The organism is Neobacillus sp. 19 (assembly GCF_049463095.1).
In the GTDB taxonomy this organism is placed as follows: Bacteria; Bacillota; Bacilli; order Bacillales; family Cytobacillaceae; genus Neobacillus.
Window position 1 is genome coordinate 57,672 of the sequence record NZ_JBMPZU010000019.1, and the last position, 115,343, is coordinate 173,014.

Consider the following 115,343-nt stretch of genomic DNA (forward strand, 5'->3'; position numbering starts at 1 on the left):
TGTTTAGATCCTGAATACTCATGAAAATTACCTCCCCAATTTTTAAAAAATTATTCCCAGTCATCTACTATTACATCTTAGGATAATAATATTGATAGAGTATGAAGGTTGCTAGAAATGTAAGTAAATTAAACAAAGGAAAAACAGAAACCAAATAAGCCAAATAAAACGGCACTGTCCTCCTTTATGTCGGAATACTCAGACTACTAATAGTAGAAAAGATAGATGAAAAAATGCTTTTTGATTTTGTTTTATTCTTCATTTTTGACTAATTTACAAAACTTAATATTTTCTTAAGCGTTTTGTTATATTCGCTTTTTATAATGGATTAATACATAACAAAATTTTAATGAGGGAGGCATTGGGAGATTGTATGAATAAGCATGAAATGGCAGAAAGGTATAGAGTAATCATAAGAGAACTTGAGATGAAAAATAAAATTAATGTAGTAGATTTAGCCATTAAATTAAACGTAACACCGGAAACAATCCGAAAAGATTTAAGCGTACTTGAGGAGAAAAAGAAACTGCGTAGAATTCACGGTGGGGCAATTCAATATTTTGGTTCGCTTAAAGAACTCCATTTTAATAAAAAAATCGGCATCTACCATAATCAAAAAAAAAATGATAGGGGAAGCTGCCGCAACTTTTATTATGGATGGGGAAACAGTTGCTCTCGATGTAGGATCAACAACTTTACATATTGCAAGGTCAATTAAAAATGTAAAAAATATCACGGTTGTGACCAACTCATTAGCAGCAGCTGAAATCTTAAATAATCGATTAGAAAATCACCTATTTGATGGCAATGTAATCGTACTTGGAGGAACAACCAATCCACTGCAACGATCAATCAGTGGACCGTTAACCAATCAGTTATTAGAACATTTTTACTTTGATAAAGCATTTATTTCATGCGGAGGAATGAGCAAAGAAGGAATATGTGATTTCAATATTGATAAAGCAACGGCATCTACTATTATGATGAAAAGATCAGGAAGTGTTTTTGTTGTAACTGATTCTTCCAAAATGAATCAGAAGGCTCTGTTTCATATAGGGTCATTCCCATCAATTGATTGTGTCATTTCAGATCAAGAAATGCCCGCTGATTGGTCAAAAGATGCGATGGTTAGAAACGTAAAATGGATAAATGCAGGTGCCATGGATGCTCAAACATCGAGTAGGGGCGAAGGGATCATGTAGAGTTATTCTAGCTTACCTAAACATAGGACAGCTAAAACTTACCATGGGCCTCATGCGGAATGATGCTTATTGAAATATACTTTCATGACAAAGGAAGTAAAGAATAAATGTTTCAGTTCTTCTTGTAGCGGGTAGATGTACTAGTAAATACTCGTCCAAAGGAGGACTATAAATGCATACACATGAAAAACACTTGGTGGGAGTTTATGATACTGAAAGTGAAGTTATCCAGGCAGTTGAAAACCTCAAGCGCCAGGGATATGCTGCCGAGGATATATCGGTGATTGGAAAAAACAAAGAACAGGTACATGAAATTAATGAGGCTACTAGTACGAAAACGGAAGAAGGCCTTGTAGCCGGAGCGGCAACAGGCGGTGCGCTGGGCGGGCTTGTCGGTTTGTTGGCAGGCGTAGGAGCTCTAGCCATTCCAGGCGTCGGACCGTTTATAGCAGCGGGACCAATAGCAGCAACTTTAACCGGAGCTGCAGTTGGTGCAGGAGCTGGCGGCTTGGCAGGAGCGTTGATTGGAATGGGTCTTCCTGAAGAAGAAGCACACCGATATGAAGGGCTTGTTAATGAAGGGAAATTTATTGTTGTAGTGGAGCGTCGAGAAAATCATGTTGGAGATCACTTTTTTACTAATCGTGCCAACCAAAGCTCTACAGATCCAATCACACCACCCGATAATCCGCCCGTTACTGACGCCCCAATCACTGACATCGACAGCAATCGAAACTATTAATCATTGAAAATGATTAGGGTGCCTTTCCCATCTGGGACGGGTGCTCTTTTCTTTTTTTTATTTCGAATGGATATTTTTGAGAAATAGGACAACAAATAGATATTCAATTTCATCTGCTTTTCTTATAGATTTGTCTCAGTATTCTTCATCTCTTGCAAGTTTCGCGATTTGATGAAATGACAATTAGTAAGATAACTGAAATCAGGATATAGGCAATCCCGCCAATTAAACCTAAGGAGCGGGGAGCAAGATAATTTAGTGCAATCCCAGATAAAAACATGGATAGACCTAAAATTGTGTTTCCGATGGTCGCTAACAATCCAAACATCATCCCGTGATGCTCTTCAGGAATTTCCTTCATTAATATGGTATCAAAACAGGCATTCCCAATCCCCGACATAAACGCCACGCTGCAAAATAAAAGAAAGGCAAAGGCTGCTACATGGATTCTACTTAATACTAACAGAGAGGCACCTTCTAACAGTAAACAGACTAAACCTGTGACTAAGAAATTTTTCCGAAGTCGATTTGCAATTGAGTAGCTTAATGTTAAACCGATCCCTAAGGCCCCATAAAATAGGCCAACCCCAACATCCCCCAGTTGAAACTCATTCACGGCATACACGCTAATGAGGACATTATCGATTCCGTTCATCGAGGCGATTAAGACCTCACAAATCAAGAGGATTAGAACGGGAGCAGACATCAACATGATTTTTTTTAATACCGCGAGTTGCGCCTCTTTTCTAAACTTATTGCCATCCTCTACTCGCTTATTTTCAGGAAATTTAATTGTTGAGATTATTGCGGCTGCACCTAAGAAAGAGGCGGCATTGAACCAAAATGTTACATGAGCGCCGAAAATATAGGACACAATCCCACCTGAAAAGGCACCGCCGATCAAAACAATCCCGATTAAGACTTGTTCTAAACTATTCACTTTTATTAGCTGTTCCTTGTTCACAAGGAGAGGGATGGCCGACTTTCTTGCTGGACTATAAATGGCTTCACCAGCGGCTAAAAAAAACGAACTAAGATAAACGATCCACAGCTCCTCTTTACTGTGAACGAATAAGAAGGATAGGGCGAAAATGATTCGCAGCAGATCGGTTGTAACTAATATTGACTTTCTTGGAATCCGGTCTGCCAGCCAGCCTCCTAAAGGTCCAAAGAAGACAAAGGGGATTAAACGGATAGCTAACGTTATTCCCACTGCAAAGCCTGATCCGGTTATTTGCAGCAGCATCGCTAATATAGCAACAGAGCTAAACCGATCCCCAATACCATTCACAACCCCAGCTAGGAATAATTTCCGATACTGTTTCCCTGCTTTAACCATTGACTGATCCATCGAAATCACCTTTTTTCATTGTAATCTAATTTCACATATATCTAATTAGTTGGGTTAAAAAAAGAGGCGCCGGGTAACGCCCTTTAACTTAACCACCATAATTCAACAGGATTTAGTTCATAGAGATTATTTTCGCGATACATATACTGACACATGATCAGCTCACGTCGTAATGTGGCATAATCCTCATGAAATTGTTTTAAATATTCATTAATCTCTTTTTCTTGATAGACTTTTCCGAAATCTAATCCCTTTACTATATGTGAAAGAACAACAAGCTTTTTCTTTCGCTGGGCAGGATAATTTTTAAGTTTTCCTTCTTTTGTGAAGAAGTTATTGATAATGGCAGTGCGTTCCTCTGCTGTAACGGACATTTCCAAACTCGATTCACCCCCTGTCCCAACCGTGAGAATGGCTTTGGCACTATTTTCTAAAGTCTTTGTGTTCAGCGAAAAATAAATGGTATTTTTATCACGTTGTTCCCTAATTAGGCCAACCTCCCGCAGCTTCGTCATATGGTGGGTAATCGTTGGCGGTTTGAGTCCAAGCTTCCCGGCAATAGCCTGCCCATGTAAAGGTCCTTGCTGGAGCAGGCCAATAATTCGTATTCGTGTAAGATCCCCTAATGCTTTATGAAAACCAACTATTTTATCCAATTGCATATTCAACACACCTTATTTAATAATAATCTAATTAGATGATAATGGAATTGCAAGAAATTTGCAATAGGTTGAAAAACAAGTTTAAGATTCTTAGCTGAAAGGGTATATAGAATTAGGATGGAAAGGAAGGAGAGGGAAGAACATGTTAACAGAGAGGGAACTCACCCATTTTAAGAAAAAATTATTAAGAATGAAGCAGGAAATGACTAAGGTAATTGAATCAAATCGGCCATTAACCTTTGAGGATTATGGGGAATTGACCAGCTTGGATAATCACTTTGCGGATACCGCGTCACAATTGGAAGATAGGGAAGTACAGTTTTCCATAAAAGAATCGGCCCAGCATATTCTTACTGAAGTAAATGAAGCTTTAGAGCGAATTCAGAATGGCACCTATGGCAAATGTGTGGATACAGGAGAGGAGATCCCTGTTGTCAGGCTGGAGGTCCTTCCCTATGCAAAACGTACGATAGAAGCACAAAAGCAATTTGATGAAACGGCAGATGCGCTTGCTCAGCCGGAACTCTCCTTTTCCACGCCGATTGATGATGAAAGAGGCGATCAACGGCTTCAAACAGTTGATGAATTGCAATACGAACACGGGAACTCATCATTCAGAATAAAGTAACTCTATCCCCCTAGCTATCAGCAGGGGGATTCCTCTTTATAAAAATACCCTTAATCTTTTTCCCCTCTATAAATGAAGGTGGATTTAACTCCAGTAAATCGTAGATAGTAGGAGCAATATCTAAATTAGACGTGGAGTTAATTTGTTTCCCTTTGCGAAAGTCTGGCCCGGCAGCGATAAAAACAGGTCTAAGCATGCTTCTGTCTGGATTTCCTCCATGTGTTCCCAATTCAATTGGCGGTGTGACATTTTTGGAAGTGCCGCTTCCCATTACATAGCCGGGGGCCCCGATCAACACAACATCTCCTGAATTGGGATGCCCCAAGAACGTTTGATTATCATTCGAACTTTTCATTACTTTTTCATATGGATGAACTTTCCCTTCGAAAAGGTGTTTCCAAGTATCTTTGACATGCACTTGAACATTATGTAACGAATCATTATCGCCCTTAAAAGCTGACACCATTTCTTTCATTTGATGTTGAATGGCCGTCCCCTTGTTATTGCTGACCTCTACTTCATTAAAAGCTTGAATAATTTGGTTTCGGACGTTTTCATACTCGTCTTGAGGGACAACCCCGCCTTTTTCCCGCTTCTTCAAGTTAATGTATACATGCGCTGTGGAACCGCTCGGAATGGCATATGCCTTTGATTCGGTAAAATTGATTTTATTATTCTCATCTACTTTTAACAATCCGGCATCTTTTAATATTTTGTTTGGTGATAGAGTAGAATGAGCCGGTTCCATCCCATGATCGGAGACAACAAACAAATAATCATCCTCATTTAGGGAATCCCACGTTTTCCCTACCACCTTGTCTGCTAATCGGTATGACCATTCGATATAATCCATATATTTTTTTGACTTCTCAGGTGTGAATCCTGGCTGACGGGGATCGATTAATAAATACTTATGCTGCTCATGATCAATTTGCGGAGCATAAAACATTAGTAAATCAGGCTTATATTTCTGTTTTATATAGAGAGAAACATTGGTTACCCACATGACAAATCGTGTGCTGATCTCCTCATATTCCTTTCTCGTAATCCATCCTTTTTCGAGGGCAGTATCATCATCCTGAGCCGGAAAAAAACCAAACTGTTTCTTTATTTCATCAGAAAATCCTTTTGGACCACTTATTAAGCCGGAAGTCACAGCTGTCCGGTACATTTGAATCGGACGGTTAAGGTCGTGGTTATCTGCTTTCATTTTGAACCAAAAACCAGCAGCTTGCTGAGCTTTTATATCTAAAGAAAGAGATCCCCATTGTTTTCCTTCTATCATAGAGTCCTCTTGATCTGCCTTTTTATCTTCAGATAATAGAAAAGTGTCATAGTTTTGCTTTTGATCATCGGTTGAATCGATCGCTAAAATGTGGATAAGATGGTTCTTTTTATTTTCCATCTTGATAGAGAATTCTGCTTCTTTTAAAGGACTAAAGCTATTGGGAGGCTGAATCCAATTGACAGCATCTTTAAAGGTTAATGACTCCAAATTGCTTGGAGACCATGTTTTTCCATAATAAATAGAGTAATCGCCTTGTTTTTCATCCTTTGGATTAGCTCCGGGAAACGCAATGGTGGCTGTTGTTTTTCCTTGTTTTCTAGCCTCTGTCCACAATGGAGGTACCTGGATTTTCGCTTGGAAACCGTCGTCTTCATTTCCTACCGTTTTATTCAGTTCATGCCATTGATTACTTACAATCCCGGTCTGGTCAGGTGTCGCTCCAGTGGCGATTGCTGCGTGTGAAGGCGCTGTAAGAGAAGGAGTAATTGTAGAGGGTTTTTTTGCCCATACTCCGTTGTCTCGCAGCTCTTTGATATGAGGCAATTTATTTTCTTTCATATATTTATTGGTGTAGTCATTTTTCATTCCATCAAAAGAAATGAGTATGACCTTTCTGTCAGCTTCTTGATTATTGCCGGCTTCTGCTGGAGAAATCATGGAAAAAAAACTAAGGTTTAGAATAAATATGCCTGCAAATATAGATATTTTCATTTTCTAGTCCTCTCTGATCACAATTATTCTTTCATGAATGTCATCTCCTATTTAATACCCGTTTCATTTCAAATAAAGCCATATTTTTTCGTAACTATCTGTCCAGTGCAGATTCTTTTAATAGCCATTCAAGTTACAAATATTTTAGATGGGGTACTCAAAATGTGTGCTGGTAGACTCAGTGAAAAAAAGAGACAGGGGGAATGGTTGTGTTACTGTTGTTAGAAAAATTGGCGATTGGTCTAGTTGCATTAATTATTATCATCCGGTTGATGGGGAAAAAGGAATTGGCGCAGATTACAACATTAGATTTTGCGTTTGCTGTGATATTAGCGGACCTGGTCGCGAATATTACCGTGGATGATACGTATAGTTGGTGGCATATGATTGTAGCTATGTGTTTTTGGGTCATAATGATTTTTATTCTTGATTGGTTTACAAGGAATAATAAGAAGTTTGAAAGATTGATCCAAGGAGAGCCGCAAGTGATAATTTTACATGGGAAAATAAATAGGCAGCTAATGAAAAAAGAAAGAATGACTAAATCAGTATTGGAAACCATGCTGCGGCAGGAGGGTATTTTTGATATTGATGAGGTCAGAGTAGCGTTCTTGGAAGTGGATGGAAAGTTATCTGTACTAAAAAGGGGAGAAGATATTGAGTCCTAAGATGAATACAAGAAGCATTCCTCTAATGATGAAATTTGAGGAATATTACACATTTGGAGGGAAGTTCGGAAGAATGAATTCAATAAAGGATATTGGATTCATTTATGATGAAAATCCGGAGCAAAATGAATCCAATAGGTGGTATAGGATGTATTTTTGGTAAAAGTCCTGAGTGAAACGCATCCAATAGGGGGTATTGGATACGTTTTTGGTGAAAATCCTGAGTGAAACGCATCCAATAGGGGGTATTGGATTCATTTTTTGTAAAAATCCTAAGTGAAACGCATCCAATGAGGGGTATTGTATGCATTTTTGGTAAAAACCCTGAGTGAAATGCATCCAATAGAAGGTATAGTATGCATTTTTGGTAAAAACCCTGAGTGAAATGCATCCAATAGAAGGTATTGGATGCATTTTGGTGTTGTGGGTAATAGGAAATCTTCAATTCTATAAGATCGTGCTATCAATTCCAAGGAATGTTAACTATTTACATTGCTATTGGTAAATTTCGATTGTAGTTTATATAAAAAACAAGCTTCCACGTGGTGTGGAAGCCTTGTTATGGTTAGTTTTTTTGTGAATGCATTGTGTTTGTTATCAAATTTCAATAATGATCGGCAAAATCATTGGCTTTCTCTTTGTTTTTGCGAATAAATATTGGCCAACTGATTTTTTAATATTTTGTTTGATGACATTCCACTGCCGAATATTCTCGGCTTGGAGATCATTAACCGTTTTTTTAACGAGGCGATTAATCTCTCTTAGGAGATCTTCAGAATCTTTTACGTAAACAAATCCACGTGAAATTGTATCAGGTCCTTGAATAATTTTTCGGTCCGTTTTACTTAAAGTTAAAACAATGACGAGCATGCCATCCTCAGAAAGCTGCTTACGGTCTCGTAACACGATTTCCCCGACATCGCCGACGCCCATTCCGTCAACATACGTATCTCCCGATGGAATCCTCCGCGTCTGACGGGCAATAGAATTTTCGACATCTACGACATCACCATTTTTAATAATAAACGTGTTTCCTGGTTCGACTCCAACCGATTCGGCGAGCAGACGATGATGGTGAAGCATTCTAAATTCACCATGAACAGGAATAAAATAGGTGGGTTTCATCAGAGTAAGCATGAGCTTTAGGTCTTCCTGATATCCATGTCCCGAAACATGCATGCCTGTTGTGCTTCCAGACCCATAAATCACTTTAGCTCCCAGCTGAAATAAGTTGTCGATAATACGTGAAACATCTTTTTCGTTCCCTGGTATTGGAGAAGCTGCTAAAATAACGGTGTCTCCGGGGTAAATGGAAATATCCCGATAATTTCCGCTGGCAAGGCGGGCAAGAGCAGCCATTGGCTCTCCTTGACTCCCCGTACATAGAATGGCAACTTTTTCAGGAGCAAGATGATCGACTTCGTTTGCCTCAATCAGCATCCCATCTGGAACGGTTAAATATCCACGTTCTATCGCTACTGAAACTACATTCACCATACTTCTGCCAAGCAAGGCAAGCTTTCGATTTGTCTTCATGCAAGATTCGACCACTTGCTGCACGCGATTCACATTCGAAGCAAAGGTCGAAATGAAAATTTTTCCATCCGCTTTCATGAAAGCCTCGGTCAAATGGCTGCCAACCATTCGCTCGGATGGCGACAGGCCTGTTCGTTCCGCATTTGTGCTTTCCGAAATTAGCACTAAGACACCTTGCTCACCAATAGCGGCCATTTTGTGAATATCTGGATGCTGATTATTCGTCGGTGTTAAATCAAATTTGAAATCTCCAGTGTGAACAACATTCCCTTCAGGTGTGTGAAAGACAATCCCTAAACAATCAGGAATACTATGGTTAACCCTGAAAAATGATACCTTCATCTCACCTAATTCAAGCTGAGATTCCGAATCGATCGGAATGAGTTTCGTGTCCCTTGTAAGCCGATGCTCATCTAATTTTAATTCAATTAAACCTAGTGTAAAGCGGGTGGCATAAATGGGGACATTTATTTTTCGTAAAAAATATGGAATTCCGCCAATATGATCTTCATGCCCGTGTGTCACGATTAACGCACGGATTTTTTCCTGATTCTCTTCCAAGTAAGTAACATCAGGAATAATTAAATCAATTCCTAATAAGCTTTCATCCGGAAATTTTCCGCCACAGTCGATGATGACAATATCATCTGCGTATTGAACCACATACATGTTTTTACCGATTTCATTTATGCCGCCTAGAGCGAAAATAGATAAAGGATTTTTTTTAGTTATCACTCTAATACCTCCCATTACCAAATAGATAATAGTAGTATTCCATTTTTTAAATTCTTTATTTTGATAAAACAGGCGTGGTGAGCTTTATGAAGGACATTTCAAAGAGGATTATTGCATAAAAAGTCCGTCATCAGTCTGGAATGACAGAATTCGCTGCAATTACAATTGAACTCAGTTTGGCAATTAACTAAATATATTGACAAATCTGAAATCGGTAACAATAATATAGAGTAATAACTATAAACGCTTAATAAAGAAGTGGGAGTCAAATAATCATTATTCACTGATACTTCTCATTTAAAGGGGGTTGGTAACATGCAGGCGATTTTTAATGAAATAATTCGATGTAAAAGTCATGGGTTAGAGGGAGTCCTTGGCACAATTATTTCTACAAAGGGTTCCACTTATCAAAAGACCGGTGCAAAATGCTTTATAGCAGGAGATGGCCAGCTTACTGGGTTGGTAAGCGGTGGATGTGTTGAGGGGGATTTAAAAGAAATTGCTTTTGAAGTGATCGAAAGTGGACAGCCTCGAATCGTACATTATAACTTTCAAGATGAAGGAGATCTTCTATGGGGACTCGGGTTGGGATGTAATGGAAAAATGAATATTTTACTTGAACCCTATTCCCCCATTCGAGATTTACCTAAATCAGTACAAATGGAAAACTGGTTTAAAGAAGGGTTAAGTAAAACGATTCACAGTATCACGATCACGGGCGCAGAAAATCCAGATTTGGTTGGCAGTAAATGGATAGTTGATCCAGAAACCCGAGAATATGATCATATTCCCTACAAAGAAATAATTGACGATTATTTACGCACAATGGGCACAGGCACGACCTGTTCACTCGTGCAAATTGAGGGGAGTAATGGATTTCAAGTTTTTTATGATACGATTACTCCATCTCCGCGTATGGCCATATTTGGTGCCGGTCCAGATGCAGTTCCATTAGCACAAATGGCCAAAAAAATAAAATGGCACGTCACAGTACTTGACCATCGGCCAGCTTTTGTAAATCAGACGAATTTTCCTGAAGCAGATGAATTAATTTGCTATAAGCCGGGAACAACACCGCAAGTAAGATTTGACGAAAATACGTATGTTGTTATTATGTCGCATCATTTTTCACAAGATCAAATAATATTAAAAGAAGTATTAGATTCAGATGCAGCCTATATTGGTTTACTGGGACCGAGAAAAAGGACTTATCAATTATGTGAAGGAATGGATTTAAATAATCATCCTAATCTATATAAAATCCATAGCCCAATTGGATTGAATATCGGGTCAGTAACACCTGAGGAAATTGCATTGAGTATTATGGCAGAAATTTCGATGATTTATCGAGGTGGAACTGGTAACAAGCTATCAAAAGGAGCTCTTCAATTTCCTTACAAGGAGGATGAACAACTATCGAGAGTGTAAATGGACATGTATGGGCAATCATTTTAGCCGCTGGATTTTCGACACGAATGGGAAAGCCCAAATTGCTATTGCCGTATAAAGGAAAGTCACTATTTAGGCATGTGATAGACGAATGTCAAAAATCCGATGTGGAAGGAATCATTGTTGTAGTGAATCCGAACATAAAAAATCTTGTCAAAGAGGCACGGAGTATAGAAGGCGTTAGTAAAATCATATTGAATGATCAGTCAGACGATGGTATGTCAACCTCCGTCAAATTAGGACTGCATTCACTGCCCGAAACTGCACAGTCTGTAATTTTTTTGCTGGGTGATCAACCGTTAATGTCATCTACAGAAATTAATACAATTATTAAAACTCACAATCGTAACCAGAGTTTCCCAATAATCCAAGCAAAATATCAAGGTGTCAAAGGGCATCCTGTCTTATTTAAAAAGGAGATGTTTCCTCATTTATTAAAAATTAACGGGGATGAAGGGGGCAAATCGGTCATAAAAAAATTCGAACAACATGTTTATTATTCGGAAATGAATAGAGAACAGATTCCTGACGTTGACACCCCTTATGATTACCAGTTATTAATTGAAGGGGAAACTGATTAATGGGTAGTAATGAGGTATAGGGGTTCATTAAAAGTAAAAGCACAATAAAATACTAAAAATTCAGAATTATGTTGACATTATTATTTGCTATATATTACTATTATCATAGTGGTAATATATTAAACCCAGTGTTAGTTAGCAGGCACTAACTAACACTGCTGAATCAGGAGAACGAAATATAATTTTAATCTCATTGTTAGTTTGCGCTAACTAACAATTAACTTGAGGAGGTAGAGCATGAGTAAGGAATTAATCCTTAAAAATGAGTTTGCTCACGTAGCTGTGAAGGTTGATCTCTCATCCAATGGCGTTAGACTCATGATCAAGGATATACGAACCCAAAGGGTTATATATCTTGACCCACTGGAACTGGAAAGCTTGGCGTGGTGTGAACATAAAGATCTTCACCCCATACTTGACCCGTCAATCAGCCGTTGGAAGGGGATTGGTCACTCCACCAATGAGCCACTTCTAACTTTTGGATTATAAGAATGCTAATAAGGGTCTTTTCCCTACTTGATAAAAATGCTAACCAAAAATTGATAAAGCAGGTGAAGGAGTAATGTTAAATACAATAAATATTGCAGATTATGTTAAAGACGGAGCTGTTCACGGCAAGATTTACACCGACCGAGATATTTTTAAAATGGAAATCGATAAAATCTTTGGGGAAACATGGGTGTATGTTGGGCATGAAAGTGAAATTGCCAACCCTGGTGACTATAAAACAACCAAAATTGGTTCACAGCCTGTGATTGTCACACGAAGTGCCGATAGCAAGCAAATTAATGTTGTCTTTAATCGGTGCCGTCATCGGGGCGCATCGGTATGCCAAGATGAATGTGGGAATGCACATGTACTGCGATGTGCCTATCACGGTTGGACCTATTCCAACAGCGGTAAGCTTCTTGGTGCTCCATTTCAGGATGGATATGGGGAGGAATTTAACCGGGAGGAAATGGGGCTGCTTCAAGTTCCTAAAGTGGATAGTTACCGCGGTTTTATTTTTGCCAGTCTGAACGAGAAAGTCAAACCGTTGACAGAGCATTTAGGGAATGCCAAGCCATACATTGACTTTGTTGCCGATTCCGGTCCAGAAGGAATTGAATTATCAGCCGGAAAACACAAGTATTTCCTTAATGCCAATTGGAAATTTCAAGTAGAAAATACCATAGACCCTTATCACTTAAGTTTTGTACACAAGACATTTTTTGACATTGTTTCGCAGCGGACTGGTGAGAAGATGAAGTTCGCCAAGATGCATAAGGAAGAGAAGGTATCAGATCTTGGAAACGGTCATTCATTATACGAATTGGCCGGAGATTTAAATATTGGGGCTTTGCCGTTTAATTTAATTATCTTCCCGAATCTTGCCTTATTAGGCTCACAAGTCCGGGTCATTCAACCAGTTTCAGTTGAACGAACAGAAGTAGCACTTTATCCGATTATGTTAAAGGGTGCATCAAAGGAAGTAAATACGCAGCGATTAAGAACCCACGAAGGTTTTTACGGACCAGCGGGATTTGGAAGCCCAGATGATGTGGAAGTTGCCTTTGAGCGGGTGAAAGAGGGACTAAAGGCAGAAGGAAATGAATGGTTAGTAATCAGTCGCGGTATGAATAGGGAACAAGTCGATGAAAATGGAATTATTACAGCTAATTCAAGTGACGAAGTATCAACACGGGCAATTTATAAGGAATGGAAACGCCTTATGGAGGCATAAACATTCCAGAATCTACGAAAAAAATGTTAAGAAGGGAAGGAGATTAGCTTTGATCAAAACAAGAATGGATTTACAACAAATAGAGGCTTTTTTATACAAAGAAGTAAGATATATTAATGATGAAAGGTTTGAAGAGTGGCTGACATTATTTACACGTGACTGCCGGTACTGGATCCCTTGCAATGAAAACGATATTGACCCTGAAACCCACGTGTCTATCATCTATGATGATCGGAAACGGCTGGAAGAAAGAATATGGAGGCTTCAGACAGGATTAGCATACGGTCAGCAGCCGAAATCGAAAACACGTCACCTCATTACAAATGTTGAAATACTTGAAGAAGTAGGGGAAAAAGTCATTGTATCATCTAATTTCCTGCTTGTGGAATTAAGAAGAGGGGAACAAACGATATTTACCGGTAGAAATGAGCATCACTTGCTCATGGAAGGAAATGATTTGAAAATTAGTTTTAAGAAGGTTGAATTAATAAATAATAACGAACCTCTTGGGAATTTAAGCTTTATTTTATAAGTCAATCTTATGATTGAGGGGTTTGTACGTTATGGAAACAGAAGCATTCCATGTAAAGAAAACAGAGATTCATAGACATAAACAAAAGCCATTACATGATCTGACAACCAACAATGTATCGTCCGGAATAATATCCGCTATGCTAGCAATGACGGGACCTCCCGCCATTATACTAGCTGCAGCAGAGGCTGGCCATTTTACACATGAACAAACCATTTCATGGATGTTCGCGGTCTATTTTTTTGGGGGGCTTTTCAGTGTTATCTTTCCATTCATTTATAAAATTCCGATTACAGGGGCACATTCGTTATCGGGTGTCGCATTCCTTGTAACAATTACCCCTTATTATACTTTTTCAGAATTAATTGGTGCATTTATGATTACCGGGTTGATCATTTTTATTATTGGAATTTCCGGGCTCTTCTCAAAAATAATGCAATGGTTTCCTAATGAAATTATCGCAGCCATGTTAGCTGGAATGATTACAACATATGTAGTCCGTTTAATATCGTCAGTTAATGACATGGCCATTGTTGGTATTCCGGCGGTGCTATGTTACCTTATCTTCATTAAATGGGTTAAACGTATACCTGCTGTACTTGGTGCGGTGTGTATTGCACTTATAATTATATTATTTACACAAAATATCGAAATATCAGCAATGGAGACTTTATATATTTTTCCCAGCGTTTTTAAGCCGGAATTTTCTATTATAGGAATTTTCACTATATCATTGCCGCTTGTACTCCTTATTTTAAGCAATGATGCAGCCCCTGGAATCGGTGCGTTAAAAAGCACAAATTTTAATCCGCCGACAAAAAAGATAATAGCAGCAAGCGGTATCTTTACCATGATAACAGCCATTTTTGGCGGTCAAAGTGCAAACATAGCGGGAATGATGTCAGCGATATGTGCAGGTGATGAGACGGGGCCAAGAGAAAAAAGGTATATGGCATCAGTTGTTTCTGGTGTATTGATTTTACTATTCGGAATTTTTGCGTGGAAGATTGTTCCTTTTATAAAAGCGCTGCCACTCTCATTTGTATCTATGTTGGCGGGATTTGCTCTTATAGGGGTACTCGGATCAAGTTTACAATTAGGGTTTTCAAAGCAAAGAATCCGTTTAGGTTCCACATTTGCTTTCGTCATAGCGTTATCAAACATCTCCTTTTTTCATATAAGTGCGCCTGTTTTAGCTTTAATAATAGGCTCCTTTATTTCAAAAGTAATTGAAAAACAGGATGAATAAATATTTTTATTCCCCATATTAGTTAGTACTAACTAATAAAATGTCAAAGAACATGAAAATATGGATAGATTCCATACGCGTGAGGTAAAAGATGAATAGAATTCCTGTCGTGATTTTAAGCGGTTTTTTAGGAAGCGGTAAAACGACGTTACTTGTAAATTTGTTAACTGAAACGAAAAAACGCAATTTAAATTATGCCGTATTAATTAATGAGCGGGGCAAGGTGGATGTAGACGGTTTGCTCGTTTCAAAGAGCTTTGATCGTGAAAAAATTGAATCCTTACTGGATGGGTGTATATGCTGCAGCAAAAAAAGCGAAATTTCCCATAGTATCGATGCACTTTTACAAAAAAAGCCCGATATCATTTTTATCGAGTTAACAGGAGTAGCAAATCCCGAGGAAGTAGCAAGTGCGCTAAATGAAAGAGAAATTATTGCCAAAGTAGAGTTGAAAAGCATTATTACTGTCATTGATGCAGAGTTTCTCCTTGATGTTCATTCCATTGCTTTCAAAGGGACGATGTTTCATCAACTAGAATGTGCCAACCATATTGTCGTCAATAAAATAGATTTGGTTAAACCATCTATAGTCGATGAAATTAGAAAGGTTGTTAAGCAAAGGAACTCCGTTGCGAAAATAGAATATGCTCGATTTGGTGATATAGACTTTGAAACGCTATTAAAACAGATATTTTCGGACAGTCAAGTTAAGCAACATAGACCAGATAAAGGTTATAGTATTGAGGAAAATTATTCTAGTATGACTACGTTGGTTTTACCTGCTGATCGTTCACTTAAAAAAGCAGAAGTTGAAGGATTTTTCGCTAGGCATGCTGACAAAATTGTTCGTGCAAAGGGATTTGTCCGGATTTTGGAGGACTGTGGAAATACTTCCTATTTGATTCAATATTCAGGTGTGAAAAGGATAGAATGGAAACCGGAAAGCTCTGATCAATATTTTATGATTTTAATAGGAATTGACCTTGATTCCAGTTCCGTAAAGAGCGAGTGGCTGAAAATAATCGGATCCCAAACGCAAACTGAATTGGTATAGAACTTTTTATAAAGGAGAATGGAAGTGACGAAAAGAATTTGGGAGAAATATTTAGATGAGAGAGATCAAAAGGTTTACTCTGGTGCCGGGTTAGGGAAAGTAAATGGACTTGGCGAGAACCCTGCTCTAGTTATTATTGATGTTACCTACGGCTTCACTGGGGAAGAATCGGAGGATATTGAACAGTCGATAAAAAAATATCCTACTAGTTGTGGTGCGGACGCTTGGAAGGCAATACCCCATATTAAGGAACTGCTGAACGTTTGCAGGGAGGTTAATATCCCAATATTTTATACGATTATTGAGGGACATAAACATAATTCGAATGAAAAAACAGCCATTAAAGGGAATGTTTTTGGTCACCCGACATTAGTTGAAGGCGGGAAGGGAACAGAAATTGTCCAGCAGCTAAAACCAATTCCCGGAGAAATTGTCATTTCAAAAAAGAAGCCAAGTGCGTTTTTCGGAACACCGTTAGTCTCGTATTTAGTTGATGAAAATGTTGATACATTAATCGTTACTGGCACAACAACTAGCGGTTGTGTACGCGCTTCAGTAGTTGATGCGTTTTCTTACAATTTCAATGTGGTTGTTCCGGAAGAGTGTGTATTTGATCGAGGGATCACTACCCATGCAATGAACCTTTTTGATATGCAGCAAAAATATGCAGATGTACTTTCTACCGATGAAGTAATTAAATCCTTGAAGAAAAAAGTCCAACATGCATAGTTTACTAAATTTGTCCTTAGGAGGGGAAATATGTTTGTCACTAAACACGATAACGAAATTTGGTTAGTAGACCAGTACCACCACTCCATACAAGCAGGAGAAGTAGCACGCCATTGGGGAAATGAGGAATTCGCAGCGCCTTCCCAATCATTAATTACTGCTGTTGAGAAACATGATATTGGTTGGGTAGCGCCAGATAAAGAAGTTTTATTTAATGAAGAAACAGGAAGGCCAATTAATTTCATTAATATCAATGTGAAACAGCATGTACAGTTTTATTCAAACGGGTACAAAAAAATGCTGGAAGAGGACCCGTATGCTGGTATGTTAATCGGAATGCATTGGATTGGCTTATATACGAGTCGATTTGGCTATGACCCTACGTTTACCTATAAAATCCCTGAAGATTTAAAGGACTTTATGCAAAATGTAGTCATTGAAACCCAAAAGGAATGGGTCGGCGTCAAAATGAATTATTGGAAATTTAATGAAAAGCGCAGCGAGTTTGAAAATAAAGTATGGATGGATTATGAGTTTTTGCAATTAATGGATCGCATGTCACAACTCGTCTCACTTAATAGGCATCAAGACCAGGCAGAAGCCGTTCTCGGCCCCGTTCGTAAAAATCAGAATGGGGAAGGAATTCATGTTGCCGTTCAACTGCCTGGTGATGGTTCAGTCATCATTGAGCCGTTTCCATTCAAAGAAGAATTTGAAACATCCGTTAAAGTTCGAAAAATTCCTGACAGAAAATATGAGAGCCATGAAGAACTAAGTCAAGAAATAGCAAATGCCCCATACGAAGTAATGAAATGGAGAATTAGAAAAAAGTAATCATGGAGGTTAATAAATGACTAGACCAACGCATGCAAAGGCTGCTGTTTTGACGGGTAAAGAACAAATCGAAATGATGGAATTTCCCATTCCAACAATAGGGAACAATGACGGACTTTTACGGGTAGAATCTTGCGGGGTTTGTGGACTTGATAGTGAAGGATATTTACACGGTGGAAATGCGGTGTTTAAACTCCCTTGTATCATTGGCCATGAAATTGTCGGGTATATCGATGAAATTGGAGCAGAAGCAGAAAAGCGCTGGAATGTACAAAAAGGTGATCGTGTTATTGTAGAGGAGTATATCCCATGTGGGCACTGTGATCCTTGTTTAACTGGTAATTATCATCTTTGCTTTGATCTAAGATATGGTGCCATGAGCATCTATAATGAGAAAACAGCACTTTGGGGCGGTTTCGCAGAATATATGTATTTGCATCCACATTCTATCATTCATAAGGTTAGCAATGAAGTATCTGCAGACCTACTGACACTATTTATCCCTATTTCTAACGGTGTTCATTGGGTCCAACAAGTTGGAAATACGACGGTTGGAGATACAGTTGTCATCCAAGGGCCAGGTCCAATGGGACTTGGAGCGGTGATTGGGGCAAAAGAAGCAGGTGCCGGAACTATCATCGTGACAGGTCTTTCAAAAGACGCTCACCGCTTGGAAATTGCAAAAGAATTTGGTGCAACCCATGTCCTTTTTGCTGACAAACATGATCTTGTAAAAGAAGTATCGAAAATTACAAATGGTAAAATGGCTAACACGGTGATCAATGCAGCAACTACCCCAATTCAATTCAGGGTAAGTTTGGATCTAGCAGGATATCATGGGACAATTGTCCATTCTGGTACTGATCATTTTCTCACCGACGAAGTCATGTCCAGTAAAATTACGTGGAAACTATTAACCATCAAAGGTGTCCTAGGCCGTCCGAAAAAAGCGGTAGGGGTGGCTTTAAAGATTATTGAATCAGGCCGCTATCCACTAGAAAAGATGATCACACATGAATTTAGTGTGTCGGAAACACATAAAGCAGTCAATACACATGCTAAGGGACTAGATGGATGTATACATGTTGCTGTATTAAATAAAGAAATAACTAAGGAAGGGGCAAAAACATGGGAAAAAACTATCGGGTCGGTTTAATCGTGCCTAGTTCAAATACAACAATGGAAACGGAAATTCCAGCCATGCTAAACAGCCGAAAGGAGCTGTTTCCAGAGGCATCATTTACCTTTCATTCTAGCCGAATGAGGATGATGCACGTCACGAAAGAAGAATTAAAAAAGATGGATCTTGATAGTGATCGCTGTGCCTTGGAACTTTCTGATGCAAAATGTGATGTGTTAGCCTATGCCTGTTTAATTGCCATCATGTCACAGGGGCCAGGCTATCATGTATCCTCTGAGGATCGTTTATGTCAAGTCGTAAAAGGAAATAAAGATAATGCCCCTGTCGTTAGCAGTGCAGGTGCATTAATTGAAGGCATTAAAGAAATTGGTGCGAAGAAAGTGTCAATCATTACGCCCTATATGAAGCCTCTAACGAATATGGTGATTGAGTACTTAAATATGAGCGGTATTGAGGTCATTGACTCTATTAGTCTTGAAGTTTCTGACAATCTAGAAGTGGGAAGATTAGATCCAATGAATCTTGTAAAACATGCAAGAAATTTAAATACAACCGGTGCCGATGCAATTGTCTTATCAGCGTGTGTACAAATGCCGTCTTTGCCAGCCATTCAAATTGTTGAGGACGAACTTGGGCTGCCAGTTTTATCAGCAGCCACATCAACTGTTTACCAAATCTTGAAAAATCTTGGGCTAAAACCAGTTGTCCCAAATGCCGGGCGGTTATTAGCGAAAGAAAAATCTGCAATAGTATAATCATGGAAGTACGTGTCCCATAAGTAGTACTTGACCCTCCACCTTTCTATTAAAGATTTTATTAATCTATAAATAGTGGTGGAGCTCTTTGGGTACAACGGGAAATCAGCAGTTATATCTTTCATTTACAGCTTTAATCGTTCATAGGAAAAATTTTATAAAGAAGCACAGAAAAATCTCTTGAAAATTCTGAATGTTTAATTTATGATGTATTTAACAAGTTGTTGATAGTGTAAACTAACAGTTGTTAGTTAGTGCTAACCAATAATTTTTATTTTTTGAGATTAACAGAAAAGGTTTTGACTTCAAAATTTTAAAAAAGGAGAAGAAAAATGGCAAAAATACTTGTTCACTTAACACATGGTCCTTCTGCACCAACTCAAGCAGATCGTGCGTTTCTAATTGCAAGGACAGCAATTGAAGAAGGGCATCAAGTTTCAATGTTCTTAGCAGGGGCTGCTGTGGAATTAATTCGTGATGAAAACTTAAACCAAACGCTTGGGATAGGAGAAACAGCCGCTACTTTAAGAGATTCAGTGAATGCCATTATTGAGGGTGGTGGAAAAATAGTATTATCGAAGGTTTCATGCGGCGCCAGAGGTATTGAAGAAGCGAATTTAGCAGGGAAACAAATTGAATTAGGAATGCCAAATGCACTTGTAAAAATGACGGTTGAAAACGACCGTGTTATTACGTATGGATAATAAGGTTTTTATTTACTTTTGATGTTTGTGGGTACTCACTATAATTTAGCGAACATAGTTCAGCTAAAATAATTCTGGATCTCTTAGCTAGTTATAAAACACGAAGGAAAGGAGGGAATAAATAATGGAATTAAAAGGAAAAACGGAATTTAAACAGCCGGTTGAAGTGATTTGGAATGCTTTGCATGATCCAGAAATTCTAAAAGAGGTAATCCCCGGTTGTCAGCAATTGGAACTCATAGATGAAAACAAATATGAAGTAAGCATGAAACTAGGTGTGGCAGCTGTTAAGGGTGAATACGAAGGGCAAGTAAAGCTAGAGGATGTAGAAAAATATCATTACTATATTTTTAATGCTGAGGGAAGTGGATCACCAGGACATGTAACAGCAAAAATGGACTGTAAGCTCAGCCCGGCCGAAAATGGCTGTGTTTTAGAATGGGACTGCAATGCTGAAGTAGGAGGAGTCATTGCTAGTGTGGGAAACAGGGTATTAAGTGGTATTGCAAAATTTATGGCAGGGAAGTTTTTCAAAGACGTGGAGAAAGTATCAATAAAAAAGACTATGACCCAGTAGATTACCTCCATATTTTTAAAAGGTATTAATACTAAAAAACATTTTGAAAGGGTTTGCATATTTGGTCTTACGTGTAAAAATCGTAATCCTACATTTAAACAATGTGATCAAGTTAAAGTGTAGCCCTTAAGACCAACGATAGGAGTGATGAAATGAAATTGAAAAAACGATTGTCCTTTCTATTTCAAGAGGGGCTTCGAGAAAAGCCCCGCGGAGTTTTCTTCATCGTATTTACAATACTTGCTGTTAGCCTCTCCGTTTTTGAACTTTGGCTAGGCTCTGTAGGTAATATGAGTCCTTATGCGTATGCTGTTGCGTTTTTAACCGGCATCCTTCCTGTTTCATTTATTACAACAAGATTTTCAAAGAAGTCGACACCTGTACTTTTAACAATAGATTATATATTCGCATTTATCGTATTGGGTGCAGGACTCCATTTTATTATGAATATGGATGTGCTTTTATCAAGAATAAGCGGGGTAGATCCTCTTAGCTCGCTGGACATTATTTCTGGGCTTATTATTATTGTTGCTGTTCTGGAACTAACTCGCCGTACGCTTGGATTTGGACTTACTTTTTTACTTCTAATTGGACTGGGTTACACTTTTTTTGGTCACTTCATCAATGGGCCATTTGGTCATCGGTTAATTACCATCGATCATTTTATTGAAGAAATGGTTTTTACAACCAATGGTATTTTTGGTGCACCTGTACAGGTGGCGGCTACTTATGCCTTCCTATTTATTATGTTTGGCCATTTCTTTCAAAAAGCGGGAGCAGGGCAATTTATCTTTGACATATGTGCTGCTTTTATGGGGAAAAAAGTAGGGGGCTTGGCTAAAGTAGCTGTAACATCAGCAGGAATATTTGGGAGCATTTCGGGGAGCCCCTCTTCCGATGTGGCAACGACGGGATCAATTAATATTCCAATGATGAAAAAGCGGGGGTATAGCCCGGTTTTTGCAGGTGCAGTTGAAGCCGCCGCTGCCACTGGTGGAACGATTCTTCCCCCTATAATGGGATCTGTAGCCTTTCTTATGGCTGAGTTTACTGGTATTAGATATGTGGATATTGCTATAGCATCTGTATTAAGTGCTATATTGTATTACTTAGGGATTTACTTCCAAGTTCATTTTCGTTCATTAAAGTTAAATTTAGTCGGATTACCTGCAAATGAGATTCCTAGATTCAAAGACACTTTTAAGAATGGATTTTTCTATATACTTCCCGTGATCGCCTTAGTTTGGGCAATGCTTAGTGGATTTACCCCTTCCCTTGCAGCTTGTTTTGGAATTGCTGTAACTTTTGTACTAAGCTTTGTGCGTCGCAGTACTTGGATTACGTGGAGACATATTATTGATATATTTAACGATGTGGTGTATTCGATTGCGCCATTAACTGTAGCTTGTGCAACTGCCGGAATTATCATAGGGGTAATCAATTTAACTGGAATGGCCGGGAAAATTACTTCACTTATATTCACAATGACAGGCGGAAATTTACTGTTGTCTCTGATTGTTTCAGCAGTCATTTGTATCATTCTCGGAATGGGGATGCCGACTGCCTCTGTATACGTTTTAGTAGCAGCATTAGTATCCCCTGCACTTATTCAGCTGGGATTGGATGTATTGCCAACCCATTTGTTCTTACTTTTCTTTTCAGCTTTATCTGCCATTACTCCTCCAGTTGGGGTGGCAGCGTTTACAGCCTCCGGGATTGCAAATGCGAATCCAATAGCGATAGGTTTTCAAGCTAGTAAATTAGCGTTTGTAGGTTTCCTTATCCCATTTATGTTTGTATTTCAGCCTAGCTTGCTATTACAAGGGAGCCTCCTGCAGATTGTGTTTACCGCTATTACCGCAGTTATCGGTGTATATGCTCTAGCAGCCGGGTACGAAAGTTATTTATTCAATTCTTTAAACATTTGGAAGCGGATAGCTCTTATATTCTCAGGAATAGCTATGATTTACCCTGGCTTTATTATAAATGTTGCAGCGGGAATTGTAATCGGTGCCATTGTAATAAACGATTATCTCAACAAAAAGAAAAGTGTACTTATTAATTCCCAAGTTATTGAATTCGATTAATTCAATAAGCATGCATCGTTCATCTAATAAAAAATTTAGGGGGGAACCTTAGTATGAAAAAGAAAGCGTTTATTGTGTTTCTATTACTAACAACTTTGTTATTGGCATCATGTGGTCAACAAGAAAAAGCTTCAACTAAAGAAGAAAGGACAAAGACAGAGACAAAGACTGAGACAAAGACAGCTCCACTATCATTGACGATGGCTGGAGGATCTGCAGGGGGATTCTGGTCACTCATTGGGGAAGGTGTCGGCAGTATCCTGCGAAAATCGAATCCCGGGACACAGTTCAGCTACGAAACGGGCAATGGAGTAAAAAATGTAATATCCGTCTCTTCAGGACAAGTGCCACTTGGGATTGCATTTAACTTTGAAGTGAAGGCAGGATTAGAAGGAGAAGAACCTTTTAAAAGCAAAGTTAATCAGGTATCTGCATTAATTAATTTGTACGACAATGCACCTCTTCAGATTGCAATTACGAAAGACTTTGCCGATAAATACGGTATTGCATCCATGGAGGATATTGCTGCGAAAAAGCCGCCGATCCGTATTGGTGTTAACCAGCGTGGTAATATGGTGGAAAAAGTAAATAAATACGTTTTCGAATCATATGGCATCAGCTATGATGACATTAAGAAGTGGGGCGGAGAAGTATTTTATGAGGCATGGAAACCTAGTGCTGAACAAATGAAAGACAATAAATTAGATTGGACAGGTGATCCTGTGTTTGCACCGGATGCCACATTAATGGAATTATCAGCTACCAAAGATATTCTATTACTTCCAATCAATGAAAAGGCTCAAAAATTGTTAAATGAAAAAATGGGTACCCCTCCAAGTGTTCTTAAGGGAGGTACTTATAAATTTCAGCCAAACGATATAGATACTGTTAACGCAGGTGCAATGGTTATGGTAGATCCAAATATGACAGACGATGAGGCATACACGATTACAAAAACTCTAGTCGAAAACATAGATAGTATCCGAGCACTTCACAAGGATTTAGAAAGTCTTACCCCGGAAAAGATGGTCAATGTAGCACCAGCTAAATTGCACCCAGGAGCAGCAAAGTATTTTAAAGAGATAGGCATCTTGAAATAGGAGCTCTTTGTAAATTGAAAGAGCAATAGTGTTATGATCTGCCAAGAGTAAATAATTTTGCTCTTGGCAGACTTCATAAAGAAAGCCTATGTCTATTAGGACACTTTATATAAAGGACAATTGTAAAAATGTGTTGAAAATTCGGAATGTTTAATTTATGATATATTTATCAAGTTATTCACAGTGTAAAAGAAATTAAAGTAATAATGTAAACAAATCTTGTTAGTTAGTGCTAACTAGCGATTGGTGAAGCATTGGTAAAATTGGGAGGAATAATTTATGGAGTTAAAAGGAAAAACGGAATTTAAACAGCCAGTTGAAGTGATTTGGAATGCTTTGCATGATCCGGAAATTCTAAAAGAAATCATCCCAGGTTGTAAAGAATTGAAACTAGTTAGTGAAAATGAATATGAGGTAAGCATGAAACTAGGTGTAGCGGCAGTTAAAGGTGAATATAGCGGGAAAGTAAAGCTGGAGGAAAAGGAAAAATATCATTATTATATTTTTAATGCTGAGGGAAGTGGATCGCCAGGGCATGTAAACGCTAAAATGGACTGCAAGCTCTATCCTACCGAAAACGGCTGTGTCCTTGAATGGGATTGCAATGCTGAAATAGGAGGAATGATTGCAAGTGTTGGGAGCCGTGTTTTATCCGGAATAGCAAAATTTATGGCAGGGAAGTTTTTCAAGGATGTGGAGAAGGTCTCTTTAAAAAACACTGTGACAAACTAAAATCCATCTGATTTTCCTAATGGAGGTTTAAAAATGAAGCCGGCGAAATTTAATTATTTACGACCAACAACGCTAGAAGAAGCCATTCAATTATTAGAGGAGTATGGGGAGGATGCTAAAATCATTTCTGGAGGGCAGAGCTTAATTCCCGTATTAAATATGAGGTTATCCACACCCAAATATTTAATAGATGTCAGCCGTATAAAAGATTTAAATTATATTAAAAAAGACGGGCCATTCCTAGCGATAGGTGCCCTAACAAGGCATTATGAGGTAGAAGAATCCGAGTTAGTTAGTAAATATTGTCCATTATTATCTGAAGGCATGAAAAATGTAGGGCATCCTCAAATTCGAAGTCGCGGCACCATAGGAGGAAGTATTGCCCATGCTGATCCATCAGCAGAGCTGCCTTGTATTATAAGTGCCTTACGCGGTGAAGTAGTCATTATCGGTCCAGACGGCGAAAGAACAGTACCTACAGAGGAATTTTTCCTCACCTACCTTCTGACCTCTTTGGAACCAACAGAATTAGTGAAAGAGATAAGGTTTCCTATAATAAACGAAAATGATGGATCCGCTTTCGTTGAAATCACTAGACGACATGGTGATTTTGCCCTTGTTGAAGTAGCAGCAGTTGTTGGACTTGATGAAGATGGCCACTTTTCTTCTGTGCGGCTAGCTGTTGGCGGGGTTGGGCCAACACCAGTTGTTTTAGAGGAAATTGAAGACTTTTTGAATGGGAAAGAACCGAAAGAGGTTGTCATCACTGAGGCTGTTAGTTCTATGGAGAATTATCTGGATCCCGAAAGTGATTTGCATTCATCCAGAGAGTACCGGATTCACTTAGCTTCCGTCCTAACAAAGAAAGCATTACTGACGGCGATAAATAGAGTACCTAAGGGGATGGTAAGATGACCAATGAAAAGATTGAGTTAACGGTAAATGGAAAAAAAGTCACAAAAGAAGTTGAATCACGACTTTTATTGGCAGAGTTTTTACGTGAAGAATTAGATCTAACAGGTACACATGTCGGTTGTGAACATGGAGTGTGCGGTGCATGTACTGTAAAGATGGACGGTCGAGCTGTTCGTGCCTGCTTAGTGTTCGCAGTCCAAGCGGATGGGGCAAAAATTGAAACAGTTGAATCGCTTGCTTCCGAAGACGGAACGCTTCATCCACTACAACAGGCATTTTCAGACAATCATGCCCTGCAATGCGGTTTTTGTACTCCAGGATTTCTCATGTCTATAGTATGTGAACTGGAGAAAAATCCATCGCCAGATGACAATGAAATAGGAGAGATGATTTCCGGAAATCTATGCAGATGTACTGGATATACCAATATAATAAAAGCGGTGAAACAATTTACGACAGCGGAAGCTGAAAATCAACAGGGAAGGTTGGAAAAGCAGGAAGTCACTCATTCTTGACTGTGGTGTTTTTTTGAAATAATCAACTTTTGTCCATCTCTTACATAATAACTTTTCTCAGCAAAGTCTTCCTTTAATTCAGGGATGTTTTGTAAAACTTTGTAGTATATTCAACAGTTACTAATCATAAGTGAATGAAATGATGAGAGGATGAAATTGATGAAAGGTGTTTTAAAATCCTTTTTGAAAAAGCGATACTTAGTCCTTGTTTTACTCTGGTTTTTATATACTGTCAATTATTTAGACCGGTTAATTATTACAACCTTTCTTCCCTTTATGTCCGAAGATCTTAAGCTTACTCCAGTTCAATCAGGACAACTTGTATCTGCATTCTTCTTTGTATATGCTCTTTGCCAAATACCATATGGTTATCTCGTTGATAAATTTGGTCCCAAAAAAATAATGGGTATTTCTATTGTTATCTTTTCTGCTGTTACTGCTATGACAGGCTCAGTTAAAAACTTCACACATTTTATGATCCTTCGATTTGGATTAGCAATAGGAGAAGCGGGATTTTATCCAGGTGCAGCCCAAACGATTAAAAGATGGTTTCCATCTAAAGAACAGGGAATGGCTATGTCTTCTTTTTCAACAGGAAAGACTGTTGCATCGGCGATTGGGCCAGTTATACTGACTACATTATCAGTGCTTTTATTTGGTGGAGCTTGGCGGCCGGTTTTTTACTTGCTTGCCATTCCGGGTATTCTTGGAGTCGTGATATTGTGGGTATTTTTGCAGAATTCACCTGAGGAAATCAAAAGTAACAAGAAAGATCTAAAAAAGGTTAAAACTGAACTATCAAAGGTTCATACTATAGAAGGTTTAAATGATAAGAGTAAAAAAGTAAACTCTAGTATCTTTTTGAAGGACAGCTATTTTTACCTATATTCCATTATTCAATTCTGTCAGCTAGCCGTGTATTGGGGATGTACCACATGGCTAACCTCATTCTTAGTTAAGCAGCATGGGATGGATATAGGAAAAATGGGAATCATTGCTTCATTACCTTATATTGTTTCTATTTTTTCTATGATGCTTGGCGGATGGTTAATGGATAAGGTTTTTCATCGTATGAAGCCTATTGCTCTAATTGCCTATTTATCTCTTGTACCGTTGCTCTTAATAATTGGGCGGGTTGATAAAGGTAATATATCTCTGCTCCTGCCTTTATTGTTACTCATTGGCTTTTTTATCAGCTTTAATATTGGTGCTTCATTAGCCTCTTTACAAAACAGATATCCGAAAGAAGTACTTGGAAAGGCTATAGGGATATCAAATACAGCTGGACAATTCGGATCTTTTATTTCACCGATTATTGCGGGATACTTAGTAATAGTTAATGCCTCTGGTTCGCAGAATTTCAATCAAGTGTTTACATTTTTAGCTTGTATTGCGGCTGCTGGAGCTTTATGTGCATTTTTCATGAAAGAACAACCACTTGAAGTTTCAGAAGTTCCAACTTGGGTAGATGAACAAACAAATCAACAGGCCCTTTAACCACTGGCATGGAGGGACAGAAAGTTGACATCAATAATGTGAATTGACATATTTAATATACAGAACATTTAGAAAATATATCATTTAAAGTATTCAAAACCATCACGTAAGAAATTGTTTGGTTGAATGTTGGTTATTAATAACTAACATGCAGTCAGGAGTAACTGTGAAGGCAGGGATTATGATGGAAATTACAGTGAAGACAGATGAAAACAAGTATATTGGCAGGGCAATCAAACGACGTGAAGATCATCGACTACTAACTGGTAAGGGAGAATATCTGGACGATATTAAACTATTAAATTTGCACCATGTGGCATTTTTAAGATCCCCTTATGCACATGCAAAAATAATAAATATTGACACCTCAAGAGCGTTAGATGTTGAAGGCGTTGTAACGGTTTTTACAGGAAAAGAGCTTTATAACGATGTAAGTATCATGCCGATTATGTCCAATGTTTATCCAGGAGTTAAAAAACGTGAAAATCCTATTTTAAAGCCTCAAACTCAACGGGCCCTTGCGTATGATAAAGTTTGTTTTGTTGGAGAAGCAATAGCTGCGGTAATTGCAACTTCAAGGGCCATTGCTGAAGATGCATTAGAATTAATAGAAATAGAGTATGAGCCGCTCCCTGCGGTTGTAGATCCAGAGAAGGCAATCTCTAAAGGTGCTGAGTTAATACATGAAGACTGGGGAGATAATATTGCTGTCTCCTATAAAGTAGAAGCCGGAAATGCTAGTGCAGCTATTAAGAAGGCAGATTTTGTTATAAAGGAATCTTTTAAGATTAATAGACAAAGCCCGAACCCAATGGAAACTCGTGGAGTCATTTCAAAATGGGATGAAAATGCTCAATCACTAACAGTTTGGAGTTCTACCCAAATGCCGCATTTGCTAAGGTCTCATATTTCAAAAACGATTGGGATGGCTGAAACAAGTATTCGGGTGATTGCTCCTAACGTTGGCGGAGGGTTTGGTGGTAAAGCACTAATCTATCCGGAAGAAATTGCGATGTCGTATTTTACAACAAGATTAAATATTCCACTAAAATGGACGGAAGATCGTTTGGAACATATGAAAAGTGCAGCACATGCAAGGGATCAGCTTCATAAGGTAGAAGTTGGCTTCATGAAGGACGGGAGAATTGTTGGACTGCGTGACGAATTAATTCTCGACACGGGGGCACATAGTTTATATGGGGTTAATTCGACCTATAATACAGCATCGCACTTGCCTGGGCCTTATCGAATCGTAAACTATGAATGTGATGCAAAAGTGGCTGTGACAAATAAAACTCCATGTTCTCAATACAGGGGAGCTGGCCGTCCGGAAGCAGTGTTTGTAATGGATAGAATCATAGATATGGTGGCTAAAAAGTTAAACTTGGAACCGGTCGAAGTCCGGAGAATAAACCTTATTACGATAAATGAAATGCCATTTGACACAGGCCGGATTTATAAGGATGGGGAACCTTTAGTGTATGATTCTGGCGATTATCTTGCTTGTTTTGAAGAAGCAGTGAAAGCCATAAAATATGATGAATTCCGGGAAAAGCAAAAAAAGGCGTTATTGAATGGTAAATATTTAGGGATAGGTTTTTCTGCTTATGTAGAGGGAACTGGTCAAGGTCCCCATGATGGCTGCCGGATAGAAATTGATCCAACTGGAGCAATTGTTTGTAAGGTTAGTTCGGCAGATCAAGGTCAAGGACATAAAACAACCTGGGCACAAATATGTGCGGATACTTTAGGCATTAATATAGAGGATGTCCAAGTGGTTATAGGGGATACCGGTGCGATTCCATATGGAAGCGGCACATATGGAAGTAGAAGTACGGTTGTTAGTGGCAGTGCCGTTTTGAATGCAGCAAAAGGAATCCGGACAAAAGCTTTGAAAATTGCTTCCGTTTTACTGGAAGTGCCAACGATGGAATTGGAAGTTGAAAATGGAAGAGTATTTCATCGAGAAGATCAATCCCATGGATATACTTACGCCGAACTGGCGGAGTGGGTAAAACCACATAAACTACCTGCCAAATTTGCGGATATTGAACCTGGATTATTTGTAGAGAAATATTTTATCCCGGAGACGGTAACCTATTCAAACGGAGTTCATGCTGCCATAGTAGAAGTAGATATCGAAACGGGTAAAGTTGAAATCTTAGATTATGTTGTTTCTCATGATGCAGGTAAAATTATTAATCCGCTCATAGCTGATGGTCAATTAATGGGAGGTGTTGCTCAAGGGATTGGCGGAGCCATTTATGAAGAGATTATTTATGATAAAAACGGTCAACTTATAACGGGGACTTATATGGATTATCTTTTACCAACTGCCAGTGAAATACCTAAAATTACAGCTATTCATATGGAGTCTGCCAGCCCAAGAAATCCACTTGGTGTAAAAGGACTGGGGGAGGGTGGAACAATATCACCGGCAGCCGTTTTAGCCAATGCAATTGAAGATGCATTACTTCCATTCGAAATAAAAATTAATAAATTACCGTTATCACCTAATTATCTTTGGTCACTAATGAATGATTAGAGATAACGTTAACAAAATATTAAAACAAAAACATACCAAAGGGAGAGAGATTATATGTTAAAACTTACTTTAGCTACAGGCGATTATGACCGTTGTGCACCTATTCGTGATGGGAGAGTCCGAGTACAAGGGGTAGATTTATTTCCTTTACATTTAGATGCAGAAGAGCTTTTCTTTAGAATGGCGCGCTATCAAGATATCGATGTAGCGGAATTTTCACTCTCATCTTACGTTATGGGGGTTTCTCGAGGAAACAGTCCGTTTATTGCCTTACCAGTTTTTCTTTCACGTGCATTTAGACATGGAAATATTTTAGTAAGAAGTGATGCTGGTATCACGAAACCTGAACAATTAATTGGACGCCGCATTGGGGTTCCGGAATATCAAATGACAGCATTAGTATGGCAAAGGGGGATTTTAGAGGATGAATATGGCGTTTCTCCTGAATCCATTACGTGGGTAACGGGCGGGGAAGAACAAAGTGGGAGAAAAGAAAGAGTTCCGTGGACTGCGCCGGCTAATCTTACGATTGAAGAGGCCCCTGAAGGTAAAACGCTTACCTCAATGTTATTAGCGGGAGAAATTGATGGCCTGTTATGTGCAAGACTGCCTAAGCCGTTCGATGAAGGAGATCCACGCATTTCGAGGTTATTCCCGAACTATAAAGAGGTAGAAAAGGACTATTATCAAAGGACCGGTATTTTCCCAATTATGCATACAGTCGTTCTGAAAAAGGAAGTCTATAATGAAAACCCATGGGTAGCTCAAGAATTAGTTAAGGCATTTAACCAAGCCAGGGAGATTGCTAAAAAGAATCTATTTGATACAACAGCGATTAAAACAATGTTGCCTTGGTTTGTAGCAGAAGCTGAGGAAGCACGAAAACTCTTCAAAGATGATCTGTGGACATATGGATTTGAGAAGAACAGAAAGGCACTTGAAACGTTTTTGGATTATCACTATAAACAAGGTTTATCCGAAAGACGTGTAGGTATTGAAGAGTTGTTTGCTCCAAATACGATTGAAGAGTTTGCTATATAAATATATTGTTGGGAAGAGATTGTTGTTTCTGCCAAGGGTCTATTTTTTGTACCCTTGGCAAATGATTAAGGAGGAAGTGGCAATTTTTCCATATTTGGCACATATGATATACAGAAATTCCCATGATTGTTGACAAGGTTATTCAAATTAAAATATTATAATGATAAATTGAAATGAAGGGAGGTCGTCATTGTGGTCGTCGATATGACAGATACGAGTGATCGACTTTTATTTTCGGCAATAAATTTAATAGCTGAAAAAGGATATAAAGCGGTCTCGACAAAAGAAATTGCCAAAGAAGCCTCTGTAAGTGAAATGACATTATTTCGTCATTTCGGAACAAAACAAGGTATTTTAGAAGCAGCGATTGACCGATTCTATTATTCTACATCAATGAAAGAACTTTTTGATAAGAATATTGTTTGGGATTTAGAAAAAGATTTGTTAATGATCAGTGAAGCCTATCATAAATTAATGAAGAAAAACCAAAAAGTTATTCTTATTGCATATAAGGGAAGGAAATACAATTGAAGGTTTATTTGAACAAATAAATAAACATCCTCGTCAATTAAAGGAACTTCTTATTTATTATTTCTTAGAAATGAAGCAGATGGGCAAGATGCAGTTCGAAGGCAATGTTGAAGGTCTTGCAATGTCTTATTTATATATGGTGTATGGTGAGTTTGTTTCACGTAATTTTGTAGATGGGCATCAAATTACTGCAATAGGCAGCGAAGAATTTATTAGTACAGCAGTGCAAATATTTGTTAGCGCATTAAAAACGGATGGATAGAATCTTTTTTGTTAAATTAGTTAGTTATTACAAACTAACGGATGAATAGCGAAAATAATATAATTGGATCATTCCAATTATATTATTTTATTCTGTATGTTAGTTAGTGCTAACATACATTTATTAAAAATAGAGTGATGATAGAACAAAATAATTGCTCGTGTATACATTTATCATAAATCAGCGTAAATAAAGGCAGGAGAATAATATGAATAATAAAATCTACGATATAACAGTGATTGGCGGAGGGCCAGCTGGCCTTTTTTCTGCTTTTTATGGCGGGATGAGGCAATGCAGTGTGAAAATCATCGAAAGCATGCCACAACTTGGCGGTCAACTTGCAGCTCTCTATCCGGATAAATTTATATATGATATTGCAGGTTTTCCGCAAATTCGTGCTCAGGACTTGGTAAATAACTTATTAAAACAAATTGAACAATTCCACCCTTCCGTTGCATTGGAAGAACAAGTATTAAATATTCAAAAGCTGGAGAATGGTTCTTTCTTGATTACCACTAATAAAGCAACACATTTCTCGCGAACCATTATTATTACAGCGGGTGTTGGTGCGTTCAAGCCAAAAAAGCTTGACCATGAAAATGCGAAGTACTTTGAAAAGAAAAATTTACATTACTTCATTAAGGATTTGCGCTCGTTTAAAGACAAGAAAGTAACTGTAATTGGCGGGGGAGATTCTGCTGTCGATTGGGCGCTCATGCTTGAACCGATTGCCAAAGAAGTGAATCTTGTTCACCGTCGCGATAAATTCCGTGCCCACGAGAGCAGTGTTAAAACATTAATGAATTCTAGTGTAAATATAATTACCCCGTATATTACGAAGGATTTAATCGGTACAGAAAGAATTGAACAAATCGTTTTAGGAAACATCCATTCAGGTGAAGAATTAACATTAGAAGTTGATGAGATCATTGTTAATTTTGGTTTTGTATCATCATTGGGTCCTATTAAAGAATGGGAATTAACATTAGAAAAAGGTTCGATTGTTGTGAATACAAAAATGGAGACAAATATACCGGGAATTTATGCAGCGGGAGATATTACGACATATCCAGGAAAAGTGAAACTGATTACGGTTGGGTTCGGAGAAGGTCCTACGGCTGTTAATAATGCGATAAGCTATTTTAACCCAAGCGCAAAACTTCAGCCAGGACATAGTACATCGATGAATTTAGGAAAAGAATTACCTGAAGAAATGAAAGCATAAGGAAAACTCGCCGATTTGAAGTGTCCCCTCTTTGTTAGAAAGGTTTAACAATTAGGATGCAGTTCAGTTTGGCGAGCTTTTTGTAGTTTAATAAAATAATTTTATCTGAGAATGCGATTATCATGATGTCTCCATTCGTATTTCAATGCATTGTCGAGGATATGTGAAAGGGTATTTTTATAATCTGTCGAATACTGTACAGTGGATTATTTTAAAGAAATCGAGAAAAGATAAAAAATTAATACAGACAAAGGTGAGATTATTGAATATTTCTGTTCTTGGTTGTGGGCGATGGGGTACTTTTATTGCGTGGTATGCTAACAAAGTTGGTCATAATGTAATGTTGTGGGGGAGAGAGAACTCCAAAAACTACATCAAACTAGATGAAACTAGAAAAAATGATTATCTTAAGCTATCAGAAGATATTAAGCTAAGTAATTCTCTACATCAAGCCGTTTCATTTGCAGAGATTATTATCATATCGATTAGTGCACAAGAATTACGTTCTTTTGCTCATAGATTAAACTCTATTGATGATATTCAAGGAAAAACTTTCATCTTGTGTATGAAAGGGCTCGAAGCCGCCAGCGGAAAGAGGTTATCTCAAGTATTTGGTGAAACAATCGGGAAAAATATCAATATAGCTGTTTGGGTAGGTCCCGGACACGTACAAGATTTCGTAAATAACATTCCAAACTGTATGGTGATTGGTTCTGAAGATATTGAAATCACTAAGAAAATTGTTAATGAGTTTAATAGCGATTTAATAAGATTTTATTACGGACAAGATATGATTGGAAATGAAATAGGTGCAGCTGCCAAAAATGTGATAGGAATTGCCGCAGGAATGTTGGATGGATTGAATTACAGCAGTTTAAAGGGGTCTCTTATGGCAAGAGGGACGAGGGAACTTTCCCGCCTTGTTTTAGCGATGGGAGGAAACGACGTAACAATCTATGGACTGAGTCATTTAGGGGATTATGAGGCAACTTTGTTCTCCTTACATAGTCATAATAGGAAGTTTGGACAAGCTTTTGTCACTGGTGAAAAGTTTGAGAAATTGGCAGAAGGAGTATCAACAGTCAAGGCATTGAAAGATCTATCTGAACAATATGATGTTGAACTTCCAATTAGTAATGCTTTATATGAAATTTTATTTGAGAATAAAGATGCAAAAACTACATTAGAGAATCTTTTTCTAAGACCTGTAAAATTTGAGTTCCAAAGATAAATTGAATATTCCATTAAAGGGGGAATAATGGAATGCCGTTCCAGTAAAATTTATGACGCTTAGAGTGAAGACTCTAAGCGTTTCTTTAAGCCCTCGACCAACTTATTAATATCTCTACTGTATTGTAGTTAGACCTTTAACACGCTGAAATTAACATATGTTCCACCCGTTTATCTAGTTGTTCTGCGGAAATATCTACGGCAGTACCCCGCCAATTTGTAAAAGTGTCAGAAGGATCTCAAAGGTAATGAGAATGACAATAATCCATTCTACAAATAATCCTCGGATCGAATGGCTGATCGTCGAAAAGCCGTCCATGATTTTATAGAGAATTTCCGTTTTACTTTTCAGGATTTTGTAGCGATCATTTAATTCAAAAAACTCCAGCATTTTGTCGTAGAACTCCCCGGCGGTACTGCTCGTCCAAGTAATGTCAGGTTTATCGAGAATCATGATATAGGCCAAGGTGTTATACTCATGGCGGACAATCTTCGCGGTGGTTCGTGCCAATTCCTTATTCCCGATTCTCAGTTTTCCTTTTTCTAGCCGGTAGATCATGGTTTCGAGCGTATCATGAATTTTGCCGAGTTGCTCCTCCGTTTTTTCAAGTGCAACCGATTTAGCGAGTACAGTAGAAATTAGTTCGGGATAGAAACTTTCATATTCGGGGACCACCACATATTCGTCAGTCAATTCGATTGTTTCGTCAACTCTGATATGAAGGCTGTAATCATCGGTGTACCTGCCAGCAGATTCAAGTTCGATTTCCGGCTCGAACGAATGAATGTAAGCAAAAAATCGATTCACTTCATCCGTACTACCGGAATTAATGAAAACAATACTGCCAAATGAAAAAACCAGTACAGCTTGCGACTCGTCCACTTTTTTCTCAAGAATAGAGGATAGTATTTTCCCTTTCAGGATTAGCGGCTGTTCCCAGGTGAATTTTTTGGGAATCCCACATTGAATGGCAATTTTGTTCAAGTCGATTTCATTTGTGATAGCAAAAGCTTTAAAGGATAATTGGTTCATAGTTATCACCTTTTCAAAAAGTGGTCTTTGTTCGATTGTATTCTAGCCTTCCAAAAAACATGCCTGAAGCAGAGATTCTTTCCCAAAAGGCCCGCGCGTTGGTCAAAATGGTGCTCCAAAAAGCTTTGTTTTGTTTGGTTAGACTGGCCATTTCTTAAGATGTACAATTAATGAGGGGAGGGAATCGTCATGAGAGTTAACCCGAAGGAATTTATTATTAATAATTTATTTTATATAATTAGATCTGCAATAGAAGAAGACGCGAAAAACCTGTCTGAAATTAGAGTGCAGATAGATGGTGAAACAGAAAATTTAGATCGGGAAAAAGGCGAGGCGTACATAAACGAGCCAGGTTTTAAACAAATCATAATAGATGATACAGAAAGTAAGAAAAATCTTTTTTTAGTTGCTGAAGTAAATGGAAGAATTGTAGGTTTTTCGAGATGTGAAGGGAACCAGTTGAAAAGAACTTCTCATAAGGTAGAGTTTGGCGTCTGTGTTTTAAAAGATTTTTGGGGATACGGCATTGGACAAAACCTTTTAAAAGAATCCATTCACTGGGCAGACACAAATAATATTAAGAAGATAACGTTGAATGTCCTCGAAACCAATGACAATGCAATAAAGCTTTATCAAAAACATGGTTTTGAAGTGGAGGGTATTTTAAAAAAGGACAAGGTCCTATCTGATGGGAATTACTATAACACTATTTTAATGGGAAGGTTTAATGAATAAGGAATAGAGGGCAAAATTAGCGTTTATTGACGGTTGAAGCACTCCTAATTTTCTCCTTCTTGAAGCAATTGATTTCTTTGATGAATCAAATAAACATTTAAGAACCTTGCTGAACATTTTAGCAAGGTTCTATTTTCTCTACTATTCACCTAAAAGGAGTTTTTCAGAATAGTTTTGTCTGTTCAAAATTATTCCTGCGGCTTCTTTTTAAAGATATATTTTAAAAGAAAAATATGAACAGACTATGAACAAAAAAATACTTACCTTATGTTTCTGCATCGAATTCATCGGATTAGAACCTTTTGAGATGAACAGAACCCAGCAATAATAAACGAGGGTCAAAAGTCTCATTGACTTAATCAAAATTGGTAATGTATAGTAATAGCAAAAGAATAGGTTGACCACTAGGGGAGCCATGTAATGGCTGAGACAAGATTGGAATCTTGGACCCTTTGAACCTGATCTAGTTCATACTAGCGGAGGAAAGTGGAGACAGAGCTCAATGATGCTAGAATGTGTAAATTGCGCCGCTCCATATATTGGAGCGGCTTTTTCGATTATTATTGCCGTCTCCTATTTCCTCTAGCCAAAACCACAAGGAGGATATATTGATGAGTTTTTCAGTAGAATTAAGGAAAGAAGCAGAGCCAATTTTTCAAGCGATTTTTGAACATCCTTTTGTGCAGGGAATTGCTAATGGGAATTTAGGAAAGGAACAATTAATCCATTATGTGAAACAGGACTTTGAGTATTTAAACTCCTTTATTCGTATTTATGGAATTGCTGTTTCAAAGTGTGAAAACCGCCCGGATATGGAGATGCTCAATCGGCAAATTTCATTTATTTTAAACAGTGAAGTCCATCCACATCATAACTTTTGCCAAGTCGCGGGTGTTCCTTACGAGGAATTGCAGGGGTACTCTTTATCTCCATCCGCCCATCATTATATCCGCCATATGTTAACGGTTGCGCATGAAGGGTCATTAGGAGAAATCTTGGCTGTGTTACTGCCATGTCCATGGACGTATTGGGAGATTGGTGAAAAATTAATAAAAGAAGTCAATCCAGATGAATCACATCCCTTTTATGAGTGGATTCAATTTTATGGAAATCGTCCAGAAACTACTACAAGATTTTGCCGAAGATTAGATGAATTGGTCATTCACGCAACGGAGAAAGAAAAAGAAAAGATGAAGGAACATTTTCTATTAAGCTGTCAGCTTGAGTATATGTTTTGGGACATGGCCTACAAAAGAGAAGAATGGCCAGTTCAACTGGAGCTGATAAAAAGATGAAATGGAAAATGAAGGAGATTGTTCTTACTGTCATTTTAGCGGTGGCATGCGGTGTCATTTATTTAGGATGGTCGACATTATGGATCCCGATTTCGGCACTCGTTGGTCCAGTGGGGGCTGGGTTTATGTTTGGTATTTGGGTGATTGCTAGTCCCATAGTTGCGTATATCATTCGGAAACCGGGTGCTGCCTTCATTGCAGAGGTTGCTGCCGCAGCCGTAGAACTATTAACTGGCAGTCACTTTGGTTTGTCTGCTCTATTAGTAGGTGTTTTTCAAGGCATCGGATCAGAAGTGGCCTTTGCTATTTTTGGGTACAAACGCTATAACCTGTTTACATTAATGCTGTCAGGTGCGCTCGCAGCTGTAGGAGGCATGATTTATAACCTATTGGTTAACGGTTTTGGCTATTATACAACTGAAATACTGCTCACAACATTAGCCATTCATGTGATCAGCGGAATCGTTCTAGGCGGCTGCTTGGCAAAATTTGTCGTGGAGTCGCTCGCCAAAACAGGTGTCTTGGACCAATATGAAATAATGAAAGTTAGAAGGAAACAAGGACATGCAGATGCAAATGTTTCTGGGATGTAACAATTTATCGATCCGCTTTTACCAACATAATAAAAAAATAGTAAATCATATCAATCTGTCGATTCGGCAAGGCGAAAAACTATTAATTTTAGGACCTAGCGGGTGCGGGAAATCTACGTTGATTTCTGTACTTGCCGGGATTATTCCTGAATTTCTAGATGCTGAAGTGACCGGTGAGATCGTGCGCCCAGATAGTTCGGGTGTGATGTTTCAAGATCCTGATTCTCAATTTTGCATGCTCCATGTGGATGAAGAAATTGCTTTTAGTCTTGAAAACCGGATGATTCCACGGGATCAAATGGATGAGATGATAGGGGACCTAATGGATAAAGCGGGATTGAAGATAGATAAACGTACTCCGATTGATTCGCTTTCCGGCGGAATGAAGCAGCGATTGGCACTAGCCTGCTTATTAGCACTGGAACCTGAAGTTTTGTTTTTGGATGAACCGACAGCCCAACTGGATCCTGAGGGCAGAAACGAGATTTTTGAATTATTAAGGGATGTTTCCCTACAAACCAACCAAACGATGGTATTTGTTGAACATGTACTGGATGGATGTATCGAATGGATGGACCGGGTGATTATTCTTAATAAAGATGGCCGGATGATTGGTGATGGAAAACCAGAAGAAATCTTGGAAAATTTCCAGAGTGAGATACGGGAGGCGGGTATTTGGCGTCCAAAGTTATTTCCGATAAAGTGGCAGGATGTGGTTCGCCATGATACTCATCCATTAGCAATCGAACTCTCAAGGATCATAGAAACGAAGTCAATGGAACAACTGAAAGACGATGGGGTAGATAATCCTATCATCCATACAGAAAATGCAGAAATCGGTTATGGGAAAACAACGATTGTAAACGACATTAATCTGGCCATCCATAAAGGGGACTGGATTTCGATTGTCGGGAAAAATGGAAGCGGCAAAAGTACGTTCCTGAAAAGTTTGGCACGCTTAGAATCCTTAAAAAAAGGAAAAGTTTATTTTCTTGAAAGTGAATTAAAAAAGTGGCCAGATCAGGAACTATATGAGAAAGCAGGCTTTGTCTTTCAAAATCCAGAACTGCAATTTATTACAGATACTGTGTTTGATGAAATCGCCTTTGGCGGCCGGCAAAGAAATTGGCCGGAAGAGCGGATCCGCCATAAAACTAATCAGTTATTGCGGGAATTTGGACTGGAATCCTATCGTGACGCCCATCCTTTTACATTGAGCCTTGGCCAAAAACGCCGTTTGAGTGTGGCCACGATGTTATTGTTTGACCAGGCGTTATTATTACTGGATGAACCAACATTTGGCCAGGATGAAAAAACTGCTAACGAGCTGATTAAACGGCTGAAGGAGCGGCAGGAACAGGGAACAACCATTATCATGGTAACCCACGATATGGATTTAGTTGATCGCTATTCGGATAAAGTTATCCTTTTTAAAAAAGGAAAAGTTGCTTTCTATGGGACACCATATCAATTATTTATGAACCAAGATCTTTTGAAAGAGAGCTCGTTGGTGCCTCCTCTGCATTATCAATTATTTCAAGCTAGAGAGGGGCTATGTCTCGTATGAAGGGGAATCAATCATGGCTTTCGACCTTAAACCCTGCTTGTAAGCTGCTTGCTCACTTTTTAGCTATGTTTATCTTGATGGCCATTACAGATCCGAAAGAAACGTTGGGTATATGGCTTATTGCTGTATTCATAGGCATTTTTTTTGGCGGATGGAGAATGTCTTATTTATTGAAAAGATTTTTACCCTATTTAGGCTTTTTTATTTTAGTTTTTTGGATGATGGCTGCTTTTGGAAAAGGAGAAGAAACGATTTGGAATTGGGCTTGGTTTCATGTTACGGAAGAGAGTCTAACCAATGGGCTGACAATCTCTTTACGAATGTTGGGGTTCGTTACCTTTGGGTTATTATTCACCTCAACGACTGACTTAACCTTGTTCATTATGAGTCTAATTCATCAATGTAAACTTTCGCCAAAATGGGCATATGGGTTATTGGCAGGTTTCCGTTTTATCCCACTTTTCCAATCAGAACTCAATCAAATGAAGGCAGCCCATAAAATTCGCGGCTATAAGCAGAAAAGCAGCTGGAAAGCTTTTATGAGATACTCCCTGCCACTGTTCACTCAAGGAGTACGAAAATCTGAAAGAATTGCAATTGCCATGGAGGCAAGAGGTTTTACTGGCACAAGGGATCGGACTTACTATCAAACAACGAAGCTGGGGGTAAAAGATTTAATTTATTTAATAGGTCTTTTATTCATGGTATTTGGGGTGTGTCTGGTTAGTCGAATATTATGGGGAGAATGAATCAAGGTAGATTGGAACCAATTCTACTAAGAAATTTTGGGGGGGAGTTTCCAATGAAGGCTATTGGAATCTATCTCTACTAAAATATTTTAGGGGAATTATCGAGTAGATACTTCTACTTATACGTTTTGGTAGATCTTTAGTCGGAATATCGAAGTAGAACCCGTCTACTTTGATGTTTTGGTAGATTTTTCGTTAAAACATCGAAGTAGAGACTGTCTACTTAGACATTTCGATAGATTACTAGTCGGAATATCGAAGTAGAACCCGTCTACTTAGATGTTTTGGTAGATTTTTCGTTAAAACATCGAAGTAGAGACTGTCTACTTAGACGTTTCGATAGATTATTAGTCGAAACATCAAAGTAGACCCCGTCTACGCAGGGGTTTCGAGAATTTATTAATATAAACACCGATATAGACCCATTCTATGTATGGTATTCCAAGGTTATTTATCAACAAAGCCCTCGTAGACCCGCCACCTTGATGCCATATCATCCAATGACTACATAATAAAAAGAGCAGAGGAGGAATATTCATATGAATATTCCTCCTCTAATATACCCGTCTCTAAAGTCCCCCGAGATAGGCTTTTTTAATATCTTCACTTGCCTGCAATTCGGCTGCCGTACCTGATATTTCAATGCGCCCGGTTTCTATCACATAGGCACGATTGGCAATGGATAATGCCATGTTGGCATTTTGTTCGACGAGCAGGACAGTCGTTCCGTCCTTGTTGATCTGCTCGATAATGCTAAAGATTTGCTTAACCATTAGCGGTGCCAATCCCATGGAAGGCTCGTCCAGCAGCAGCAGCTTTGGCTTGGCCATGATAGCTCGGCCCATGGCCAGCATTTGCTGTTCACCGCCGGAAAGTGTACCGGATAACTGCTTGCGGCGTTCTAAAAGTCGTGGGAATAGTTCATAGACTTTTTCCATATCCTTGCGAATACCACTTGAATCTTTTCTTGTATAGGCTCCCAGTTCCAGATTTTCCTCTACTGACATATTGGAGAAAACACGGCGACCTTCAGGGACATGTGAGATCCCGGCCTTCACGATCGATTGCGGTGCCTTTGCAGAAATTGGTTCGCCTAAGTAATCAATCGTCCCTGACTTGGGTTTAAGCAGACCGGATAAGGTTTTAAGAAGCGTGCTTTTTCCTGCACCGTTAGCGCCGATTAAGGTAACAATTTCGCCTTCTTTCACTTCTAATGAAATCCCTTTGAGTGCCTGAATGCTGCCATAAAATACATTGATATCGTTGACTTTAAGCATGTTCGCTCGGGACCTCCTCTCCTAAATATGCCTCAATCACCTTCGGATGGCTGCGGATTACCTCTGGTGTACCTTCCGCAATCAACTGACCATGGTCGAGGACATAAAGCCGTTCACAAATGCCCATGACAAGCTGCATATCATGTTCAATTAACAAAATCGTTAAATCAAACTGTTTACGAATAAATGCGATCAGTTCCATTAATTCGTGGGTTTCCTGCGGATTCATCCCTGCTGCCGGTTCATCGAGCAGCAATAATTTCGGACCGGCAGCTAAAGCACGGGCAATTTCTAATCTCCGTTGCTGTCCATAGGGTAAATTCTTTGCCTTTTCATCTTTATACTTATCTAGGTTAAAAATTTTCAAAAATTCGAGTGATTTCTTCTCCATATTTTTTTCCTCAGAAAAATGGGAAGGGAGACGGAAAATCGAGCTTAAAATAGAGTTATTTGCTAATGAATGGTAGGCAACCTTTACATTATCTAACACGGATAGTTCGCTGAACAGTCGAATGTTCTGGAAGGTACGGCTGATCCCGCTTTGAGTTACTTTGTAGGGCGGCAGTCCATTCAGCCGCTTTCCGTTAAATAAAATCTCCCCTTCTGTAGGAACATAGACGCCAGTTAACAAGTTAAAGCTAGTGGTTTTCCCGGCGCCGTTAGGCCCAATAAGACCGACAAGCTCGCCTTGCTGCAGTTTCATATTAAAACCGGAAACAGCTTTTAATCCGCCAAACTGAATTCCGGCATTGTTTACTTCTAGCAGTGCCATTCTAATTGCCTCCTTTTGCAGGTTTCCACTTGAATAAATCAGTGATTTCACGTGTACCCATCAAGCCTTGAGGACGGTAAAGCATAACGATTACTAATACTAAGCTATAGATAATCATCCGTGTTTCCGGATATTGCGCTAAAAATGCTGAAATAACGGTTAACAGGATAGCCGAAATCACTGACCCGGTCATGCTGCCAAGGCCTCCTAGGACTACGAAGATGAGGATATCAAATGATTTTAAGAAACCGAAATTGCCGGGCTGTAAGATATAGAAATTATGTGAATATAATCCGCCAGCAATTCCGGCAAAAAATGATCCGATCGCAAAAGCAAGAACTTTATAATAGGTCGTATTGATTCCCATAGCATCGGCCGCAATCTCATTTTCCCGAATCGAGATACAGGCACGGCCATGTCTGGAATTGGTAAAGTTAGAGATGACTAGAATCGTAATAAATAGGCAGATAAACGAAATGGTCCAGGTGGTAAGATGGGAGACTTGCATTCCTGAGGCCCCGCCCACATAGTCAATATTTAATAATACAATTCGAATAATTTCAGCAAAACCAAGGGTGGCAATAGCCAAATAGTCTCCTCTTAGTCGTAAGGTAGGAATCCCCACAATAAGACCTGCAAGAGCGGCAAACACTCCGCCAATCACGATGGCAAGAATAAACGGCAGTTCAAATTTCATTGTGGCAATGGCCGAAATATAAGCGCCGACTGCCAAGAAACCAGCATGGCCGATGGAGAACTGGCCGGTAATGCCAATAACTAAGTGGAGGCTGACCGCTAAAATAATATTTATTGAGATGGTAATGATCAAGTTACTATAATATTGATTTAATAATCCCGAGCCAATGAAAAATTGGACAACGCCAAACACAATCGCCGCTAGAATCACAAATCCCCAAAATGGTTTTGATTTCTTCATTATTTTTCACCTATACTTTCTCTCTTGTATTTTTACCAAAGATGCCAGATGGTCTAAAGATCAGTATGAGAATCAAAATGATAAAGGCGGCTGCATCTCTCCATAATGAAAACCCTGCAGCACTGACAATTGATTCGATGGAACCGAGGATTATTCCGCCAACCATCGCTCCCGGAATGCTGCCGATACCGCCCAAAACAGCTGCAACGAACGCTTTTAACCCAGGGATTACACCCATTAATGGTTCAATTTTTGTATAATAGACTCCGAACACGACCCCGGCCGCTCCTGCTAATGCCGAACCAATGGCAAACGTGAAGGAAATCGTTTTGTCGACGTTTATTCCCATTAAGCGGGCAGCATCCATGTCAAGAGATACAGCGCGCATCGCTTTGCCCATTTTCGTACGGTGAACAATAAATTGCAAAATCATCATTAAGATAATAGAAGTTAATAAAATGAATAAAGATTGGCTGTTAATTTGGGCACCAAATAAATTGATTGCTTTGTTTGGTAAAACGTCAGCAGGATACGCTTCCGGCTGTGCGCCCCGAATATAAATCATTAAATATTCAATCAACAGAGACATTCCAATCGCTGTAATCAAAGCAGCAATTCTCGTAGCATTTCGAAGCCGTTTATAGGCAATCCGTTCAATTATTACTCCAAATGCAGCACAGAAAGCCATTGAAATGATGAGTGCTGGCAAGAAGCTTAATCCCCATCCCGTAATCGCATAGAACCCAATAAAGGCACCTACCATAAATACATCCCCGTGTGCAAAGTTGATCAATTTAATGATTCCATACACCATTGTGTATCCTAATGCGATTAAGGCATAGATGCTGCCGAGTGATATTCCATTTATTAACTGTTGTAACCAATCCATGCGTTCTCGCTCCTTCTTTCTGTCCAGCTCCAGCACCCTAGCGGCTAGTGTCCTTCGCTCTCCGCCCTACGATAAGTCAACATCGAATCACCTCCAGCTCTTCGTGTTTCCTTTATCTCAGTTGGAGCGCTCCAGGCCATACGCCGCTGACCAGGGCGCTTGCGCTTTTCTTTAAAAAAGTAAAATGGAAGGATAATCCTTCCACTTTACTGGTCCTTACTTAAGGATTAATTTTTGTGTTAAACACTTGCTTACCGTCTTCGTACTCTAAAATTGTTGCAGTTTTGATTGGGTGGTGATTTTTATCAAGCGATAATACCCCAGTTACAAGTGATAAATCTTTAGTTTTTGCTAATTCTTTTTGAATTTTAACGGAGTCTGTGCTGCCAGCACGCTTAATGGCATCGGCTAAGAAATAAACTGTGTCATAACCAAGGGCATTAAAAGCGTTAGGCGCATCGCCATTGTTCTTATCTTTGAATGCTGTCACAAATTCTTGAACCTTTTTATCTGGATCCTCAGTAGAATAGTGATTGATTAGGTACGTGTTATTTAATGCATCTGCACCGGCTAAATCAACTAATTTAGGTGAATCCCAGCCGTCAGCACCCATTAATGGAACTGTGATCCCAAGTTCGCGAGCTTGTTTAACAATTAAACCAACTTCTTCATAATAGCCAGGGATAAAGATAAATGATGGATTCTTCGCTTTAAGGCGAGTTAATGTAGAACGGAAGTCAGTATCCTTTGCTACATATGAATCTTCTCCAACGATTTTACCGCCTGCTTTTTTAAATGTTTCCTTGAAAGCATCTGATAGTCCTTTTGCATAGTCACTAGAGCTGTCGGAAAAAATAGCTGCATCTTTCACTTTTAAATTATTCAAAGCAAAGTTGGCTGCAACTGTCCCTTGGAATGGATCAATGAAAGATGTACGGAAAACGAATTCTCTTACTTTTCCTTTTTCATCTACAGTAACAGTTGGGCTTGTTCCACCAGGAGCCATAAGAACGGTCTTGGTATCATTTGCAATTTGTGCTTGTGCAACAGTATTTCCGCTTGTTGCTGCTCCGATTACGGCATTTACTTTGTCCTGGCTTGTAAGCTTAATAATTCCGTTTGTTGCTTCTGCCGCTTCTGATTTATTGTCCACTTTAATAACTTTGATTTGTTTGCCTTCAACACCGCCAGCTTTGTTAATTTCAGCTACGGCCATTTCAACACCTTTAGCCATTGATTCACCATAGGATGCAACGTTCCCGGAAAGCTCCATGTTTACTCCAAGTTTGAATTCCTTGGAATTATCGCCGCCGCCGCTCGCTTGATTTCCTCCGGAACAGCCGGCAAGGATCCCGGCAGCTAAAGCTGATGCCATAAACACCTTACTAAATTTCTTTTTCATGTTTAGTTCCCCCTCTGATAATTTTTTAATTTTTCTGACACTATTATCCGAAATGGAGTATCGGGAAATGATAGTTAGAAATGAGTTAACAATTAGTATATTAAAACAATTTTTCGCTTTCGTCTAGTATATTATTTTAATATTTCAGAAACTTACAAGTTTTTTGCAAATGATAGGGCTTTCATGTCGAAAAAGATAATAAAATAGAGAAAAATCTTTATTTTATTGCCTGAATTACAAGAAATTAACAAAAGGTGATTTAGAATAAGTAGAATAAGAATAATAATATTTACTAGTTTAATTATTCTAATAATTAGGGAAAAAATTTAAGGTCAGTCCGGGGGGACTGACCCACTAGTTCTAATCCAAGCGATTAGGATTCACTTTCACTAAAAATTTATCAACAGAAAATTGTTTGCTTCCATTAATAGCTAAAAATAATGCCATCGCTAGGAATGCAAGATCTAATTCATATCCGGCCATTTCTCCATTTCCTAAGAAACCGACCGCTAGTTTTACCTTGATTATTGCCCCAATCATTAAAATAACAAACAACGCGGATACAATACGAGTTCCAAATCCAATAATTAAGGCGATGCCTCCAATTACTTCAATACCTCCAACGACATAAGCCATAAACCCAGGGATCCCAATACTGCTAAACCAGCCGGCAATATTTTCAATTCCACCTTGAAACTTAACTAACCCATGAATAAGAAAGATCACACCTAAAATAACCCGTAGTACAACTGCCCCAATTTCATTTTTTACTCTCATTATGATTCGCTCCTTCATTTTTTATAAATGCTTAAATCTCAAATTTTGTTATTTTTAATTCAAGGTATATGGTAAAAAAATTCCCATTAACTATGACAAAATTCAGGGGATGCCACAGGCACTCACCCGAATTGCCACACGCTATGACTCAGATTGCCGTATCGGTAGCTGCGGTGCAGTAATGTGGCTTTTTTCTGATTGTCTGCGGCTCCCATGGCATAATAAATCGGTATAAAGTGTTCGGATCCATATGGGGGTACGGCATATTCGGCATTTGGTGCCAGTGTGTCGTAGTTAAAAAGGGATGATAAATCCCACTTATCCAAATGATGGGCTAACCAATCATCAAATTCAAGTGCCCATTGATCAGCCTGTCCATTGTCAATCCATTTAACGGCCCTAAGATTATGCACCGTTCCGCCACTAGCAATAATTAAAATGTCTTTCTCTCTTAATCCCGACAAAGCCTTCCCAATTTTATATTGATCCTCAGGGGTAAGCCTAGAATTGACGGACATAGAGATGATAGGAATATCCGCATTTGGATAAAGTAAGCGGAGAACCACCCATGCTCCATGATCCAATCCCCGTTGTGAATCCAGTTCATATGGGACTCCACTCTCAGTAAACAACTCCTCTATTTCTTTGGAAAGTTGTTGGTCACCATGAGCAGGGTATTGAATTTTGTAAAGAGCTTCATCAAACCCGCCAAAATCATAAATCGTGCTATATTGGTCAACGGTGCTAACCTTTTGTACGTTAGATTCCCAATGGGCAGAAAACAAAACTACTGCTTTTGGCCGAGGCAGGCTTTGACCCAATTCTGTTAAAAATTTTGTATACTCATTATTCTCGATGGCAAGTAATGGAGCACCATGTGCGATAAATAATGATGGCATCATCTATAATTCCTCCCTTAATTTTAATAATCATTCTCTGTATTCCTATATGAATCTTTGTTTCTTATACAGTACCAGAAACAAAACTAGCATGTCAAACATTTTTTTGCTAATATGAAATTAAGTTTATAGATAAGAAACTTTGGAGGTAATCCGCATGGATATCGGTTCTAAAATACGCGCAATAAGAAATAGAAAAAAAATCACGATTGCTCAAATGTGCGAGGGTACTGGTCTTTCAAAGGGGTTTATAAGCAATGTTGAAAACAACAACACATCCCCATCAATCAGCACATTACAAACCATAGCCAATTTTTTAAAAGTTCCGTTACCTTATTTGCTTTTGGAAAAAAATGAGCAAATGACAGTCATTAGAAAAAACGAAAGAAAAGTCACAACTGCTAATGACTCAGATATTAAAGTCGAGCATTTAGGAACGAGAGGCGGGTTAAGCATTAGAGTTGTTGAATTTCCTCCGGGAATGTCTACAGGAATAAAAAATGCACATGAAGGGGAAGAATGTCATTTGGTCCTAAAGGGGAAAATTCTTGCGGAACAGGGAGAAGACTCCTTTGTCTTAGAAGAAGGGGATACGTTCAGCTGGTGTGCAAGTGTCCCACACTTTGTTAAGAATGTCGGCGATGAAGCTGCAGTAGTATTGATTGCAGTTTATAGTGAAGATGAAGAGTCATAATTGGATTATGTACTGAAAGTCCGTTAGTAAATTTATAACGAGGAAAATCGTGCCTGAACCCATTGCAAGGACGTATTGTTTGCGTGGGGTTCAGGTACGATTTTTTTCTCATTTCCTTGGTTGAAAAAGGACATTTATTAATGCTGCTGGTGAAAACAGTGTGAATGGGTGCGCTTTTAATTGAAGTACATTGATCAGTTTTCCATATATAGCTTCGTTTGTTTCACATGCTAAAATTACCTTTTTTACATACCACATCAGAAAAGGAAGGCCAAATGGCTTTTTCCCAATGGTATGGGAGAAACGAAAGTCTTCCGTTAGGGCGATTAACCATGGAACATCTATAATTTTGCTGAAACGGCGATGTGTAACGAGGGAGATTTGAGTAAGCCCGTTAATATGTACCGCTTTTTGTAGTTCATTTTTTAATGCAACGGCCTCTAGGGCAGAGATACTCATACCTTGGCCAAAGACTGGATCCATCCTACAAAAAGCATCTCCCATGACAATAAGGCGATTGGGAAAATGAGACAATTTTTCAAAATGAAAACGCCGTAATGCTGGAAAGCGATAAATGGTAATATCCGTTTCAGGCTGTCCATCTTTGATAGCATTATATACCTCTGGCTTTTCCAAGCATTTTGCATACGCTAAAAATTCATTTCCGCTTTTTGGAGGTGATTCAACACCATATCCAAGTAAAGTGACCATCCAGCGCTGATTTTCAATAGGGAAAATTCCGCCGCCCCGGTTTTGTAAAGGGGGATTGGGATAGACCAATAAGCTGCCCCAGTCTTTTTTTTTCGAGGAAAGGGAACGATAAATTCTGCTGGCATAGAAGAGGTCGACCTTTACTTCTGTTTTCGCAGGAGTCTGGTAACCTAATTGCTTCAGCCAGGTAGAAGTTTGCGAACCTGCACCTGCGGCGTCAATCACTAAGTCAGCCAATATTTCCTCGTTCATTTCCCCTCCTTTTTGAATCACTATCCCTTTGACTTCTACTTGATTATCATCCACTAGGAGTTTTTTTGCTTTGGATTCATACATAAAGCTGATATTTGGTATTTGTTTTAGCCTGAGCAGGATACGCCATTCTAAGAATGGACGGCTTTGCTGAATAATGGACATCCCTGCATGATATTTAACTTTCCATCTCCCGTGGTGATTCCAGGCTAGCTCGCTTGCAAAGTCTGATTTGACTGACCCGGCTTTGATTAGTTCTTCCACAATTCCTGGAAAAAGGTCATTAAGAATTTCTTCTCCGCTTTTTAAAAGAGCGTGACCGTGTGAACCTTGCGGAACCCCGGTTCTCGTTAATATATGATCATTCATTTGGTCTTTTTCGATGATCAGCACTTCTGCAAAGAAGTCGGATAGTACTCGAGCTGCCAGCATACCAGCGATACTGCCGCCAATTACGACTGCCCTTTTTCCTAATAAATCATTTTCTGGCAATTCATTTTCCATTGACTATTTGCCCCCCATTTACATTATTTCTAATGGTTTAATGGTAAGCATTATATCAAAATTTCTCTTGGTTTAACTTACAAATTCCCAAAATCTTTGGCTGCCACCATAAGCAGATGTTTGTGTAATGCATAATCTAAAGGGAAGTCGCCAAAACAGCACATTAGTTTGATACCATAAAGCATATAACTTATAAGAAAAAAGCCCTTGCGAAAGGGCTTTTTTCCATCATCATCTAAGGAGTGGAGAGCTTTTAATTAATAAAAGCAAGCTGCCCCAACGATGATTAATAAGATGAACAATACAACGATTAAAGCAAAGCCACCGCCGTAGCCGAAACCACCGCCGTAGCCATAGCCGCCGCAACCACCAAACCCACCGTATCCAAACATAGTTCATTCCCCTTTCAATCAAGTGTGTAATTTTACTTTTTAATAAAACCCGCCGTAACCTCCGCCCATAAACGACGCTCCAATAATAATCAAAAGGATAAACAATACAACGATTAAAGCAAAACCTCCGCCGTACCCTGCACCATCCATAACCATAAACCCCCCTTCCATCTACTCAATATAAAATATGTATAAAACCAAAAATGCGTAAGGGCGCATTCAATATGTTTATTTCATCTGCAGAAATTGTTTAGAAAATAGTTACCAAAGACTTTTATTTTGTTAAAAAGAAATTCGCGGGATATGTTCTTGGAGAAGGGGATTAAAATACATGACTAATTTTTACTTTGTATGGAAAAATAGTGAAAGGCAGGTGATGGGGTTGATTGCAATTGTTCTCTCCGTGTCTTGGATAATAGCAGCCATAAAATTTGGAGATCGGGATTGGAAAAAATATTATCCTTCCATGTTATTTGCGGCACTTGGGAATGCTTTATATGAAGTTCTTTGTTATAAATATCAATTGTGGCAAATGGAGCCCAACGGATTAGGATACTCAATCATTCCAATGTTATTATTAATTCTAGTTGGTATGCCCTTATCAACATGGGTCTTTTTATCAAAATATCCTTATCATTCGGGCATTTATAATAAGGTTATTTATGTATTAATTTTCGTATTGTTATTCATTGTTTTGGAGTTTGTATCTGTAAAATTAGGAGCCATTACTTATCACCACGGATGGAATCTTGGGTGGTCATTATTATTTGTGATAATCATGTTTTTGGTTATTAGATTGCATTATTCTAGACCTTTATTAGCGTTAATCATTTCATTACCGTTTACACTCATTTTATGCATCATTTTCGAAGTGACATTGGATAAAATGAAGTGAGAGTAAAATTCTTAGACAACCAGTGGTGGTATGATTAACAAATCATACCACCATTGGTTGTTTCTATGCAGAAACAGCTTTCGAAACGCAGAAGAAATCCCTTCTGCTTTCATCTATCCTAATATTCGTAATGATTCTTGCACAAAGGCCGGAATGTCATCTGGCTGTCTGCTGGTGACCAACTGGTTTTGGCACACGACCACTTCTTTGTCGTGTAAATTAGCACCGGCATTCTTTAAATCAACGTGAATAGATTTATAGCCCGTTACATCACGCCCTTGAAGTGTTTCAGCTGTGATCAGCAGCTGAGGGCCGTGGCAAATGGCTAAGACTGGCTTGTTAGCATCCATAAATGCTTTTGCGAAGCGGACAAAACGCTCGTCCGAACGAAGAATATCCGGTGAAAATCCGCCTGGAATGAAAAGTGCATCAAAGTTTTCGGGAGAGACATCATCAATGCCTTCATCAATAACGACCGCACTCTTTCCTTGCTTTCCCTTCACGGTTTTTCCCTTTTCCCTTTCGATTGCGGTTACCTCATGGCCCTTTTCTCTAAAGGATTGCACTGGCTCTGTATATTCAGAATCCTCGAAGTAATCCGTTACTAAAACAGCTATCTTTTTTTTCATAGGTAACAACTCCTTTATTCAAGCTACAGAATAAAGTACCCTTCTTTACATTGGCTGAAACGCGTATGAAGCTGTAAACCGTCTGTTTTATACCTTCACGGATAATGGCATTGACAAAAAAAGTAATTAGAATTATAATTATCTTGGATTAGAGATATTTGGATTCAGTGTTTATCGGAGGTGAATGAATTGGAGAAAAAATGCACTAATTTGCCTTTTCTGCTATTAATGCAGACATCTAAAGCAATCCAAGAACGAATAAGAGATGAAATGGCTAAAAATCATTTAAGTGTAACAGATTTTTCTGTGTTAGAAGTGCTTTATCATAAAGGAAAACAAACCATTCAGCAGATTGGAAATAGCATATTAATTTCAAGTGGTTCAATGACCTATGTAATAGATAAGTTAGAACAAAAAGGCTTGTTAAATCGTAATGACTGTCTTGAAGATCGACGGGTTATACATATAACCTTAACTGACGCTGGCACCGATTTGATGAACAAAATCATGCCGGAATATCATAAGTTAGTTGATGATCTGTTTGGTTCATTACATGCTGACGAGGCAGAAACATTGGTTTATCTTTTGAAAAAAGTAAGAAATAAAGTATAAAATTACTTTTTTTTTATATTAATATCTCAGTTCCGAGATAATTGAATCAGATCTGGTCAATTCGGTTAAATAACTGGATTTATCACGAAAAGGAGTGTTTAATAATGAGTAAGCAAACAACACTGCCGTTTGAGTAAGAAATAGACTGATTTTACGAAAGGACTGATTTTATTGCTTTCGATTGATCCAGCCTCATTGTCTGAAAAAGAGAATTATAAATTCCTAATAGGAAGCATTATACCTAGACCCATTGCCTTCGTCACAACCATGTCAGCAAACGGTGTTTTGAATGGTGCACCATTTAGTTATTTTAATATCGTATCATCCAATCCACCAATGATTTCGTTATCTATTCAACGTGCACAAGGGAGACAAAAGGATACGGCAAGAAACATCATAGAGACCAAAGAGTTTGTTGTCCATATTGTTGACGATCATAATGTTGAAAAAGTGAATAAAACAGCTGCAAGCCTGCCCCCTGAACAAAGTGAAATTGAGTTAGCGAAATTAACTCCGGAAAATAGTGTAAAGGTTTCTGTACCAGGGGTAAAAGAAGCAAAAATTCGAATGGAGTGTAGATTAGAACATTCTTTAGAACTGGGAGGGTCAGACTCTTCAGGATGTGATCTAATTATAGGAAGAATTGTTCAATTTCATATTGATGAGTCCATTTATGAAAAGGGCAGAATAGATCCAACGGGCTTAGCTGCTGTAAGCCGTTTAGCTGGAAACTATTATGCAAAAATTGGCGAGATTTTTGAAATCGAACGACCAAAATAGTCATTATAACTTTTATAGGTGTATTACTGTACTTTATTTGAAACTGTCGACGTTGTCGGCGGTTTTTTTTGGTGAAAATTGTATGCACTTTTGTTTAAGAAACCTGTCGATAATGTCCTTCATTCAGGTTGAAAACCTTGATGCCTGACCCCAAGTTGGGGTCAGGCACCTTGTTATAGCTTATCCTATTATCCTATCGAGTGAAGCATGAAATTTGTTAAGAATAAGATAGATATAATAAAAATTGGTAAGGAAAGCTCTTTTTGTTTGTTTGTAAAAAGTTTTACCAGCGGGTACGCGATAAAACCGAATGCAATTCCGTCGACAATGCTGTAGGTTAACGGAATCATAATAATGACGAGAAAGGCAGGAAACGCTTCGGAAAAATCGGTAAAATCAATATTTACAACATTGGTCAACATCAGGCCTCCGATAATAATGAGGATTGGTGCGATGGCCGTATCAGGTACTAGTTTAATAAAGGGCATGAAGAATAGGGATAATAAAAATAACAACCCTGTAATAACAGAGGTTAAACCTGTTCTTCCTCCTGCAGTAATACCTGCTGCTGTTTCAACCGTCGATACCGCAGGACTTGTGCCGAAAAGTCCGCAAACAATGGTAGAAATCGAAACAGCTTTTAATGATTTTCCGTTTTTCTCGGGTGCTTTAAGCATTCCGTTTACCTGGGAATGAAGCAGGCCGATATTTTCAAATACTAGCACTAAAAAAAGTGAAAAGGCCGCGGTCCATAATGGAAAGGCATCTATTTTTCCAAGATCTGCACTCAAGAAAACATTCTTGTAATCCGTGAAGGATACAAATCCGGTATCCATAGCCGAAAAATGGACAATACCAAAGAAATAGGATACAACTGTACCTAAAATCACACTGATTAAAAAATTCCCTGGAACTTTCTTTAAGAATAAAAAGAGGGTAATAATCAGATTAATAATCGAAGCTAGGACAATTGGCGTTGATAAATTACCAAGAGCCACAAAATTAGTTGGATTTCCGACGATAATGCCGCTCTTTTGCAGGCCAATAAAGGCGATAAATAAGCCAATCCCTACTGATATCGATTCCTTCAAAGAATGTGGAATGGCTGTTGAAATAATTGTGGATAATTTGGTAAAGGCCACAATTACGAAAAGTATCCCAGCCACAACAACTGCTCCTAATGCCTCCATGTAATTCAAGCCCATTGAACCGACAATTGTGTAGGTAAATAAAGCATTAATTCCCATTCCGGGTACGATGATCAGCGGTGCGTTTGCAATAAAGGCAACTAATAAACAACCAATTAACGATGAAAGTACAGTTGCAATAATTCCAGCTTCAAGCGGTATTCCGGCATCTTCTAGGATTTTTGCATTGACGGCAATAATATAGACAATGGAAAAAAACGATGTTACCCCCGCTAGAACCTCCTTTTTCAAATTTGTATGGTGCTGCTTAAGTTTGAATACTCCCTTCATATTAGTAATCACACTTTCGTGTTTCCCTCTCCCACCCGCATTAAGTATATATATTTATATTTATATTTAACTACTTATGCCGGAGTATATTATAGCACAGAAAATGGATGTTACAAGACATGTTAAGTATTGTGTAAATTTTGTTTAAAATAGATATTTTAAGGAAAAGGAACAAAAGAACGCTGATTCTTTTAGGTTTTTGAATTGTTTACCTGAAGAAGAATTGGTTGAGATCTTGTAAGTAGATAGGGAATATTTGGTATAATTGAATGGGTGGTTTAATCAAGTAGTAAGTTGGAAGGAGAGGGGGGATTGGTGTGAACCAAGATAAGATCGTTATTACGCAGTACTATCCGAAGTATGCTGAACAAACAGTAAGGATGTGGCGAGATAGTAAGGAACAGGCTATCGGTCGGAAAGAAATTCATAGTTTTGAAAATCATGTTTATTTTTTGAAACATATATTAGCTGAACAATATCAAATAGATTTAGCGATAATTGATGGAAAAGTAGTTGGAATGGCTGCCTATAATGACAGGGAAATTAGCCAATTTTATATTCATATAGACTATCAGGGAATAGGTATAGGTCAATTAATCCTAGAAAAAGTAAAGGCCCAATCAAGTGGAAGATTAACATTATACACGTTTGAAATAAATAAGAAAGCACAACGATTTTATGAAAAGCATGGATTTGAAATCATTGGTAGAGGGCATGAAAATGAAGAAAATTTACCTGATATTCAATATGAATGGGTTGAAAAGGATTTCAAACTTTGAAGTCCTTTTTTTTATTTGTCAGTCGTTTGGAATCATGCAGTTGCGAACTATATGTTTCACTCCTGATCAAGGAGGGTAATTAATTATTAACCACTCGTCCAAAGGAGGAATTTCAATGTTTGAACATGAAAAGCACCTAGTGGGAGTTTACGATAATGAGAATGAAGTCATCCATGCTGTTGAAGACCTAAAACGGCAGGGTTATACCGCCAAGGAAATTTTGGTAATTGGGAAAGATAAAGATAAGATCAACGAAATTAATGATGTGACTGGTACAAAGACTGAAGAAGGCCTTGCAGCTGGAGCAGCCACAGGCGGTGCGCTTGGCGGGATTGTCGGTTTGTTGGCAGGTGTCGGAGCTCTTGCGATTCCCGGCATCGGACCGATTGTTGCAGCCGGACCAATAGCCGCAACCCTAACCGGTGCTGCTGTTGGTGCAGGCGCAGGCGGTTTGGCAGGAGCATTAATTGGAATGGGGCTGCCTGAAGAGGAGGCAAAGCGTTATGAAGGTTATGTTAATGAAGGTAAATTTATAGTTCTAGTAGAACGCCGCGAAAACCGGGTTGGAGAGCATCCTTTTAATAATGGTAGCAACCCAAGGTCTATAGATGAAACCTTAACACCAAAAGATCCACTCGTTACAGAATACCCCATGAACACTCGCTTAAACAATAATGGAAACTTTAAATAATAGAATTGGACAAAGGTGTCAGTCCCATATGGGGCTGGCACCTTTTGTCGACAAAACTTTATAATTTTCTAATGAGCATCTTTTTTAATTACCTATTCATTTAGACGGCTTTACAAAATTATTATCTCGGAATAGAATATTAGTAATTCAAAATAAATATTAATCAAAAAATTTATTCTGCCAATGCATATACTAATTGGTAACAAGGTAGTTAATTGGAAGATGTTAGGAGAGAATCAGATGAAGGAAGGTTCAATAACCAAACAACCGGGTATGGAAATTGGAATTTATACATTAGCGGACTTAGGTCCAGATCCGCATACAGGAAAAACCATAAGTGCAAGACAGCGTGTCGCGGAAATTATCGAAGCGGGAAAAATGGCAGACGAGGCTGGGTTGGACGTATTCGGAGTTGGTGAGCATCATCGTCTGGACTATGCAGTTTCAGCGCCGCCAGTAGTGTTGTCTGCCCTATCGCAAGTCACCAAGCAAATAAAACTGACAAGCGCTACGACTGTTTTAAATACGGTTGACCCTGTCCGTTTATTTGAAGATTTTGCGACATTAGATCTCTTATCTAATGGACGTGCGGAAATCATTGCCGGACGTGGGGCATTTATTGAATCGTTCCCGTTATTTGGATACGATATGAGTCAGTATGATGAATTGTTTGAAGAAAATATTGAACTTTTTCGGAAGCTAAGCACCAATGAAAAGGTTACATGGAACGGGCATTTTCGTTCGGCATTAAGGGAAGCGCAAATTTCCCCGCGGCCTGTGCAAAAAAATATTCCGTTATGGGTTGGGGTTGGAGGCACACCTGAAAGTGCCGCACGAGCGGGGAGATTAGGTACCGGCTTAGCCTTAGCGATACTCGGGGGCGATCCGCTCCGGTTTAAACCGCTAGTGGACATTTATCGAGAGGCTGCAAGTCAAGCCGGGTTTCTGCCTGAAGATTTGAAAGTTGGAGTTACCGGACACGCTTTTATAGGAGAGACGACACAACAGGCTAAAGACGAATTCTTCCCTTATTATTCAAATTATTGGGGATATCTCAATAGCCAGCGTGGCGGGGTAGGTACTCGGATGTCCAGAGCTGAGTTTAATCAGCTGTCTGCACCGGAAACGGCTCTATTTGTTGGAAGCTCCCAGCAAATCATTGAAAAAATACTCCATCAAAACGAGTTATTTGGACATCAGCGGTTTATTGCCCAAATGGATATAGGCGGCATGCCATTTAAAAAGGTGGCCGAGAACATTGAAAGATTAGCAACGGAGGTAGCCCCAGTTGTTCGCAGGGAAACAAGCAAGTGATCACTGAAAGCGAGCTGACGGAAAGTTCTGGGATCTAGTCAAAAGTCATTTCATAAGATAGGAGACTTTGATAATGGCAATCATAAAAGGGAATTTAAGAACTTGCAACAAAGGACACAAATATTATAAAAGCAGCGATTGTCCAACCTGTCCAACTTGTGAGCAAGAACGCAAACCTAATAACGGATTTCTTTCATTGCTCTCGGCACCGGCAAGACGTGTGTTGGAAAACAATGGGATAACTACTTTACAGAAGCTATCAGCCTATAGTGAAATAGAAATTTTGCAATTTCACGGTATGGGGCCAGCGTCTTTACCTAAACTTAGGTCTGCTCTGGAGGAAAATGGACTAGCATTCCGGAAATGAAAACAAACAATAAAAGGATTTCCTAATTTGAAGTCCTTTTTTGTTTGTCATGAGGTGCTAAACCGGATAACTTGGGTTTTATCAGGGGCCTGGAAAAACAGGGATATTTCCCTGAGGTACTTTCACATCGGCGGGCGTATTCCCATATAAATTTAATTATTGTTCTCTGTTAATAGGCTAATAAAGTTTTGTGCGGTTTTTGATAGATAATGATTCTTCAGCCATATTAACCCGGTAGATGCAGATAGCTCTGTATCTGTAATTTTGGAAGCGTGGATATTCGCGTTTTTGTATTGTTTAATTACGGTTTCTGGAACAATAGCTGATCCAAAATCAGATGCAACTAAATCTAATAAAAGGGAGATATCCGAGCAATCGGCAACAATGTTCGGATGAAGTTGGGCCTTTGAAAATGCCTCCAAAATCATATAATGAACGCCCATTCCTTCTGTACTTGGTAAAATCAGCGGGTGGTTTTGAATGTCAGCAAGCATAACCTGATGATGAAAAGGCTGCTTTTTATTTGAAGTAATAAAGTAGAAAGGTTCTATATGAAGATGAAGAACTGAAAAAATATCTAACTCGAGAGGTAATCGTATAATCGCCAGTTCTACAATCCGGTCTCTCACTAATTGACAAAGATAAGCTGACTCATTTTGATGGATTTTATAGGTAACCTTAGGATATTCTTTGTGGAATTGGTGAAGTAACTCTGGTAATCCTACCACCGAAAAAGTATTAATACCTATCGCTAGTCTTCCACTTACTCCGTTTCCGACTTCTTTTACTTCTATTCTCGCTTCTTCCATTAACTGAGTCATTTGTAGCGCATATTTATATAAGGCTTTTCCTGCTTCCGTTACTTCTAAAAATTTCCCATTTCTTTCTACCAATTTTGTTCGTAGCTCATCTTCCATTGTTTTCAGGTGCTGGCTTAACGGGGGCTGGGAAATATGCAGTCTTTCAGCAGCAGCAGTAATTTTTCTTTCCTCTACAATTGCAATAAAATATCGAAGTTGTCTAATATCCATAGTAGAAAACGCTCCTTTAATATATGAAAAACTTAAGTAAAATTGATTTTTTTTATATTTTTCATATAGTAAATCACATGATAACATAATTGTATAAAAGTTAAAAAGAGAAATTACATTCAATGTTCCCCTTAAAATATGGATTCCGCTTATCCTAACAACACAACAGATCAAAAGAGATAGGTGCAAGTCGATGTATCAAATTTACTGATATCTTTTCTTTCCTTTGGAATAGTGTAAATAGCTACAGAGATTTTCCCCTTCCAAAATTTTACTTTTAAAGGAGTGTTTTTTAATGGATCACAAAGAATTTATGCAACTGGCAATCGAGTTAGCTTACGACAATACAAAAAACAAACAAGGAAAACCCTTTGGTGCAGTGATTGTTAAAGATGGAGAGATTATTGCAAAGGGAGTAAACGATGTTCTCGAAACACACGACCCCACTGCCCATGCTGAACTTTTAGCGATCCGGCACGCATGTCGCACTCTTGGTACGACTGACCTTTCCGACTGCGAATTATATGCAAGTGGGGAGCCTTGCCCGATGTGTTTAAGCGCCATTTACTGGGCAAATCTTAAAAATGTTTATTATTGCTATACTGAACAAGAGGAAGAAGAAGTTGGGTTAGGAACAAAATACGTTTATCAGCAAATAGCTCTTCCAAAGGAACAACGAGACATTCAAATAATTAAGCTTGATAAAAATCACTCAGAAAAGAATCCTTTTGTTCTTTGGAAAGAAATGAATAAATAAATTGCGTTTTTAACGGAAAAGGAGAGGGAAATCATGAACGAAGGATTAAATAAACAGCTGCTTCAAGCAGCAAAGCGTGGAGAGTCGGACACCATAAGCAAGCTCATTAATAATGGGGCGAATATCAATGTACAGGACTCAAAAGGGCGGACTGCCCTTATGAATGCAACCTATAATAATGATGTAGAAACCGCAAAAATACTCATCAAGGCAGGGGCAGATGTGAATATCCAGGATGATATGAAAAACAATCCCTTCCCTGTATGCTGGCGCAGAAGGATATATAGATATTCTAGAACTAACAATTAAAGCAGGTGCCGACCCGACGATTACAAACCGGTATGGAGGAACTGCTTTAATCCCTGCCTCAGAACATGGATATGTCGATGTAATTAAAGTACTTCTTACTCAAACGGATATTGATGTGAATCACGTCAATAATCTTGGCTGGACCGCTTTATTAGAAGCGATTATTTTGAATAATGGCAATAAAATACAGCAGCAAACGGTGCAATTACTAATAGATCATGGTGCGAATGTGAATATTCCAGACAATGATCAGGTGACTTCTTTACAACACGCACGTGAAAAAGGCTTTAAAGAGATTGAGAAAATTTTGCTAAAAGCAGGAGCAAAATAAATAGGTTTCCTTCTTTAAAGCTTATTAACAACCATTCTAATAAAATCATCATAGCTGTCGATGTGAAAATCTGCTTCAATGCTTGGATTTTGGAAAGCAACTGTTTTGATTTTCAATTGTCTTGCTGGAATTAAATCTAATTCTCGGTCACCCACAACTAAATCAATATGATGGTTTTTTAGGACAAATTCATAGGAAGAACGATGAGGTTTTCTTGTAAACCCTTGTTCTTCAACCGAAATAATTTCATTAAAGTAAGGGGCTAAAAGGAATTTTTCCAGGAGATAAATGGTGGATTCCTTGTCCCGATGCGTCACAATGATATTGTTATCGGCAGAGGCTAAAGCATCCTCTAGGTGTTCAAAGGGTCTGCTATACTGCTTCGAATACTGATTATGTAAATTTTGGTATTCTATTCTTTTCTCCTCACTAATACCATAGTGTTTAAAGGCAGTTTTGGAATCAATTTTTAGCCATTTCAACACGTCGCTGCGGTCAAGGTCTTTTTGACTCAAGTTTATGAACCCTTCAACAAGTGCCGGATAGGTATCAAATAGGGTGCCATCGAAATCCCATAAAATGTTCATCACAATCTCTCCATTCAAAAAGTTACTTTATAGATGTTACCATATTAAGCAAACGATACTAAGTCAGGATATATATTAAGAATTTTTATAATATTTGTAAAATTACTGTTTTATCTGCTAAATTTTTCCGAATGTATGTTATAAAAGGAGTGTGAATAAGTGTTTCTATGTTAAAAAGAAAGGGTGTTGGTACACTTTGTTAAATTCAACTGTCCTTCAACATGATAGTAAACTGAATTTATTCCATCCGATTATGAAATACACTGGAACGAAGAAAGTAAAAAATGTCATCTTACTGATCGGTGATGGGATGGGTTTTTCGTATACCACTGGTCTTCGCTACTTCAATCATGATTCCCGGAAAGGTCTCATGAATCCCACCATATTTGACCAATACTTTGTCGGCACCCAATCAACCTACTCATTAGATACAGAAAGTAATATTACAGATTCCGCCGCAGCCGGTACGGCATTAGCGACGGGGCATAAAACCTATAATGGGGCTCTTGGTTTAAATATCGATAAACAAGCTGTTCCAACTGTTTTAGAATATGCCAAATTCCGCGGGAAATCTACGGGTCTTGTAGGTACAAGTCAGGTCAACCATGCAACATTGGCGGCGTTTGCTTCACATGTTGAATCTCGAGAACAATATGACCAAATTGCGGACGATTATCTCGATGAACGGATAGACAGCAAGCAGAAAATAGATGTGATGTTAGGGGGAGGAACATCTTATTTCGTTCGGAATGATCGAAATTTGGTAGAAGAATTTGCGAAAAACCATTTTGGGTATGTGACCGACTTACAAGAGCTTGTCACGAATAAAACGGAGCAACTATTAGGGTTATTCGCCCCGGTGGAGCTCCCTAAACAAATTGACCGTGATGCGACTGTACCCTCTCTTTCCCAAATGACAAAGGCCGCCCTTCAACGTTTAAAACAAAATCCTAATGGCTTTTTTCTTTTAGTTGAAGGAAGCCAAATCGATTGGGCGGGACATGACAATGATATTGTTGGGGCAATGAGCGAGGTTAAAGACTTTGAAGCAGCATTTAAAGCGGCGATTCAGTTCGCCTCCGACCGGGAGGATACGATTGTCATTGCGACGGCAGACCATTCAACTGGAGGAATGAGCATCGATCGGAACGGGAATTACAAATGGAATCCAAGTGTCATTAAATCGATTACCTCTACCCCGCTGGTGATTGCCAGACGATTGCACGAAACAAAAGATCTGACCACCTTACAGCATCATATGCCCTTCGACCTTCATGAAGAGGACTTGAAAACCATTCAAGCAACTTTAGAAATGGAAGTCGAAGATACCCGGCAAGCACTTATCAACATTATTAATCACTATTCCAGTACTGGGTGGACCACAAAAGGTCATACGGGAGAGGATGTTCCCGTCTATGCGTATGGTCTTAACAGACATTTGTTTAGCGGCAGGATGGAAAACAGTGATATTCCAAGGATTCTTTTTCGAATCATGGATTAAAAAATCATCATAATCATGATGTCAATTGCTGTGTTAATGTGAATAGAATTTCGTAGAAATCTTGGTAAATAAAGAAAAGACGTATGCCAATTCATACGTCTTTTCTTATGCCATTTATTAAGAATGCACCCGAAAAAGGAACCCTTTACGGTCAGCGCTGTGCGCCTTTATACATAACGATTTCTCCCCGAAAGCATCCCAAATAGGATGACGAGGACAGAGACGACGATGAGGGTGACGAGTGGAATTGTCCACATATGGGTCTGGTCATACAAATAGCCAATAAACAATGGCCCAACAGCTGCCAGGATGTACCCAGTTGATTGTGCCATTCCAGATAATTCAGCAGCCTGGCGGGCATTTCTTGCTCGGAGCCCAATATAGCTTAGTGCTAATGGAAAGGTCCCGCCCAATCCAACACCGATGAATATAATACTGATGATGATAATGGAATAGGCTGAGAATAACAGTAATCCAACAAATCCAAGGAGTGAGCACAACGTCAGCATGAAGGCAATCCATGTTTGTGAGCGGGAACGTCCGGCCATAACAGGAATAAAGAAAGCTGCCGGCAGTCCCACTAATTGGGAGAATGAAAGCATCCAACCTGCCGTACCTATACTCATTCCATGACTATGCAGGATTTCAGGTAACCAAGAAATGGTTACATAAAATAAAAAGGACTGAAATCCCATAAAGATGGCGATTTGCCAGGCAAGTGGCGAACGCCAGATGTTACCGGAGTTAACACTAACTCTATTTATTGCTTTGCCATCTCCTTTATTAAATTTGAGAAGAAAGATCCAAACCAAGATTGCAGCTACTACCGGTAATCCCCAAACGATTAAAGCCCCCTGCCAGCCAAGGTTTAAATCATTTGCTAATGGAACACTAAGTCCCGAGGCTAATGAGGCAATCAATCCCATTGAGGTGGAATAAATACTTGTAATAAGACCGAACTTTTGCGGGAATTTATCCTTTGCGACGGCTGGCAAAAGAACATTTCCTATGGCAATACCCGCTCCAACCAAAAAAGTTCCGGTGAATAGAAAAAACGTCATGGGGATGGAGCGAATACATAAACCGATTAAAAGTGTAATTAAACCAACCAGTAAAGTGCCTTCATTTTTTAGACGATTGGCGATTTTTGGAACAATGGGTGACATGATTGCAAAAACGATTAAGGGCAAACTCATTAATAAACCTGCACTCCAATGTGCAAGTCCCATATCTTTCTGTATATTTCCTACCAACGGCCCGATGGATGTAATGCCTGGGCGAAGATTAAAGGCGACAAGGATAATCCCTATAACAAGTAAGAATGTATATGTCGATTTCGTACGAGCTTTAGTTTGCTGCAATTCCACTAAAAGAACTCCCTTCTGAAAAACAAGCTACCCTAAAGTATATCATGGTGAACTATTACAGTCACTGTTTGCCCAAAGGATATTTCAGCAATGAGGCCTCCAGAAAGTAGTTTTAAAATTTACAATTCTTCATATCTGCTCAACATTCTATTAACCGTAGCTTAATATATTTGCGTTTTAATAGAGTGGTAATGAAAAAAAGGGAGGCAATTAATAGATGAAAAAGAGATTGACGGCTGTATTAGCCCTTAGTTTAATGATTCCTGCAGTAACACCTGCAGCAGCGGCTGGGAAGGATATCACGATCAATTCTTTCAAATTTAACTCAATGAAAGCTCCGGCAACCATCGAAGAAATGGTGCAAACCTATACAGGTGCATCCGTGGATGTTACATATAGCAACGGAGCAACGAAGAACTTCCCGCTTACTTATAAACAGTTATACCTTTCTGATGAAAAAATAGTGACGAATAAAGGGGCGAAAATCCCTGCAGGAACTCCAATTGATGTCAATGGAGATCCGATTATAGATAAAAGTATTCCTGGTCAAGAGTCCTACTATGTCTCAGATGCTCCTGATTCAAATAGTTTAATGAACGTGGGCGGGAATCTGTTCATGGTATCACATTTTGAATATGATACTCTTGATAACGCTGGAAATTCCGCTTATGGTGTCGTTCCAGCATCCATGACATTAACAGAATTAAATCAAAACAAAAAGAATGGTGAACTATCTGTTAAACAGGCAAAAAAGGTTGACTTTTCCCTTGTAAATGGACTTTGGATTCCATGTAATGGTTCTACCTCTCCTTGGGGAACCCATTTAGGTTCGGAAGAATACGAGCCAAATGCCCGCCAATTTGAAGCTGAAATAGGGACTGATAAAGATTCAACAAATGTGAAAGGTTTTGCCAAGCTTTATTTTGGTGATGAAACGAAAGCAAATCCATATAATTATGGATGGATCCCTGAAGTGACAGTACAGCCAAATGGTGATACCAGTGTGGTAAAACATTATAGTACTGGCCGTTTTTCTCATGAAATGATGGAGGTAATGCCTGATAATCGGACAGCCTTCTTCGGAGATGATGGAAACTACACCGTCACATTCATGTATGTTGCAGACAAAGAAAAAGACTTATCTGCTGGAACCCTGTATGCGGCTAAATTTGGACAAACGAGTACAGAAAATGGCGGAGCTGGAAATCTTGAGTGGATCAAGCTTGGCCATGCTACCGACGATGAAATCAGAGCGATTATTGACAAGGGTACAAAATTCAGTGATATTTTTGAAACAGCGAACGAACCAACAGAAGGCTTTACGGCCGTTAAAACCGATTCCAGCGGAGCAAAAGTAGAATATCTAAAAGTAAAACCGGGAATGGAAAAGGCAGCGGCATTCTTAGAATCCCGTCGATACGCAGCCTTAAAAGGCGCAACGGCTGAATTCCGAAAAATGGAAGGTTTAGCAGTAAACGCGAAAGATAAGAAAGCCTACATGGCCATGTCTGAAATCGGAAAAGGGATGCTGGAAGATACAAAGAAGGCTGACCCTGCTGATGATATCCGCTTACCACAGATTCTTGCAGGTGGAACATATGAATTGAATCTAACAGGGGGGCAAAAAGATAAGGATGGCAATACCATTGATAGTAACTATGTTGCCTCTGCCATGAAAGCAATTGTTGTCGGTGAGGACTTAGCTGTACCAGATGAATACGGCAATAAAGCAAATCCTAATAAAGTGTCTAAACCGGATAACTTAAGCTACTCGGAAAAAATGAGAACCTTATTCATCGGTGAAGATGGCGTTGAACATACGAATAACTTTGTTTGGGCCTATAACATTGATACAAAAGAATTGTCCCGTGTGCTGTCAGTGCCAGTCGGAGCAGAAGCAACAGGCTTACGGGTCCTTGATAACTTTAACGGATTCTCTTATATTTTGAGCAACTACCAGCATCCTGGGGATGAACTTCAAAATTTCAAAGGAACGGCTGTGGATAAGGATGAATTAGAGAAGGCTATGAAAGAGGGCATCGGCATCCTGAAAAAGGGTGGTATTGGTTATATCGCCGGCATGCCACAGTTAAATGATCTTCATGTTGGCTGGCATTTCAATTCCGGTAAATGGTTCTTCTACGATGAAAAAGGTGAAATGCAAACTGGCTGGGTAAAAGTTGGAACTCAGTGGTACTTCCTTGATGTGTCGTCGGGTGAAATGAAAACCGGCTGGGTGAAGGACGGTAAGAAATGGTACTACCTTGCGTCATCCGGTGAAATGAAAACCGGCTGGGTGAAGGATGGAGCAAAGTGGTACCTTCTTGGATCATCCGGTGAAATGCAAACCGGCTGGGTGAAGGACGGAGCAAAGTGGTACTATCTTGGGACATCAGGCGAAATGAAAACCGGCTGGGTGAAGGACGGAGCGAAGTGGTACTATCTTGGATCATCCGGTGAAATGAAAACCGGCTGGGTGAAAGACGGAGCAAAATGGTACTATCTTGGCACATCAGGCGAAATGAAAACCGGCTGGGTAAAAGACGGAGTAAAATGGTACTATCTTGGATCATCCGGTGAAATGAAAACTGGCTGGATACAAGTCGGTAAGAAGTGGTACTATCTATATAGCGATGGCAGTATGGCAACAAACACAACCATCAATGGCTACAAAGTCAATAAGAATGGTGAATGGATTAAATAATTCTTAGTCATAATTTGTAAGGCGGACAGCGCTAGTCACTGTCCGCCTTACTTGTTATCTGCTGTCATCGATGGATCTGCAGGTCGATCTCCATTCTGTAAATCCGCAATGCTTAGGCCAAAATTCATCTCTAAATGGGGGTAATCTTTAAATTTAGCCCAGTCACCTCCCCATTCAAATCCTAAAGTTTTTGCCATATTTACGACCTCGGTCCAATCTGCTTTTCCATTTTGATTTCCATCATATTGCATATCCCAAACCACATTCCCAGAAGGCGTTTTTAATGCAAAATCAATCGCAAGTCCAAAATTATGATAAGACTGTCCGCCTTTGGCATAGGTAACAATCGTTCCCTCGGATGTCCTTCCCTTTTCATAAAGCCGGTCTTGATCCTCTGCACTTCGGAAACCATCCGTAATCACTATCACAATTCCTTTTTTCGCTGCTTGTTGGATCAATTCATTGCTCCGTTCTTGAACAATTGGATGGAGTTCAGTTGGATATGAGTCAGAATGAGTGATTTTTGGTTCTGTATCTTTAAGAAAAATAGTAAAGAATAGGATAGCAATCAATGCGAGCAAAAATAAATAAATGGAACTTCCTATCCGTTTTCGTTTCAAATCTTCATAGTCCTTTCCTATTTAAAATGATTTCATAAGCTAAGACGGTTATTCCAGCCTAATTGTTTCATATAATTATAATCTATTATGAGGGGGAATTCATTTTTACCGATGGCTTTTTGAATGGTAAATACTTGGAAAGAGCAAATTTTTCACTCCGAACATTGCTTTGCGATGTACATCGTTATACAATGATACTAGAAATATTTGGAGGTTATCATATGGATAGAGAGCTGCTGAAAGGCAGTATTGAGATCCTGCTGCTTTCTTTATTAGCAGACGCGGATAGTTACGGCTATGAAATGACGAAGAAGTTAAGGGTGTTAAGTGAAGATGCTTACCACATGAACGAAGGTACGCTGTATCCTGCATTAAAAAGGCTAGAAAATAAAGACTGTGTTACATCCTATTGGAGTCAAGGGCTAGATGGAAGCAGAAGAAAATATTATTCTATTACTGAAACAGGCCGTAAGAATTTAGCCGACAAAGTAAGGAACTGGAAACAAATAAATCAGTTAATCGAACAAAACGTTGGAGGGATTGACTTGAAACATCTTGAACACTATGTAAAAGAAATCGTCTCGGATTTACCGATGAATGAGGATGAAAAAGAGGAAGTTAGAGAGGAAATTTTTTCTCATCTGAAAGAACATGCCAAGGAACTGATGATTAAGGGGTATACAGAGGAGGAGGCAGTTCTCCAAGCAATGAAGTCATTTGGAAATGAAAGAAAATTGAACTGGGAAATGAAAAAGGCTGCCTTTCCATTCTATAAACCAGTACGCTTTATTTGGAATGTGTTTTTTGTAACAGCAGCATTATGCCTCATTTCATTTTCAGCAATGGAATTTTATCATCCGGAATTCGATAATGCCCTGCCGCTTGAAAGTGTTATGATGGGCTTCTTTTTAGTTGTTTTCATTGCGGGAGCAGCAGAGGTCTTATATGAAGCAATTAATCAACAATTTAAATCGAAGTGGCTTGCCAATCCATGGCTGTTCTTTTTCATCCCATCTCTAATTTTTGGCGGAGTACAGTCAATGTCGTTCCTCAAAAATCCGGAGCAATATCCAGATGGCCTTTGGCTTGATTTGTTCGCTATTCCTATTGGCGCTTTTGCGTATCTTGTTTCAAGACAGCTTTTCACACGAATTTTTGTTCGCAACCGCAGGGACTTCATAGGGAAAATTGATTAAAATGAAGTTAGTAAACTTTTCTAATCCCTGACAAACGAATGGTTAAAGAATTTTTCTGTTCATCTTTTAATGAAAGGATTTGTTCACGCAAATTAAGGCAATAAACACGGCCTGTGGTGGTTTGTAATATTCCATTTTTCACATAATTAATGGTTACAGATTTGTTTTCAGCCAATTGTTTTAAAAACATCCTTTTCCCAACTTTCATCTGTAATGGTTTATAAAATGCCATTTTACTTTGAATATATTAAGAGAAGGTGAAGTGGCTGTTAAGGATTGATGTTGAAACAATTAATATTTATATTAAAATGCAAATAGAAAGGTGCGAATCCATTTTCGCACCTTTCTTTACATATCAGGGGTTAAACTTTTTTGAACTTTTCGAATGTCCATCTTCGAAGTATTTTCAGCTAATATTTTCTTAAATTGAATCGCAAATACCGTAACTGTCACAGCAACGGCAAGAAAGTCGGATACTGGTTCAGCAAGAAATACTGCAAATTCTTTATTAGAAAAGAAGTTTGGAAGGATATAGATCAACGGAATCAATAGAATGATTTTCCGCAATAGGGCAAGGATAAGTGATGTCTTAGCCTGCCCGACGGCAATAAATGTTTGTTGGCAGGCTAGCTGTGCCCCCATAACAAATGCGACAGCCATATAAATTTTCAGCGCCAATACTGTTGTCTCAATCAATTTTGGGTCATTGCTGAAAAGTGAAACAAAGAAATGTGGAAAAATGGTCATGATCAGCCAGAAAGTAAACGAAAAGCTCATGGAAGAAATAATCAGTAATTTAAACGTTCGTTTCACCCGTTCATTATTTTTAGCCCCATAATTATAGCTGATAATCGGTTGTGAACCCTGAGTTAATCCCATAATCGGCAGAATCATCATTTGCATTAAACTGGACAGGATGGTCATGGCGCCTACCGCCATATCTCCACCGTAATTTTTAAGCGAAGAATTAAAGGCAATATTTAAGAGACTTTCGGTACTTTGCATTATAAACGGAGAAACTCCGAGCAGCAGGACTGGAGTAATTACTGATTTTTTAAGCTTCATATATTTTTTTTGTATTTTCAGCTTTGTTTTTTTTCCAAATAAAAAGTATAACGTCCAAAGCGCCGATACCGCTTGGGCGATAACATTGGCAATTGCCGCCCCTTCCACACCCATATCAAGACCAAAAATAAAAATCGGATCGAGGATAATACTAATGACTGCCCCGATGATGACGGTCATCATACTAATTTTTGCAAAGCCTTGTGTCGATATGAAAGTGTTTAGTCCTAAGGCGATTTGGACAAAGATCGTACCACACACATAATACTTAAAGAAGCCAAGGGCATACGGCAGTGTTTCCGGTCCGGCCCCAAACAGTAAAAGAAGCTTTTCACCAGTAAATAAAAAAACGATGGTCAAGACAACTGAAATACCCACTAAGGACACAAAACAGTTGCCTAATATTTGTTCTGCTTCGTCGTGTTTTCCTTGACCAAGTTTAATCGCCGCTCTTGGTGCGCCGCCCATTCCAATTAATGAACTAAACGCGGCAATAATCATAATTATCGGAAACGTAACGCCAACACCTGTTAAGGCTGTGGCACCAATCTCTGGAATATGTCCAATGTAAATACGGTCAACCACATTGTAAAGCATATTTACAAACTGGGCTGTAATTGCTGGCAGAGCAAGACTGACCAGCAATTTACCGACACTTTCCGTTCCTAGTCTATTCACACCCGCTTGATTCATGATGAAACTTCCTTCCTATTAATAAAAACGGTTTTCCATTATTGAGTAAAAGACAATACAACAATTTTAGCATAAAAAAGGGTACGAATACGTTTTTGCCCCCTTTTAATATACATAAATACCCCTAATACTGGAAAACTATATAAAAATTAGGGGTGGTTCAGGATGATTAAGAAAATGTTTAAATCACTTAATAAGGCATTCAATACAGAACCACATTTTAACGAACAATCCAATGCCAATAACATTGAAGTAAAAAGTCAAGATATTAGTCGACATTATGAACAAAATTTAGAGACTTTTAAATCAATTTTTTCCATGCCAAAAAATATGGATGTTAGAATACGTGAGTTTACTATCCGTTCCCAAAATCGCCGTGCCTTTATCATTTATATCTGTACAATGGCAGATGAAGAGCAGATTCAAAGAAGCATTTTGGAACCGTTGATTGAAAACGCGAGGCAAAGAAGGGAAATTCGAGATATTGTCTCCTTCCCTATCGAAAATACATCTACAAATATTGGGAAGATTACGGAATCCATCACTTGTGGCGTCACCGCGCTATTTGTCGATGGTGATGATCAATGCTATACATTTGAAACAACAAAAATTCAAGGACGCGGCATTGAAAAGTCCGATAATGAAGTCATTGTTAAAGGGGCAAAAGAGGCTTTTAACGAAAAGTTAATCGATAATGTAGCATTGATACGAAAAAAAATTCACAATGAAAACCTGATTGTCGAGGTACATGTTATTACAAAACGATCTAGAAACGAGGTAGTCCTTGTTTATGAAAAGGATCTGGTAAATGAAGAATTACTTCAATCGATAAAGGATCGGCTAGAAAAGATTGATGCAGATAGTATTCTTGAATTAAATATCTTGGAACAGTATCTAGAGGAGCGGCCAAGATCCCTATTTCCTACTTTATTAAATACTGAACGTCCTGACAGGGCAGCCTCTTTTATTGAAGAAGGCCACATCATTTTATTAATGTCGAATTCTCCAAATTGTCTTGTCTTGCCTGCTACCTTTTGGGCGATGTTCCATTCACCGGAGGACCATTACCTGCGGACACCGTATGGAAATTTCATCAGGATATTGCGATTCCTTGCTTTATTTATCTCACTTTTTGCATCGTCCGTTTATATTGCAATTACAAATTACCATGTGGGAATGATCCCCCCAGATTTGTTAATGGCTATCGCGGGGTCAAGAGAACGTGTCCCCTTTCCATCTGTCATTGAAATCTTGATGATGGAAATTGCCTTTGAACTGATTCGGGAAGCCGGACTCCGTGTGCCATCCCCGATTGGTCCAACAATCGGAATTGTAGGTGCCTTAATATTGGGACAGGCTGCTGTTCAAGCGAATATTATTAGCCCAATCGTCATCATTGTCATTGCATTAAGCGGCTTAAGTTCTTTTATTATCAGTGATACTAGCATGAATTTCGCGATTCGTATATCTCGCTTTTTGTTTATTTTTGCAGCAGGATTTCTTGGAATTTATGGTGTCACCGCTGTAGCTATTATCGGCCTATATTATTTAGTTTCATTAAAATCATTTGGCACACCTTATTTTGCACCAATGACACCGCATTTCTTCTCAGGAAAGGATCTAATTATTCGTCATGTTCCCATGAAAGTAAGATTTCGCCCCGGTTATCTAAAACCAAAAGATATGGTCAAACAAAGAAAGGGATAACGATCTGATGAATCAGCAGCCTGGAAAACTTGGTATTCGAGAATATGTGTCCATCGCGATTTTAATGGTTAGTTTGAAAGCAACAGAAAATGCTCCCACCCTTTTGTTTAATAAGGTGCAAAATGCAGCCTGGATGCTCCCTGTCCTATCGGCAGGAATCTTTTTTATTCCACTTTTTTTATTACTAAAGACAATGTCGTTATTTCAAGGGAAAAATCTTGTTTTTGTGATTCAAAAATTACTGGGAAAGTATATTGGCTTTTTTATTTGTCTTTTTATTTTTGTCATTTCATCGTTAGGTATGTCGTTCGAATCGAGAAGCTATACAGATATCATTAGGGCGTTTTATTTTAGTACTACGCCCACGCCGGTCCTTTATGCCATTTTTATGGCCGTTTGTGCTTATGGTGCCAAAAAGGGGATTCAGCATGTCGGTTCTGTTGCCTATCTGCTAATTTTTTATGTAATAATCTCTTTCTTTGTTGCGTTAGGATTAAGCACTCAAGATAGTAATATTCAAGCAATGCTGCCTATTTGGGGAACTGGAAAACTTGAAATAATAACGAAAAGTGCACAAAGCTTAAACCTTTGTGCAGAATTTTTTCTGCTTACTATGTTCATTCCGTATATAACGTCAAATAAAGATTTTCGAAAGGGCACTTGGATTGCCTATATTTCCGTCAGTATCCAAGTCAGTGCGGCTACACTTTTATTCATTTGCATGTTTGACCAATCTTTAGGTGGTATAGGATATCCGTTTCATACGGCTATTCGTTACATTTCACTTGGAAGTTATATTCCGAATATTGAAATCATCTTTTTCATTATTTGGATTATATCAGCGTTTATTCGCTTCACTGCCTTTTTGTACATTAATGCTCTGGTGTTTGGTCATCTTTTTAAAATTAAAGACTTTGAATTCTTGATTCCATCACTTGCAACCATTTATTTATTGATTGGGATTTTACCGGAATCCCCCCCAGAGGTCATTTTTAACTGGAGGCAAATGGTTCAAACCATAATCGGCCCTTCGTTTGGTGCCATTTCGCTCATTTTATGGCTTGCCGCAGTGGTAAAAGGAGAATTTAAACATGCAATTAACAAAAACAGTAGGTAAAATGTTGTTGATTTTCGTCCTTGTTTTTTCTTTAACAGGTTGTTGGGATCGGGAAGAACTCGAAGATAGATCCTATGTAATTGGGATCGGACTGGATCATTCCAAACATAAAGGGAAAATCAAAGTCACGATGTTACTTGCAAATCCCGAAGTAGGGAGTTTGCAAGGAGGCGGCGGTTCAACAGAAAAGCCGAGGGAGATTATCTCATTTGATGCCAATGATTTTATTGCAGCGAAAGTGACAGCTAATGCGATTATCTCTCGAATTATTAGTTATGATCTTTTAAGAATTATTGTTGTTTCTGAGGAATTTGCAAAAGATCCGGCATTTTATCATGTCATCAACAGTGCTCCCTTTGATAAAGAAATTCGTTCGAATGCCTATTTGGCTGTATCGAAAGAAAGGGCAAGTGAGTATTTTCTGAAAAATCATCCCAAAATGGAAACAAGGCCGCATAAGTATTTTCAATACATGATTGATCATGGAATTGAAAATGGACTCATCCCTGATTCTACTCTTTTTCGTTTTTTTAAGACAACGGAAAGAGGAGCAGATCTGTTTTTAGCCATGAACACAACAGCCGTGCCGGAAAAGCATCCAAAGTTTAAAGGAGAAGATGAGTATTATGCTGGGCAGGTAAATGCAACTGGAGAATTGGATGATACCCAATTTATCGGGTCAGCCGTATTCAAGAATGGTGTGATGATTGGAAAATTGACTGGTCAAGAAACAAGTATCGTCAATGTTCTTGATGATACAACAAACATTAGTGATTTTTTGCTGGATATACCTAATCCCTTTCCAGGAAAGCAAAAATCATTTGCAGTCAGAATCATGAAAACAGAAAACAATAAGGTAAAAATGAACCTTAAGGGTCCCAGCCCCAAAATATTTTTCACTCTCCCATTGAAGTTTGAAGTGATGTCAAACCCGTCCATGGTCGATTTTACTAAGAAAAAGAATCGCGAAATCTTAAAAAAAGCAATAGCACACCATATGAAAACTGAACATGAGAAGGTATTGAAAAAAACTCAGGCAGAATTAAATGGTGCACCATACCCATTGTCCTTTCATGCCCGGAAATATTTTGGAACCATTCAGGAATTTAAAAAATTCAATTGGCCTAAAACTTATCTTAAGGCAGACATTTACGTCAACACGGAAGTTGAAATAGTGGATTATGGCAAAAAACCAAAAAAGGCAGGGAAATAGTTTGAAAATAGTCTTCATCGTTGTACTGCTTGCCATTACCGCTTATACGATGGGGTTTGGCATTAGCTTATGGAAGGAAAAACAAAAATTCGGGGCAGTGGCGGTTTTCTTTCTTACGCTTGCCATGCTTGTCCTTCCGTTCTTTTCTATTTTGAAATCTTGATTGGAAAAAGGCAGATCGATCATAGTCTGCCTTTTTCCTTGATTCTTATGGGGAAGGAGTGGGCGCTTGGCCTTTCTTCACGATTTTCAATTCTCGTTTTTCACTTAAAAAAGTTGCGCCGAGGACAAGGACGCCACCAATCATTTGAATAAATGTCATGCTCTCGCTTAAGAAAATCGCTGCGATGATGACGGCTGAAATCGGATCAATATAACTAAGAACCGCAATGGTTTGCCCGGGCAGATTTTGAATCGAAGTAAAATATAGAAAGTAGGCGAAACCCGTATGTACAATTCCAAGTATTAAAATAAAGATAATAGAAGTCGAGTCAAGACCAGTAAAATTTAGCTGCCCTTGCCATCCTACATAGGGAAACAGGACCAATGCAGCTGCCATTAATTGCACCAGGGTGATTTCAAACCCCGATAAATTTTTGATAAATTTGTTCATTAACACGACACTTGCATAGAAGGCTGCAGCAAGAAGTCCATAGAAAATTCCTAATTTATTGTCCGCTGCACCGCTTGAACTGCCGGCTCCTGGATTCACAATTAATAAAAGTCCAGCCATCGCCATAATGATACAAATAACCTTCGCAGTCGTCAGCTTTTCCTTCAGAACCCATGGTGCTAACATCATCACAAAGATTGGTGCAAAGTAGTAACTAATTGTGGCATTGGAAATGGTCGTATAGCGGTAGGACTCAAAGAGAAAAATCCAATTAAGTCCGATCGCCGCCCCGGAGAGGAGAAGCAGAATGGCATTCTCTTTTAACGCTTGACGAGATGGCCTATGTTTAACTAGTAAACTGACAAAAAGCAGGAATACACTTCCGATTACCCCCCGTAAAAACGCAATTTCGCTTGAAGACATGTCGAGTTTTTTTACAAAAATACCGATACTCCCAAACAAGAGCATTGTGATAATGAACTTCATTTTCCCCTTCAAGTCGATCCCCCCTTTTATTCTAATCCAATCACAAAATGTGCGATTTCACAACTGGTTTTTACTATTAAGGAAGTAATAAGGAAAGAATTTATGGTAAAATGAGGGAATAAATAGTCTCAAAGGTAAAAGGGGGAGTTTGAATGATTGCTGAGCTGGTTGTTGGGGGTCTAATCATCGTTGGGGTAAGTGCAGGTATTTCGGCAATGGTTAAAAATAGACGGCCAAAATTAGCTAAGGAGAATATCCCGGCACGGTTAGGTGTCCTTGAACAGGCTCCAATCCAGCCTTTGCTTGAAAAATTAAATAGGTCATTAGATGATGGCTATATTCAACAAGTGAAGAGGCGTTTTCTAGAGGAGCATCCTAAACGGACTGAAGATGAATTTGAGTGGCGGCTGTTTGAGCTAAAGCGCTATTTCCTATTGGCCAATATCTTAAAGACAACGCCGATGTTTAGTGAAGAGGTGGATGAAATCTGGCATGATATGCTTCTATTTACGCAAAAATATCAAGTGTTTTCAGAAAAATTTTTGGGTAAAATGCTGCATCATACACCAAACACAAGTCCTAAGCCGGCACCACAGGACCGCGCTTTTTTTGACTGGGTATTTTCTCAGTTGTTTCAAGTGACGCAGTATAGCTGGAAAACATGGGGAAACTTTTTCAAACATCCTCTTGACTTTCAATTATTAAAAGAGTTTAAACATGGTACAGATGAATTTTTAATAGATAAATATTTTATGATTAATGAAGATAACAAGGAAACGATTGAATATTTAGTGGCCAATATGAAACAGCAATTAAATAGTGCAGAAGAAATGTATCAAGAGGACAAAAAGGGGAAATTTACGAAGCAGCGAAGTTTCGGCGAAATGACCGCACTGTCGGCGGTGATGGTGTATTATTCATATTTTTATTTTGATGAGTATTGGAGCTACGCGAAAGCATATGCCTTTGCCAATCCCGTTCAATATTCAAGCGGCTGTGCTGCTGCTGTATTTTGTGGCTCGGCTTCTTCCGATCATCATTCTGGTGATGGAGGCGGCGGAGATAGTGGCGGCTCCAGCTGCTCAAGTTGCTCCAGCTGCGGCGGCGGTTGTTCCTCTTAAACAAGAAAACAAGGTATAATGAATTTCAATGATTGTTCTATAAAGAAGGTGTCAGGATGGCTCATCCATCAACAAATAACAATAATACTTTTAAAAAATATAGTGCGGACTGTGAAAATTGCTTTGGATTGTGCTGTGTTGCATTGCCTTATGCAAAATCGGCTGATTTCCCGATTGATAAAGAAGGAGGGACACCTTGTTCGAAATTGCAACATGATTTTCGTTGCGGGATTCATAACCAGCTCAGAAATAAGGGGTTTCGCGGCTGTTCTGTCTATGAATGCTTTGGGGCGGGGCAAAAGGTGTCTCAAGTTACCTATAACGGGAATGATTGGCGGAATCACCCCACACACGCAAAGGAAATGTTTGACGTATTTCCGATTATGCAGCAGCTTCATGAAATGCTTTACTACTTAAATGAGGCAAGTAGCTTAAAAGAAACACAGCCTATTTCCCGAGATTTAGAGACGGCATTGCAAGAAACGGAAAATCTCACACATTTAAGCGCGAACTCAATTTTGGAATTGGATGTACCTTCACATAGAGTGATGGTTAATGAGTTACTTTTACGCACAAGTGAATTCGTTCGTGCCAAAGTTCCGCCTAGGAAAAATAAAAAGATAGGCAGGGGAATCGATCTGTTAGGGGCAAAGTTAAAAGGGGCAGATCTTAGGGGAGCTAACCTGAGAGGCGCCCTGCTTATCGCTGCGGATCTGAGAAATGCAGACATGAGAGTGGCTGACCTCATCGGTGCCGACTTAAGGGACGCAGATTTGAGCGGGGCTAATCTTACTGGAAGTCTTTTTCTCACTCAAGCACAAATTAACTCTGCTAAGGGTGATCAAAATACGAAATTACCAGCTTCATTGCGCATACCGGATCATTGGCATAAGGGATCTGAATAAGGGTCATCCTTACATGTAGGCTGCTCGGCAGGATCTTATTTTTCAATCAGCTTGTGCGTGAAAAATGAAAAGAATTCCAGCTGTATGGTAAAATGTTTATATACATATTTAGGAGGGAAAGAGATGCCAACAAGTTTAAAAGACACAACGACGTTACATAATGGTGTGAAAATGCCCTGGTTGGGATTAGGCGTTTTTAAAGTGAAAGAAGGAGAAGAGGTTGTTGAGTCCGTAAAAGCCGCTGTTCGAAACGGCTACATCAGCATCGACACTGCTGCTATTTATGGCAATGAAGAGGGGGTCGGGCAAGCGATTCGTGAATCCGGCGTCGCTCGTGAAGAACTGTTTATTACCTCAAAGGTTTGGAATGCGGATCAAGGCTATGAAACAACATTACAGGCTTTCGAAACGAGTTTGAATAAGCTTGGCCTTGATTACTTGGATCTTTACTTAATCCACTGGCCGGGTAAAGATAAATATAAAGATACTTGGAAGGCTTTAGAAAAGCTTTATAAAGATGGGCGTGTACGCGCAATTGGTGTAAGTAACTTCCAAATTCATCATTTAGAAGATTTAATCAGTTCTGCAGAAATTAAGCCGATGGTTAACCAGGTGGAGTACCACCCGCATTTAACCCAAAAAGAGCTTCAAGCATTTTGTGTAAAAGAAGGAATTCAACTGGAGGCATGGTCACCATTAAAACAAGGCCAGCTTTTGGAAGAACCAGTTCTTGTAGATATTGCACATAAATATAATAAATCCGTAGCGCAAGTGATTTTACGCTGGGATCTTCAAAATGGCGTTGTAACCATTCCGAAGTCGATCAAAGAACATCGAATTATTGAAAATGCTGATGTGTTTAATTTTGAATTAACCGCAGAAGATATGGAAAAAATCAATGCTTTAAATCAGGATAGCCGTGCTGGCTCCCATCCGGACACTATGACGGCAGGGTTTTAACTAAGAATGCAAAGAAGCAGTGGATTTCAAAGGAAATCTCACTGCTTTTGTCGTTTTAATACATCGTACAGCCTCCAACGAGAGATGGAATAGCATTAAAAAGGATAAACTTGGTAAGTAAGCACACCAACAATGATTCCCGTAATCACTCCGAAGAAAACCTCTGCTGGTTGATGACCTAATAGTTCTTTTAGCTTTTCTCTGGATTCTGTCTTCTTTAAATTTGGGTCCTTTAAGGTTTCGATAAGACGGTTAAAATCGGCTAATAATGTATTTAACACTTCCGCATGGTAGCCTGCATGTCTTCGAACCCCAGTGGCATCATGCATAACAATTAATGATACGATTACGCAAATGGCAAATTCATTTGATTGAAGTCCGGATGTTAACCCAATGGCCGTAGTCAACGAAATGATTGTTGCTGTATGAGAACTAGGCATACCACCTGTACTAAACATCAGACTCCATTTTAATTCTCCGGCGACAATAAAGTGGATAGGGATTTTTACGAATTGGGCAATCAACATTCCTAAAAGCGCAGCAAGAATGGGATAGGATAAAAACATCATGGTCCTCCTCATTAATGTATGTCCTTAGGATATGATAGAAAATCTAAAATAATGTGAATGTGTAGACCATGCTCGATCCATTACGGACGAAAATATTGTAAAACGGTTCCTTTCCCATCTGTAACCATAACCTCTGCATATGCACCATTAATAAAGGTAATTTGCGGTGGAACATGGCCGCAATCAATATCATAGATAATCGGTATATCGAGTTCATCGGCAAGGTCTTGATATACATCGTTAACTGTATAGTTTTCGACGGGAGTATTCGCTGGACTTCGGCCAAACATTAGGCCTGAACAACGCTCAAACCAGCCGGCTAATTTCATTTGCACCAATGATCTTCGAAGGTCAGTCGTATTCAATTCACAATTCTCCAAATACCAAATAACAGGATCATCGTTAATATGTTTTTTTCTAAAGCTCTGGATATCACCGAATGGTGTACCGATTAAATGTCTAATGATATCGATACAGCCGCCAAGTAAACGGCCGTGGAATTTCACATTTTGATTTGAAATAGTTTTCCACATAGTCTTTTCAGTTAAATGAAAAACACATGGAGAGGGATTGTCATGCTGCCACTTTTTTTGATAGTAATCTGAGGACCTCTGAAGTACTGATTCTCCCGTCTTTGTCGATAAAACAGATTTCCACATGGCCGTCGTTGCATCGGAATATTCCCCGCGTAAATCAATTAAATTAGTTCCGTGAGCGGTTGCGGTTCCTGTCTTCAATGTTATTGCAAGAAGCAAGCTGCTAGTATCAGAGTATCCTAACACCCATTTATTTTTAATATTTTCAAAGTCAATATGTTCGAGAATTTCTACTAATAATTCACCACCCCAAGGGGGCATGATGATGTCGATTTCAGGGTCAGCCATCATCTCATTAAATTCGGCTGCTCGTATTACCTTAGAAGCGGACTTAGCCTTATTTTGTGTCCAAACAGTATCGCCGCAGGTAATTCGAAAACCATCTTGTTCCAATCGTCTGCGTGCAAGCTTGACCAATTCATGTAATTCATCTTCTACGCCCGAAGACGGTGCCGTTACACCAATTTGTGCTCCATCTCTTAAATGCGGAAATGTAATCATTGAGAATCCCCCTCACTTTTAGATGATTTTACCAAAATCATGCTAAAATGTTAACTTACATTTCTACAATACTATTTAATTCTGCCTGTGATACGGAAAAAATAACAAATGTGGATACATTAAGGAAGGGTGGAAGAAGGATGGGGACAAAAGGAGAGCTTATTATTATGAGTTATCATTTAAACGAAAGGTAAAAAGAAGCTTATTTCCAAGTCCCTTTAAATCAAAGGACTGAGTACCGGCTCCGCCTTCGCCAAATACCATGATAGCCACGCATGCTATCCCCGCTACTAAATACTATAACTTCATATTATTAATAAAATATGAATTAGATATTACTCTTTCGTTAATTATTAGAAATAATGTCCCAATATAAATAATATAAAAATCATAGACCCTGAAAACAATCCACGGATGAATACGGTATAATGGTGATAATCATTTATGATAAAACCAAAATAGGTGTGAGGAAGCATGAATTTCAATCATGAGGATTTGAATAAATCAAAAAAGCCATTATACATAATGGTCTACGATAAGCTATATAAACTAATTATGGAGGGGACCTTTCCTCCTGACAGCAGGCTGCCGACGGAACCTGAACTTGCTAAAAGATTGGGTGTAAGCAGAATGACGTTGAGACAGGCTTTGGCTCTTTTGCAAGATGATGGCTTGGTCAGGAATGTCCATGGGAAAGGGAACTTTATTACGAAATCCCATCAAAACCATCGAACAGTTGGCCTCGAGAAAGTGGGGAATCCGCTTTACAAATGTCATTCAGAAATAATCGATGAAGTGGAACTGAATTTCAGAATTGATTTAGTCAGCGACTATGCAGAGGAAGTATTACAGAAAAAGATGGCTGCCGTAGTTGCTTTCGAACGCTGGTATAAAAGTGGGGAAAAAGTAGTAGCCTATAGCCTTACAATGATGGCAGTCGAAACCGTGACTGAACTAAATTTGGATCTGCAGAATGACATGCAATTATTAGCGATGCTTGAAGAGAAGGTATATGAACTTGCCAATTCTTCAACTATTGAAATCAAACGATCCGTTGCCGTGAATAAAATGTTACAAAAATATCAACTCTTTAAAGGTGAGGAATGTGATTTAATCCTCGAAAGTGTTTATATAAGTGACCAATATCCGGTTGTCTATAATAAATACTATATTCCAAAAGAGTTCAGTCAAATCAGAATTAATGCAGCAAAATAGGAATTTTTCCAAATAGCCAAACAGTATATTTCTTTCTGAAATATACTGTTTTTTTGTGTGTAAATACGGAAAACCTAACAATAAAATAGTTATTGCTAACAGAACAATTGTATGCTATTCTTTGGTTGTGTAATTTATATACAACTTTTTATACAACTATACAACGTTGTTTAAAAAGGGGAATCCTTGTAGTAATTGGAAGCGGAAACAAGAGTTAATGTAGTTTATTTCATTTAATCAAAAGGAGAGAACGAACATGAGTACAAATGAATTAAGAGAAACGCCTCATATTAAACCAAATGGTGTAGAAATAGCGGAAACGATTCTTTTACCAGGGGATCCATTACGGGCAAAATTTATCGCCAATACCTATTTGGAGGATGTCGTCCAGTTTAATGACGTACGTAATATGTATGGATATACTGGAACATTTAAAGGAAAAAGAATTTCTGTTATGGGAACGGGTATGGGCACACCTAGTATGAGCCTTTATTCATGGGAGCTCATCCATATTTTTGGAGTGAAAAATTTAATTCGGATTGGTTCATGTGGAGCGATCCAAGACCAATTGAACTTGTATGATATTGTCATTGCAATGGGGGCATCAACTGACTCTAACTATGTCCAGCAATACAATCTTCCGGGGCAATATTCAAATATAGCTTCGTTTGCACTCTTAGAGAAAGCAAAGAAAGTAGCAGACGAAAAAGGTCTTCCTGTTCATGTAGGAAATGTCCTTTCCAGTGATTTCTTTTATAATGCGGACCAAACAGCTTTAGAAAGATGGAGTAAGATGGGCATTTTGTGTGCGGAGATGGAAACAGCAGGACTGTATATGAATGCAGCTCACGCGGGAGTGAATGCATTGACCATTTTAACCGTTAGTGACCATATATTTAGACATGAGCAAACAACAACGGAAGAAAGACAAACAGCGTTTACGAATATGATGGAAATTGCCTTGGAGCTTGCTTAAGAAGTTCACATTATTTCTTAAGGATTTTAGCAACTTGGGCAAGAGGGAGATGAATTGTAGTACATGACTACCTTTAGTATGAATAAATCCGAAGCGCAAGACGTTACGATAAAAAAAGCTGTGCCAGTTCTATTATTATTGTTTGTTTTGTGCTTGGTAATTGATAATTCATTTAAAATTATTTCTGTAGATATGGCCAAAGACTTTGGAATTTCTGCAACAACAGTCAGCTGGCAAGCAACATTGGCTGGTCTTGTTATCGGCATTGGAGCCGTCGTGTATGCTGCTTTAGCTGACTCCATTAGTATTAGAAGATTATTAAGTGTGGGAATTATTCTAATTTGTGTGGGTTCATTAATGGGCTATGTGCTTCAACATTCATTTGTGCTTGTAGTTATCTCACGTATCATTCAAACAGCCGGGTTGGCTTCAGCAGAAACGTTATACGTAATTTTTGTTACGAAACATTTACCTCAAAATGAACAAAAGAAGTTTTTGGGATTTAGTACGAGCAGCTACGCCCTATCGCTTGTTATTGGTTCATTGACAGGTGGTTATGTATCAACATATTTACATTGGACAAGCCTATTTTTAGTTGCTCTTATCACCATCGTGCTTCTTCCTTTTATCTTGAAATATCTTCCAAAGGAAACAGGGAAGGCCGGCTTTGTTGATGTTATTGGCTTGTTCCTTGTAGGTGTTATTGCTGCGTTTCTAATGTTATATATTTCAAACTTCAATTGGATTTATTTACTGGTGTTTATTTTGGCGATTTTTATATTTCTTGCTTATATTAGCAAGAACGCCAAGGCATTCATTGATATTTCATTCTTCAAAAATAAACGGTTTGTTTCACTGCTTGCTGTAGCGTTTGTAATTTACTCGGTTCAATTAGCGTATATATTTCTATTTCCATTTTTGCTTGAAAACATTTATGGTTTGAAACTTGATACGATTTCTTTATTATTGATTCCAGCGTATGTTTTATCTGCCACAGTTGGTGCACTCTCTGGAAAAATTGCTCAATTTCTCGGAAGTAAGCAATCGATTATTATAGCAATGGCTGGCATTACTGTCAGTGTATTATTAGGTGGATTGTTTATCCAAAGTTCAGTGGTCGTGTTTGTTTTTTCAATGATAATATTCTCTAGTTCATTTGCACTCATGTACGCACCGATGATTGATTCATGTGTAAGTACAATTGCCAAGGAAAAATCCGGCACAGCGGTGGGCTTTTATAATCTCGTTCTGAATGTAGCCGCTTCAATTGGTATTGCCTATACAGCTGCAATGATGGATTCAGCTTCTATGAAAACTAATTTGTTGGGATATATCCACCTTGCAAATGCATCCATGTATAGTAATATATTATTAATTTTATCGATAATCTCAGCTTTTAGTTTAGTTGTATATTGGGGATTGGTTGGGCGAAAGTAACTCATAAAAAAACCATATAGGTTTATATTGAAGAGAACTCTGAGACGGAAAAGTCCAGGGTTTTTTTTATATTGGGAGTTAGGCGAATGATGACAGCCATTGTTCGCCTTGTGTATAATCAAGAAGTGGACTGTGGTTTTTTTCCATAAAAGGAGTGGCGCTGATTGTTACGATGAAAAACAAATCACTTTGGTTATCGATTGGATTATCGCAACTTATATTTATGGCTCTATTCCCAATCTGGTTACGGCTATTATCTTATCTACATCCTATTGTTCTGGCCGTCGTTTGGTTGTGTGTAACAATACTTGTGTTTTTTGTGGTTTACTTTGCGCGTAAAGAAACCATCCATATCTCAAAAACTATCATTATTAGTATTGTAATCGTGTATAGTTTCGGCCTTTTGGTATTATTATTTTTCCGTCCGTCAAACCAGGAGTATAGTCAAATAAATCTTGTCCCATTTAAAACGATTGCAGGATTCCTGTCGGGGAATGGGAATTTTCTTGTTGCTTTTTATAATATTACGGCTAATGTTTTGCTTTTCGTTCCGTTTGGTGTCGTTACCCTTTTATTATCCAAAAATCCATTGAGGCCAAAGCTGTTTTTTATATCTGGCTTGATTATTCTTCTAATTGAAACGACTCAACACCTGACAAAGCGGGGCAGTATGGATATTGATGATATGATCTTAAATTTGCTGGGGGTATGGATTGGCTATGTTTTGTATCCGGCGATTCATAAAGTGGTGAGAGTCAAAGGTGCTTAAGTATGACTTTGGGTGGTGTTCCTTTTGAAAAAGCTATTTATTGTACCCCTAATCGTTGGTTTGATATTAGCAGGCTGCAGTGGCAAGGATGAAGCAGTTAAAGGGACAATTGATCTAAAGGGGAGTATTACCGAAATTGATCAAGCGGGGAACCGAATAATGATCGAAGATAAAGACCATGGCCGCGTGTGGGTTACGTTACACGAAACGGGAAATATCGCTGAGTTTGAGATAAATCAAGAGATTGTCGTTTGGATTGATGGTGAAGTAAAGGAATCATCGCCTGCTCAAGCGAAAGCACTGAATATGGAGCATACCCAAAAATAAAGGAGGAAACGTTTGATGATGTCTGCGTTAATCCTTGGAGGAACACAGTTGGTTGGCAAATATTAGTCCAGTTACTATTGGATGAAGGCGTTGAAAAATCAGACTGGCAGGCCTCATGAGCGGTTCATGAGGCCAAAGGCAAAAAACTTATAGTTACTTCAGTTCTTCCATTAATGGAATCCAAATTTCGGAATAGTAATTAGGGCTACCAGGGTCTCCCTCAAAATAGACTTCTAATTCGGGAGTACCGGCAGGCTTATAGTGGTTGGAAGGGAACCATTCTGAATAGATTTGCTTCCATACCTTCTGGATAGCATCGGGCATCGCACCGTGAACCTCGAAAACAACCCACTTCGATGCCGGGATTTCAAGCGTCAAAAAACCTTCAGGAACGTCCCCGACGGATTCGGCAGCAATCCAGTAATCGATTACTGTTGATTGTTGATCCGTATTTTCGACGCATACGCCCAGAAGTCCTTTGATTTCCCCGTTATTTAACTGGATTAATAAATCGCTGGTCCCTTCGGTATTAGCATCATCCCACATTTTTGGGATGCCAATTAAATTCTCCCCATTTACACATGAAAACTCTCTCTTGACGCCAACAACTTGGAAACCTTCTCTTTCGACAATTTTGTAATTCATCGGATCTGCTCCCTTCAGACTCACCTGAATCATCAGGCGGTTATACGATTTCAGCATTCCACGGTAATTTCTTGCTTGGCTAGGTGTAATCCCGTGTTGCCTCCGAAATGCTTTGGTAAAAGCTTCAGGAGTGTCATAGCCATATTTAAGGGCGATATCTATAATTTTACTGTTAGTATGTGAGAGTTCTTGCGCAGCGAGGGTTAATCGTCTGCGGCGAATATACTCACCAACCGTTATATCTGTTAAAATTGCAAAAGTACGTTGAAAATGAAATACCGAGACATTCGCTTGATTCGCAATTTTTTTCATAGAAATTGTCTCTAATAAATGCTCTTCCATATAGTCGATTGCCCTTTGCAACGATTCGACCCATCCCATATCGCTCACTCCCTGATTCTATCCTACTAGCAATCTGAACAAGAATCCTGTCAATTTATGCTTGATTCGAACAGATTCCTTATATCCTTATTTTTACCAGGTTGTTCATAAATGTCCAATTTTTATCTAAAAGATTTTCGCTCGAGTGGGTTACATTGACCGAAAAAGAAAAAATAGTGGCCTTGTGGTAAATGAAAAGAGGTTACATTGACCGAAAAAGAAAAAATAGTGGCCTTGTGGTAAATGAAAAGAGGTTACATTGACCGAAAAAGAAAAAATAGTGGCTTTGTGGTAAATGAAAAGGGGTTACATTGACCGAAAAAGGAAAAATAGTGACTTTGTGGTAAATGAAAAGGGGTTACATTGACCGAAAGGGGACAAAGAGCACTCGAACGGTTAATGAAAAGGAGTTACATTGACCGAAGAGGGAAAAAGGGCACTTGAACGGTAAATGAAAAGGAGTTACCTTGACCAATAAGGGACAACGAGCTCTCATACGGTAAATGAACAGTCATGAGCATAAATTAGTAATCGGATTTGCTATATTGATATCTAAAAAAACGACAGATTTCTGTCGTTTCAATTTTCTAATTCCACATATTCACCCGATTGTAATATTTGATCTTATTATAACGGTAATCGAGTTAGAACGTCGTACACCCTAGATTTGAATTAGCCTCCAGTCAAATCCAGAGAAAATAAATCAATCTCTTTCTCTAGCCCTTTGTGTATCTCTAATATTCTTTTGGACCGTTATGGCTGCAAATAAACTAAGAACAAAAGCCATACCATAAAATCCTTTTTCGCTTAAATCAATACTTCCTGCATTGAATAAACCGATACCCATTAATGAAATAGATACAATAAGTGCAAACCAACTAATCCCATAATAAATATTAGTAACAGGTATTCCCTCATCCTTATCTCTTACTGCTTTTTGTAAAGATACCGCTGCATAGAGTCCAAATATTAAAACTGCAAAGTAATACCCTTTTTCGTTCAATTGCATAGATGCGTTAAACAAACCTATGAGATATGCCGCAACACCTACTAATAGCGCAGCCCAAGAAGCACCTATGAAAGCTGGAGTAGGTTCTCCTTCTTTCCTTGCTACTTTCATTTTTGGATCCTTTTGTTTTCCTTTATCTAACAAAACCTCATTATCATTAGACATTGAATGTTCCGCCTCCCTCTTTTTATCGAATAAAAATGGAGCACTAGATAGACTGTAGTGCTCCTATCTAAATCTATTATATAGAAGTTTCTTACAAAAAATAGATAATTTTTTACTTTATTTCCAATTAAGATAAAAGTCCATGGCTGAATGTTAGGAGCTGTACTTGATTTTTCAACAATAAAGGCTTTTTTCATCAAGAAGGTCGGTGCCAGAGCAATCAAGGTCGTGTCCAATTGGATTTGCTGCGTAATTAAATTGTTCTTATAAGATATTTTTACAAAAAATCATATGGGCATGTATTTCGGGACACTAAACGTTCCTTTTTTCCACATTTGTGTTAAAGTTAGGGGGAAATTATATAGGATATACGCAGGTGAGGGATTAACATGGAAGGCTGGAAACGAAATTTATGGGTGCTGTGGATTGGAGTCTTTTTTACATCAGCAAGCTTTTCAATGGTGATTCCGTTTTTGCCCATTTTTCTTCCGCAAATTGGTGTCACCGAACATGTTGAGATGTGGGCAGGATTGTTATTCAGCGCTGCTTTCTTTGCTGGAGCCATCGCTTCACCATTCTGGGGGAGTGTAGCTGATAAATATGGACGAAAACCGATGATTATCCGGGCCGGCTTTTGTCTATTTATCATCTACACTCTAACCGCTTTTGTAACCAATCCTTATCAGTTATTGGCCTTGCGAATTTCCCAAGGACTATTAACTGGATTTATTCCTGGAGCGATTGCCTTAATTGGGACGAATACACCGGGCAAAAAAGTAGGCTACGCGTTGTCAATGATTTCAACCGCATCCGCTTCAGGCGGGATTGTCGGACCTCTTCTAGGAGGGGGGATTGCCCATTTGGTCGGCAATCGCTGGGCCTTTGGCAGCGCTGGGATCTTCACTTTGATTTCGACGATTCTCGTCATCCTTTGGGTGACCGAGGAGAATTTTACGCCAAGCAAAAAGCGAGGTTCTGTCAAAAATGATATAAAAGAAGCCTGGAGCAATCGGCCATTGATGCTGGTGCTTTTCTTAACCATCATTACCGCGGGGTCTATTATGACGATTGAGCCGGTCCTTCCTTTGTATATTGTAAAATTGGGCGGTTCAGTGGACAAGGCTTCACTGCTGGCGGGTATCGTGTTTTCCCTTCCTGGGATTGCCAGTGCTTTATTTGCACCTGTCTGGGGAAGGTGGGCCGATAAAGTAGGATTTCATCGGGTACTCGTGATAGGTTTACTTGGCGGCGGGATTGGCACGCTGGCACAAATTCTATTCAGCGAAATAATTGGCTTTTCGATTATCCGATTTGTATTTGGTGTCTTTTTCTGTGCGGTGTATCCTGCATTAAATGGTCTTGTTGTGAAATCAACAGCGGAGGACTTCCGCGGCCGGGCATTTGGATTAAGTCAAACCGCCAACCAGATCGGCGGGATGATGGGCCCGATGATTGGCGGTTTCATTGGCGGCATTTTCCCTGTGCAAATCGTGTTTGTTGTAACAGGTATCCTGCTTTTGGCTGCAATGGGAGCGGCCTATTGGAAAGGAAAGAGTCTGATCGGCCTATCAGCAAGAAAAAGTAACGCTTAGTGGGTTTGAGAAAAAGAAGAAGAGGGGAAATTCGGAAGAACGCAGGAATTGGCAGGGGACATTTATAAGGCGAATGAAGGACATATTCGAGTGAAAGCTAGAGAGAAAAGTCCTTCATAAGATGAATGAGGGACATTTTTATGAGAAGGCTAGAGAGAAAAGTCCTTCATAAGATGAATGAAGGACTTTTTAATGAGAAAGCTAGAGTGAAAAGTCCTTCAGTCGTTCTGCCCGTCCAGCCCCGGCTACTCTTAAGATACCGATTCCCCTTCCAAAGAAACAGCCTTCATTTTAGCTTTAGATATCTTCACATTACCGGCAACAATTCCGCCTAAAATTAAAACAACCCCGATCCATTGTGAGATGCTAACCTGTTCTGCTAAAACTAGTGATGATAGTATGACTGCAATCGGAAGTTCGGAAGCTGTTAAGATGGTTCCAAGTCCCGGACCGATATGCGGCATTCCGATTGAAAGTAAAAGCGGCGGCAGAGCAACTCCTAGTAAGCCAAGGTACAGACCGTATGGCGCTACTCCGATGAAAACAGGTAAATCCAATAACTCCGTTGGCTGAACGAGAATCAGTACAGTAATCAAACCGCCAGTGGCAAAAAGAGCACTCTTTTGCACAGGTGGTGTATCCTTTTCCACCGTACTGCTCAGAAAGATAAAAGAGGTATATGTCAAAGCCGACAGTAGTCCCCAAACGGTCCCCTGCCATGTAATTTCCCCGCCGCCTTCAGTGATTACACCAGCTGCAAGAATCGACCCAATGACAAGAATACCAATCGAAACAACCTTCCCAATTGTCGGCGGCTTTTTATAAAAAATCCATTCAAATAAGCTGCCAATCCAAACAAATTGAAATAAGAATATAATTGCTAGGGATGCGTGAAGTGTTTGCAATGATTGATAATAAAAGACACCCGTAAGACCCAGTGGAATTCCCGATAATAGCAGTGTACCTATTTTAGCAAGTGTAAGTTTTTTCTTTTTTGAAAAAAGAGCCAAAATCCAAATTAGTAAAGCCCCCATTAGGTATTGACTCCCAGTGACCTCTGCAACGGTAAAACCAGCTGAATAAGCTAGTTTTACAAATGTGGATAATGCGCCGTAACAGCATCCCCCTAAAAAAACAAGAAGTGCATATTGCCATGTTTTCATTTCTTCTACCCCTTTCATTCTATCGAGCCGTAGCTCCTTTTTAACGCAAAAAAGCCACACAGCTATAGTAATAAGCTGTGTGGCGAAAATAGAGAATTCTCTAGAAAAGTCCACAAACAAATGGTTTTTTATTATTCAATCTGACTTTGTTACTTTAAAACAAATGACAATGAATGTCAATAAAAAAATGAGTATTTTTATGGGTCTCTCCCTTTTTAGTGGTACACATTTTTTTGTGAAACACCCCCGGTTCCAATAGTTTGGTATTCCTGATTTAGAATGTTCTTCCGATCATTAGGACAAATTCCTATTGAATATAGTAATTATGAAGGCATTTGGAATAAGAAGTTAAGGGTGGGATTTTATGCAAATGGGCTCCAATCAGTGGAATCGTTATCTTGGTGCCATCGATTCCGCCTTAGACAAAGGGATGGCGGCAAAGGAAGTCGTTTGCTCAATAACGACTGGTTTTCGCATGATTCCTTCACTGCGGAATGCACCGGGGCTAAATCCCTATCATGCATCAGTGGCAGATGTCGGCTATGGTTTTGATGCGGTAAGGGGGACAATTCAGCGGCTTCGAAATGGTGAAGTGCTCGCTCTCGCTAAAGAAATGCTTGTTCTTGACCTTGATACACTAAGAATCAGCGAAAAACAATTAGGGCCCAATTTCGATCTTGTAGCGAAAGAGGCAACAGCAGAAACCTATTATTTAATCGAGCAAAGTCAATATCTCAACCGGCAAATTGCTGAAAATATTAACGAGGCGATCGGGTACGGGAAGGCACTTTTGGGAGTAGAATGGGATGCGATTCTAAAGCGGGTCCAAAATATTCAATCCATTCCTCGCCTTTAGTAAGAAAAGCGCAAGCGCCCTGGTCAGCGGCGTATGGCCTAGAGCGCTCCAACTGAGATAAAGGAAACACGGAGAGCGAAGGACACTAGCCGCTAGGGCGCTGGAGCTGGACAATTCTCAAAGCCGAAACTAATACGCTTATATTACAAAAGAAGGGAGGGTTCTCGGGTATGTCTCACAACATGAATGAACAAGAGCAGCGCTTAATGGAATGGTGGAATGCCACGGAAAAGGGCACATTTGTGGTGAAACAGTTGGTCTCCCTCATTACAGAACTAAGGCTGCATCCTGACTCAAGCCGTGCGGACGGGATGATTCTGCTTTACCGCGCTGCATCGGAGGTTTCATATGGATATGCTGGGATGAGAGGCTGTATCCGCCGTAATTTTGCCCATGAAAATTCAGAGTTTCTGCACAATAATATCGTCAGATGCAGGAGCTTTGCCCGGAGATTTTCTGTGGACACACAGGTACTCCTTGAGCGGGTTGCCAAACAAATCAGTGGTGCAAACGCCTTGCTGATTGTCGAGCGTATTCGTGAAACACTCCGTGATAATGCCGCCATTCTATCCGAAATCGAACACAAAGCCAATGCCTTTTTTGGGAAGGAGACCTTTCAAACGCTGCAGAATAACTTAATCCATTCCATCACATTGCCGCCTTTTAATTGACTATTTAAAAAATAAAATGTTGGTGGTTGAAATGTCAAATAGAGGTAAGGGTAGTGAACAAAAATGGAGAAGGGAAATCGTCGATTGATGATTCTTTTCTCCTTTTTCGTTTCTTAAGCCGAATATCCTACTCCTGGCAAAATAATGAAACTTTTTTTTACATGAACCAGTATAATGTAATGATTTGTTTTTTCAAAAGGGGGAGGAATGATCTAGATGAGTATTATTTCAAGGTTTAAAGATATTATGGCGAGCAATATTAACGCGTTATTGGATAAGGCAGAAGACCCAGAGAAGATGATTGATCAGTATTTACGAAACCTTAGCAAGGATTTAGGAAAGGTAAAATCGGAAACGGCTTCCGTCATGGCAGAAGAGCAGCGTGCAAAAAGGGTCGTAACCGAGTGCCAGGAAGATATGGCGAAAATGGAACGTTATGCAATCAAGGCGCTAGAAGCAGGAAATGAAGGAGATGCACGAAAGTTCTTGGAAAAGAAAGCAGCACTCTCAGCAAAATTAACGGAGCTACAAACAGCTTCTCAATTAGCTGCTGCCAACACTCTGCAAATGAAACAGATGCACGATAAACTTGCCGCCGATATTGGTGAATTGGACGCGCGCAAAAATATGTTAAAAGCGAAATGGTCCGTGGCGAAGACGAAGGAACGAATGAATAAGCTTGGAGCATCGACAGCGGATTCAGGCCAATCGCTTTCCGCATTTGAGCGAATGGAAGACAAGGTCAATCGTGCACTGGACGAGGGAAATGCAATGGCGGAACTAAATGCAGCTCCGAAAGATGACATCGCCGATTTAACAGCCAAATACGATGAAAAGAGCGACGGTGTTGAGAATGAACTTGCCGCCTTAAAAGAAAGAATGAAACATAAAGGGTAATCAGCTACCGAAAGCTGCAGACCCAGAATGCTGCTGCTTTTGGCCGGCGGCCATTACATTTTCTTAATATCAAAGGGGTGAAGAAGGAATGATTCTTCATTATAAATGTCCCAGTTGTGGAAGCGATATGAGCTTTGATCCGGATTCAGGTGAATTATCGTGCCAAAGCTGCGGCAGACACGAAAATATCGAAAACTATCCTGAGGAGTTGCGGACAGCAAGTTTTTCAGAAGATGAAGCGAATGAGTACCATTGTGAAAATTGTGGAGCCGTTCTCATGACAGCAGCAGAAACAGCGGCAACAAACTGTGGGTTCTGCGGAGCGGGCGTCGTCATCGCCGATCGATTATCAGGTCAGCTTGCACCGGGGAAGGTGATTCCTTTTACCATTAGTAAGGAAGAGGCAGTGAAGGCGTTTCAAAAATGGTGCAGGAAGGGGCTCCTTACCCCGAAAGGGTTTATGACGGCGGACCGGATTAAAAGTATTACAGGCATGTATGTACCATTTTGGTTATTTGATTTAAATAGTAAGGTGCAAGTGAATGCCACATGTACAAAAGTCAGGACCTATGATCAGGGCGATAATACTTATACAGAAACAAAGTATTTTGATGTCTATCGCGATATTAACCTAGATTATGTCAAGATTCCGGTTGATGCATCAGAGAAAATGAACGATGAATTAATGGATAAATTAGAACCCTACCCATACGATCAGTTAAAAGAGTTTAAAACTCCCTATTTGGCAGGTTATCTTGCGGAGAAATACAATTATACAGACGAAGAATTGCTGCCAAGGGCGAAAGACAAAATCAGTGACTATATTGATTCCTATATTCATTCCACACTATCAGGTTATCATTCCGTAAATATGAAGGAAAAGCAGGTCGATACCAAATCAGTGAAAAGTAACTATGTTTTACTGCCTGTATGGATGGTCAGCTATGATTATAACCATTCGGAGCATACGTTTGCGATGAATGGGCAGACGGGGAAAGTCGTCGGCAAACCGCCAATCAGTACTGGGAAGGTGGCAGCGTGGTTCAGCGGCATTACGGCTGGAACTTTTTTTGCTTTAAAATGTATCTCTTATATGATGGGAGGCGGCTTTTGGTGAGTGGAATTTTAGGACAAAAACGAAGCCTTCTCGTCTTTTTACTTTCCTTTATTTTGCTGCTGCCAGTAGGGGCACGAGTTAATGCTGAATCGTTTGATTCTGAACAGTACATTTATGATTTTGCCGGGCTGCTGACCGGAAAAGAAGAGGCAGAACTTCAATCTATATCTAGTAAACTGGGGAAAGAAAGAAACACCGCTTTTATTATCATTACGGTAAATGGGACGGAAGGAAAGAAACTCATTCAATATGTCGAGGACTTCTATGATGAACATGGCCCCGGCTATGATCAGGCGTTTGGAAATACAGCCATTTTAGCGATTGATTTGGATAAACGAGACGTGTATCTGGCAGGTTTTAAAAAAGCGGAGCAGTATTTGGATGATGGACGGCTTGATCAGATACGTGAGAAAATTACTCCAGACTTGTCTGAAGGTAACTATTATCAAGCATTTTCAGACTTCATCACTACATCGCATAAGTATATGGGCTATGAGCCGGGTGTGAATCCGGAAAATATTTTATTTACATGGTGGTTCCAACTCATTGCCTCCATCATTGTAGGCGGTGTCGCTGTTATGTTTATGGCCTACCGCTCCGGCGGCAGGATTACAGTAAATGAGCAAACCTATATGGATGGCAATCAATCAAGAATCATAAGCAAGTATGATAACTTCGTAAGGCAAACCGTGACGAGGGAAAGGAAACCGTCAGACAACTCGAAAAGCGGAGGCGGAGGCGGCATCTCAAGCGGCGGCCACTCACATAGCGGCAGCAGCGGCAAGTTTTAACAAAGAAAAGCGCAAGCGCCCTGGTCAGCGGCGTTTCGCGGCTACGGTGCTTGAGCTAGACCATTCTCAAATTTAAAAAAGAAGGGAGCAGATGGTGGATGTCTTTTTTTAGAAACCAATTTGCAAATGTCGTAGAATGGCAAGAATTTCGCGATGATATGATTTTTTATAAATGGAGTAATCGGGAAATCAAGAAGGGGAGCCGATTGATTATTCGTCCTGGTCAAGATGCGGTATTTTTTAACAATGGAAAAATTGAAGGGGTATTTCGTGATGATGGAGAGTATGATATCGAGTCACAAATCATTCCCTTCTTATCGACTTTAAAGGGTTTTAAGTTTGGCTTCAATAGTGGCATGCGAGTAGAAGTGCTGTTTGTGAACACGAAGGAATTTGTGGTGAAATGGGGTACTCAAAATGCGATTAATATCCCGACACTTGGACTTCCAGGCGGCATGCCAATTAGGGCAAACGGGACATTTCAATTTAAAGTCCATGATTATATTGCTTTAATTGATCAAATTGCCGGTGTGAAGGATCAATATTTTATCGAGGATGTCAGAATTCGTATCACCTCGATTCTTGACCAGCTCCTGATGAAATGGATTACAAAAGAAGGAAAGGATATGTTCAATCTCCAGGCTAACTCCTTCGACATTTCTAAAGGGATTCAAGAGGATTTAGATATGCAGATGATTAAAAGTGGCATCATGATCACTGGATTTACCATTATGAGCTTCAGCTATCCAAAAGAAATTCAAGAAATGATTACCAAAAACGCTTCACATGGAATGGTGAGTGATGTGGGCAGATACCAGCAAATCTCGATAACAGACGGGATGGCTTCCGGAAAAATGAGCGGAGGCGGAACGGCATCTGACATGGCGGGAATGATGATGGGGATGAATATCGCGGGTCAAATGATGAATCAAATGAATCAGCAAACCCAAAAGCAGCCTGCACCAACGCAAAACACTCCATCTCCAACGCAGCCGAATGCAGATGACCAAAAGAGACCAAACTTTTGCCCAAATTGCGGGACCAAAACAGCCGCTGCCAACTTCTGTTCAAACTGCGGGCAAAAGCTCATTCCCTAATCTCAAACAGAAAGACGCTGTTGAATGAACAACAGCGTTTTTTATAGTTTATTGATAAGTAAAATTAGTTACAATATTTAGTAGATATATAAGAATAGAGCTAGGGAGCTGAGATGAATGAAGAATTACCAGATTCGTACATATGAAGAAGCCATTGAAGTGATTAAGGAAATTGGGTTGCTGCCATTGGCAAAGTTAATTCCTGATTATCCCTCATTAGATAGTATTACTTCGAAGAATCATTGGCATTGTGGTTCAGAATTGGATCCGTGGATGTGGCGTACAAAATTCTCAGTTGAGGGGGTGGCTGCATACGGGAAGTTTATTAAGAAAAAGTCTGTTTTGATTTCTTGTGAGCTACTTCCATTAGTTAAGTCAGTTTTAGGCTCCAATCATACGCTAAAACGCCGCTATAATGATGGACTCGTATCAAGAGAAGCTTTAGAATTATTTGGACTTATCCATGATGAACCGGGCATTGATACCAGACTGTTAAGGGCAAAAGCAGGAATGAAGGAGAAAGAAAAGAAGAAACCATTCGATCTCGCGTTGCTGGAATTACAAGGGTCCATGGATATTGTTGTCTCTGGAACGAAGGAAAAGACCAATGAGCTGGGTGAAAAGAATGGCTGGAGCAGTACGTCTTTTGAGACTTTGGACTATTGGGCAACAAATAATCATGTTGATTCAGTTCAGATCCATACGGAGGAAGCAACAAAGGAGCTGAATGAGCACTTTTCCAAGATCTGCAACCCAGAATCGATGAAAGCACTGGGGAAAATCTTTACGTTTTAATCATTTAAACGGTTATAAAAATATGCGAATAATGGAAAGGAGGATGGGTATGGTTTATATTGCTCTTCTTCGGGGGATTAATGTGGGTGGAAAAAATAAAATTGACATGAAATTGCTCAAAGAAACGTTCGAACAAGTCGGGATGAATGATGTGGTGACATACATCAATACGGGTAATCGGTGATATATGTCCCCGGAGCGATTCTCTGGTCAGTGGACAAGAAAAATGTAACCAAAAGTGGAAGGTCAAAAATCATTGGATCAAAGATATATAAACAAGTTACGGTAAGGAATGTCAACACCGCCCGTAAGATATATGAACGGATGCAAGCTCAAAACAGTTAGTTATCCCTTTGACTTCTTATCGTTATAAAAACTACAGCTGAAATTAAATTTAGTATTCAACCAGGAACGATCCAAGAAGGGGGATCGTCTGGCAGCTTAAAAAGAGAATAATATTCCTTAACCAATTCTCTATGGGTTTTCTGTGTTCATTTCTATCTCCTTTTTGACAGACTATTTTCGATTATATCCCCGCTCTCCATAGGGTTGTAACTTTTCCAGCCATTTTTCTTCAAGAGCTAATAAAGCTTCTTTTTCGTTAAAATACGGATCATCGTACTTCTTCAATTTTTCAAGGATATCAATCTGGAAAGCATCTTTTCCGTATTGGTTCCATTCTATTTGCAGCTCTTTGTGGGTGGTATACCCGTTAGTTTCAAGCATGAATTTTAATCCGTTTAACGTTTTAAAGTTTTTCGTACTTCCAACCAATATTTTATTGTTGAGTGTATTCTTTATCTGATAAATTCCCGCATCAACAGTTATTTCCTTAAATTGTTGTTTTAACTCTTTTTTGCGATCCATGATTTGTCACCTTCTGTTATCATTTACTTTTTTAACCAATAACTACTTCCATCGGATTTACGTTCTAAAAATCCATATTCAATTAAATATCTTCTTATTAAAATATAATCCTCATAAATTCCTTTTAGAATTTGATTTAATTCTTGTTCATCATAATTGTAATCCGTTTTTAAATGGTTTGAAATTTCTCTAAGGATTACAAGTCTTTGTTTTTCTTTTTGGGGAAACCTAGTCAAAATTCCTTCGGAGAAGTATTTATGAAGAAATTGCTCATGTTCATCTTGGGTAATGTTGTATCGCTCATCTACCATTGTGGCTGTTTTATGCACGGGTACAAAAGCTGGTGCATGTTCATCTTTCTCTTTCAGCAATTCCATCAAAGCTAAAAAAGTCTTTGCCTGGCGTTCCTTTTCTTTTAAAGCAAAACGGTGATGACGAATAGTAGAAGCACTGCCAATACCTAAAACTTTTTGAATTTCTTTATCATTTTTTCCCTGATAAAAAAGAGATAATAGGTTCTTTTGATGTTCAGTAAGACCTGTGAGTTTCTTGTCCATGTCAATTAAATATTCAAATACGGATTGGTGAGTATCTTCTATATGAATACGCATATACCTTTCGGCTTCGTACAATTTATCTTCATAAGGATAAACAATCCCTTTTTCGATTCTTTCCCCACACAATAGACAAGTAAATGAATCATTTTCTTGAATATACCCACATTTTAGCTCTTCCAAAGAGGCACTCCAAAAAATATTTGATATTTCCATCGGTATTAACACTTCCTGTTAATTTTCAATAAAATAAACAAAAACAAATTTAGTTTGAATATATACAAACATATTACAATAACGTTTAAGTTTATTCAATAAATATAAATACATTATTGTAATATTTGTATAAAAAAAGAAAGGCAACATAAGCTGCCTTTCAAAAGTACATAAAATTGTTTCTATATTTCACTAAGTTTTATCTGCTTATTTTTATTATCTAAACGTTTCTGCCAAATGATCGTTACCATCATTGTTAAGATTAGGAAAATAAGCCCCATAATAAATGGATAGATAATATTGACATCGTATAACATCCCTGCCAAAGTTGGTCCTAAAACATTTCCGATACTCATGTAAGCATTATTCATGCCCATGGCAAAGCCTTGTTCATTACCAGCCATTTTGGAGATAAGTGTATTTAGAACAGGCCGAAGTATGGAAGTAGCTAGAAAAATTAAAAGTGTTACCCCAAAGAAAAGTGTATAGGTAGATGCAAGGAGAGAAAGGAGGAACCCTACTGTTGATACTCCTAAAAAGATAATTAGGACAATTCCTTCACCAAAGCGGCTAACGATACGGTCAACGACAAAAAGCTGTACAATGGCACTTACAATCCCCGTTGATGTTACCATTATAGCAATTTGTTGTGGAGTCGCACCAAATTGATTATCAACGAATAGACCAAGAACGGATTCGAATGCCATTAAACCAAAACTCATTACGAGGGTAATAATAAGTGGAATAAAATAAGGCATCTTCACTGAGCGAAACATCTTTCTAGCCATGGATTCTTCATCATCGGGAAGTTCCTTTATTTCTGATGTATTACTTTCCTTGAGAACATAGATTGAAAATAATACGGCAACAAGTGAAACAAGTGCAGATATCAATAATGGTACTTTTAATCCAAAATCCGCGAGAAACCCACCTATGCCTGGACCAATAACAATTCCCAGTGACATGGCGGCTGATACTAAGCTATTGCCTTTTGCTCGTTGATCCATTGTAGTAATATCCGCTACATAAGCAAAAATAGCAGGAACGAGCAACGCCGCCCCAATCCCGCCAATAATACGTGAAGCGTAAAGCCACCAAATTGAATGGAAGCCGTAAAAGACAAACATGGATATCGTCAAACCGATCAATCCATAAATAATCATCTTCCTGCGACCAAATTGATCAGCCCATTTCCCTGCAATCGGAGAAAAGATTAATTGTGCTCCTGCAAATAGAGCAATCATTAATCCTGCTGCAGTACCACCCTGGTTAATGGACTCTAAATATGCTGGTAAAATAGGAATAATAATACCGAAACTTCCAATGGCAATGAACATATTTATCATCAATATGGTTATCTTTTTCCGTTGTTCTGTATTCAGTGTTGTTCACCTCTTTTTCTTTTTTTGTTGGTAAAGTTGCTGCCTATCAAGAATAAATAAAAAAACTACATTACATTAATAAAAACCAATTGTCAATGGATCTTAAAATCTGCTCTAATTCTTTTTAAAGCACTGCATATTCCTAGTATCTTTTTGCCAGGGAAAATCGTTATTTATATGAAAGAGATCATTTTTCACTTTATTAAAAGGGGGAAAAATATTATGAAGGTCCTCATATTAGGAGGTACACGTTTTTTAGGAAGAGCTTTCGTAGAAGAAGCGTTGGGAAGAGGGCATGAAATCACCTTATTCAATCGTGGTAACAGTAAAGAAACGTTTCCTGAAGTAGAACAGTTAATTGGCAATAGAGATCATGATGTATCACTTCTGAAAAATCGGAAATGGGATGTCTTAATCGATACATGCGGATTTGCTCCCCATCAAATAAAAAAAATCGCTGATGTGCTTCGGGATAACATCGACCATTATACATTTATCTCAAGTATCTCTGTTTATAAAGATTGGGTTCCGCTCAATATTACGGAAGACTATCAATTACAGCCCATGCTGACGGAAAATCAATTGAAGGACATTGAGGCAGGTAATGTCTCTCCATATGAGTATTATGGAGCGTTGAAAGTATTATGTGAAGCAGAAGCAGAAAAGCATTGGCCAGGCCGTGTTTTGCATATTAGAGCAGGTCAGCTTGTAGGGCCATTTGACTATACGGATCGGCTGCCGTATTGGATTCAGCGTGTAGCACAAGGCGGAAAAGTATTGGTGCCAGGACGTTCAGATCGACCTGTTCAATTGATTGATGTTAGAGATATAGCGTCATGGGTGTGTACTATGGCGGAACACAGAAAAGCAGGTACCTTCAATGTAACTGGCCTCAATTATGATTTGGCGATAGAAGAGCTGTTAAACACCTGTAAAGCCGTTACAAACAGCGATGCCGAATTTGTATGTATGGAAGAAGGATTTTTATTGACGCACAATGTACAACCGTGGACGGAGATGCCACTTTGGATCCCTGAAAACTTCCCGATAGAAGAAGAAACTGAACCATGGAAAGGAGCTTTTTCCTTCAATATAGAAAAAGCTGTTAACGCAGGTCTTACCTTTCGACCTCTAGAAGACACTATTTATGATGTTTATCAATGGGAGAAAGCAAGGAAGGAAATAGATAGAAAAGCAGGGATCTCACAAGTAAAAGAGCAGGAACTGCTGGGGAGATGGTTTCAAAAAGATAAAATGGAGTCATTGTGATGGGGGCAACTCCAAGCCCATAGGAAAACTCCAATTTATTTGTATATTTCATAATAAAATATCTCAGAATAACAAATAAAAAAAGTGAGGTATTTCCTTTGGCGATATTTAGAAAAAAAAAGACAAACACCTTAACCGCTGCAGAAGTATCCGCCCTTTGGTTACAGTACACAGGTGATAGTATGGCTATTTGTGTTTACAAATACTTTCTTAATATTGTTGAAAACAATGAAATCAAACCCATACTAGAATTCGCCTTACAGTTAGCCGAAGGACATCTCACAAAAATCAAAGAATTCTTGAAAAGTGCAAATTTCCAAGCCCCAATAGGATTTACCGAGAGTGACGTGAATGTGAATGCCCCGCGTCTGTTTTCTGATCAATTTCTACTTTTTTACTCCTATATTATGACAATACATGGGTTAAACGCTTATAGCCTGGCTATTACAAACTCGGAACGACAAGACATTCAAAATTATTTCTTTGAATGTACGGTAACATCTAAGGAATTGTTCCAAAAAATAGTGGAATTGGCTAAAAGCCAACCAAAATTTCCAAGTGTCCCTTCTATTCCAACACCTCATGGGGCGAAGTTTATTGAATCCACAGGAATCATTTCAAATCTAATTGGTGACAAAAGACCACTTAATAGTTCGGAAATCAGCACCCTTTTCTTTAATTCAACGAAAACTGGATTTATCAGTTCGCTTAGTTTGGCTTTCAGTCAGGTAGCGCAGCAGGAGGAAGTTCGTCATTTTATGTTGAAAAACGTTAAATTAGCAGGGAAAGATGCTGAAAGCTTTGACACAATATTACGACAAGATCATTTACCGATACCTGAGAAATGGGATGCTGAGATCACCGATTCTACTGTAAGTCCATTTTCGGACAAATTGATCATGTTTCACGCAGCGTTTTTAGTAAATGCGGCACTATCCTATTATGGTGCTTCATTAGGTTCCAGCTTTAGGTCCGACATAATCTTGACCTATTATAAAGTATTTACCCATGCAATGGAGGCTGGTACTTTTTCTTACAATATTATGGTGAAACATGGATGGCTAGAAAAACAACCTGAAGCGATTGACAGAAAATCCTTGGCACAAGGTTCAGAAAAATGAGATGGAAAATCGAGCGTTAGGCAGGCTAGCTAACGCTCTCATTTAGTTTTTCTTTAATCAACTGTATTATCTTTTTGTAGAAAGAAATTCCATGAGGGACAAATTCCTGTTTCCCAGCCATTCTATCGAAAAAGAGCTTTTCACCATTATTATTGATTTCAAATCCTATAATATTTATTTCGTGTTTTTCACCCGACCAAAGATCAATAAAATCGGAAAATTTTACTTTGATGATGCCTGAAACTTCCTCTTTTTGTAAGCTGAATACATCAAAATCCAGATTTTTTTTATATAAAAATGTGTGCGCCAGTTCATTATCAATTAAGTCTTCATGTTTGACACAATAATTGATAATCCCTAATGGTATTAGCTCGGAAAAGGAAACATCAATTCCTAATTCTTCTTTAATCTCCCTAATACCATCCGCTGCTGTTTCATCGGCTAATAAATGTCCGGCAGAAGTAATATCAAAAAGGTTGGGATGGTCCTTTTTCAATCCACAGCGGCGCTGAAGATAAAGATAATTCACTTCTGCTTCACGGCTGACAATCCAGCAATGAAAGGATTCATGCCAAAGCCCCTGCCTATGTACTTCCGCCCTAGTAGCTGTCCCGATAGGTTTCCTCTGGTTATCAAACACTCGAACTAGCTCATTCTCCATTATTTGTTCTCCTTATATAAATATTCTATATATGTAGAAATTCTATGTATATATAGAATAATCTATTCATTCTGTTCATGCAACTAGTTTTACTTTCTTTTGAATAAACAAGGAAAATCCATCTTCTATAGAGAAAATGTAGATAGAAGATAACTGGGGGTTAAAATAAATGGACAATATCGATAAAAGAAATCGATTGGAGGAGGAGCCATTTAGTTATCGTTTAACTAAAAGTAATACAGTCCTTCTGGAGTATTTTGGTAAACTAATTAAAACATTAAAAGGGAAAGACGCCGAAAAACTTTTAGAAAAAATTCAAAACGCTGAAGACAAAAAGGCAGTTCAACTAATCTTGGCTAAAGCAACAGGGAATTTCAAGAGAGGTAATGAAAGAAAATAAATCAATAAAAAGGGCAGGTGGTAAATCAATGAACCAAGATTCACTGCGTTTGTATGATTATTATGTTTGGCGAATAAGCGGTTTTTTCACCATTTAAAGGAATTACCTCGGGAAGTTTACCGAAAGGCTTCAAATCAAAAATGCAAAATAAAGCATAATTAACTAAAATCTTGCCCAACAGCTGGCAAGATTTTTTATTTGAAAAGCAGGGTAAACTGACCAATAATAGTACCGGGCAGTTTTTTTATTTGCCAAAAAATCTTTTATTTTTCAGTACAACATGTTATTCTAAAAAAATAACCAAAATGAGTTAAGTTTGTAATTGAATAAATTAAAGTTAAGATATTTCTGACTTTTTGGATTTAGTTTTAAAGTAGTGGAAATGATTTTCTCCAAAATTAATTTTAGTAAAATAGTGAATTGTAAGATTATTGCTAAAAGGATTAAAAAATTTAAGTATTTTTAAAAAGGGGAAATGTTAATGAAGAAAATTAGTTTAGCATGGCAGATATTCATTGGTCTGGCTCTGGGTATTGCGGTCGGTGCGGTTTTTTATGGTAATCCTCAGGTGGCAAGTTTCCTCCAGCCAATAGGTGATATATTTATTCGCTTAATTAAAATGATTGTTGTTCCAATTGTTGTTTCAAGTCTTATTGTTGGTGTTGCAGGCGTTGGTGATATGAAATCTTTGGGGAAACTTGGCGGAAAAACCCTGCTTTATTTTGAAATTATTACGACAATCGCCATCATTGTTGGACTGCTTGCCGCGAATGTCTTTCAACCTGGGGTTGGAGTCGATCGCACACATTTAACGAAGACGGATATTAACAGTTATGTAAGTACAGCTGAACAAACTGAGTCACATTCAATGATTGATACTGTGGTGAACATTGTTCCCACCAACATCATTCAGTCATTAGCAAACGGTGATATGCTTGCTATCATTTTCTTCTCCGTTATGTTTGGGCTCGGAGTGGCGGCAATTGGTGAGAAGGGTCTGCCCATTCTCAATTTCTTTAGAGGAACCGCAGATGCGATGTTTTTTGTAACAAACCAAATTATGAAATTAGCTCCATTTGGTGTGTTTGCTTTGATTGGTGTGACGGTTTCGAAATTTGGTATTACTTCGTTAATCCCGCTGGGGAAACTGGTTCTGGTTGTTTACGGTTCGATGATCTTTTTCATTTTAGTGGTATTAGGGTTAACGGCGAAAATTGCCGGATACAACATTTTCAAGTTAATCAAATATTTAAAAGACAAACTCATTTTGGGCTATACGACAGCAAGTTCAGAAACGGTCCTTCCAAAAATTATGGAGAAGATGGAGAAGATTGGTTGTCCAAAGTCGATTACCTCTTTTGTTATTCCAACCGGTTATTCCTTTAATCTGGATGGATCCACGCTTTACCAAGCGATTGCGGCAATGTTCATTGCACAAATGTATGGAATTCCGATGAGTATCATGCAGCAAGTAACTTTGGTTCTTGTATTGATGCTAACCTCCAAGGGGATTGCCGGCGTTCCAGGCGTATCGTTTGTCGTTCTTCTTGCTACTTTAGGTAGTGTAGGGATTCCTGCTGAGGGACTGGCATTCATTGCCGGTATTGACCGGATTTTGGACATGGCACGTACCTGTGTAAACATTGTCGGAAATTCCTTGGCGGCAATTGTGATTACAAAATGGGAAGGCCATAGTCTTACTGAACATGGTGAACAAAAAGCAGCTTAAATTATAAAAGTACTAACCTTGCTCGGATTCGGGCAAGGTTTTTTCTTCGAATAAAAGTGAAGTGTGATACTATAGAAATAATTCAGACCTTTTTCAAGGGAGAGGATAGGAGTGGAAATTACCCTTAACAAAGTTTTTGTCGGGTTGCCAAAAACAATTGGCAGCAAAGAGGCTGCAAATCCAATGGATCGTGAATGGACAAGCGCCATTTTTAAAGAGCCTGTCGATGAGGCAATTTGGGTTGGGAAAACGGGTTTAACAGGTGATGGCCAAGGGGATTTGAAGCATCATGGCGGACCGGAAAAAGCTGTTTTTGCTTATTCGCTTGAAAATTATTCATACTGGCAGAAAGAGCTTGGAAATTCTGAAATTGGTGCTGGCGGGATGGGAGAAAATTTGGTTATGGAAGGCCTGGATGAAGGAGCAATTTCCATAGGTGATACCTTTCAAATTGGTGAGGCGGTTATTCAAGTATCACAGCCAAGGCAGCCTTGCTGGAAGCCGGCGCGCCGCTTTAAAGTAAAAAACTTAGCGCTATTATTGCAAAACACGGGTAAAACTGGCTGGTATTTTCGTGTAGTAGAAGAGGGAAATGTTGAGTCTGGCCAAACCTTTACCTTACTTGATCGGCCGTTTCCACAGTGGACGATTAAAAGATGTAATCAAATTATCCATGCAAAGCCGCTGGATTTTTCCGAAATGAGGGAGCTTGCACAGTGTCAATTACTTGCACCAGGCATGAGGGAGACATTGGCAAAACGGATAGAAAAACAGAACTCCAGCCCTGATATCCGTGATCGGGTATTTGGTCCAAATGAATAAGTAGTCGGAGCTGAACGAGTGAGAAGGCTGTTCGTGAACCGCCAAGTAATAAGAGAATGGAAGATGCCGCGATTAAAGGCGGTCATCTTCCCAGGCTCGATCCTCATCATTAATGTTGTATTTATCTTTTACCTCTTGATTCGCAAAGAAACCTAAAGCATATTTGACCACTTCTTGTATATCATTGGTTTCATATGCAGCGAAATCTTCGTTTGTTATGTTTAATTTAACACTTTCAAGTGCATATCCGCTGTCTAAATCGAGGTCTAGAAGTACCTCATACCCCTCTGCATTTTTATTCGCCTCAATAATATTGAAAGCCTGAATCGTTGTGCCTGTTTCATATTCGATGGATTCCATAAATTCTGACACGCAAACACCGCCCATCTTTTCATGTGTAACATCCCATAGTTTTAGCGGAACTAGGTACTGCTATTCGCTTCGTTTTGCTAAGCCATTGGGACTGGGGAAAAATGTTTAAAAGGATTCCCATCAATGGGTCGTGATAAAATGTTTTAAAAAGCCTAAATACTCTGAAAACGCTTACAATTTTCGGCTGGGAATGGTATAATATAACAAGGGGGACCTCATGATTTTTTCATCAGAGATTACTTAATGGAATCATGAAAGGGGTAGAGAAGAATGTCTGACAGCGTTTTCAAACACTTGCAAAAAAAAGGGATTATTGTACCTGAACATCAGATCCAACAAAAAATGTCACAATGGGATGCATACAAAATCATCACAAACAATGCTAATCCTGAAAAGATTGCAGGTCAAACCTTAGGTCATAAATTTTCACCAGAGGAACCAAGAATCCTGTAAGATGCTCTAAAACAATACACGGGAGATTACTCTCCATTACACTATGATAAACTTATTAAGGGTGTCAGGCACCATGTGAAAAATTCACATGGTGCCTGACACCTTTTTATGCTGTTATAATAGGGAGGTGAAGGGCGGGATGCAGATGTTGAAAATTTTGCTTGTAGAGGATGATAAAACGATTGCTTCTGGTCTTGAATATTCGTTGCAGCAGGATCAGTTTTCTACGGTTCTGTGCCATGATGCTGCCTCGGCGGAGAAGGTATTAGCAGAGGACTTAGACCAAATTGCATTATGCTTATTTGATTTATCCCTTCCGGATGGAAGCGGCTATGAGCTGTGTAAGATGGTGAAGAAGCGAAGTGATGTTCCTGTCATTTTTTTAACGGCGATTGATGATGAAGTTAATGTCGTAATGGGGCTTGATATGGGAGCGGACGATTACATAACTAAACCGTTTCGAATTCGTGAGCTGATTTCGCGGATTAAAACCGTCCTGCGAAGATATCAAAAGCAGCCACAGTCAAAAATTATTATTGAAATACAGAATGTCAGCATAAATACACTAGAAGGAAAGGTTTATAAAAATAACGAAGAGGTTCAATTAACAGCGTTAGAGTATCGCTTAATCCTCATTTTTGCGAACCATATTGGACAAGTTCTCTCACGTAATCAGCTTTTAGAAAGGATTTGGGATGTTGCCGGGGACTTCGTCAATGATAATACCTTAACCGTTTACATAAAAAGACTAAGGGAAAAGTTAGAGGACAATCCACAAAATCCCCAGATTATCAAAACCGTGCGTGGTTTAGGTTATAAGGTAGGTGATTAGATGCTGCGAAATCGCGAGGTGCGAGTGCTTATTGTAACAATGTGCCTAATTTCTATAGGAGGTACCGTGGCTGCGTCATTTGTTTCTATTGCTGCCATGGTACTTGTTTTTATCGTTTCTGCTTTATTAATTGGCTGCTGCCTCGTTTTTACAGGTTGGAGATATCATGAAATCGCGAAGCTGTCCAGCTATCTGCGTCAAATAAGCGGTGGTGACTATTCACTCGATGTCCGAGATAATTTCGAGGGTGAGTTAAGTATTTTAAAAAACAATATATACAAAGTGACCATTATGCTATCAGAACAGGGCGGGCTTTTGAAGCAAGATAAAATCCAGCTCACCAATGCGATTTCTGATATATCGCATCAGCTTAAAACCCCATTAACCTCGATGATGATGATGGCAGATTTGTTAAGCGATGCCAATCTCCCTCCTGTAAAAAGAAGTGAATTCACCCGTACCATCCGAATACAGCTTGAACGAATTGAATGGCTGGTCTCTTCGTTATTAAAGCTCTCAAAAATTGACGCTGAAACGGTCCAATTTAAGCAAGAAGTGATTGCTGTGAAACGATTGCTGCAAAAATCGTTAGAACCTGTCCTCATTCCGATGGACATTAAAGAACAGACCGTTTCGATGGATGGGGAAGGAACCGTCTCATTTGTTGGCGATTTTAACTGGACTATCGAAGCCATTATCAATATTTTAAAAAACTGTGTCGAACATACTGCTGACGGCGGGAGAATTGCCATTTCATTTTCAGAAAACCCTTTGTTTACGGAAATCGTCATTGCGGATAACGGGAAAGGAATTCCAAAGGAAGATATTCCATATATCTTTAAGCGCTTTTACAAAGGAAAGAATGCCGGTGAAGATAGCGTCGGCATTGGTTTGGCAATGGCCCACAGCATCATCACCCATCAAAATGGCGATATCGAGGTAAAAAGTAAAAATGGTGAGGGGACACAATTTCGAATTAAGTTTTATAAACAGGTGATATAAGCCGGATAAGTGGTCCAACTAATGAAACGGCTGTCCTAACCGAGGCAAGGTGCAGGTTTACTGTCGGATGAATTGAAGTTACTGTCGGATAACACCGGTTTACTCTCGGATGGCACCGAAAAACTGTCGCTTAAGATCATTTTACTGTCGACATGCCACTTTTTTGATAATGAAAAACAATAGTAAGTGACTAAATTGTCACTTAACAGTCACTGGAAAGTCATTTTAGCCAGATAAACTAGAAACATCAGCACGAATATGGAGGTTTTACCATAATGGAAATTTTAAAAATCGAACATCTGACTAAAATGTACGGAAAAGGTGAGACAGCAGTTAAGGCGCTAGATGATGTTTCTTTTTCAGTGAAAAAAGGCGAATTTGTCGCGATTATTGGTCCGTCCGGTTCGGGGAAATCAACGCTGCTCCATTTACTTGGCGGGGTCGACCGGCCAACAAGCGGAAAGGTCCTCGTGGATCATACAGACATCTATAATCTAAATGAAACGCAGCTGGCGATTTTTAGGCGCCGGCAAATTGGCTTAATTTATCAATTTTATAATCTGATTCCGGTCTTAACGGTGGAAGAGAACATTACCCTGCCATTATTGCTTGATGAACATAAAGTGGACAGAAAACAGTTTAATGATATTGTAAAAATTCTTAAACTGGAGAATCGTCTGCATCATCTGCCAAATCAGCTATCCGGCGGACAGCAGCAGCGGGTTTCTATCGGACGGGCGCTGATTAGTCATCCTGCGATTATGCTTGCTGATGAACCCACTGGTAACCTAGATAGCAAGAATAGCAGCGAAATTATTGATTTATTAAAAATGTTTAATAAAACGTATAAGCAAACACTGCTAGTGATTACCCATGATGAACGAATTGCCCTGCAGGCGGATAGAGTCATTGCGATTGAAGATGGCAGAATCGCAAAAGACGAGGTGATTCGTCCGTGAATATAGTTAATAAATTAACGGTGCGTCATTTGAAGCAAAATAAGCGGCGCTCGCTAGTAACCATCATTGGCGTTATTATCTCTGTCGCCATGGTGACAGCAGTAGCAACCCTCGGTGTTTCCTTTATGGATTTAATGCAAAGGCAGACGATTGCAAGCGAGGGTGAGTGGCATGTCCTTTACAAGGATGTCAACAATGAGCAGCTTAACGCAATAAAAAACGATAAGGAAACAAAAAAGGTGGTCCTTTCACGTGACCGCGGCTACGCTTTATTAGAAGGCGGACAAAATGAAAGCAAACCTTACTTGTTTGTCAAAGAATACAATGCTCAAGGCTTTAAACAGTTTCCGATTGAACTGAGCAGTGGGCGGCTGCCGAAAGCAAGCAATGAGGTTGTTCTTTCCGAGCACATTGCCACGAATGGCAAAGTAGAATACAAGATTGGCGATCACCTAACTCTTGAGGTTGGGCAGCGGATGATGCCAGATATTACGGATCATGTCTTTGAACAGCGGGACCCTGTACAGATATACGATGAGAAAACATCTGAGAGTTTGACAAATAAAACGACCGTAAGCTACACAGTTGTAGGCTTTATCAAACGTCCGACATGGGAACCGACGTGGGCGCCGGGGTATACGATTATCAGCTATGTAGATGAAAGTACCATCGGGGCAAATGATCCTGTTAATGCAACGGTTGTGTTAAAAAAGGTCAGGAGCTCCTTATATAATCATGCGAAGGAATTAGCCAAGCAAAACAATATCAAATCTCCGCAATTTAATAATGAATTATTACGCTATTACGGAGTGACCAATAATGACGGACTACATCGCACGCTTTTTTCTTTAATGGCCATCATTATGGCGGTCATTATTATTGGTTCTGTTTCATTAATCTATAATGCCTTTGCTATTTCTGTTTCTGAGCGTTCGCGTCATTTAGGAATGCTTGCAAGTGTTGGTGCAACAAAAAGGCAGAAGCGTAATTCGGTATTTTTTGAAGGAATTATCATTGGATGCATCAGTATCCCAATGGGAATTATTGCCGGTCTTCTTGGAATTGGGGTTACCTTTTGGTCGATTAATTCAGTCATTCAAGGAGCATTAGGGCTAGAGGAAGAGCTAAATGTAATTGTTACACCATTATCCATTCTCACTGCTTGTGGGGTATCAATCGTGACAATCTTTATCTCTACGTATCTACCCGCGATAAAGGCCTCGAAAATTTCTGCAATTGATGCGATTCGCCAAACAAATGAGGTGAAGCTGACGGGTAAAGCAGTGAAAACATCGAAGCTTGTTCGGAAGCTATTCGGTATTGAAGCAGAAATAGGCTTAAAGAATTTAAAGAGGAATAAGCGTAAATACCAAGCAACGGTTTTTTCCCTTGTAATTAGTATCGTTCTCTTTCTAACAGTTTCTTATTTTACAGACAACCTGAAAAAATCACTTGTACTATCGCAAGAAGGAATAAATTATGATATTTCAGTTCAATCAGGCGATAAGGTAACTGAAGAAAATCAGAAGTTGCTTAAAACATTTTCGTCTCTTGAAGATGTAACGGAATCAAGTGTGGTTAGAGAGTTAAACATGAACACTTCAATGGATGAAGCTTCTCTCCCCGACGAAATACAACAAACGGTGAAGCAGGACCGGAGTATACTTGAGAACGGAAAATATCCTATTTATGTTCAAATCTATGCATTAAATGAGAAGAACCTTAAAGCTTATACAAAAGAAATTCATGCTGATTATGAGCAGCTAATAAATACAGAAGAAATGAGAGGCATTGTCATTGATAGGATTTCATATCAGGATGAGGCAACAGGGAAATATGTTAAAACAAAGTCTATTCGTATGAGAACTGGCCAAAGTATCGATTTGAATTTTTATGATGAGGACGCCGAAAAAGAAACGTTAATAAATAAAGTGAAAATTACTGCTTTAACAGATAAAATTCCGATGGGTATTACACCAGCAAGAGTTGGAGGGGTAACCATTATTGTTTCAGAACAAGCGATGGATCAGCTGCTTACTGATAAGCTGCAAGAATATGTTCAGACATACCTCTACCTGAAGACAAAGGACCCAATGAAAACTCAACAGGATATTGAAGAAATAAAAGAGGGGAACCTATACATTCACAATGTTTATCAAAGTAGACAACAGGAAGAACAGATGATCATGCTTATGTCGGTATTTACGTATGGTTTTATTGCCTTAATTACAGCGATATCAATTGCCAATATTTTTAATACGATTTCAACCTCGATTTCGCTAAGAAAACGGGAATTTGCCATGCTGAAATCTGTTGGAATGACACCAAAAGGCTTTAACAAAATGATTAACTATGAAAGTATATTTTATGGCATCAAGGCGCTGCTCTATGGGCTTCCTATTAGCATTGCCGTTATGTATTTAATCCATAGGTCAATGATGAACAGCTTCACCTATAGCTTTACACTGCCATGGACCAGTATCATCTACGCGATTGCCGCTGTATTTATCATCGTTGGCTCCGCCATGCTCTACTCCAGCGGCAAAGTAAAAAAGGAAAACATCATTGATACCTTAAAACAAGAGAGTATATGAGAAAGGGTGTCAGGCACCATGTGAAAATTTCACATGGTGCCTTTATTTTTTTGATAGGAATATAAAGGGCCACGTGGTAAAATTATGTAAAATTTATTGGTTTTAGATTTGTTGACCTCATAAGAATTGGACCCGTTTTTTATGGTCTTTTGTTATTGATCTTTTTAATGTTTGGGAGGGGTTGTCATGTTTACGAAACTTATTTTAAATGATCCGGCAATGGCTGAGGGGAGTCTTTTTGCGGGTGATGAGGTTCAATATAATCTACTTTATCGTATTAGCGAAGGCAGCGATTCCCTTTGCCTCAAAACAGCGGAGGGCAGCATGATATTTGCCCACACACCAGGGCATAAGGGATGGTTATGGATTTCTCAAGAATTAGCAGCTGGCAAACAGGACGATATGTTTGAAAAACTAGCAATCGAACTGAAGAATGTTTCGCTTTCTGGTATTACTGGAGCCCCGGATACTGTAGAAAGGTTTGCGGAGATTTATTCAAAAAAGAAGGACATCCGTTTGGAAAAAGAGATGACGATGGAATCTTATTATTGTCCAAAAGTGCTTAAGCCCAGTAATGTTCGCGGGGAATTTAGAGAAGCTGCAGCAGAAGATGTGAAAACCGTTGCAGGCTATCTTTCTGGTTTCCTCAGAGATGCCTTCAATAGTTCGGTTGAGCCTGAATCACAGCTTTCGAAGGCAGAGACGATCATTGAAGCTGGCGGCCTGTATTTGTGGCAGGTAGATGGAAAACCAGTATCGATGGCAAATATTTCTCACCGCTCAGCAAAATACGGTCGCATCAACTCAGTGTTTACACCAATTGGGCTGCGGAAAAAAGGGTATGCAAGTGCGTTGACAGCAGAGCTGTGTACCATTTTAGAAAAAGAAAGGTTAATCCCAATGCTATACGCCGATATCAGCAACCCCGCATCCAATAAGGTTTATCAAAACATCGGCTTTGTAAAGAGCGGAATGATAACAGAAATCAAGTTTCTTGATAAATAGGCAGGATGAAAGTGCTCAGGGAAAATTAGGTTATTGTAATAAAAAAATGAAAGGTGGGATTTTAATGGAATTTCCAATCCAAAGAGGAATTTTTCAGTCTATCGAACATTTAATAAAGGCGATTGACCATATGATTAGAAAGCAAAACACCCTTTTAATCGGGGTCGATGGCTGCGGGGGGGCAGGAAAAAGTACATTGGCCAAATTTTTAAAAGAAAAATGTTCTAACGTTACGGTTGTGCATATGGACGATTTTTATTTTCCCTCAGATCAAATCATTCATAAACACCCTAAGGAGAAACCAATAGGTGCAGATGTTGACTGGAAAAGAGTATTGAAACAAGTGATTGAACCAATTCGTCAAGACCAGGAGGGGCACTATCAGCGTTACGATTGGGAATCAGACAGGTTAGCAGAATGGCATAAGGTTCCAATTGGAGGTATTGTCATTATTGAGGGTGTCTATTCAACGCGGCACGAATTATCAAATCTATATGATTTTACCATTTGGGTTGACTGCCCAAGGGAAACAAGGCTGTCACGCGGCATTGAAAGGGATGGGGAAGATGCGCGTAGAATATGGGAAGACAATTGGATGGTTTCCGAAGATATGTATATGAAAGAACACAAGCCGCATCAGCGTGCAGACCTGGTAGTAGGATGATGGACGTGATAAAGGAAAGTGGCCCTTCCCTTTATCACGCAATGAACTTGAGATTATCTTGACGTTTCCTTGAACGTTATGTTCATGACTTTCTCTGTTTTATTATTAAATTCTATATTTACAAAAACGCCAAATTCTCGACTGTTATCCTTTAACCAAAGCTTGAATTTTTCCGTGGAAGAATGTGGGCCGGTTATTCTTCCGATATGAAGATAATCAATAATTTTGGCATTTGGATACTTTTCGTGTGTTTTCTCCATGGCCAGCTTACCAAACTTCGCATATGGAGGAATCGGTTTCTGTTGGGCATTTGCTGTATGTAAAAATTCCATTGGAAATGCACACGCAGTGAAAAAAACAAGTGAAGTCAAAATTCTTAGCAGTAGTTTTTTCATTTTATGACCTTCTTTACTTTTATTATTAACATGGCATTTAACGGGTTAAATTATGAAATTGATTTTGAGATAGACGGCTGAGCAAATGGGGGGTGTAAAATTGGAGTCTAATGAGAACCGGGAGCCATTTCGGAAGCTGAAATGGAACGGGCAGGAAGCACCGTATATCGACCAAATCAAAGTCGAGTCATGTGAAGAAATGGTCCTTGGAAGATATGGCGGGAACCGACTGGCTGGTGCTTTTAAAAATGAAGATGGCGCTATGGTGATGAAGGGGGCGGACTGGGAGTTCGGCATGATTCTCGATGGACATAATAGTTCTGAAAGTGTCGAATTAGTGATTAAAACTATTGAAAATGAGTTTGACAAGCTTGCCATCATTTTAGAGGAACCAATAGATACTGCCCTTAAATCATGTGAGTCACATATCCTCTCCATTTTTCAATCTGAGGCCTTTCTGGCATCCTGCAAACAAATCCAAGGTGAAACCGCCTGCCTGCTATGTGTCAGAAAAGAAAATTACCTTTGGTGGCTGTCAATAGGTGATTGCGTCATTTATATCCTCCACGAAGAATTACATAAATTAGGACAATACGCCTTAAACCAACGTCAGTTTTATGAGTGGATTGGGCAGATCAATACCTTTTCATTACCTATCCCTTGTTATTCTTCCGGAATTCGCGAACTTAGAACCGGCCAAAATCGGATTGTTTTGCTAACAGATGGTGTGCTGGAGTGTGCTGGCCGATATTATGAGACCTCTTCCCGTCTTTTCGCGGATTGTTATGAAGGGCAGATTCGCTCAAAGGTGGAACATATTTTGCAGCAAGTTCATAAGAATTCTGGCCGTGATAGTGCGACCGTCATCTGCTGGGATTATCATAACCCTTTTCCCGCAGTCTATCCTAGCAATCAACCAATGAGGTGAATGTAATGTATCAAATTTTAGAAGATCAATTGGTAAGAAATGAGTATTCGACCATCCCCTATACGTGGATTCGCAGTGAACAACCGAATCACTCAATCTGTATCATGCTTCCAGGGCTAGGCTATTCCACTCAGCGGCCGCTGTTTCATTATGCGACGGGTATATGCATCAACCATAACATTGATGTTCTTCATATAAATTACCAACTTGCTAAAAATGATCAGTTCAAACTGCTTAGTGAACCCGAACAAGACCAATGGATGTATGAAGATGTAAAGGCGGTTGTCGAGGAAGTTCTAAAAGATACTGTGTATGATAAGTATTTTATTATGAGTAAATCGATTGGGACGATTCCGATGGCATTGGAATGGGCTCAAAAAAGTTTTATCCATGATGCGATAGGCATTTGGCTGACTCCACTATTGAAAGATGACCATGTGTATCAAGCACTTTTAACTACTGACCGGCCTGCCCTTTGTGTGATTGGCGATCAGGATCATCATTATATAGAAGACCGAATCACTTCGCTGAAAAATAATCCGCTAGTAGCCACGGTTGTGATTCCGGATGCAGATCATGGATTAGAAATTAAAGGTGATATCGTAGCATCGATTGAAGCCATAAAAGCTGTGATCGCACGCGTTCAGGCATTTATAATAGTGCCCGGAAAGGATAGATGACGGGTAAAAGAGTAAAGGGGGAGCATCATGTCAAAAGAAAAAGTAAAGGAATTAACTACTGTATCATCCCTGCTAACAGGAGGCGGTCTGCTTCTGATGTTTTTAAGCTTTTATTTTGGCACATCTATTTGCGAAATTTGGCTTGATGGTGAGCTTTCTGCAGGAAGGGAATTGACCCTGGATTATGATTTACTAGTTAACAACTTCGTCCGGAATTTTGTCATTATCGGCTCCATTCTGTTTGGTTCTGGTGTGTTGGTGGGAGTTCTTTCTTATCTGCATATCGTTCTATATGGAAATAAAGGGAATAATACACACATTTAACGAAAGCATGGATCCAAACGAAAAGCTATAATAAAAAACAACGTGATGGGAGTGAGCTGTTGTGAGTGTTAGAGAAATAAAAATCTCAGATACAGAAAACTTGGTGCACCTAATTCGGCAGGTTGAGGAAGAGTCAGATTACATGCTGATGGAAGCTGGAGAACGACAGATTACAGCAGAACAGCAAAGAACAAGAATTGAGACTATGAAAAATAGCGAAAATTCTACTGTATTCGTTGTAGAAAAAGATCATAAATTGATTGGATATCTTTTCGCGATTGGCGGCACTGCAAGAAGAACAAAGCATTCAGTCTATATTGTTATTGGAATTTTAAAGGATTATAGAGGACAAGGGATTGGAACAAAACTGTTTAAAAGATTAGAAGAGTGGGCAAGGGAAAAAAGTCTTCACCGATTAGAGTTAACGGTGGTAATCCGGAATGAACCCGGAGTGGCGTTGTATAAGAAAATGGGATTTGAGATAGAAGGAACAAAAAAAGATTCTCTTTTTATCAGTGGAGAATTTGTAGATGAATACTATATGGCGAAACTTTTATAGATAATTTTTATTGGAACCCGTTCGGCCAAAAAATTCCCTAGAAAAGTATCCATTCGAGGTTATTGGTTTCGGGTATAATATTGGTGCAACTTAACAATTATGGAGGTGTTTATTTCATGCAACGAATAGATATGTTTGGCCTTTTTGCT

General features: G+C 39.0%; 119 protein-coding genes, 4 pseudogenes and 1 riboswitch (2 of these 124 cut by a window edge). Of the genes and pseudogenes, 87 read left to right on the top strand and 36 right to left on the bottom strand.

The window, feature by feature from the left end:
* On the bottom strand, positions 1 to 22 hold the 5' portion of the coding sequence (locus ACO1D1_RS04105; RefSeq protein ID WP_423335060.1) for a metallophosphoesterase family protein. 1,193 nt of this gene lie to the left of the window's left edge; the window shows 22 of its 1,215 coding nt (coding positions 1-22); the start codon lies at positions 20 to 22; its stop codon lies off the left edge, out of view.
* A 351-nt stretch (positions 23 to 373) separates the two neighbouring features.
* Between ACO1D1_RS04105 and ACO1D1_RS04110 the strand changes: the two genes are divergently transcribed.
* From ACO1D1_RS04110 to ACO1D1_RS04120, 3 genes are all read left to right on the top strand, one after another.
* Positions 374 to 718, top strand: coding sequence for a DeoR family transcriptional regulator (locus ACO1D1_RS04110; RefSeq protein ID WP_423335061.1), 345 nt, complete (start codon positions 374 to 376; stop codon positions 716 to 718).
* Positions 654 to 1,202 carry a DeoR/GlpR family DNA-binding transcription regulator gene (locus tag ACO1D1_RS04115; protein ID WP_423335062.1) on the top strand — a complete coding sequence of 183 codons (549 nt, stop codon included), beginning with the start codon at positions 654 to 656 and terminating at the stop codon, positions 1,200 to 1,202. The genes ACO1D1_RS04110 and ACO1D1_RS04115 overlap by 65 nt, the downstream gene beginning before the upstream one ends.
* Before the next feature lie 172 nt (positions 1,203 to 1,374).
* Positions 1,375 to 1,944, top strand: a complete 570-nt coding sequence (locus ACO1D1_RS04120; RefSeq protein ID WP_423335063.1) for a general stress protein — start codon at positions 1,375 to 1,377, stop codon at positions 1,942 to 1,944.
* A 145-nt stretch (positions 1,945 to 2,089) separates the two neighbouring features.
* Here ACO1D1_RS04120 and ACO1D1_RS04125 read toward each other — a convergent pair whose 3' ends face one another.
* Positions 2,090 to 3,295 (bottom strand): MFS transporter, encoded by a 1,206-nt coding sequence (locus tag ACO1D1_RS04125; protein ID WP_423335064.1) that lies wholly within the window; start codon positions 3,293 to 3,295, stop codon positions 2,090 to 2,092.
* 83 nt (positions 3,296 to 3,378) lie between these two features.
* A complete protein-coding gene (locus tag ACO1D1_RS04130) occupies positions 3,379 to 3,957 on the bottom strand; it encodes a metalloregulator ArsR/SmtB family transcription factor (RefSeq protein WP_423335065.1) in 579 nt (192 codons plus the stop codon).
* 142 nt (positions 3,958 to 4,099) lie between these two features.
* Here ACO1D1_RS04130 and ACO1D1_RS04135 point away from each other — a divergent pair, with 142 nt between their 5' ends.
* Positions 4,100 to 4,585: a TraR/DksA family transcriptional regulator gene (locus ACO1D1_RS04135; RefSeq protein WP_423335066.1), complete on the top strand. Its 486-nt coding sequence runs from the start codon at positions 4,100 to 4,102 to the stop codon at positions 4,583 to 4,585.
* Between the two features lie 10 nt (positions 4,586 to 4,595).
* Here the strand turns inward: ACO1D1_RS04135 and ACO1D1_RS04140 are convergent, their stop codons facing one another.
* Positions 4,596 to 6,584, bottom strand: coding sequence for an alkaline phosphatase family protein (locus ACO1D1_RS04140; protein ID WP_423335067.1), 1,989 nt, complete (start codon positions 6,582 to 6,584; stop codon positions 4,596 to 4,598).
* Positions 6,585 to 6,793: 209 nt separating this feature from the next.
* Here ACO1D1_RS04140 and ACO1D1_RS04145 point away from each other — a divergent pair, with 209 nt between their 5' ends.
* Complete coding sequence (locus tag ACO1D1_RS04145) at positions 6,794 to 7,252, top strand: DUF421 domain-containing protein (protein WP_423335068.1); 459 nt, start codon at positions 6,794 to 6,796, stop codon at positions 7,250 to 7,252.
* Between the two features lie 597 nt (positions 7,253 to 7,849).
* Here ACO1D1_RS04145 and ACO1D1_RS04150 read toward each other — a convergent pair.
* Complete coding sequence (locus ACO1D1_RS04150) at positions 7,850 to 9,523, bottom strand: ribonuclease J (protein ID WP_423335069.1); 1,674 nt, start codon at positions 9,521 to 9,523, stop codon at positions 7,850 to 7,852.
* Between the two features lie 315 nt (positions 9,524 to 9,838).
* On the opposite strand from ACO1D1_RS04150, the gene ACO1D1_RS04155 reads away from it, so the two are divergent.
* The 25 genes from ACO1D1_RS04155 to ACO1D1_RS04275 all read left to right on the top strand — a co-directional run bounded on the left by ACO1D1_RS04155 (position 9,839) and on the right by ACO1D1_RS04275 (position 34,532).
* Positions 9,839 to 10,951, top strand: coding sequence for an XdhC family protein (locus ACO1D1_RS04155; protein WP_423335070.1), 1,113 nt, complete (start codon positions 9,839 to 9,841; stop codon positions 10,949 to 10,951).
* A gap of 20 nt (positions 10,952 to 10,971) precedes the next feature.
* Positions 10,972 to 11,553, top strand: coding sequence for a nucleotidyltransferase family protein (locus ACO1D1_RS04160; RefSeq protein ID WP_423335194.1), 582 nt, complete (start codon positions 10,972 to 10,974; stop codon positions 11,551 to 11,553).
* Positions 11,554 to 11,790: 237 nt separating this feature from the next.
* Positions 11,791 to 12,042: a hypothetical protein gene (locus ACO1D1_RS04165; protein ID WP_149868754.1), complete on the top strand. Its 252-nt coding sequence runs from the start codon at positions 11,791 to 11,793 to the stop codon at positions 12,040 to 12,042.
* Positions 12,043 to 12,115: 73 nt separating this feature from the next.
* Positions 12,116 to 13,276 (top strand): aromatic ring-hydroxylating oxygenase subunit alpha, encoded by a 1,161-nt coding sequence (locus ACO1D1_RS04170; protein ID WP_423335071.1) that lies wholly within the window; start codon positions 12,116 to 12,118, stop codon positions 13,274 to 13,276.
* A 49-nt stretch (positions 13,277 to 13,325) separates the two neighbouring features.
* Positions 13,326 to 13,808: an aromatic-ring-hydroxylating dioxygenase subunit beta gene (locus ACO1D1_RS04175; protein ID WP_423335072.1), complete on the top strand. Its 483-nt coding sequence runs from the start codon at positions 13,326 to 13,328 to the stop codon at positions 13,806 to 13,808.
* Between the two features lie 31 nt (positions 13,809 to 13,839).
* Entirely contained in the window at positions 13,840 to 15,057 is a 1,218-nt protein-coding gene (locus tag ACO1D1_RS04180; protein ID WP_423335073.1) for a benzoate/H(+) symporter BenE family transporter, read from the top strand.
* 91 nt (positions 15,058 to 15,148) lie between these two features.
* Positions 15,149 to 16,111 carry a CobW family GTP-binding protein gene (locus ACO1D1_RS04185; protein ID WP_423335074.1) on the top strand — a complete coding sequence of 321 codons (963 nt, stop codon included), beginning with the start codon at positions 15,149 to 15,151 and terminating at the stop codon, positions 16,109 to 16,111.
* 24 nt (positions 16,112 to 16,135) lie between these two features.
* Entirely contained in the window at positions 16,136 to 16,840 is a 705-nt protein-coding gene (locus ACO1D1_RS04190) for an isochorismatase family protein (protein ID WP_423335075.1), read from the top strand.
* A gap of 30 nt (positions 16,841 to 16,870) precedes the next feature.
* Positions 16,871 to 17,674: a DUF3891 family protein gene (locus ACO1D1_RS04195; protein WP_423335076.1), complete on the top strand. Its 804-nt coding sequence runs from the start codon at positions 16,871 to 16,873 to the stop codon at positions 17,672 to 17,674.
* A 16-nt stretch (positions 17,675 to 17,690) separates the two neighbouring features.
* Positions 17,691 to 18,830, top strand: a complete 1,140-nt coding sequence (locus tag ACO1D1_RS04200; protein ID WP_423335077.1) for a zinc-dependent alcohol dehydrogenase — start codon at positions 17,691 to 17,693, stop codon at positions 18,828 to 18,830.
* Positions 18,803 to 19,570, top strand: coding sequence for a maleate cis-trans isomerase family protein (locus tag ACO1D1_RS04205; RefSeq protein WP_423335078.1), 768 nt, complete (start codon positions 18,803 to 18,805; stop codon positions 19,568 to 19,570). Before ACO1D1_RS04200 ends, ACO1D1_RS04205 begins: the two co-directional genes overlap by 28 nt.
* A 332-nt stretch (positions 19,571 to 19,902) precedes the next feature.
* Positions 19,903 to 20,274 carry a DsrE family protein gene (locus ACO1D1_RS04210; RefSeq protein WP_423335079.1) on the top strand — a complete coding sequence of 124 codons (372 nt, stop codon included), beginning with the start codon at positions 19,903 to 19,905 and terminating at the stop codon, positions 20,272 to 20,274.
* A 124-nt stretch (positions 20,275 to 20,398) separates the two neighbouring features.
* The gene (locus tag ACO1D1_RS04215; protein ID WP_423335080.1) at positions 20,399 to 20,851 is read left to right on the top strand and encodes a CoxG family protein; all 453 of its coding nucleotides are present in this window, start codon (positions 20,399 to 20,401) and stop codon (positions 20,849 to 20,851) included.
* A gap of 152 nt (positions 20,852 to 21,003) precedes the next feature.
* Positions 21,004 to 22,938 (top strand): TRAP transporter permease, encoded by a 1,935-nt coding sequence (locus tag ACO1D1_RS04220; protein WP_149868766.1) that lies wholly within the window; start codon positions 21,004 to 21,006, stop codon positions 22,936 to 22,938.
* A 53-nt stretch (positions 22,939 to 22,991) separates the two neighbouring features.
* Positions 22,992 to 24,038, top strand: a complete 1,047-nt coding sequence (locus tag ACO1D1_RS04225) for a TAXI family TRAP transporter solute-binding subunit (protein ID WP_423335081.1) — start codon at positions 22,992 to 22,994, stop codon at positions 24,036 to 24,038.
* A gap of 279 nt (positions 24,039 to 24,317) precedes the next feature.
* Positions 24,318 to 24,770 (top strand): CoxG family protein, encoded by a 453-nt coding sequence (locus tag ACO1D1_RS04230; protein WP_423335082.1) that lies wholly within the window; start codon positions 24,318 to 24,320, stop codon positions 24,768 to 24,770.
* Positions 24,771 to 24,803: 33 nt separating this feature from the next.
* Entirely contained in the window at positions 24,804 to 25,685 is an 882-nt protein-coding gene (locus ACO1D1_RS04235) for an FAD binding domain-containing protein (protein WP_423335083.1), read from the top strand.
* Positions 25,682 to 26,200: a (2Fe-2S)-binding protein gene (locus ACO1D1_RS04240; RefSeq protein WP_423335084.1), complete on the top strand. Its 519-nt coding sequence runs from the start codon at positions 25,682 to 25,684 to the stop codon at positions 26,198 to 26,200. The genes ACO1D1_RS04235 and ACO1D1_RS04240 overlap by 4 nt, the downstream gene beginning before the upstream one ends.
* A 159-nt stretch (positions 26,201 to 26,359) precedes the next feature.
* The gene (locus tag ACO1D1_RS04245; RefSeq protein WP_423335085.1) at positions 26,360 to 27,697 is read left to right on the top strand and encodes an MFS transporter; all 1,338 of its coding nucleotides are present in this window, start codon (positions 26,360 to 26,362) and stop codon (positions 27,695 to 27,697) included.
* Between the two features lie 181 nt (positions 27,698 to 27,878).
* Entirely contained in the window at positions 27,879 to 30,242 is a 2,364-nt protein-coding gene (locus ACO1D1_RS04250) for a xanthine dehydrogenase family protein molybdopterin-binding subunit (RefSeq protein ID WP_423335086.1), read from the top strand.
* Positions 30,243 to 30,296: 54 nt separating this feature from the next.
* Positions 30,297 to 31,283, top strand: coding sequence for an ABC transporter substrate-binding protein (locus tag ACO1D1_RS04255; protein WP_423335087.1), 987 nt, complete (start codon positions 30,297 to 30,299; stop codon positions 31,281 to 31,283).
* Positions 31,284 to 31,475: 192 nt separating this feature from the next.
* Positions 31,476 to 31,814 carry a TetR/AcrR family transcriptional regulator gene (locus ACO1D1_RS04260; protein ID WP_423335088.1) on the top strand — a complete coding sequence of 113 codons (339 nt, stop codon included), beginning with the start codon at positions 31,476 to 31,478 and terminating at the stop codon, positions 31,812 to 31,814.
* A gap of 70 nt (positions 31,815 to 31,884) precedes the next feature.
* Entirely contained in the window at positions 31,885 to 32,076 is a 192-nt protein-coding gene (locus ACO1D1_RS04265) for a hypothetical protein (RefSeq protein WP_423335089.1), read from the top strand.
* Between the two features lie 208 nt (positions 32,077 to 32,284).
* Positions 32,285 to 33,301: an NAD(P)/FAD-dependent oxidoreductase gene (locus ACO1D1_RS04270; RefSeq protein ID WP_423335090.1), complete on the top strand. Its 1,017-nt coding sequence runs from the start codon at positions 32,285 to 32,287 to the stop codon at positions 33,299 to 33,301.
* A 253-nt stretch (positions 33,302 to 33,554) separates the two neighbouring features.
* Complete coding sequence (locus ACO1D1_RS04275) at positions 33,555 to 34,532, top strand: NAD(P)H-dependent glycerol-3-phosphate dehydrogenase (protein ID WP_423335195.1); 978 nt, start codon at positions 33,555 to 33,557, stop codon at positions 34,530 to 34,532.
* A gap of 195 nt (positions 34,533 to 34,727) precedes the next feature.
* On the opposite strand, the gene ACO1D1_RS04280 is transcribed toward ACO1D1_RS04275, so the two are convergent.
* Positions 34,728 to 35,564: an RMD1 family protein gene (locus ACO1D1_RS04280; protein ID WP_149868774.1), complete on the bottom strand. Its 837-nt coding sequence runs from the start codon at positions 35,562 to 35,564 to the stop codon at positions 34,728 to 34,730.
* A gap of 189 nt (positions 35,565 to 35,753) precedes the next feature.
* Between ACO1D1_RS04280 and ACO1D1_RS04285 the strand changes: the two genes are divergently transcribed.
* From ACO1D1_RS04285 to ACO1D1_RS04305, 5 genes are all read left to right on the top strand, one after another.
* Positions 35,754 to 36,299 (top strand): GNAT family N-acetyltransferase, encoded by a 546-nt coding sequence (locus ACO1D1_RS04285; RefSeq protein WP_149868775.1) that lies wholly within the window; start codon positions 35,754 to 35,756, stop codon positions 36,297 to 36,299.
* A 396-nt stretch (positions 36,300 to 36,695) separates the two neighbouring features.
* A riboswitch (TPP riboswitch) is annotated at positions 36,696 to 36,801 on the top strand.
* Between the two features lie 109 nt (positions 36,802 to 36,910).
* On the top strand, positions 36,911 to 37,594 hold the full coding sequence (gene tenA / locus ACO1D1_RS04290) for a thiaminase II (RefSeq protein ID WP_149868776.1): 684 nt from the start codon (positions 36,911 to 36,913) through the stop codon (positions 37,592 to 37,594).
* Entirely contained in the window at positions 37,591 to 38,187 is a 597-nt protein-coding gene (locus ACO1D1_RS04295) for an ECF transporter S component (protein ID WP_423335091.1), read from the top strand. Before tenA ends, ACO1D1_RS04295 begins: the two co-directional genes overlap by 4 nt.
* Entirely contained in the window at positions 38,165 to 39,754 is a 1,590-nt protein-coding gene (locus ACO1D1_RS04300; RefSeq protein ID WP_423335196.1) for an ABC transporter ATP-binding protein, read from the top strand. Before ACO1D1_RS04295 ends, ACO1D1_RS04300 begins: the two co-directional genes overlap by 23 nt.
* Positions 39,751 to 40,503 carry an energy-coupling factor transporter transmembrane component T family protein gene (locus tag ACO1D1_RS04305; RefSeq protein ID WP_423335092.1) on the top strand — a complete coding sequence of 251 codons (753 nt, stop codon included), beginning with the start codon at positions 39,751 to 39,753 and terminating at the stop codon, positions 40,501 to 40,503. Before ACO1D1_RS04300 ends, ACO1D1_RS04305 begins: the two co-directional genes overlap by 4 nt.
* 569 nt (positions 40,504 to 41,072) lie before the next feature.
* Here the strand turns inward: ACO1D1_RS04305 and ACO1D1_RS04310 are convergent.
* From ACO1D1_RS04310 to ACO1D1_RS04340, 7 genes are all read right to left on the bottom strand, one after another.
* Positions 41,073 to 41,780 carry an ABC transporter ATP-binding protein gene (locus tag ACO1D1_RS04310; RefSeq protein WP_149868779.1) on the bottom strand — a complete coding sequence of 236 codons (708 nt, stop codon included), beginning with the start codon at positions 41,778 to 41,780 and terminating at the stop codon, positions 41,073 to 41,075.
* On the bottom strand, positions 41,773 to 42,552 hold the full coding sequence (locus ACO1D1_RS04315; RefSeq protein ID WP_423335093.1) for an ABC transporter ATP-binding protein: 780 nt from the start codon (positions 42,550 to 42,552) through the stop codon (positions 41,773 to 41,775). Before ACO1D1_RS04315 ends, ACO1D1_RS04310 begins: the two co-directional genes overlap by 8 nt.
* Before the next feature lies 1 nt (position 42,553).
* On the bottom strand, positions 42,554 to 43,489 hold the full coding sequence (locus ACO1D1_RS04320; protein WP_423335094.1) for a branched-chain amino acid ABC transporter permease: 936 nt from the start codon (positions 43,487 to 43,489) through the stop codon (positions 42,554 to 42,556).
* Between the two features lie 10 nt (positions 43,490 to 43,499).
* Positions 43,500 to 44,378, bottom strand: a complete 879-nt coding sequence (locus ACO1D1_RS04325; RefSeq protein WP_423335095.1) for a branched-chain amino acid ABC transporter permease — start codon at positions 44,376 to 44,378, stop codon at positions 43,500 to 43,502.
* Positions 44,379 to 44,598: 220 nt separating this feature from the next.
* A complete protein-coding gene (locus ACO1D1_RS04330; RefSeq protein WP_423335096.1) occupies positions 44,599 to 45,780 on the bottom strand; it encodes an ABC transporter substrate-binding protein in 1,182 nt (393 codons plus the stop codon).
* 360 nt (positions 45,781 to 46,140) lie between these two features.
* Complete coding sequence (locus ACO1D1_RS04335) at positions 46,141 to 46,557, bottom strand: DoxX family protein (protein ID WP_423335097.1); 417 nt, start codon at positions 46,555 to 46,557, stop codon at positions 46,141 to 46,143.
* 122 nt (positions 46,558 to 46,679) lie between these two features.
* The gene (locus ACO1D1_RS04340; RefSeq protein ID WP_423335098.1) at positions 46,680 to 47,459 is read right to left on the bottom strand and encodes a dioxygenase; all 780 of its coding nucleotides are present in this window, start codon (positions 47,457 to 47,459) and stop codon (positions 46,680 to 46,682) included.
* Positions 47,460 to 47,613: 154 nt separating this feature from the next.
* Between ACO1D1_RS04340 and ACO1D1_RS04345 the strand changes: the two genes are divergently transcribed.
* Positions 47,614 to 48,150, top strand: a complete 537-nt coding sequence (locus ACO1D1_RS04345; protein ID WP_149868786.1) for a helix-turn-helix domain-containing protein — start codon at positions 47,614 to 47,616, stop codon at positions 48,148 to 48,150.
* Positions 48,151 to 48,258: 108 nt separating this feature from the next.
* On the opposite strand, the gene ACO1D1_RS04350 is transcribed toward ACO1D1_RS04345, so the two are convergent.
* The 3 genes and pseudogenes from ACO1D1_RS04350 to ACO1D1_RS04360 all read right to left on the bottom strand — a co-directional run bounded on the left by ACO1D1_RS04350 (position 48,259) and on the right by ACO1D1_RS04360 (position 50,159).
* Positions 48,259 to 49,617, bottom strand: a complete 1,359-nt coding sequence (locus ACO1D1_RS04350; RefSeq protein WP_423335099.1) for an FAD-dependent oxidoreductase — start codon at positions 49,615 to 49,617, stop codon at positions 48,259 to 48,261.
* 257 nt (positions 49,618 to 49,874) lie between these two features.
* A pseudogene (locus tag ACO1D1_RS04355) lies at positions 49,875 to 49,952 on the bottom strand (YjcZ family sporulation protein); the annotation flags it as partial.
* Between the two features lie 96 nt (positions 49,953 to 50,048).
* Positions 50,049 to 50,159, bottom strand: a complete 111-nt coding sequence (locus ACO1D1_RS04360; protein WP_149872594.1) for a YjcZ family sporulation protein — start codon at positions 50,157 to 50,159, stop codon at positions 50,049 to 50,051.
* Between the two features lie 181 nt (positions 50,160 to 50,340).
* On the opposite strand from ACO1D1_RS04360, the gene ACO1D1_RS04365 reads away from it, so the two are divergent.
* Positions 50,341 to 50,904: a CBO0543 family protein gene (locus ACO1D1_RS04365; protein ID WP_423335100.1), complete on the top strand. Its 564-nt coding sequence runs from the start codon at positions 50,341 to 50,343 to the stop codon at positions 50,902 to 50,904.
* A 113-nt stretch (positions 50,905 to 51,017) separates the two neighbouring features.
* On the opposite strand, the gene ACO1D1_RS04370 is transcribed toward ACO1D1_RS04365, so the two are convergent.
* Positions 51,018 to 51,533, bottom strand: a complete 516-nt coding sequence (locus ACO1D1_RS04370; protein WP_423335101.1) for a type 1 glutamine amidotransferase domain-containing protein — start codon at positions 51,531 to 51,533, stop codon at positions 51,018 to 51,020.
* A 180-nt stretch (positions 51,534 to 51,713) separates the two neighbouring features.
* Here ACO1D1_RS04370 and ACO1D1_RS04375 point away from each other — a divergent pair, with 180 nt between their 5' ends.
* Positions 51,714 to 52,145, top strand: coding sequence for a MarR family winged helix-turn-helix transcriptional regulator (locus ACO1D1_RS04375; protein WP_423335102.1), 432 nt, complete (start codon positions 51,714 to 51,716; stop codon positions 52,143 to 52,145).
* A 171-nt stretch (positions 52,146 to 52,316) separates the two neighbouring features.
* A complete protein-coding gene (locus ACO1D1_RS04380; protein ID WP_423335103.1) occupies positions 52,317 to 52,925 on the top strand; it encodes a flavin reductase family protein in 609 nt (202 codons plus the stop codon).
* A gap of 188 nt (positions 52,926 to 53,113) precedes the next feature.
* On the opposite strand, the gene ACO1D1_RS04385 is transcribed toward ACO1D1_RS04380, so the two are convergent.
* Entirely contained in the window at positions 53,114 to 54,403 is a 1,290-nt protein-coding gene (locus ACO1D1_RS04385; RefSeq protein ID WP_423335197.1) for an NCS2 family permease, read from the bottom strand.
* A 317-nt stretch (positions 54,404 to 54,720) separates the two neighbouring features.
* Here ACO1D1_RS04385 and ACO1D1_RS04390 point away from each other — a divergent pair, with 317 nt between their 5' ends.
* From ACO1D1_RS04390 to ACO1D1_RS04405, 4 genes are all read left to right on the top strand, one after another.
* Complete coding sequence (locus tag ACO1D1_RS04390) at positions 54,721 to 55,182, top strand: GNAT family N-acetyltransferase (protein ID WP_423335104.1); 462 nt, start codon at positions 54,721 to 54,723, stop codon at positions 55,180 to 55,182.
* Positions 55,183 to 55,297: 115 nt separating this feature from the next.
* On the top strand, positions 55,298 to 55,873 hold the full coding sequence (locus ACO1D1_RS04395; RefSeq protein ID WP_423335105.1) for a general stress protein: 576 nt from the start codon (positions 55,298 to 55,300) through the stop codon (positions 55,871 to 55,873).
* A gap of 240 nt (positions 55,874 to 56,113) precedes the next feature.
* A complete protein-coding gene (locus ACO1D1_RS04400) occupies positions 56,114 to 57,187 on the top strand; it encodes an LLM class flavin-dependent oxidoreductase (protein ID WP_423335106.1) in 1,074 nt (357 codons plus the stop codon).
* A gap of 73 nt (positions 57,188 to 57,260) precedes the next feature.
* A complete protein-coding gene (locus tag ACO1D1_RS04405) occupies positions 57,261 to 57,554 on the top strand; it encodes an RNA polymerase alpha subunit C-terminal domain-containing protein (protein ID WP_423335107.1) in 294 nt (97 codons plus the stop codon).
* Positions 57,555 to 57,706: 152 nt separating this feature from the next.
* Here ACO1D1_RS04405 and ACO1D1_RS04410 read toward each other — a convergent pair whose 3' ends face one another.
* Complete coding sequence (locus tag ACO1D1_RS04410) at positions 57,707 to 58,585, bottom strand: LysR family transcriptional regulator (protein WP_423335108.1); 879 nt, start codon at positions 58,583 to 58,585, stop codon at positions 57,707 to 57,709.
* 295 nt (positions 58,586 to 58,880) lie between these two features.
* On the opposite strand from ACO1D1_RS04410, the gene ACO1D1_RS04415 reads away from it, so the two are divergent.
* Complete coding sequence (locus ACO1D1_RS04415; protein WP_423335109.1) at positions 58,881 to 59,342, top strand: nucleoside deaminase; 462 nt, start codon at positions 58,881 to 58,883, stop codon at positions 59,340 to 59,342.
* Positions 59,343 to 59,982: pseudogene (locus ACO1D1_RS04420) on the top strand (ankyrin repeat domain-containing protein).
* 14 nt (positions 59,983 to 59,996) lie between these two features.
* On the opposite strand, the gene ACO1D1_RS04425 reads toward ACO1D1_RS04420, so the two are convergent.
* Entirely contained in the window at positions 59,997 to 60,569 is a 573-nt protein-coding gene (locus ACO1D1_RS04425) for an HAD hydrolase-like protein (RefSeq protein ID WP_423335110.1), read from the bottom strand.
* Positions 60,570 to 60,765: 196 nt separating this feature from the next.
* On the opposite strand from ACO1D1_RS04425, the gene ACO1D1_RS04430 reads away from it, so the two are divergent.
* Positions 60,766 to 62,070: an alkaline phosphatase gene (locus tag ACO1D1_RS04430; RefSeq protein WP_423335111.1), complete on the top strand. Its 1,305-nt coding sequence runs from the start codon at positions 60,766 to 60,768 to the stop codon at positions 62,068 to 62,070.
* A 167-nt stretch (positions 62,071 to 62,237) separates the two neighbouring features.
* Here the strand turns inward: ACO1D1_RS04430 and ACO1D1_RS04435 are convergent, their stop codons facing one another.
* Positions 62,238 to 63,437 carry a CynX/NimT family MFS transporter gene (locus tag ACO1D1_RS04435; RefSeq protein WP_423335112.1) on the bottom strand — a complete coding sequence of 400 codons (1,200 nt, stop codon included), beginning with the start codon at positions 63,435 to 63,437 and terminating at the stop codon, positions 62,238 to 62,240.
* A gap of 217 nt (positions 63,438 to 63,654) precedes the next feature.
* On the opposite strand from ACO1D1_RS04435, the gene ACO1D1_RS04440 reads away from it, so the two are divergent.
* Positions 63,655 to 66,141 (top strand): alkaline phosphatase PhoX, encoded by a 2,487-nt coding sequence (locus tag ACO1D1_RS04440; protein WP_149868804.1) that lies wholly within the window; start codon positions 63,655 to 63,657, stop codon positions 66,139 to 66,141.
* A gap of 47 nt (positions 66,142 to 66,188) precedes the next feature.
* Here ACO1D1_RS04440 and ACO1D1_RS04445 read toward each other — a convergent pair whose 3' ends face one another.
* Entirely contained in the window at positions 66,189 to 66,761 is a 573-nt protein-coding gene (locus ACO1D1_RS04445; RefSeq protein ID WP_149868805.1) for a M15 family metallopeptidase, read from the bottom strand.
* A gap of 221 nt (positions 66,762 to 66,982) precedes the next feature.
* Here ACO1D1_RS04445 and ACO1D1_RS04450 point away from each other — a divergent pair.
* Both ACO1D1_RS04450 and ACO1D1_RS04455 read left to right on the top strand, forming a co-directional pair.
* Positions 66,983 to 67,303: pseudogene (locus tag ACO1D1_RS04450) on the top strand (PadR family transcriptional regulator); the annotation flags it as partial.
* Between the two features lie 51 nt (positions 67,304 to 67,354).
* Positions 67,355 to 67,957 carry a permease prefix domain 1-containing protein gene (locus tag ACO1D1_RS04455; RefSeq protein WP_423335198.1) on the top strand — a complete coding sequence of 201 codons (603 nt, stop codon included), beginning with the start codon at positions 67,355 to 67,357 and terminating at the stop codon, positions 67,955 to 67,957.
* Positions 67,958 to 67,964: 7 nt separating this feature from the next.
* On the opposite strand, the gene ACO1D1_RS04460 is transcribed toward ACO1D1_RS04455, so the two are convergent.
* Positions 67,965 to 68,189: a hypothetical protein gene (locus tag ACO1D1_RS04460; RefSeq protein WP_423335113.1), complete on the bottom strand. Its 225-nt coding sequence runs from the start codon at positions 68,187 to 68,189 to the stop codon at positions 67,965 to 67,967.
* Positions 68,190 to 68,305: 116 nt separating this feature from the next.
* Positions 68,306 to 69,715, bottom strand: a complete 1,410-nt coding sequence (locus tag ACO1D1_RS04465; RefSeq protein WP_423335114.1) for an MATE family efflux transporter — start codon at positions 69,713 to 69,715, stop codon at positions 68,306 to 68,308.
* A 165-nt stretch (positions 69,716 to 69,880) separates the two neighbouring features.
* Between ACO1D1_RS04465 and ACO1D1_RS04470 the strand changes: the two genes are divergently transcribed.
* From ACO1D1_RS04470 to ACO1D1_RS04485, 4 genes are read left to right on the top strand one after another with little or no spacing between them, the layout of a single operon-like run.
* Positions 69,881 to 71,422 (top strand): spore germination protein, encoded by a 1,542-nt coding sequence (locus ACO1D1_RS04470; protein ID WP_223820896.1) that lies wholly within the window; start codon positions 69,881 to 69,883, stop codon positions 71,420 to 71,422.
* A 7-nt stretch (positions 71,423 to 71,429) separates the two neighbouring features.
* Positions 71,430 to 72,539: a GerAB/ArcD/ProY family transporter gene (locus ACO1D1_RS04475; RefSeq protein ID WP_149868809.1), complete on the top strand. Its 1,110-nt coding sequence runs from the start codon at positions 71,430 to 71,432 to the stop codon at positions 72,537 to 72,539.
* Positions 72,514 to 73,752, top strand: coding sequence for a Ger(x)C family spore germination protein (locus tag ACO1D1_RS04480; protein ID WP_149868810.1), 1,239 nt, complete (start codon positions 72,514 to 72,516; stop codon positions 73,750 to 73,752). The genes ACO1D1_RS04475 and ACO1D1_RS04480 overlap by 26 nt, the downstream gene beginning before the upstream one ends.
* Positions 73,721 to 73,915: a hypothetical protein gene (locus ACO1D1_RS04485; protein WP_423335115.1), complete on the top strand. Its 195-nt coding sequence runs from the start codon at positions 73,721 to 73,723 to the stop codon at positions 73,913 to 73,915. The genes ACO1D1_RS04480 and ACO1D1_RS04485 overlap by 32 nt, the downstream gene beginning before the upstream one ends.
* 45 nt (positions 73,916 to 73,960) lie before the next feature.
* Here ACO1D1_RS04485 and ACO1D1_RS04490 read toward each other — a convergent pair whose 3' ends face one another.
* Positions 73,961 to 74,863, bottom strand: coding sequence for a DMT family transporter (locus ACO1D1_RS04490; RefSeq protein ID WP_149868811.1), 903 nt, complete (start codon positions 74,861 to 74,863; stop codon positions 73,961 to 73,963).
* A 140-nt stretch (positions 74,864 to 75,003) separates the two neighbouring features.
* Between ACO1D1_RS04490 and ACO1D1_RS04495 the strand changes: the two genes are divergently transcribed.
* The 3 genes from ACO1D1_RS04495 (at position 75,004) to ACO1D1_RS04505 (ending at position 77,837) form a co-directional block, all read left to right on the top strand.
* The gene (locus ACO1D1_RS04495) at positions 75,004 to 75,972 is read left to right on the top strand and encodes a hypothetical protein (protein ID WP_423335116.1); all 969 of its coding nucleotides are present in this window, start codon (positions 75,004 to 75,006) and stop codon (positions 75,970 to 75,972) included.
* 56 nt (positions 75,973 to 76,028) lie between these two features.
* Positions 76,029 to 76,877: a pentapeptide repeat-containing protein gene (locus ACO1D1_RS04500; protein WP_149868813.1), complete on the top strand. Its 849-nt coding sequence runs from the start codon at positions 76,029 to 76,031 to the stop codon at positions 76,875 to 76,877.
* Positions 76,878 to 77,000: 123 nt separating this feature from the next.
* Positions 77,001 to 77,837, top strand: a complete 837-nt coding sequence (locus ACO1D1_RS04505; protein ID WP_149868814.1) for an aldo/keto reductase — start codon at positions 77,001 to 77,003, stop codon at positions 77,835 to 77,837.
* Between the two features lie 95 nt (positions 77,838 to 77,932).
* Here the strand turns inward: ACO1D1_RS04505 and ACO1D1_RS04510 are convergent, their stop codons facing one another.
* Together ACO1D1_RS04510 and ACO1D1_RS04515 are read right to left on the bottom strand one after the other, a co-directional pair.
* A complete protein-coding gene (locus tag ACO1D1_RS04510) occupies positions 77,933 to 78,403 on the bottom strand; it encodes a divergent PAP2 family protein (RefSeq protein ID WP_149868815.1) in 471 nt (156 codons plus the stop codon).
* A gap of 83 nt (positions 78,404 to 78,486) precedes the next feature.
* The gene (locus ACO1D1_RS04515; RefSeq protein ID WP_149868816.1) at positions 78,487 to 79,503 is read right to left on the bottom strand and encodes a S66 family peptidase; all 1,017 of its coding nucleotides are present in this window, start codon (positions 79,501 to 79,503) and stop codon (positions 78,487 to 78,489) included.
* Positions 79,504 to 79,977: 474 nt separating this feature from the next.
* Between ACO1D1_RS04515 and ACO1D1_RS04520 the strand changes: the two genes are divergently transcribed.
* The 5 genes from ACO1D1_RS04520 to ACO1D1_RS04540 all read left to right on the top strand — a co-directional run bounded on the left by ACO1D1_RS04520 (position 79,978) and on the right by ACO1D1_RS04540 (position 84,227).
* Positions 79,978 to 80,718, top strand: coding sequence for a GntR family transcriptional regulator (locus ACO1D1_RS04520; RefSeq protein ID WP_149868817.1), 741 nt, complete (start codon positions 79,978 to 79,980; stop codon positions 80,716 to 80,718).
* A gap of 256 nt (positions 80,719 to 80,974) precedes the next feature.
* Positions 80,975 to 81,694: a purine-nucleoside phosphorylase gene (deoD, locus tag ACO1D1_RS04525; RefSeq protein ID WP_423335117.1), complete on the top strand. Its 720-nt coding sequence runs from the start codon at positions 80,975 to 80,977 to the stop codon at positions 81,692 to 81,694.
* A 78-nt stretch (positions 81,695 to 81,772) separates the two neighbouring features.
* Entirely contained in the window at positions 81,773 to 83,131 is a 1,359-nt protein-coding gene (locus tag ACO1D1_RS04530; protein ID WP_423335199.1) for an MFS transporter, read from the top strand.
* A gap of 172 nt (positions 83,132 to 83,303) precedes the next feature.
* Complete coding sequence (locus ACO1D1_RS04535; protein WP_423335118.1) at positions 83,304 to 83,900, top strand: VanZ family protein; 597 nt, start codon at positions 83,304 to 83,306, stop codon at positions 83,898 to 83,900.
* Between the two features lie 24 nt (positions 83,901 to 83,924).
* Positions 83,925 to 84,227 carry a DUF3221 domain-containing protein gene (locus ACO1D1_RS04540; protein ID WP_423335119.1) on the top strand — a complete coding sequence of 101 codons (303 nt, stop codon included), beginning with the start codon at positions 83,925 to 83,927 and terminating at the stop codon, positions 84,225 to 84,227.
* A gap of 153 nt (positions 84,228 to 84,380) precedes the next feature.
* Here the strand turns inward: ACO1D1_RS04540 and ACO1D1_RS04545 are convergent, their stop codons facing one another.
* Entirely contained in the window at positions 84,381 to 85,253 is an 873-nt protein-coding gene (locus ACO1D1_RS04545; RefSeq protein WP_423335120.1) for an AraC family transcriptional regulator, read from the bottom strand.
* A 703-nt stretch (positions 85,254 to 85,956) separates the two neighbouring features.
* Positions 85,957 to 86,427 (bottom strand): inner membrane protein YiaA, encoded by a 471-nt coding sequence (yiaA, locus tag ACO1D1_RS04550; RefSeq protein ID WP_149868822.1) that lies wholly within the window; start codon positions 86,425 to 86,427, stop codon positions 85,957 to 85,959.
* Positions 86,428 to 86,816: 389 nt separating this feature from the next.
* Here yiaA and ACO1D1_RS04555 point away from each other — a divergent pair, with 389 nt between their 5' ends.
* Positions 86,817 to 88,019, top strand: a complete 1,203-nt coding sequence (locus ACO1D1_RS04555) for an MFS transporter (protein ID WP_423335121.1) — start codon at positions 86,817 to 86,819, stop codon at positions 88,017 to 88,019.
* Positions 88,020 to 88,270: 251 nt separating this feature from the next.
* On the opposite strand, the gene ACO1D1_RS04560 is transcribed toward ACO1D1_RS04555, so the two are convergent.
* Entirely contained in the window at positions 88,271 to 89,182 is a 912-nt protein-coding gene (locus ACO1D1_RS04560) for an EamA family transporter (RefSeq protein ID WP_149868824.1), read from the bottom strand.
* Positions 89,183 to 89,546: 364 nt separating this feature from the next.
* Between ACO1D1_RS04560 and ACO1D1_RS04565 the strand changes: the two genes are divergently transcribed.
* The 8 genes and pseudogenes from ACO1D1_RS04565 to ACO1D1_RS04600 all read left to right on the top strand — a co-directional run bounded on the left by ACO1D1_RS04565 (position 89,547) and on the right by ACO1D1_RS04600 (position 95,751).
* Positions 89,547 to 90,038, top strand: coding sequence for a hypothetical protein (locus ACO1D1_RS04565; RefSeq protein ID WP_223820897.1), 492 nt, complete (start codon positions 89,547 to 89,549; stop codon positions 90,036 to 90,038).
* A 170-nt stretch (positions 90,039 to 90,208) separates the two neighbouring features.
* Complete coding sequence (locus ACO1D1_RS04570; RefSeq protein WP_149868825.1) at positions 90,209 to 90,709, top strand: hypothetical protein; 501 nt, start codon at positions 90,209 to 90,211, stop codon at positions 90,707 to 90,709.
* A 216-nt stretch (positions 90,710 to 90,925) separates the two neighbouring features.
* Entirely contained in the window at positions 90,926 to 91,606 is a 681-nt protein-coding gene (locus ACO1D1_RS04575; RefSeq protein ID WP_149868826.1) for a PspA/IM30 family protein, read from the top strand.
* An 88-nt stretch (positions 91,607 to 91,694) separates the two neighbouring features.
* Positions 91,695 to 92,723: a TFIIB-type zinc ribbon-containing protein gene (locus ACO1D1_RS04580; RefSeq protein WP_423335122.1), complete on the top strand. Its 1,029-nt coding sequence runs from the start codon at positions 91,695 to 91,697 to the stop codon at positions 92,721 to 92,723.
* Complete coding sequence (locus ACO1D1_RS04585) at positions 92,720 to 93,514, top strand: TPM domain-containing protein (RefSeq protein ID WP_149868828.1); 795 nt, start codon at positions 92,720 to 92,722, stop codon at positions 93,512 to 93,514. The genes ACO1D1_RS04580 and ACO1D1_RS04585 overlap by 4 nt, the downstream gene beginning before the upstream one ends.
* Positions 93,515 to 93,612: 98 nt before the next feature.
* Positions 93,613 to 94,611 carry an SPFH domain-containing protein gene (locus tag ACO1D1_RS04590; protein WP_149868829.1) on the top strand — a complete coding sequence of 333 codons (999 nt, stop codon included), beginning with the start codon at positions 93,613 to 93,615 and terminating at the stop codon, positions 94,609 to 94,611.
* A gap of 117 nt (positions 94,612 to 94,728) precedes the next feature.
* Positions 94,729 to 95,406, top strand: coding sequence for an AlkZ-related protein (locus ACO1D1_RS04595; RefSeq protein WP_423335123.1), 678 nt, complete (start codon positions 94,729 to 94,731; stop codon positions 95,404 to 95,406).
* 49 nt (positions 95,407 to 95,455) lie between these two features.
* A pseudogene (locus ACO1D1_RS04600) lies at positions 95,456 to 95,751 on the top strand (DUF1697 domain-containing protein).
* A gap of 171 nt (positions 95,752 to 95,922) precedes the next feature.
* Here the strand turns inward: ACO1D1_RS04600 and ACO1D1_RS04605 are convergent.
* The 3 genes from ACO1D1_RS04605 to ACO1D1_RS04615 form a co-directional block, all read right to left on the bottom strand.
* Positions 95,923 to 96,273, bottom strand: a complete 351-nt coding sequence (locus ACO1D1_RS04605; RefSeq protein WP_423335124.1) for a GIY-YIG nuclease family protein — start codon at positions 96,271 to 96,273, stop codon at positions 95,923 to 95,925.
* A 23-nt stretch (positions 96,274 to 96,296) separates the two neighbouring features.
* A complete protein-coding gene (locus tag ACO1D1_RS04610; protein WP_423335125.1) occupies positions 96,297 to 97,043 on the bottom strand; it encodes a DUF2087 domain-containing protein in 747 nt (248 codons plus the stop codon).
* 182 nt (positions 97,044 to 97,225) lie between these two features.
* Positions 97,226 to 98,425, bottom strand: a complete 1,200-nt coding sequence (locus ACO1D1_RS04615) for an MFS transporter (RefSeq protein ID WP_423335200.1) — start codon at positions 98,423 to 98,425, stop codon at positions 97,226 to 97,228.
* A 222-nt stretch (positions 98,426 to 98,647) separates the two neighbouring features.
* On the opposite strand from ACO1D1_RS04615, the gene ACO1D1_RS04620 reads away from it, so the two are divergent.
* Both ACO1D1_RS04620 and ACO1D1_RS04625 read left to right on the top strand, forming a co-directional pair.
* The gene (locus ACO1D1_RS04620; RefSeq protein WP_423335126.1) at positions 98,648 to 99,694 is read left to right on the top strand and encodes an SDR family oxidoreductase; all 1,047 of its coding nucleotides are present in this window, start codon (positions 98,648 to 98,650) and stop codon (positions 99,692 to 99,694) included.
* Between the two features lie 98 nt (positions 99,695 to 99,792).
* Entirely contained in the window at positions 99,793 to 100,815 is a 1,023-nt protein-coding gene (locus ACO1D1_RS04625; protein ID WP_423335127.1) for a DUF3231 family protein, read from the top strand.
* Between the two features lie 25 nt (positions 100,816 to 100,840).
* Here ACO1D1_RS04625 and ACO1D1_RS04630 read toward each other — a convergent pair whose 3' ends face one another.
* Positions 100,841 to 101,476 (bottom strand): NUDIX hydrolase, encoded by a 636-nt coding sequence (locus tag ACO1D1_RS04630; protein WP_423335128.1) that lies wholly within the window; start codon positions 101,474 to 101,476, stop codon positions 100,841 to 100,843.
* Positions 101,477 to 101,645: 169 nt separating this feature from the next.
* Here ACO1D1_RS04630 and ACO1D1_RS04635 point away from each other — a divergent pair, with 169 nt between their 5' ends.
* The 3 genes from ACO1D1_RS04635 (at position 101,646) to ACO1D1_RS04645 (ending at position 104,427) form a co-directional block, all read left to right on the top strand.
* Positions 101,646 to 101,876, top strand: a complete 231-nt coding sequence (locus ACO1D1_RS04635; RefSeq protein ID WP_423335129.1) for a hypothetical protein — start codon at positions 101,646 to 101,648, stop codon at positions 101,874 to 101,876.
* 481 nt (positions 101,877 to 102,357) lie between these two features.
* Entirely contained in the window at positions 102,358 to 103,605 is a 1,248-nt protein-coding gene (locus ACO1D1_RS04640) for a cation:dicarboxylate symporter family transporter (RefSeq protein WP_423335130.1), read from the top strand.
* 111 nt (positions 103,606 to 103,716) lie between these two features.
* A complete protein-coding gene (locus tag ACO1D1_RS04645) occupies positions 103,717 to 104,427 on the top strand; it encodes an MOSC domain-containing protein (RefSeq protein ID WP_423335131.1) in 711 nt (236 codons plus the stop codon).
* A 72-nt stretch (positions 104,428 to 104,499) separates the two neighbouring features.
* Here the strand turns inward: ACO1D1_RS04645 and ACO1D1_RS04650 are convergent, their stop codons facing one another.
* Entirely contained in the window at positions 104,500 to 104,799 is a 300-nt protein-coding gene (locus ACO1D1_RS04650) for a hypothetical protein (RefSeq protein ID WP_423335132.1), read from the bottom strand.
* A gap of 270 nt (positions 104,800 to 105,069) precedes the next feature.
* Between ACO1D1_RS04650 and ACO1D1_RS04655 the strand changes: the two genes are divergently transcribed.
* The 7 genes from ACO1D1_RS04655 to ACO1D1_RS04685 all read left to right on the top strand — a co-directional run bounded on the left by ACO1D1_RS04655 (position 105,070) and on the right by ACO1D1_RS04685 (position 112,308).
* Entirely contained in the window at positions 105,070 to 105,252 is a 183-nt protein-coding gene (locus tag ACO1D1_RS04655) for a hypothetical protein (protein WP_423335133.1), read from the top strand.
* Positions 105,253 to 105,400: 148 nt separating this feature from the next.
* Positions 105,401 to 106,084 (top strand): response regulator transcription factor, encoded by a 684-nt coding sequence (locus ACO1D1_RS04660; RefSeq protein ID WP_423335201.1) that lies wholly within the window; start codon positions 105,401 to 105,403, stop codon positions 106,082 to 106,084.
* Entirely contained in the window at positions 106,085 to 107,086 is a 1,002-nt protein-coding gene (locus ACO1D1_RS04665) for a sensor histidine kinase (protein ID WP_149868838.1), read from the top strand.
* A gap of 275 nt (positions 107,087 to 107,361) precedes the next feature.
* On the top strand, positions 107,362 to 108,045 hold the full coding sequence (locus ACO1D1_RS04670; RefSeq protein WP_423335134.1) for an ABC transporter ATP-binding protein: 684 nt from the start codon (positions 107,362 to 107,364) through the stop codon (positions 108,043 to 108,045).
* A complete protein-coding gene (locus tag ACO1D1_RS04675) occupies positions 108,042 to 110,639 on the top strand; it encodes an ABC transporter permease (protein WP_423335135.1) in 2,598 nt (865 codons plus the stop codon). The genes ACO1D1_RS04670 and ACO1D1_RS04675 overlap by 4 nt, the downstream gene beginning before the upstream one ends.
* Before the next feature lie 186 nt (positions 110,640 to 110,825).
* The gene (locus tag ACO1D1_RS04680; protein ID WP_223820899.1) at positions 110,826 to 111,644 is read left to right on the top strand and encodes a GNAT family N-acetyltransferase; all 819 of its coding nucleotides are present in this window, start codon (positions 110,826 to 110,828) and stop codon (positions 111,642 to 111,644) included.
* A gap of 64 nt (positions 111,645 to 111,708) precedes the next feature.
* A complete protein-coding gene (locus ACO1D1_RS04685) occupies positions 111,709 to 112,308 on the top strand; it encodes a uridine kinase family protein (RefSeq protein WP_149868841.1) in 600 nt (199 codons plus the stop codon).
* A gap of 53 nt (positions 112,309 to 112,361) precedes the next feature.
* Here the strand turns inward: ACO1D1_RS04685 and ACO1D1_RS04690 are convergent, their stop codons facing one another.
* Entirely contained in the window at positions 112,362 to 112,703 is a 342-nt protein-coding gene (locus tag ACO1D1_RS04690; RefSeq protein WP_149868842.1) for a DUF3889 domain-containing protein, read from the bottom strand.
* Between the two features lie 100 nt (positions 112,704 to 112,803).
* Here ACO1D1_RS04690 and ACO1D1_RS04695 point away from each other — a divergent pair, with 100 nt between their 5' ends.
* The 5 genes from ACO1D1_RS04695 to ACO1D1_RS04715 all read left to right on the top strand — a co-directional run.
* Complete coding sequence (locus tag ACO1D1_RS04695; protein ID WP_411675475.1) at positions 112,804 to 113,631, top strand: protein phosphatase 2C domain-containing protein; 828 nt, start codon at positions 112,804 to 112,806, stop codon at positions 113,629 to 113,631.
* 5 nt (positions 113,632 to 113,636) lie between these two features.
* Positions 113,637 to 114,311 (top strand): alpha/beta family hydrolase, encoded by a 675-nt coding sequence (locus tag ACO1D1_RS04700; protein ID WP_423335136.1) that lies wholly within the window; start codon positions 113,637 to 113,639, stop codon positions 114,309 to 114,311.
* 27 nt (positions 114,312 to 114,338) lie between these two features.
* Positions 114,339 to 114,635: a hypothetical protein gene (locus ACO1D1_RS04705; RefSeq protein ID WP_423335137.1), complete on the top strand. Its 297-nt coding sequence runs from the start codon at positions 114,339 to 114,341 to the stop codon at positions 114,633 to 114,635.
* 61 nt (positions 114,636 to 114,696) lie between these two features.
* Positions 114,697 to 115,194: a GNAT family N-acetyltransferase gene (locus tag ACO1D1_RS04710; RefSeq protein WP_423335138.1), complete on the top strand. Its 498-nt coding sequence runs from the start codon at positions 114,697 to 114,699 to the stop codon at positions 115,192 to 115,194.
* A 116-nt stretch (positions 115,195 to 115,310) separates the two neighbouring features.
* Positions 115,311 to 115,343, top strand: partial view of a hypothetical protein gene (locus ACO1D1_RS04715; RefSeq protein ID WP_149868847.1) — the beginning only. 165 nt of this gene lie beyond the right edge of the window; the window shows 33 of its 198 coding nt (coding positions 1-33); its start codon is at positions 115,311 to 115,313; its stop codon lies off the right edge, out of view.

Bases quoted from the DNA above. Each gene is read 5' to 3' on its own strand.
- ACO1D1_RS04110 (WP_423335061.1), top strand. From the start codon at position 374: ATGAATAAGCATGAAATGGCAGAAAGGTATAGAGTAATCATAAGAGAA.
- ACO1D1_RS04115 (WP_423335062.1), top strand. From the start codon at position 654: ATGGATGGGGAAACAGTTGCTCTCGATGTAGGATCAACAACTTTACAT.
- ACO1D1_RS04120 (WP_423335063.1), top strand. From the start codon at position 1,375: ATGCATACACATGAAAAACACTTGGTGGGAGTTTATGATACTGAAAGT.
- ACO1D1_RS04125 (WP_423335064.1), bottom strand. From the start codon at position 3,295: ATGGATCAGTCAATGGTTAAAGCAGGGAAACAGTATCGGAAATTATTC.
- ACO1D1_RS04130 (WP_423335065.1), bottom strand. From the start codon at position 3,957: ATGCAATTGGATAAAATAGTTGGTTTTCATAAAGCATTAGGGGATCTT.
- ACO1D1_RS04135 (WP_423335066.1), top strand. From the start codon at position 4,100: ATGTTAACAGAGAGGGAACTCACCCATTTTAAGAAAAAATTATTAAGA.
- ACO1D1_RS04140 (WP_423335067.1), bottom strand. From the start codon at position 6,584: ATGAAAATATCTATATTTGCAGGCATATTTATTCTAAACCTTAGTTTT.
- ACO1D1_RS04155 (WP_423335070.1), top strand. From the start codon at position 9,839: ATGCAGGCGATTTTTAATGAAATAATTCGATGTAAAAGTCATGGGTTA.
- ACO1D1_RS04165 (WP_149868754.1), top strand. From the start codon at position 11,791: ATGAGTAAGGAATTAATCCTTAAAAATGAGTTTGCTCACGTAGCTGTG.
- ACO1D1_RS04170 (WP_423335071.1), top strand. From the start codon at position 12,116: ATGTTAAATACAATAAATATTGCAGATTATGTTAAAGACGGAGCTGTT.
- ACO1D1_RS04180 (WP_423335073.1), top strand. From the start codon at position 13,840: ATGGAAACAGAAGCATTCCATGTAAAGAAAACAGAGATTCATAGACAT.
- ACO1D1_RS04185 (WP_423335074.1), top strand. From the start codon at position 15,149: ATGAATAGAATTCCTGTCGTGATTTTAAGCGGTTTTTTAGGAAGCGGT.
- ACO1D1_RS04195 (WP_423335076.1), top strand. From the start codon at position 16,871: ATGTTTGTCACTAAACACGATAACGAAATTTGGTTAGTAGACCAGTAC.
- ACO1D1_RS04200 (WP_423335077.1), top strand. From the start codon at position 17,691: ATGACTAGACCAACGCATGCAAAGGCTGCTGTTTTGACGGGTAAAGAA.
- ACO1D1_RS04205 (WP_423335078.1), top strand. From the start codon at position 18,803: ATGGGAAAAAACTATCGGGTCGGTTTAATCGTGCCTAGTTCAAATACA.
- ACO1D1_RS04210 (WP_423335079.1), top strand. From the start codon at position 19,903: ATGGCAAAAATACTTGTTCACTTAACACATGGTCCTTCTGCACCAACT.
- ACO1D1_RS04215 (WP_423335080.1), top strand. From the start codon at position 20,399: ATGGAATTAAAAGGAAAAACGGAATTTAAACAGCCGGTTGAAGTGATT.
- ACO1D1_RS04220 (WP_149868766.1), top strand. From the start codon at position 21,004: ATGAAATTGAAAAAACGATTGTCCTTTCTATTTCAAGAGGGGCTTCGA.
- ACO1D1_RS04225 (WP_423335081.1), top strand. From the start codon at position 22,992: ATGAAAAAGAAAGCGTTTATTGTGTTTCTATTACTAACAACTTTGTTA.
- ACO1D1_RS04230 (WP_423335082.1), top strand. From the start codon at position 24,318: ATGGAGTTAAAAGGAAAAACGGAATTTAAACAGCCAGTTGAAGTGATT.
- ACO1D1_RS04235 (WP_423335083.1), top strand. From the start codon at position 24,804: ATGAAGCCGGCGAAATTTAATTATTTACGACCAACAACGCTAGAAGAA.
- ACO1D1_RS04240 (WP_423335084.1), top strand. From the start codon at position 25,682: ATGACCAATGAAAAGATTGAGTTAACGGTAAATGGAAAAAAAGTCACA.
- ACO1D1_RS04245 (WP_423335085.1), top strand. From the start codon at position 26,360: ATGAAAGGTGTTTTAAAATCCTTTTTGAAAAAGCGATACTTAGTCCTT.
- ACO1D1_RS04250 (WP_423335086.1), top strand. From the start codon at position 27,879: ATGATGGAAATTACAGTGAAGACAGATGAAAACAAGTATATTGGCAGG.
- ACO1D1_RS04255 (WP_423335087.1), top strand. From the start codon at position 30,297: ATGTTAAAACTTACTTTAGCTACAGGCGATTATGACCGTTGTGCACCT.
- ACO1D1_RS04265 (WP_423335089.1), top strand. From the start codon at position 31,885: ATGAAGCAGATGGGCAAGATGCAGTTCGAAGGCAATGTTGAAGGTCTT.
- ACO1D1_RS04270 (WP_423335090.1), top strand. From the start codon at position 32,285: ATGAATAATAAAATCTACGATATAACAGTGATTGGCGGAGGGCCAGCT.
- ACO1D1_RS04280 (WP_149868774.1), bottom strand. From the start codon at position 35,564: ATGAACCAATTATCCTTTAAAGCTTTTGCTATCACAAATGAAATCGAC.
- ACO1D1_RS04285 (WP_149868775.1), top strand. From the start codon at position 35,754: ATGAGAGTTAACCCGAAGGAATTTATTATTAATAATTTATTTTATATA.
- tenA (WP_149868776.1), top strand. From the start codon at position 36,911: ATGAGTTTTTCAGTAGAATTAAGGAAAGAAGCAGAGCCAATTTTTCAA.
- ACO1D1_RS04295 (WP_423335091.1), top strand. From the start codon at position 37,591: ATGAAATGGAAAATGAAGGAGATTGTTCTTACTGTCATTTTAGCGGTG.
- ACO1D1_RS04300 (WP_423335196.1), top strand. From the start codon at position 38,165: ATGCAAATGTTTCTGGGATGTAACAATTTATCGATCCGCTTTTACCAA.
- ACO1D1_RS04305 (WP_423335092.1), top strand. From the start codon at position 39,751: ATGAAGGGGAATCAATCATGGCTTTCGACCTTAAACCCTGCTTGTAAG.
- ACO1D1_RS04310 (WP_149868779.1), bottom strand. From the start codon at position 41,780: ATGCTTAAAGTCAACGATATCAATGTATTTTATGGCAGCATTCAGGCA.
- ACO1D1_RS04315 (WP_423335093.1), bottom strand. From the start codon at position 42,552: ATGGCACTGCTAGAAGTAAACAATGCCGGAATTCAGTTTGGCGGATTA.
- ACO1D1_RS04320 (WP_423335094.1), bottom strand. From the start codon at position 43,489: ATGAAGAAATCAAAACCATTTTGGGGATTTGTGATTCTAGCGGCGATT.
- ACO1D1_RS04325 (WP_423335095.1), bottom strand. From the start codon at position 44,378: ATGGATTGGTTACAACAGTTAATAAATGGAATATCACTCGGCAGCATC.
- ACO1D1_RS04330 (WP_423335096.1), bottom strand. From the start codon at position 45,780: ATGAAAAAGAAATTTAGTAAGGTGTTTATGGCATCAGCTTTAGCTGCC.
- ACO1D1_RS04335 (WP_423335097.1), bottom strand. From the start codon at position 46,557: ATGAGAGTAAAAAATGAAATTGGGGCAGTTGTACTACGGGTTATTTTA.
- ACO1D1_RS04340 (WP_423335098.1), bottom strand. From the start codon at position 47,459: ATGATGCCATCATTATTTATCGCACATGGTGCTCCATTACTTGCCATC.
- ACO1D1_RS04345 (WP_149868786.1), top strand. From the start codon at position 47,614: ATGGATATCGGTTCTAAAATACGCGCAATAAGAAATAGAAAAAAAATC.
- ACO1D1_RS04350 (WP_423335099.1), bottom strand. From the start codon at position 49,617: ATGGAAAATGAATTGCCAGAAAATGATTTATTAGGAAAAAGGGCAGTC.
- ACO1D1_RS04360 (WP_149872594.1), bottom strand. From the start codon at position 50,159: ATGGATGGTGCAGGGTACGGCGGAGGTTTTGCTTTAATCGTTGTATTG.
- ACO1D1_RS04365 (WP_423335100.1), top strand. From the start codon at position 50,341: ATGACTAATTTTTACTTTGTATGGAAAAATAGTGAAAGGCAGGTGATG.
- ACO1D1_RS04370 (WP_423335101.1), bottom strand. From the start codon at position 51,533: ATGAAAAAAAAGATAGCTGTTTTAGTAACGGATTACTTCGAGGATTCT.
- ACO1D1_RS04385 (WP_423335197.1), bottom strand. From the start codon at position 54,403: ATGAAGGGAGTATTCAAACTTAAGCAGCACCATACAAATTTGAAAAAG.
- ACO1D1_RS04395 (WP_423335105.1), top strand. From the start codon at position 55,298: ATGTTTGAACATGAAAAGCACCTAGTGGGAGTTTACGATAATGAGAAT.
- ACO1D1_RS04400 (WP_423335106.1), top strand. From the start codon at position 56,114: ATGAAGGAAGGTTCAATAACCAAACAACCGGGTATGGAAATTGGAATT.
- ACO1D1_RS04405 (WP_423335107.1), top strand. From the start codon at position 57,261: ATGGCAATCATAAAAGGGAATTTAAGAACTTGCAACAAAGGACACAAA.
- ACO1D1_RS04410 (WP_423335108.1), bottom strand. From the start codon at position 58,585: ATGGATATTAGACAACTTCGATATTTTATTGCAATTGTAGAGGAAAGA.
- ACO1D1_RS04415 (WP_423335109.1), top strand. From the start codon at position 58,881: ATGGATCACAAAGAATTTATGCAACTGGCAATCGAGTTAGCTTACGAC.
- ACO1D1_RS04425 (WP_423335110.1), bottom strand. From the start codon at position 60,569: ATGAACATTTTATGGGATTTCGATGGCACCCTATTTGATACCTATCCG.
- ACO1D1_RS04440 (WP_149868804.1), top strand. From the start codon at position 63,655: ATGAAAAAGAGATTGACGGCTGTATTAGCCCTTAGTTTAATGATTCCT.
- ACO1D1_RS04455 (WP_423335198.1), top strand. From the start codon at position 67,355: ATGAATGAGGATGAAAAAGAGGAAGTTAGAGAGGAAATTTTTTCTCAT.
- ACO1D1_RS04460 (WP_423335113.1), bottom strand. From the start codon at position 68,189: ATGGCATTTTATAAACCATTACAGATGAAAGTTGGGAAAAGGATGTTT.
- ACO1D1_RS04465 (WP_423335114.1), bottom strand. From the start codon at position 69,715: ATGAATCAAGCGGGTGTGAATAGACTAGGAACGGAAAGTGTCGGTAAA.
- ACO1D1_RS04470 (WP_223820896.1), top strand. From the start codon at position 69,881: ATGATTAAGAAAATGTTTAAATCACTTAATAAGGCATTCAATACAGAA.
- ACO1D1_RS04475 (WP_149868809.1), top strand. From the start codon at position 71,430: ATGAATCAGCAGCCTGGAAAACTTGGTATTCGAGAATATGTGTCCATC.
- ACO1D1_RS04480 (WP_149868810.1), top strand. From the start codon at position 72,514: ATGCAATTAACAAAAACAGTAGGTAAAATGTTGTTGATTTTCGTCCTT.
- ACO1D1_RS04485 (WP_423335115.1), top strand. From the start codon at position 73,721: ATGGCAAAAAACCAAAAAAGGCAGGGAAATAGTTTGAAAATAGTCTTC.
- ACO1D1_RS04495 (WP_423335116.1), top strand. From the start codon at position 75,004: ATGATTGCTGAGCTGGTTGTTGGGGGTCTAATCATCGTTGGGGTAAGT.
- ACO1D1_RS04500 (WP_149868813.1), top strand. From the start codon at position 76,029: ATGGCTCATCCATCAACAAATAACAATAATACTTTTAAAAAATATAGT.
- ACO1D1_RS04505 (WP_149868814.1), top strand. From the start codon at position 77,001: ATGCCAACAAGTTTAAAAGACACAACGACGTTACATAATGGTGTGAAA.
- ACO1D1_RS04510 (WP_149868815.1), bottom strand. From the start codon at position 78,403: ATGTTTTTATCCTATCCCATTCTTGCTGCGCTTTTAGGAATGTTGATT.
- ACO1D1_RS04515 (WP_149868816.1), bottom strand. From the start codon at position 79,503: ATGATTACATTTCCGCATTTAAGAGATGGAGCACAAATTGGTGTAACG.
- ACO1D1_RS04520 (WP_149868817.1), top strand. From the start codon at position 79,978: ATGAATTTCAATCATGAGGATTTGAATAAATCAAAAAAGCCATTATAC.
- deoD (WP_423335117.1), top strand. From the start codon at position 80,975: ATGAGTACAAATGAATTAAGAGAAACGCCTCATATTAAACCAAATGGT.
- ACO1D1_RS04530 (WP_423335199.1), top strand. From the start codon at position 81,773: ATGAATAAATCCGAAGCGCAAGACGTTACGATAAAAAAAGCTGTGCCA.
- ACO1D1_RS04535 (WP_423335118.1), top strand. From the start codon at position 83,304: ATGAAAAACAAATCACTTTGGTTATCGATTGGATTATCGCAACTTATA.
- ACO1D1_RS04545 (WP_423335120.1), bottom strand. From the start codon at position 85,253: ATGGGATGGGTCGAATCGTTGCAAAGGGCAATCGACTATATGGAAGAG.
- yiaA (WP_149868822.1), bottom strand. From the start codon at position 86,427: ATGTCTAATGATAATGAGGTTTTGTTAGATAAAGGAAAACAAAAGGAT.
- ACO1D1_RS04555 (WP_423335121.1), top strand. From the start codon at position 86,817: ATGGAAGGCTGGAAACGAAATTTATGGGTGCTGTGGATTGGAGTCTTT.
- ACO1D1_RS04560 (WP_149868824.1), bottom strand. From the start codon at position 89,182: ATGAAAACATGGCAATATGCACTTCTTGTTTTTTTAGGGGGATGCTGT.
- ACO1D1_RS04565 (WP_223820897.1), top strand. From the start codon at position 89,547: ATGCAAATGGGCTCCAATCAGTGGAATCGTTATCTTGGTGCCATCGAT.
- ACO1D1_RS04570 (WP_149868825.1), top strand. From the start codon at position 90,209: ATGTCTCACAACATGAATGAACAAGAGCAGCGCTTAATGGAATGGTGG.
- ACO1D1_RS04575 (WP_149868826.1), top strand. From the start codon at position 90,926: ATGAGTATTATTTCAAGGTTTAAAGATATTATGGCGAGCAATATTAAC.
- ACO1D1_RS04580 (WP_423335122.1), top strand. From the start codon at position 91,695: ATGATTCTTCATTATAAATGTCCCAGTTGTGGAAGCGATATGAGCTTT.
- ACO1D1_RS04590 (WP_149868829.1), top strand. From the start codon at position 93,613: ATGTCTTTTTTTAGAAACCAATTTGCAAATGTCGTAGAATGGCAAGAA.
- ACO1D1_RS04595 (WP_423335123.1), top strand. From the start codon at position 94,729: ATGAAGAATTACCAGATTCGTACATATGAAGAAGCCATTGAAGTGATT.
- ACO1D1_RS04605 (WP_423335124.1), bottom strand. From the start codon at position 96,273: ATGGATCGCAAAAAAGAGTTAAAACAACAATTTAAGGAAATAACTGTT.
- ACO1D1_RS04610 (WP_423335125.1), bottom strand. From the start codon at position 97,043: ATGGAAATATCAAATATTTTTTGGAGTGCCTCTTTGGAAGAGCTAAAA.
- ACO1D1_RS04620 (WP_423335126.1), top strand. From the start codon at position 98,648: ATGAAGGTCCTCATATTAGGAGGTACACGTTTTTTAGGAAGAGCTTTC.
- ACO1D1_RS04630 (WP_423335128.1), bottom strand. From the start codon at position 101,476: ATGGAGAATGAGCTAGTTCGAGTGTTTGATAACCAGAGGAAACCTATC.
- ACO1D1_RS04635 (WP_423335129.1), top strand. From the start codon at position 101,646: ATGGACAATATCGATAAAAGAAATCGATTGGAGGAGGAGCCATTTAGT.
- ACO1D1_RS04640 (WP_423335130.1), top strand. From the start codon at position 102,358: ATGAAGAAAATTAGTTTAGCATGGCAGATATTCATTGGTCTGGCTCTG.
- ACO1D1_RS04655 (WP_423335133.1), top strand. From the start codon at position 105,070: ATGTCTGACAGCGTTTTCAAACACTTGCAAAAAAAAGGGATTATTGTA.
- ACO1D1_RS04665 (WP_149868838.1), top strand. From the start codon at position 106,085: ATGCTGCGAAATCGCGAGGTGCGAGTGCTTATTGTAACAATGTGCCTA.
- ACO1D1_RS04670 (WP_423335134.1), top strand. From the start codon at position 107,362: ATGGAAATTTTAAAAATCGAACATCTGACTAAAATGTACGGAAAAGGT.
- ACO1D1_RS04680 (WP_223820899.1), top strand. From the start codon at position 110,826: ATGTTTACGAAACTTATTTTAAATGATCCGGCAATGGCTGAGGGGAGT.
- ACO1D1_RS04685 (WP_149868841.1), top strand. From the start codon at position 111,709: ATGGAATTTCCAATCCAAAGAGGAATTTTTCAGTCTATCGAACATTTA.
- ACO1D1_RS04690 (WP_149868842.1), bottom strand. From the start codon at position 112,703: ATGAAAAAACTACTGCTAAGAATTTTGACTTCACTTGTTTTTTTCACT.
- ACO1D1_RS04700 (WP_423335136.1), top strand. From the start codon at position 113,637: ATGTATCAAATTTTAGAAGATCAATTGGTAAGAAATGAGTATTCGACC.
- ACO1D1_RS04705 (WP_423335137.1), top strand. From the start codon at position 114,339: ATGTCAAAAGAAAAAGTAAAGGAATTAACTACTGTATCATCCCTGCTA.